The 115,343-nt window shown below is 68.1% G+C and carries 101 protein-coding genes, 3 tRNA genes and 4 pseudogenes (1 of these 108 running past the window's edge); 59 read left to right on the forward strand and 49 right to left on the reverse strand.

Annotation, left to right across the window (positions count from 1 at the left end; genetic code table 11):
- Positions 1-87 precede the first annotated feature (87 nt).
- The gene (locus ABTZ94_RS00005; RefSeq protein ID WP_351195854.1) at positions 88-1,530 is read right to left on the reverse strand and encodes a CCA tRNA nucleotidyltransferase; all 1,443 of its coding nucleotides are present in this window, start codon (positions 1,528-1,530) and stop codon (positions 88-90) included.
- Between the two features lie 183 nt (positions 1,531-1,713).
- On the opposite strand from ABTZ94_RS00005, the gene ABTZ94_RS00010 reads away from it, so the two are divergent.
- The 7 genes from ABTZ94_RS00010 (at position 1,714) to trxA (ending at position 11,356) form a co-directional block, all read left to right on the forward strand.
- Positions 1,714-4,011, forward strand: a complete 2,298-nt coding sequence (locus tag ABTZ94_RS00010) for a DUF6049 family protein (RefSeq protein WP_351195856.1) — start codon at positions 1,714-1,716, stop codon at positions 4,009-4,011.
- 49 nt (positions 4,012-4,060) lie between these two features.
- Positions 4,061-6,226: a murein biosynthesis integral membrane protein MurJ gene (murJ, locus tag ABTZ94_RS00015; RefSeq protein WP_351195858.1), complete on the forward strand. Its 2,166-nt coding sequence runs from the start codon at positions 4,061-4,063 to the stop codon at positions 6,224-6,226.
- Positions 6,227-6,354: 128 nt separating this feature from the next.
- Positions 6,355-8,070 carry a protein kinase family protein gene (locus tag ABTZ94_RS00020; protein WP_351195860.1) on the forward strand — a complete coding sequence of 572 codons (1,716 nt, stop codon included), beginning with the start codon at positions 6,355-6,357 and terminating at the stop codon, positions 8,068-8,070.
- A gap of 166 nt (positions 8,071-8,236) precedes the next feature.
- The gene (gene sigM / locus ABTZ94_RS00025; RefSeq protein ID WP_351195862.1) at positions 8,237-8,941 is read left to right on the forward strand and encodes an RNA polymerase sigma factor SigM; all 705 of its coding nucleotides are present in this window, start codon (positions 8,237-8,239) and stop codon (positions 8,939-8,941) included.
- Positions 8,938-9,885, forward strand: coding sequence for an anti-sigma factor family protein (locus tag ABTZ94_RS00030; RefSeq protein WP_351195864.1), 948 nt, complete (start codon positions 8,938-8,940; stop codon positions 9,883-9,885). The genes sigM and ABTZ94_RS00030 overlap by 4 nt, the downstream gene beginning before the upstream one ends.
- A 133-nt stretch (positions 9,886-10,018) precedes the next feature.
- Entirely contained in the window at positions 10,019-10,981 is a 963-nt protein-coding gene (gene trxB, locus ABTZ94_RS00035) for a thioredoxin-disulfide reductase (RefSeq protein WP_351195866.1), read from the forward strand.
- Positions 10,982-11,023: 42 nt separating this feature from the next.
- On the forward strand, positions 11,024-11,356 hold the full coding sequence (gene trxA / locus ABTZ94_RS00040; RefSeq protein WP_351195868.1) for a thioredoxin: 333 nt from the start codon (positions 11,024-11,026) through the stop codon (positions 11,354-11,356).
- A gap of 80 nt (positions 11,357-11,436) precedes the next feature.
- On the opposite strand, the gene ABTZ94_RS00045 is transcribed toward trxA, so the two are convergent.
- From ABTZ94_RS00045 to rpmH, 9 genes are all read right to left on the reverse strand, one after another.
- Positions 11,437-12,054, reverse strand: coding sequence for a GNAT family N-acetyltransferase (locus ABTZ94_RS00045; RefSeq protein ID WP_351195870.1), 618 nt, complete (start codon positions 12,052-12,054; stop codon positions 11,437-11,439).
- 301 nt (positions 12,055-12,355) lie between these two features.
- Positions 12,356-13,456, reverse strand: coding sequence for a ParB/RepB/Spo0J family partition protein (locus ABTZ94_RS00050; RefSeq protein ID WP_351195872.1), 1,101 nt, complete (start codon positions 13,454-13,456; stop codon positions 12,356-12,358).
- Positions 13,453-14,529 carry a ParA family protein gene (locus ABTZ94_RS00055; RefSeq protein ID WP_351196118.1) on the reverse strand — a complete coding sequence of 359 codons (1,077 nt, stop codon included), beginning with the start codon at positions 14,527-14,529 and terminating at the stop codon, positions 13,453-13,455. Before ABTZ94_RS00055 ends, ABTZ94_RS00050 begins: the two co-directional genes overlap by 4 nt.
- 291 nt (positions 14,530-14,820) lie before the next feature.
- The gene (rsmG, locus tag ABTZ94_RS00060; protein WP_351195874.1) at positions 14,821-15,537 is read right to left on the reverse strand and encodes a 16S rRNA (guanine(527)-N(7))-methyltransferase RsmG; all 717 of its coding nucleotides are present in this window, start codon (positions 15,535-15,537) and stop codon (positions 14,821-14,823) included.
- A 109-nt stretch (positions 15,538-15,646) separates the two neighbouring features.
- Positions 15,647-16,156 carry a Jag family protein gene (locus tag ABTZ94_RS00065; protein WP_114245516.1) on the reverse strand — a complete coding sequence of 170 codons (510 nt, stop codon included), beginning with the start codon at positions 16,154-16,156 and terminating at the stop codon, positions 15,647-15,649.
- Between the two features lie 14 nt (positions 16,157-16,170).
- Entirely contained in the window at positions 16,171-17,436 is a 1,266-nt protein-coding gene (gene yidC / locus ABTZ94_RS00070; RefSeq protein ID WP_351195876.1) for a membrane protein insertase YidC, read from the reverse strand.
- Positions 17,437-17,439: 3 nt separating this feature from the next.
- A complete protein-coding gene (yidD, locus tag ABTZ94_RS00075) occupies positions 17,440-17,799 on the reverse strand; it encodes a membrane protein insertion efficiency factor YidD (protein WP_351195878.1) in 360 nt (119 codons plus the stop codon).
- Complete coding sequence (gene rnpA / locus ABTZ94_RS00080; RefSeq protein WP_093895046.1) at positions 17,796-18,167, reverse strand: ribonuclease P protein component; 372 nt, start codon at positions 18,165-18,167, stop codon at positions 17,796-17,798. The genes yidD and rnpA overlap by 4 nt, the downstream gene beginning before the upstream one ends.
- Before the next feature lie 18 nt (positions 18,168-18,185).
- Positions 18,186-18,323, reverse strand: coding sequence for a 50S ribosomal protein L34 (gene rpmH / locus ABTZ94_RS00085; protein WP_030930485.1), 138 nt, complete (start codon positions 18,321-18,323; stop codon positions 18,186-18,188).
- Positions 18,324-18,704: 381 nt separating this feature from the next.
- Here rpmH and dnaA point away from each other — a divergent pair, with 381 nt between their 5' ends.
- The 9 genes from dnaA to ABTZ94_RS00130 all read left to right on the forward strand — a co-directional run bounded on the left by dnaA (position 18,705) and on the right by ABTZ94_RS00130 (position 31,433).
- Positions 18,705-20,495, forward strand: coding sequence for a chromosomal replication initiator protein DnaA (gene dnaA, locus ABTZ94_RS00090; protein ID WP_351195880.1), 1,791 nt, complete (start codon positions 18,705-18,707; stop codon positions 20,493-20,495).
- 1,013 nt (positions 20,496-21,508) lie between these two features.
- Entirely contained in the window at positions 21,509-22,639 is a 1,131-nt protein-coding gene (gene dnaN / locus ABTZ94_RS00095; RefSeq protein ID WP_351072338.1) for a DNA polymerase III subunit beta, read from the forward strand.
- Between the two features lie 131 nt (positions 22,640-22,770).
- A complete protein-coding gene (gnd, locus tag ABTZ94_RS00100) occupies positions 22,771-23,649 on the forward strand; it encodes a phosphogluconate dehydrogenase (NAD(+)-dependent, decarboxylating) (RefSeq protein ID WP_093895043.1) in 879 nt (292 codons plus the stop codon).
- A gap of 86 nt (positions 23,650-23,735) precedes the next feature.
- Entirely contained in the window at positions 23,736-24,866 is a 1,131-nt protein-coding gene (gene recF, locus ABTZ94_RS00105; protein ID WP_351195883.1) for a DNA replication/repair protein RecF, read from the forward strand.
- A gap of 62 nt (positions 24,867-24,928) precedes the next feature.
- Complete coding sequence (locus ABTZ94_RS00110) at positions 24,929-25,444, forward strand: DciA family protein (protein ID WP_351196120.1); 516 nt, start codon at positions 24,929-24,931, stop codon at positions 25,442-25,444.
- A 402-nt stretch (positions 25,445-25,846) separates the two neighbouring features.
- A complete protein-coding gene (gyrB, locus tag ABTZ94_RS00115) occupies positions 25,847-27,952 on the forward strand; it encodes a DNA topoisomerase (ATP-hydrolyzing) subunit B (RefSeq protein WP_351195885.1) in 2,106 nt (701 codons plus the stop codon).
- A gap of 46 nt (positions 27,953-27,998) precedes the next feature.
- Positions 27,999-30,629 carry a DNA gyrase subunit A gene (gene gyrA, locus ABTZ94_RS00120; RefSeq protein WP_351195887.1) on the forward strand — a complete coding sequence of 877 codons (2,631 nt, stop codon included), beginning with the start codon at positions 27,999-28,001 and terminating at the stop codon, positions 30,627-30,629.
- An 87-nt stretch (positions 30,630-30,716) separates the two neighbouring features.
- Positions 30,717-31,289: a DUF3566 domain-containing protein gene (locus ABTZ94_RS00125; RefSeq protein ID WP_351195889.1), complete on the forward strand. Its 573-nt coding sequence runs from the start codon at positions 30,717-30,719 to the stop codon at positions 31,287-31,289.
- A gap of 70 nt (positions 31,290-31,359) precedes the next feature.
- Positions 31,360-31,433, forward strand: a tRNA-Ile gene (locus ABTZ94_RS00130).
- A gap of 274 nt (positions 31,434-31,707) precedes the next feature.
- Here ABTZ94_RS00130 and ABTZ94_RS00135 read toward each other — a convergent pair.
- Positions 31,708-32,079: a DUF6344 domain-containing protein gene (locus ABTZ94_RS00135; RefSeq protein WP_351195891.1), complete on the reverse strand. Its 372-nt coding sequence runs from the start codon at positions 32,077-32,079 to the stop codon at positions 31,708-31,710.
- 319 nt (positions 32,080-32,398) lie between these two features.
- On the opposite strand from ABTZ94_RS00135, the gene ABTZ94_RS00140 reads away from it, so the two are divergent.
- The 4 genes and pseudogenes from ABTZ94_RS00140 (at position 32,399) to ABTZ94_RS00155 (ending at position 34,982) form a co-directional block, all read left to right on the forward strand.
- A complete protein-coding gene (locus ABTZ94_RS00140) occupies positions 32,399-32,533 on the forward strand; it encodes a DLW-39 family protein (protein ID WP_003958712.1) in 135 nt (44 codons plus the stop codon).
- 235 nt (positions 32,534-32,768) lie between these two features.
- Positions 32,769-33,266 (forward strand): annotated as a pseudogene (locus ABTZ94_RS00145) (vWA domain-containing protein); the annotation flags it as partial.
- 40 nt (positions 33,267-33,306) lie between these two features.
- Entirely contained in the window at positions 33,307-33,609 is a 303-nt protein-coding gene (locus ABTZ94_RS00150) for a hypothetical protein (RefSeq protein ID WP_351195893.1), read from the forward strand.
- Entirely contained in the window at positions 33,609-34,982 is a 1,374-nt protein-coding gene (locus ABTZ94_RS00155; protein WP_351195895.1) for a hypothetical protein, read from the forward strand. Before ABTZ94_RS00150 ends, ABTZ94_RS00155 begins: the two co-directional genes overlap by 1 nt.
- Positions 34,983-35,032: 50 nt before the next feature.
- On the opposite strand, the gene ABTZ94_RS00160 is transcribed toward ABTZ94_RS00155, so the two are convergent.
- Positions 35,033-36,394, reverse strand: a complete 1,362-nt coding sequence (locus tag ABTZ94_RS00160; protein WP_351195897.1) for a serine/threonine-protein kinase — start codon at positions 36,392-36,394, stop codon at positions 35,033-35,035.
- An 82-nt stretch (positions 36,395-36,476) separates the two neighbouring features.
- Positions 36,477-37,025 (reverse strand): helix-turn-helix domain-containing protein, encoded by a 549-nt coding sequence (locus ABTZ94_RS00165; RefSeq protein WP_351195899.1) that lies wholly within the window; start codon positions 37,023-37,025, stop codon positions 36,477-36,479.
- 170 nt (positions 37,026-37,195) lie between these two features.
- Between ABTZ94_RS00165 and ABTZ94_RS00170 the strand changes: the two genes are divergently transcribed.
- Positions 37,196-37,268 (forward strand) — tRNA-Ala (locus tag ABTZ94_RS00170).
- Positions 37,269-37,334: 66 nt separating this feature from the next.
- Here the strand turns inward: ABTZ94_RS00170 and ABTZ94_RS00175 are convergent.
- The gene (locus tag ABTZ94_RS00175) at positions 37,335-38,069 is read right to left on the reverse strand and encodes a DUF5324 family protein (RefSeq protein WP_351195901.1); all 735 of its coding nucleotides are present in this window, start codon (positions 38,067-38,069) and stop codon (positions 37,335-37,337) included.
- A gap of 423 nt (positions 38,070-38,492) precedes the next feature.
- On the opposite strand from ABTZ94_RS00175, the gene ABTZ94_RS00180 reads away from it, so the two are divergent.
- Positions 38,493-39,020: a peptidylprolyl isomerase gene (locus ABTZ94_RS00180; protein WP_351195903.1), complete on the forward strand. Its 528-nt coding sequence runs from the start codon at positions 38,493-38,495 to the stop codon at positions 39,018-39,020.
- Between the two features lie 155 nt (positions 39,021-39,175).
- Positions 39,176-40,075 (forward strand): rhomboid family intramembrane serine protease, encoded by a 900-nt coding sequence (locus ABTZ94_RS00185; RefSeq protein ID WP_351196122.1) that lies wholly within the window; start codon positions 39,176-39,178, stop codon positions 40,073-40,075.
- 302 nt (positions 40,076-40,377) lie between these two features.
- Here the strand turns inward: ABTZ94_RS00185 and crgA are convergent, their stop codons facing one another.
- Positions 40,378-40,632: a cell division protein CrgA gene (crgA, locus tag ABTZ94_RS00190; protein ID WP_265543105.1), complete on the reverse strand. Its 255-nt coding sequence runs from the start codon at positions 40,630-40,632 to the stop codon at positions 40,378-40,380.
- 141 nt (positions 40,633-40,773) lie between these two features.
- On the opposite strand from crgA, the gene ABTZ94_RS00195 reads away from it, so the two are divergent.
- The 6 genes from ABTZ94_RS00195 to ABTZ94_RS00220 are packed head-to-tail and all read left to right on the forward strand — an operon-like array spanning position 40,774 to position 45,292.
- Positions 40,774-41,541 (forward strand): DUF881 domain-containing protein, encoded by a 768-nt coding sequence (locus ABTZ94_RS00195; protein ID WP_351195905.1) that lies wholly within the window; start codon positions 40,774-40,776, stop codon positions 41,539-41,541.
- 26 nt (positions 41,542-41,567) lie between these two features.
- Entirely contained in the window at positions 41,568-42,266 is a 699-nt protein-coding gene (locus tag ABTZ94_RS00200) for a class E sortase (RefSeq protein ID WP_351195907.1), read from the forward strand.
- Between the two features lie 55 nt (positions 42,267-42,321).
- Positions 42,322-42,504 (forward strand): hypothetical protein, encoded by a 183-nt coding sequence (locus ABTZ94_RS00205; RefSeq protein ID WP_093895029.1) that lies wholly within the window; start codon positions 42,322-42,324, stop codon positions 42,502-42,504.
- Positions 42,501-43,139, forward strand: coding sequence for an aminodeoxychorismate/anthranilate synthase component II (locus ABTZ94_RS00210; protein ID WP_093895028.1), 639 nt, complete (start codon positions 42,501-42,503; stop codon positions 43,137-43,139). Before ABTZ94_RS00205 ends, ABTZ94_RS00210 begins: the two co-directional genes overlap by 4 nt.
- Complete coding sequence (locus ABTZ94_RS00215) at positions 43,136-44,530, forward strand: class E sortase (RefSeq protein ID WP_351195910.1); 1,395 nt, start codon at positions 43,136-43,138, stop codon at positions 44,528-44,530. The genes ABTZ94_RS00210 and ABTZ94_RS00215 overlap by 4 nt, the downstream gene beginning before the upstream one ends.
- Positions 44,531-44,557: 27 nt before the next feature.
- Positions 44,558-45,292 carry a class E sortase gene (locus ABTZ94_RS00220; protein WP_351195912.1) on the forward strand — a complete coding sequence of 245 codons (735 nt, stop codon included), beginning with the start codon at positions 44,558-44,560 and terminating at the stop codon, positions 45,290-45,292.
- Between the two features lie 187 nt (positions 45,293-45,479).
- Here ABTZ94_RS00220 and pknB read toward each other — a convergent pair whose 3' ends face one another.
- From pknB to ABTZ94_RS00250, 6 genes are all read right to left on the reverse strand, one after another.
- A complete protein-coding gene (gene pknB / locus ABTZ94_RS00225; protein WP_351195914.1) occupies positions 45,480-47,471 on the reverse strand; it encodes a Stk1 family PASTA domain-containing Ser/Thr kinase in 1,992 nt (663 codons plus the stop codon).
- Between the two features lie 167 nt (positions 47,472-47,638).
- Positions 47,639-49,099: a peptidoglycan D,D-transpeptidase FtsI family protein gene (locus ABTZ94_RS00230; protein ID WP_351195916.1), complete on the reverse strand. Its 1,461-nt coding sequence runs from the start codon at positions 49,097-49,099 to the stop codon at positions 47,639-47,641.
- The gene (locus ABTZ94_RS00235) at positions 49,096-50,505 is read right to left on the reverse strand and encodes an FtsW/RodA/SpoVE family cell cycle protein (RefSeq protein WP_351195918.1); all 1,410 of its coding nucleotides are present in this window, start codon (positions 50,503-50,505) and stop codon (positions 49,096-49,098) included. The genes ABTZ94_RS00230 and ABTZ94_RS00235 overlap by 4 nt, the downstream gene beginning before the upstream one ends.
- A gap of 23 nt (positions 50,506-50,528) precedes the next feature.
- Positions 50,529-52,025, reverse strand: a complete 1,497-nt coding sequence (locus tag ABTZ94_RS00240; RefSeq protein ID WP_351195920.1) for a Stp1/IreP family PP2C-type Ser/Thr phosphatase — start codon at positions 52,023-52,025, stop codon at positions 50,529-50,531.
- 129 nt (positions 52,026-52,154) lie between these two features.
- A complete protein-coding gene (locus tag ABTZ94_RS00245) occupies positions 52,155-52,670 on the reverse strand; it encodes an FHA domain-containing protein FhaB/FipA (RefSeq protein WP_351195922.1) in 516 nt (171 codons plus the stop codon).
- 10 nt (positions 52,671-52,680) lie between these two features.
- On the reverse strand, positions 52,681-53,556 hold the full coding sequence (locus tag ABTZ94_RS00250; protein WP_351195924.1) for an FHA domain-containing protein: 876 nt from the start codon (positions 53,554-53,556) through the stop codon (positions 52,681-52,683).
- A gap of 315 nt (positions 53,557-53,871) precedes the next feature.
- On the opposite strand from ABTZ94_RS00250, the gene ABTZ94_RS00255 reads away from it, so the two are divergent.
- The 5 genes and pseudogenes from ABTZ94_RS00255 (at position 53,872) to ABTZ94_RS00275 (ending at position 57,688) form a co-directional block, all read left to right on the forward strand.
- A tRNA-Leu gene (locus ABTZ94_RS00255) sits at positions 53,872-53,954 on the forward strand.
- Positions 53,955-54,130: 176 nt separating this feature from the next.
- Positions 54,131-54,663, forward strand: a pseudogene (locus tag ABTZ94_RS37715) (hypothetical protein); the annotation flags it as partial.
- 170 nt (positions 54,664-54,833) lie between these two features.
- Positions 54,834-56,285, forward strand: a complete 1,452-nt coding sequence (locus ABTZ94_RS00265) for a DUF2252 domain-containing protein (protein ID WP_351195928.1) — start codon at positions 54,834-54,836, stop codon at positions 56,283-56,285.
- Between the two features lie 58 nt (positions 56,286-56,343).
- Entirely contained in the window at positions 56,344-57,297 is a 954-nt protein-coding gene (locus ABTZ94_RS00270) for a J domain-containing protein (protein WP_351195930.1), read from the forward strand.
- Between the two features lie 46 nt (positions 57,298-57,343).
- Positions 57,344-57,688: a rhodanese-like domain-containing protein gene (locus ABTZ94_RS00275; protein ID WP_351195932.1), complete on the forward strand. Its 345-nt coding sequence runs from the start codon at positions 57,344-57,346 to the stop codon at positions 57,686-57,688.
- Between the two features lie 72 nt (positions 57,689-57,760).
- On the opposite strand, the gene ABTZ94_RS00280 is transcribed toward ABTZ94_RS00275, so the two are convergent.
- The 6 genes from ABTZ94_RS00280 to paaA all read right to left on the reverse strand — a co-directional run bounded on the left by ABTZ94_RS00280 (position 57,761) and on the right by paaA (position 62,629).
- Positions 57,761-58,936, reverse strand: a complete 1,176-nt coding sequence (locus tag ABTZ94_RS00280; protein WP_351195934.1) for an acyl-CoA dehydrogenase family protein — start codon at positions 58,934-58,936, stop codon at positions 57,761-57,763.
- A 144-nt stretch (positions 58,937-59,080) separates the two neighbouring features.
- Positions 59,081-60,139 (reverse strand): 2Fe-2S iron-sulfur cluster-binding protein, encoded by a 1,059-nt coding sequence (locus tag ABTZ94_RS00285; RefSeq protein WP_351195936.1) that lies wholly within the window; start codon positions 60,137-60,139, stop codon positions 59,081-59,083.
- On the reverse strand, positions 60,140-60,646 hold the full coding sequence (gene paaD / locus ABTZ94_RS00290; RefSeq protein ID WP_351195938.1) for a 1,2-phenylacetyl-CoA epoxidase subunit PaaD: 507 nt from the start codon (positions 60,644-60,646) through the stop codon (positions 60,140-60,142).
- Complete coding sequence (paaC, locus tag ABTZ94_RS00295) at positions 60,640-61,341, reverse strand: 1,2-phenylacetyl-CoA epoxidase subunit PaaC (protein WP_351195940.1); 702 nt, start codon at positions 61,339-61,341, stop codon at positions 60,640-60,642. The genes paaD and paaC overlap by 7 nt, the downstream gene beginning before the upstream one ends.
- Positions 61,338-61,628 carry a 1,2-phenylacetyl-CoA epoxidase subunit PaaB gene (gene paaB / locus ABTZ94_RS00300; RefSeq protein WP_093548044.1) on the reverse strand — a complete coding sequence of 97 codons (291 nt, stop codon included), beginning with the start codon at positions 61,626-61,628 and terminating at the stop codon, positions 61,338-61,340. The genes paaC and paaB overlap by 4 nt, the downstream gene beginning before the upstream one ends.
- Complete coding sequence (gene paaA / locus ABTZ94_RS00305; RefSeq protein WP_351195942.1) at positions 61,625-62,629, reverse strand: 1,2-phenylacetyl-CoA epoxidase subunit PaaA; 1,005 nt, start codon at positions 62,627-62,629, stop codon at positions 61,625-61,627. The genes paaB and paaA overlap by 4 nt, the downstream gene beginning before the upstream one ends.
- Positions 62,630-62,748: 119 nt before the next feature.
- Between paaA and ABTZ94_RS00310 the strand changes: the two genes are divergently transcribed.
- The 3 genes from ABTZ94_RS00310 to ABTZ94_RS00320 all read left to right on the forward strand — a co-directional run bounded on the left by ABTZ94_RS00310 (position 62,749) and on the right by ABTZ94_RS00320 (position 65,569).
- Positions 62,749-63,513: a DUF5819 family protein gene (locus ABTZ94_RS00310; RefSeq protein ID WP_351196124.1), complete on the forward strand. Its 765-nt coding sequence runs from the start codon at positions 62,749-62,751 to the stop codon at positions 63,511-63,513.
- Positions 63,510-64,766, forward strand: a complete 1,257-nt coding sequence (locus ABTZ94_RS00315) for an HTTM domain-containing protein (RefSeq protein WP_502967150.1) — start codon at positions 63,510-63,512, stop codon at positions 64,764-64,766. Before ABTZ94_RS00310 ends, ABTZ94_RS00315 begins: the two co-directional genes overlap by 4 nt.
- Before the next feature lie 161 nt (positions 64,767-64,927).
- Entirely contained in the window at positions 64,928-65,569 is a 642-nt protein-coding gene (locus tag ABTZ94_RS00320; RefSeq protein ID WP_351196126.1) for a TrmH family RNA methyltransferase, read from the forward strand.
- Between the two features lie 258 nt (positions 65,570-65,827).
- Here the strand turns inward: ABTZ94_RS00320 and paaN are convergent, their stop codons facing one another.
- Complete coding sequence (gene paaN, locus ABTZ94_RS00325) at positions 65,828-67,528, reverse strand: phenylacetic acid degradation protein PaaN (RefSeq protein WP_351195946.1); 1,701 nt, start codon at positions 67,526-67,528, stop codon at positions 65,828-65,830.
- Between the two features lie 123 nt (positions 67,529-67,651).
- Between paaN and ABTZ94_RS00330 the strand changes: the two genes are divergently transcribed.
- Both ABTZ94_RS00330 and ABTZ94_RS00335 read left to right on the forward strand, forming a co-directional pair.
- Positions 67,652-68,245: a TetR/AcrR family transcriptional regulator gene (locus ABTZ94_RS00330; RefSeq protein ID WP_351195948.1), complete on the forward strand. Its 594-nt coding sequence runs from the start codon at positions 67,652-67,654 to the stop codon at positions 68,243-68,245.
- A 411-nt stretch (positions 68,246-68,656) separates the two neighbouring features.
- A complete protein-coding gene (locus ABTZ94_RS00335) occupies positions 68,657-69,085 on the forward strand; it encodes an alpha/beta hydrolase family protein (RefSeq protein WP_351195950.1) in 429 nt (142 codons plus the stop codon).
- A 50-nt stretch (positions 69,086-69,135) separates the two neighbouring features.
- Here ABTZ94_RS00335 and ABTZ94_RS00340 read toward each other — a convergent pair whose 3' ends face one another.
- Entirely contained in the window at positions 69,136-69,642 is a 507-nt protein-coding gene (locus ABTZ94_RS00340; RefSeq protein ID WP_502967154.1) for an Lrp/AsnC family transcriptional regulator, read from the reverse strand.
- A gap of 266 nt (positions 69,643-69,908) precedes the next feature.
- Between ABTZ94_RS00340 and pdhA (ABTZ94_RS00345) the strand changes: the two genes are divergently transcribed.
- From pdhA (ABTZ94_RS00345) to ABTZ94_RS00375, 7 genes are all read left to right on the forward strand, one after another.
- Positions 69,909-71,072, forward strand: a complete 1,164-nt coding sequence (gene pdhA / locus ABTZ94_RS00345; protein WP_351195954.1) for a pyruvate dehydrogenase (acetyl-transferring) E1 component subunit alpha — start codon at positions 69,909-69,911, stop codon at positions 71,070-71,072.
- Positions 71,069-72,100, forward strand: a complete 1,032-nt coding sequence (locus ABTZ94_RS00350) for an alpha-ketoacid dehydrogenase subunit beta (protein WP_351195956.1) — start codon at positions 71,069-71,071, stop codon at positions 72,098-72,100. Before pdhA (ABTZ94_RS00345) ends, ABTZ94_RS00350 begins: the two co-directional genes overlap by 4 nt.
- Complete coding sequence (locus ABTZ94_RS00355) at positions 72,100-73,530, forward strand: dihydrolipoamide acetyltransferase family protein (protein ID WP_351195958.1); 1,431 nt, start codon at positions 72,100-72,102, stop codon at positions 73,528-73,530. The genes ABTZ94_RS00350 and ABTZ94_RS00355 overlap by 1 nt, the downstream gene beginning before the upstream one ends.
- 98 nt (positions 73,531-73,628) lie before the next feature.
- A complete protein-coding gene (locus ABTZ94_RS00360; protein WP_351195960.1) occupies positions 73,629-74,477 on the forward strand; it encodes an NTP transferase domain-containing protein in 849 nt (282 codons plus the stop codon).
- Positions 74,478-74,893: 416 nt separating this feature from the next.
- A complete protein-coding gene (locus ABTZ94_RS00365; protein WP_351195962.1) occupies positions 74,894-76,363 on the forward strand; it encodes a molybdopterin molybdotransferase MoeA in 1,470 nt (489 codons plus the stop codon).
- Positions 76,321-77,457 carry a potassium channel family protein gene (locus ABTZ94_RS00370; RefSeq protein WP_351195964.1) on the forward strand — a complete coding sequence of 379 codons (1,137 nt, stop codon included), beginning with the start codon at positions 76,321-76,323 and terminating at the stop codon, positions 77,455-77,457. The genes ABTZ94_RS00365 and ABTZ94_RS00370 overlap by 43 nt, the downstream gene beginning before the upstream one ends.
- Before the next feature lie 163 nt (positions 77,458-77,620).
- Entirely contained in the window at positions 77,621-78,607 is a 987-nt protein-coding gene (locus ABTZ94_RS00375; protein ID WP_351195966.1) for an NAD(P)H-quinone oxidoreductase, read from the forward strand.
- Between the two features lie 117 nt (positions 78,608-78,724).
- On the opposite strand, the gene ABTZ94_RS00380 is transcribed toward ABTZ94_RS00375, so the two are convergent.
- The 6 genes from ABTZ94_RS00380 to ABTZ94_RS00405 all read right to left on the reverse strand — a co-directional run bounded on the left by ABTZ94_RS00380 (position 78,725) and on the right by ABTZ94_RS00405 (position 86,419).
- Complete coding sequence (locus ABTZ94_RS00380; protein ID WP_351195968.1) at positions 78,725-79,273, reverse strand: bacterial proteasome activator family protein; 549 nt, start codon at positions 79,271-79,273, stop codon at positions 78,725-78,727.
- 120 nt (positions 79,274-79,393) lie between these two features.
- Positions 79,394-82,231 carry an FtsX-like permease family protein gene (locus tag ABTZ94_RS00385; RefSeq protein ID WP_351195970.1) on the reverse strand — a complete coding sequence of 946 codons (2,838 nt, stop codon included), beginning with the start codon at positions 82,229-82,231 and terminating at the stop codon, positions 79,394-79,396.
- On the reverse strand, positions 82,228-83,007 hold the full coding sequence (locus ABTZ94_RS00390) for an ABC transporter ATP-binding protein (protein WP_351195972.1): 780 nt from the start codon (positions 83,005-83,007) through the stop codon (positions 82,228-82,230). The genes ABTZ94_RS00385 and ABTZ94_RS00390 overlap by 4 nt, the downstream gene beginning before the upstream one ends.
- Positions 83,008-83,198: 191 nt before the next feature.
- Positions 83,199-83,813 (reverse strand): PadR family transcriptional regulator, encoded by a 615-nt coding sequence (locus ABTZ94_RS00395; protein WP_351195974.1) that lies wholly within the window; start codon positions 83,811-83,813, stop codon positions 83,199-83,201.
- 83 nt (positions 83,814-83,896) lie between these two features.
- Positions 83,897-84,361 (reverse strand): hypothetical protein, encoded by a 465-nt coding sequence (locus tag ABTZ94_RS00400; protein WP_351195976.1) that lies wholly within the window; start codon positions 84,359-84,361, stop codon positions 83,897-83,899.
- Positions 84,362-84,772: 411 nt separating this feature from the next.
- A complete protein-coding gene (locus ABTZ94_RS00405) occupies positions 84,773-86,419 on the reverse strand; it encodes a protein kinase domain-containing protein (protein ID WP_351195978.1) in 1,647 nt (548 codons plus the stop codon).
- Positions 86,420-86,713: 294 nt separating this feature from the next.
- Here ABTZ94_RS00405 and ABTZ94_RS00410 point away from each other — a divergent pair, with 294 nt between their 5' ends.
- Positions 86,714-88,342, forward strand: a complete 1,629-nt coding sequence (locus ABTZ94_RS00410; protein ID WP_351195980.1) for a protein kinase domain-containing protein — start codon at positions 86,714-86,716, stop codon at positions 88,340-88,342.
- A gap of 26 nt (positions 88,343-88,368) precedes the next feature.
- On the opposite strand, the gene ABTZ94_RS00415 is transcribed toward ABTZ94_RS00410, so the two are convergent.
- The 3 genes from ABTZ94_RS00415 to ABTZ94_RS00425 all read right to left on the reverse strand — a co-directional run bounded on the left by ABTZ94_RS00415 (position 88,369) and on the right by ABTZ94_RS00425 (position 90,709).
- Positions 88,369-89,361, reverse strand: a complete 993-nt coding sequence (locus tag ABTZ94_RS00415) for a phosphotransferase (RefSeq protein ID WP_351196128.1) — start codon at positions 89,359-89,361, stop codon at positions 88,369-88,371.
- A gap of 126 nt (positions 89,362-89,487) precedes the next feature.
- Complete coding sequence (locus ABTZ94_RS00420) at positions 89,488-89,916, reverse strand: pyridoxamine 5'-phosphate oxidase family protein (protein ID WP_351195982.1); 429 nt, start codon at positions 89,914-89,916, stop codon at positions 89,488-89,490.
- Positions 89,917-90,049: 133 nt separating this feature from the next.
- A complete protein-coding gene (locus ABTZ94_RS00425) occupies positions 90,050-90,709 on the reverse strand; it encodes a response regulator (protein ID WP_351196130.1) in 660 nt (219 codons plus the stop codon).
- A 337-nt stretch (positions 90,710-91,046) separates the two neighbouring features.
- Between ABTZ94_RS00425 and pdhA (ABTZ94_RS00430) the strand changes: the two genes are divergently transcribed.
- Genes pdhA (ABTZ94_RS00430) through ABTZ94_RS00440 form a run of 3 tightly spaced genes read left to right on the forward strand, consistent with a single transcriptional unit; the run spans position 91,047 to position 94,625 of the window.
- A complete protein-coding gene (gene pdhA / locus ABTZ94_RS00430; protein ID WP_351195984.1) occupies positions 91,047-92,231 on the forward strand; it encodes a pyruvate dehydrogenase (acetyl-transferring) E1 component subunit alpha in 1,185 nt (394 codons plus the stop codon).
- Between the two features lie 2 nt (positions 92,232-92,233).
- Positions 92,234-93,214 (forward strand): alpha-ketoacid dehydrogenase subunit beta, encoded by a 981-nt coding sequence (locus tag ABTZ94_RS00435; RefSeq protein WP_351195986.1) that lies wholly within the window; start codon positions 92,234-92,236, stop codon positions 93,212-93,214.
- A 10-nt stretch (positions 93,215-93,224) separates the two neighbouring features.
- A complete protein-coding gene (locus ABTZ94_RS00440; RefSeq protein ID WP_351195988.1) occupies positions 93,225-94,625 on the forward strand; it encodes a dihydrolipoamide acetyltransferase family protein in 1,401 nt (466 codons plus the stop codon).
- A gap of 117 nt (positions 94,626-94,742) precedes the next feature.
- Here the strand turns inward: ABTZ94_RS00440 and ABTZ94_RS00445 are convergent.
- The 5 genes and pseudogenes from ABTZ94_RS00445 to ABTZ94_RS00465 all read right to left on the reverse strand — a co-directional run.
- Positions 94,743-94,937 (reverse strand): annotated as a pseudogene (locus ABTZ94_RS00445) (SAM-dependent methyltransferase); the annotation flags it as partial.
- Positions 94,938-94,964: 27 nt separating this feature from the next.
- On the reverse strand, positions 94,965-95,882 hold the full coding sequence (locus ABTZ94_RS00450) for a phosphatase PAP2 family protein (RefSeq protein WP_502967151.1): 918 nt from the start codon (positions 95,880-95,882) through the stop codon (positions 94,965-94,967).
- 94 nt (positions 95,883-95,976) lie between these two features.
- Positions 95,977-96,936, reverse strand: coding sequence for a hypothetical protein (locus ABTZ94_RS00455; protein ID WP_351195991.1), 960 nt, complete (start codon positions 96,934-96,936; stop codon positions 95,977-95,979).
- Positions 96,933-97,274: a PadR family transcriptional regulator gene (locus ABTZ94_RS00460; RefSeq protein ID WP_351195993.1), complete on the reverse strand. Its 342-nt coding sequence runs from the start codon at positions 97,272-97,274 to the stop codon at positions 96,933-96,935. The genes ABTZ94_RS00455 and ABTZ94_RS00460 overlap by 4 nt, the downstream gene beginning before the upstream one ends.
- A 184-nt stretch (positions 97,275-97,458) precedes the next feature.
- Positions 97,459-98,358, reverse strand: coding sequence for a D-alanyl-D-alanine carboxypeptidase family protein (locus ABTZ94_RS00465; protein ID WP_351195995.1), 900 nt, complete (start codon positions 98,356-98,358; stop codon positions 97,459-97,461).
- Between the two features lie 375 nt (positions 98,359-98,733).
- On the opposite strand from ABTZ94_RS00465, the gene ABTZ94_RS00470 reads away from it, so the two are divergent.
- Entirely contained in the window at positions 98,734-98,913 is a 180-nt protein-coding gene (locus ABTZ94_RS00470) for a DUF397 domain-containing protein (protein ID WP_351195997.1), read from the forward strand.
- 32 nt (positions 98,914-98,945) lie between these two features.
- Here the strand turns inward: ABTZ94_RS00470 and ABTZ94_RS00475 are convergent, their stop codons facing one another.
- Entirely contained in the window at positions 98,946-99,908 is a 963-nt protein-coding gene (locus ABTZ94_RS00475; protein WP_351195999.1) for a BRO-N domain-containing protein, read from the reverse strand.
- A gap of 157 nt (positions 99,909-100,065) precedes the next feature.
- Here ABTZ94_RS00475 and ABTZ94_RS00480 point away from each other — a divergent pair, with 157 nt between their 5' ends.
- Positions 100,066-100,773, forward strand: a complete 708-nt coding sequence (locus ABTZ94_RS00480; RefSeq protein WP_351196001.1) for a GntR family transcriptional regulator — start codon at positions 100,066-100,068, stop codon at positions 100,771-100,773.
- A complete protein-coding gene (locus tag ABTZ94_RS00485) occupies positions 100,770-102,080 on the forward strand; it encodes an MFS transporter (protein WP_351196003.1) in 1,311 nt (436 codons plus the stop codon). Before ABTZ94_RS00480 ends, ABTZ94_RS00485 begins: the two co-directional genes overlap by 4 nt.
- A gap of 82 nt (positions 102,081-102,162) precedes the next feature.
- Here the strand turns inward: ABTZ94_RS00485 and ABTZ94_RS00490 are convergent, their stop codons facing one another.
- Entirely contained in the window at positions 102,163-102,987 is an 825-nt protein-coding gene (locus tag ABTZ94_RS00490; protein WP_351196005.1) for a maleylpyruvate isomerase family mycothiol-dependent enzyme, read from the reverse strand.
- A 170-nt stretch (positions 102,988-103,157) separates the two neighbouring features.
- On the opposite strand from ABTZ94_RS00490, the gene ABTZ94_RS00495 reads away from it, so the two are divergent.
- Complete coding sequence (locus ABTZ94_RS00495; protein WP_351196007.1) at positions 103,158-103,958, forward strand: carbon-nitrogen family hydrolase; 801 nt, start codon at positions 103,158-103,160, stop codon at positions 103,956-103,958.
- 27 nt (positions 103,959-103,985) lie between these two features.
- On the opposite strand, the gene ABTZ94_RS00500 is transcribed toward ABTZ94_RS00495, so the two are convergent.
- Entirely contained in the window at positions 103,986-104,477 is a 492-nt protein-coding gene (locus ABTZ94_RS00500) for an LURP-one-related/scramblase family protein (protein WP_351196009.1), read from the reverse strand.
- Positions 104,478-104,541: 64 nt separating this feature from the next.
- Here ABTZ94_RS00500 and ABTZ94_RS00505 point away from each other — a divergent pair, with 64 nt between their 5' ends.
- Positions 104,542-106,368 (forward strand): NHL domain-containing thioredoxin family protein, encoded by a 1,827-nt coding sequence (locus ABTZ94_RS00505; protein WP_351196011.1) that lies wholly within the window; start codon positions 104,542-104,544, stop codon positions 106,366-106,368.
- 470 nt (positions 106,369-106,838) lie between these two features.
- On the opposite strand, the gene ABTZ94_RS00510 is transcribed toward ABTZ94_RS00505, so the two are convergent.
- Complete coding sequence (locus tag ABTZ94_RS00510; protein ID WP_351196013.1) at positions 106,839-108,134, reverse strand: M18 family aminopeptidase; 1,296 nt, start codon at positions 108,132-108,134, stop codon at positions 106,839-106,841.
- A gap of 262 nt (positions 108,135-108,396) precedes the next feature.
- Complete coding sequence (locus ABTZ94_RS00515) at positions 108,397-110,223, reverse strand: acyl-CoA dehydrogenase (protein ID WP_351196015.1); 1,827 nt, start codon at positions 110,221-110,223, stop codon at positions 108,397-108,399.
- Positions 110,224-110,394: 171 nt separating this feature from the next.
- On the opposite strand from ABTZ94_RS00515, the gene ABTZ94_RS00520 reads away from it, so the two are divergent.
- The 3 genes from ABTZ94_RS00520 (at position 110,395) to ABTZ94_RS00530 (ending at position 113,074) form a co-directional block, all read left to right on the forward strand.
- Entirely contained in the window at positions 110,395-110,835 is a 441-nt protein-coding gene (locus ABTZ94_RS00520; RefSeq protein ID WP_351196017.1) for an SseB family protein, read from the forward strand.
- A 144-nt stretch (positions 110,836-110,979) separates the two neighbouring features.
- Positions 110,980-111,936 carry a pirin family protein gene (locus ABTZ94_RS00525; RefSeq protein WP_351196019.1) on the forward strand — a complete coding sequence of 319 codons (957 nt, stop codon included), beginning with the start codon at positions 110,980-110,982 and terminating at the stop codon, positions 111,934-111,936.
- Between the two features lie 82 nt (positions 111,937-112,018).
- Entirely contained in the window at positions 112,019-113,074 is a 1,056-nt protein-coding gene (locus tag ABTZ94_RS00530; RefSeq protein WP_351196021.1) for an AI-2E family transporter, read from the forward strand.
- Positions 113,075-113,198: 124 nt separating this feature from the next.
- Here the strand turns inward: ABTZ94_RS00530 and ABTZ94_RS00535 are convergent.
- Positions 113,199-113,732, reverse strand: a pseudogene (locus ABTZ94_RS00535) (phosphatase); the annotation flags it as partial.
- Between the two features lie 194 nt (positions 113,733-113,926).
- On the opposite strand from ABTZ94_RS00535, the gene aspS reads away from it, so the two are divergent.
- On the forward strand, positions 113,927-115,343 hold the 5' portion of the coding sequence (gene aspS / locus ABTZ94_RS00540; RefSeq protein ID WP_351196023.1) for an aspartate--tRNA ligase. Its footprint extends 368 nt past the window's final position; 1,417 of the gene's 1,785 nt are visible here — the first part of the coding sequence; the start codon lies at positions 113,927-113,929; its stop codon lies off the right edge, out of view.

Genomic DNA, 115,343 nt, shown 5'->3' on the forward strand with positions numbered 1-115,343 from the left:
CCTCGCCGTACCAGATCGCGGTCATGTTTCACGTGAAACATGACCGCGACCCGTTCCTCACTCCTGCTGGTCGAGCCTCCGGCGGCCTCAGTTCTGCGCGGTCCACCACTTCTTGAGCCTCTCGACCGCCACGTCATGCTCCATCGGCCCGTGCTCCAGCCGCAGCTCCAGCAGGAACGCATAGGCCTTGCCGATCACCGGCCCAGGACCGACCCCCAGGGCCTTCATGATCTCGTTGCCGTCGAGGTCGGGCCGGATGGCATCCAGCTCCTCCTGCTCCTGCAGCTGCGCAATGCGCTCCTCAAGCCCGTCGTAGGTCCGCGAAAGGGCAGCGGCCTTGCGCTTGTTCCGCGTGGTGCAGTCCGATCGGGTCAGCTTGTGCAGTCGCCCCAGCAGGGGCCCAGCATCACGCACATACCGGCGTACCGCGGAGTCGGTCCATTCACCGTCGCCGTAGCCATGGAAGCGCAGATGAAGCTCCACGAGCTTCGCGACGTCCTTGACCATGTCGTTGGAGTACTTGAGCGCGGCCATCCGCTTCTTGACCATCTTGGCACCCACCACCTCGTGGTGATGGAACGAGACGCGCCCATCCTTCTCGAAGCGCCGCGTCCTCGGCTTACCGATGTCATGAAGGAGAGCAGCAAGGCGCAGAACCAGATCAGGGCCGTCCTCCTCCAGGCCGATCGCCTGCTCCAGGACAGTCAGCGAATGCTCGTAGACATCCTTATGACGGTGATGCTCGTCACTTTCCAGGCGCAGGGCGGGGAGCTCAGGCAGCACCTGCTGCGCCAACCCCGTGTCGACGAGCAGCGCCAGACCCTTGCGGGGGTTGCCGGAGAGCAGCAGTTTGTTGAGCTCCTCCCGGACTCGCTCGGCGGAGACAATCTCGATGCGCCCGGCCATTTCCGTCATCGCCGTGACCACATCGGGGGCGACATCGAAGTCCAGCTGCGCGGCGAAGCGAGCAGCACGCAACATGCGCAGCGGATCGTCGGAGAACGACTCCTCGGGTGTGCCGGGAGTGCGCAGTACACGCTCGGCCAGGTCCTCAATACCGCCGTGAGGATCGATGAAGTCCTTCTGCGGAAGCGCTACGGCCATCGCGTTGACCGTGAAGTCACGACGGACAAGGTCTTCCTCGATGGAATCGCCGTAGGACACCTCGGGCTTGCGCGAGGTCCTGTCGTACGCCTCCGACCTGTATGTGGTGACTTCGATCTGATAGCCGTCCTTCTGGACGCCCACGGTGCCGAAGGCGATCCCGACCTCCCATACCGAGTCGGCCCACGGCCGGACGATCTTCAGTACGGCCTCGGGGCGGGCGTCGGTCGTGAAGTCCAGGTCGTTCCCGAGCCTGCCGAGAAGCGCATCCCGGACCGAGCCGCCGACCAGGGCGAGACTGAATCCGGCATCCTGGAAACGGCGGGCGAGGTCGTCGGCGACCGGGGACACCCGCAGCAGTTCACTGACTGCGCGGTGCTGCACCTGGGTCAGGGCACGGGAGCTGTCTTCATTGGCGTTCGACACAACAGAAAAGGGTACGTGCCCGGACCGGCCCGGTCGTCCTGGTTTCGTCCCGCCCTGCGAGACTCTTCCGATCATGTAGCGGACTCCCTAGCACTTGGCACCCGCGCACATCGTTACCATGCGGGGACGCAGCAACCGACAACCATCGACAGCAGCTGACAACGACGAGGGACGGGTAGGCGCGTGGCCGAGGCGGCAGACATTCAGGGGATCGGTCCCTCTCCTGCCCGCCGGTGGCTGCGGCGCACAGCCTCCTTGATCATCGGGGCGCCGCTCGTCGTAGCCCTGCTGGCCGGACCGGCCGCGCCCACCGCACAGGCCGGCGGAACCGCCAAGGTCCCCACCGTCTCCGAAACAGTCAGTGTGTCCTTGAACACCGTCGCGCCGAGCGCGCCGGTGAAGGGGGACACCTTGACCATCTCCGGCACCGTGACCAACAAGGGCAAGGACACGATCAGGCAGGCGAAGGTCGACTTGCGAGTGGGCCCGAAGCTCTTCGGCAGAACGTCGATCGACACCGCTGCAAAGCGCACCGGGTCCGTCCCTGGAAGCGACCCTGCCCCGCTCGGCGGCAAGTACACGGTGAAGTTCGCGAAGCTTCCTTCCGGGATAAGCCAGGACTTCACACTGTCCGTACCGGTCGGCAAACTGGGTCTCGGCGACGACGGCGTCTACCAGCTCGGTGTGTCGCTGTCGGGGCAGACCCCCCAGGCCCGGTACGAGCAGGTGCTGGGGATCCAGCGCACCTTCCTGCCCTGGCAGGAAGAGGAGCGTGACTCCAAGACGAAGGTCACCTATCTCTGGCCGCTCATCGCATCGGCCCATGTCACTGCTGAGACCGGCTCCGACGATCAGCAGACGCCCGTGTTCGCGGACGACGACCTCGCCGCCGAACTCGCTCCGGGCGGACGCCTCGAACAGCTGGTCTCGCTCGGCAGTCAGCTGCCCGTGACATGGGTGATCGACCCTGATCTGCTGGCCAGCGTCGACGCGATGGCGAGGAACTACCGCGTCAAGTCCGGCGACACCACTGTCGCCGGGAAGAACCAGGCCGTCGCAAAGAAGTGGCTCGCCTCACTGGAGGCCGCGGTCTCGGACGGCAAGGTCATCGCGCTGCCGTTCGCCGACCCTGATCTGGCGTCCATCGCACACCGTGGCAAGAACGTGTCGGGCACCCTCAGCCACCTGCAGACCGCCACGGAGGTGGCCGGGACAACGGTGCAGACCATCCTGCATGTGAAGCCGTCGACCGACTTCGCGTGGCCCGTCGACGGGGCGATCGACCCGTCGATCGTCGATGTCGCCACTTCGGCGGGTGCCCACAAGGTCATCGCCCGCAGCGACAGCCTCGAGGAGACCGGCGATCTGCCGTACACGCCGACCGCGGCCCGGCCGATCGGCGGCGGCACCACCGCGGTGGTCTCCGACGCGCGGCTCTCCACGGCCTTCCAGGGCGATATGTCGAAGGCGGGGAATTCCACCCTCGCCGTGCAGAAGTTCCTCGCTCTGACCCTCGCTCTGACCGAGCAGGACACCGACGCGGAACGAAGCATCGTCGTCGCACCTCAGCGGATGCCGACGGTCGCCCAGGCCCAGTCGATGGCCGTCGCCCTGCACGCCCTCGATGACGAACGCTGGACAGAGCCTCTCGGGCTCGTGGACGCCGCCGAGGCGAAGCCCGACGCGGACGCGACAACCAGCGTCCCCGGGTCATCGCAGTACCCGAAGAAGCTCCGCAGCCAGGAGCTGCCCACCCAGGCGTTCCAGGACATCAAGTCCACCCAGGTCTCGCTCGACAACTTCCAGGTCATCCTCACCCGGCCCGAGCGGGTGGTGACCCCCTTGGGCAACGCGGTCAACCGGTCCATGTCGACGTCGTGGCGTGGCAGGCCGCTGGAGGCCCAGCAGTACCAGGACTCGGTACGCACCTATCTGCAGGGCCTCATCAACGAGGTTCAGCTCATCTCGAAGTCGGACGTCACCCTGTCCGGCCGCAGCGCCACGATCCCGGTGACCGTGCAGAACAGGCTGTTGCAGGGCGTGGACCATCTGGTGCTCCGGCTGAAGTCGGAGAACGCGACTCGGCTCAAGCTGAACGACGGCGGAGCCGTGGCGGAGCAGCCGATCCGGATCTCCGGCGGCCACAGCCAGTCCGTGAAGTTCGACGCCGCGGCCAACGTCAATGGCCAGGTGCAGATGACCGCCCAGCTTTACACCGAGGACGGCACACCGTACGGCGGAGAGATGACCTTCACCGTGAAGGTCTCCGAGCTCACCCCGACCGTGCTGCTGGTGATCGCCGGTGGACTGCTGCTTCTGGTCCTCGCAGGCATCAGGATGTACACCCATCGCAAGCGTGCCAACGCGGGCGGCGCGGCCGGGGACGACGGTGGTGAACCCGAGCAGCCGAGTGACCCGACCCCGGACACCGGTCCGGAAAGCGGGGAGCCGTCAGGCTCGGGTGAGAAAGTGGAACGTTGAGCGATGTGTGTCGTGGCCTGTCGGCCGGGGACGATGAGGTGGGGTTTCGATGAACGCGCCGTACGACGGTGACCGTGGTCAGGGTGCGGGCGGAGCGGGGTCTTCCGGCGGGCCCCCGATGCCGCCCGGACCGGGCCAGTTTCCGCCGACGCCCGATCCGTACGTGCAGGCCGCGTACGACCACGATCCCTACCGCGCCCAGGATCTGTCCGTCCAGGACCCGGTGGCCGAGGCGCTGTACGACCGCGCCGCGCACCCGCCGCCGCCCCCTGGCACCTACCAGCAGCCCCAGCCGCTCTACCAACGGCCGCCCGCGGCGCAGTACGCACCCGATCCACGGATCTGGGCGCAGACCCCGCCGCCCGAGCCCGACGGCCCGTCGAAACACCTGCCCTACGGCGATGACCCGGCGAGCACCCAGTTCGTCGGGGTGGACGATCTCGTCAGCCAGGCGTCCCAGTCCCGCGAGCAGCCGGATGCCTTCGCGCACCTGCTCCGGGACCAGCAGGGCCCGGCAGGACCCGCCCCCGTTCCGGCCGAGCCCGAGCCTGCCCCGGCCCCGGCGCCCGCACCGCCCAAGTCCGGTGGCCGCGCCTCCGGCCTGCTGAAATCCAGCGCGGTCATGGCGGCCGGCACGCTCGTGTCCCGGCTCACCGGGTTCGTCCGCAGCCTCGTGATCACCGCTGCTCTCGGTGCGGCACTCCTCGGCGACAGCTTCACCATCGCCTACACACTGCCGACGATGATCTACATCCTCACCGTCGGCGGCGGGCTGAACTCGGTCTTCGTTCCCCAGCTCGTCCGTTCCATGAAGGACGACGAGGACGGCGGCGAGGCCTACGCCAACCGGCTGCTGACCCTCGTGATGGTCGCGCTCGGTGTGATCGTCGCGATCGCGGTCTTCGCCGCTCCGTGGCTGATCCACATGATGTCGCCGACGATCGCCAGGGACGCGGCCGCCAACAGCGTCGCAGTGACGTTCGCCCGGTACTGCCTGCCGACCATCTTCTTCATGGGCGTGCATGTCGTGATGGGGCAGATCCTCAACGCCCGCGGCAGGTTCGGCGCGATGATGTGGACCCCGGTCCTCAACAACATCGTCATGATCTTCACGTTCGGCATGTTCATCTGGGTGTACGGCACCTCCGCCGAATCCCAGATGGGTGTTCAGACGATTCCGCCGGAGGGCGTCCGGCTCCTGGGTATCGGCACGCTGCTCGGTCTGGTCGTCCAGGCCCTGGCCATGATCCCGTATCTGCGTGAGGCCGGCTTCCGTTTCCGGCCGCGCTTCGACTGGAAGGGACACGGGCTCGGCAAGACGGTCAAGCTGGCCAAGTGGACCGTCCTGTTCGTCCTGGCCAACCAGGCAGGCGTGATTGTCGTCACTCAGCTCGCGACCTCGGCGGGCAAACTGTCCGGCAAGGACGGCACCGGCTTCCTCGCTTACTCCAACGCCCAGCTCATCTGGGGCATGCCGCAGGCCATCATCACCGTGTCGGTCATGGCGGCCCTGCTGCCCCGCATCTCCCGCGCCGCCCACGACGACGACCCGGGCGCCGTCCGCGACGACATCTCTCAGGGACTGCGGAACTCGGCCGTGGCGATCGTGCCGGTGGCCTTCATGTTCCTCGCCCTCGGCCTGCCGATGTGCACCCTGCTGTATGCCTCCGCGGGTACCGAAGCGGCCCGGTCCATGGGCTTCATCCTCATGGCATTCGGTCTCGGCCTGATCCCGTACTCCGTGCAGTACGTGGTGCTGCGAGGCTTCTACGCCTACGAGGACACCCGGACGCCCTTCTACAACACGGTCATCGTCGCCGCGGTCAACGCGGCCGCCTCGGCCCTCTGCTACGTGATCCTGCCGGCCCAGTGGGCCGTGGTCGGCATGGCTGCCTCGTACGGACTCGCCTACGCCGTCGGCGTGGGTATCGCCTGGCGACGGCTGCGCAACCGGCTGGGCGGCGATCTGGACGGCGCCCACGTCGTCCGCACCTACGCCCGCCTGTGCCTGGCCGCCATCCCGGCAGCGGCGCTCGGCGGCGGCGTCGGCTTCGCTGTTCTCCTGGGCCTCGGCGAAGGCGCCTTCGGCTCACTCGTCGCGCTGATCTGCGGTGGGGCCGTTCTGCTGGGCGTCTTCTTCGTCGCGGCCAAGCGGATGCGGATCGAAGAGATCAACGGCATGGTCGGCATGGTCCGAGGGCGGCTCGGGCGCTGAGGATCAACGGCCCGCACAACCATCACCGCCCTTTGCGTGTCGTGCATAGCGCCGGAGTGTGGGCACAATTGGCGTGACTGTGCAGAGCTGGCTGGCATCGCGCAACGGATGGGGAGGCAGGAACGACGGTGGCGGAACGTAGCACGGCTGCCGTCGACGTGGCCGACAACAGCGGTGATGAACCGCTGGCCGCCAAGGCGGACGAGGCCACGACCGACGGGACGGCAGAAGCTCAGGACACAACGGGCACAAAGCCGCAGGATACGGACGGTGAGCGCATCAGCACCGAGGCCACCTTGCCGACCCCGGATCTGCACAGCGGGCACAAACTCGCCAGACGCTACCGGCTCGAAGAGTGCGTCACCCGTCTGGACGGATTCAGCAGCTGGCGCGCTGTGGACGAGAAACTGCGCCGCGCGGTGGGCGTTCATCTGCTCCCCGCCGACCACCCCCGAGCCCGCTCCGTGCTGGCCGCAGCCCGCTCCTCCGCCCTGCTCGGCGACCCGCGCTTCGTGCAGGTACTCGACGCGGTGGAGGAGGACAACCTCGTCTACGTCGTCCATGAGTGGCTCCCTGACGCCACCGAGCTCACTTCCCTGCTGGCCTCCGGGCCGATGGACGCGCACGACGCGTACCAGCTTGTCAGCCAGGTCTCCCAGGCCATGGCAGCCGCGCATCGAGAAGGTCTCGCGCATCTGAGGCTGACCCCGGGCGCGGTGCTGCGGAGCTCGACCGGGCAGTACCGGATCCGCGGCCTCGCGGTGAACGCCGCCCTGCGGGGCATCACCGCCGACGGTCCGCAGCGTGCCGACACCGAGGCTATCGGTGCTCTTCTCTACGCAGCGTTGACGCAGCGCTGGCCGTACGAGACCGATGCCTATGGCCTGCCCGGGCTACCCAAGGGAGTGGGGCTGATCGCCCCTGACCAGGTGCGGGCCGGTGTTCACCGCGGCCTCTCCGAGCTCGCCATGCGCGCACTCGCCAATGACGGCGCCACTGCCTCCCGGCAAGAGCAGCCGTGCACTACCCCGGACGAGCTGGCCAAGGCCGTTGCTGCGATGCCTCGCATCCGTCCTCCGGAGCCCACGTTCACGGCGCCCCCGGAGTATCAGCGCACGACCTACCAGCAGGGCACCTACGGACGCCCGCCCACGTCCCCCGGCGCCACCCAGCCCGTGATCGCCGTGCCACCGGCCCCGCTCCAGAGCCGCACCGGCAAGGCCCTCAAGTGGGCGGTGTCTGCGCTGCTCATCGCCGCCCTGGGCCTCGGTAGCTGGCAACTCGCTGAGACACTCCTCGACCGCAGAAACGACTCCGGGACTGAGGACACCACGCAGACCACCCCGGAGAACGGCGACAACAAACCGCGCCCCGCAGCCAAACCGCTACGGATCGCCGGTGCGACGGAGTTCATGCCCAGCGGTTCCGGTATAAGCCAGAACGACGCACCCATGGCAGTCGACGGCAGCTCCAGCACTGCCTGGGTCACACCGCGCTATGTGGGCTACGCGAACTTCGGCAACTACTCGAACCGCAGAGAGGGCAGCGGCATAGTCGTCGACCTGGGCAGCGTCCGGAACGTCACCGGCATCAAGGTCCAGATGTACCGCAGCGGGCAGAAGGCCGAGGTCCTGGCAGCTGGTGAGAACGCCTCCGCCCCGTCGTCCCTCTCGGACTTCTCCCGGCGGCTCACGAAGCTGACAACGACGGGAAGCGACCTGAACGAGAGGTTCACCGAGCCCGTACGAACCCGTTATGTCCTGATCCATGTCACCGAACTACCGTCGGATGGATCAGCTGACGGCTACCGGGGCGGGATCTCTGAGATCTCTGTACTCGGCTGACTGGTCAGGCCGGTGAGAGCCACGCTACCGCCGGCCTGCCCTGCGACTGGACCGGGACACCCGCATCCCGGCACCGGACTCCTGGGTATGTGCCGCGCTCTGCCCTTGCTCACCCGAACGTGATAGACAGACGCACCTTGACGCAGAGAGAGGGAGGGAGGGGGAGGTGGCCGCCGAGCCGTCGGAACCACTCAGCGACTCAGACCTCCTCGCTCGCCATGTGGCCGGTGAACCCGACGCCTTCGGCGAGCTCGTACGACGCCACCGCGACCGGCTGTGGGCCGTGGCACTGCGGACCCTGGGCGATCGCGAAGAAGCCGCCGACGCCGTCCAGGACGCCCTGGTCTCCGCCTTCCGGGCCGCCCACACCTTCCGAGGCCAGTCCGCCGTCACCACCTGGCTGCACCGCATCACCGTCAATGCCTGCCTCGACCGGGTCCGCAAGGCCGCCACCCGCAAGACCTCTCCGATCGATGACACCGAACGGTTCGAGCAGCTCCTCGAGCCGCACGAATCCGCAGACGCACCGGCGGAGCGCCAGGATCTGCACCGCGAGCTCCTGGCCGCACTCGCCACTCTCCCCGCCGAGCAGCGTGCCGCACTTGTCCTCGTGGATATGCAGGGTTACCCCGTGGCCGAGGCGGCACGCATCCTCGATGTGCCGACAGGCACCGTGAAGAGCCGCTGTGCACGGGGCAGAGCCCGGCTGGCCCCTCTGCTCACTCATCTGCGCGGCAAAGGCACAGAAGCCGATGAACCAACCGTGGGAAGGAACCGGACGCCGCGCGCATCCGTCCCACCGGCATCAGGGCCGAGGGATGCGGGGGCAAGCGATCCTGCTGCGGTGAAGGGCGGAGGTGGGCGCACATGACATCAACGACCGACACGACCCAGCACCCGGATGTCTCGGAGATCTCCGATCTCACGGAAGGGTTGCTCCCGCCGTCACATGCGGCAGAGGTACGCAGCCATGTGGATGACTGCGAACTCTGCGGTGATGTCCATGCCTCACTCATAGAGATCCGCGAGCTGCTCGGCACTGTGCCCGCGCCACAGCACATGCCCGACGACATCGCAGGCCGCATCGACGCCGCACTCGCCACCGAAGCCCTCAGCACCACGGCGCCCGCTGATTCGGCACATGTTTCACGTGAAACAGAACTGTCCCTGGCACAGAAGCCGGGCGCAGAGCTCAGTTCCTCGGACCGCCCCGCAGGGCATCCCAGGGCGACCACCGGCCCTGGCCGTCAACCGGTCCGACGCCGCCGGACAGCTGTACTCGGCGCCGCTCTCGGTGCAGCCGTGGTCGGTGTGAGCTTCTTCATGCTGCAGAACGTCCAGCCGTCCCAGGAGGACTCCTCCCTCAAGGCGGCGGACCACGGCTCAGGCTCAGCGGCAAAAGGCGCCGCAGCTTTCTCAGAGTCCACGCTTGAAGGCCGGGTGCAAACGCTCCTTCTGAGTGCTGGCACGAAGCGATCAGGTTCAGACGGTGTCGGCACTGAGAAGCAGGCGCCATCCGTCGAAGCGCAGTCGACGCCCAAGAGTCACCCTCCCGCGTCCGAGTCAACTCAAACGCCATTGCGCGCACCCGTCGTGTCAGTCCCGAGCTGTGTGAAGCAGGGCATCGGACGGAAGACTGCGGCCCTCGCCGTGGAAGAAGGCACCTACGAAGGCTCAGATGCTTTCCTCGTCGTGCTGCCTCACCCCTCTGACGCGACCCGCGTCCAGGCGTATGTCGTCGACGCGGCCTGCGTCCGGGAGAAGCCCGCTGCCAAGGGGAAGCTACTGCTGACCCACGCCTACGCTCGCCCCTGAGAATCGCGCCGGACGCCGCCCCGGCACGCCGGGAATGCATCCCCCGTAGGATCCGTTGGGTGGGGTGAGAGTCGTTGAACCGACCCCAGTAAACGTTGACAGTAGGCAGTCTGCAGAGACGAGGAAGAAACCCGTGAGCGACGCCCGTAATGTGATCATCATCGGCTCCGGCCCTGCGGGCTACACGGCCGCCCTTTACACCGCACGTGCCTCGCTGAAGCCGCTGGTGTTCGAAGGCGCCGTCACCGCAGGCGGCGCGCTGATGAACACCACCGACGTGGAGAACTTCCCGGGCTTCCAGGACGGGATCATGGGCCCGGAGCTCATGGACAACATGCGTGCCCAGGCTGAACGCTTCGGCGCCGAGCTCGTCCCCGACGATGTCGTCTCCGTTGACCTCACCGGAGAAATCAAAACGGTCACCGACACGGCCGGTACGGTGCACCGCGCCAAGGCCGTCATCGTGACAACCGGCTCCCAGCACCGCAAGCTCGGCCTGCCCAATGAGGACGCCCTCTCCGGACGTGGCGTCTCCTGGTGCGCCACCTGTGACGGCTTCTTCTTCAAGGACCAGGACATCGCCGTGGTCGGCGGCGGCGACACCGCGATGGAGGAGGCGACCTTCCTCTCCCGCTTCGCGAAGTCGGTCACCATCGTCCACCGCCGCGACTCGCTGCGTGCCTCCAAGGCCATGCAGGACCGAGCCTTCGCCGACCCGAAGATCAAGTTCGCCTGGGACAGCGAGGTTGCCGGAGTGCACGGCGAGCAGAAGCTGTCAGGCGTGACCCTTCGGAACACCAAGACCGGCGAGACGTCCGAGCTCGCGGTGACCGGCCTGTTCATCGCGGTGGGCCACGACCCGCGCACCGAGCTCTTCAAGGGCCAGCTCGATCTCGACGAGGAGGGCTACCTCAAGGTCGAAGCCCCCTCGACGCGCACCAACCTGACCGGCGTCTTCGGCGCCGGTGACGTCGTCGACCACACCTACCGGCAGGCCATCACCGCTGCCGGGACGGGCTGCTCGGCCGCTCTCGACGCCGAGCGCTTCCTCGCTGCGCTCGCCGACGACGAGAAGGCCGCTGCGGCCACCGTCTGATCCACGCCTCACCCCACACCCCAAGAAGTTAAGGAGGCCGCCGTGGCCGGCGCCCTGAAGAACGTGAACGACGACTCCTTCGACGAGGTCGTCCTGAAGAGCGACAAGCCTGTGCTGGTGGACTTCTGGGCCGCGTGGTGCGGTCCGTGCCGCCAGATCGCGCCGTCCCTGGAGGCCATCGCTGCTGAGCACGGCGACCAGATCGAGATCGTCAAGCTCAACATCGACGAGAACCCGGCCACGGCCGCCAAGTACGGCGTCATGTCCATCCCGACCCTGAACGTGTACCAGGGCGGCGAGGTCGCCAAGACCATCGTCGGCGCCAAGCCGAAGGCCGCGATCCTCCGCGACCTCGAAGCCTTCATCGGCGAGTAGGACCGCAGTCCGCTGTTTCACGTGAAACGGGTCCATCCCCTCGGGGATGGACCCGTTTCACATTGTCGTGGACTCTCGGATCACAAGGGCCGCAGCGCCGGCTCCTTCTGGACGGCACCCAGCAACCGGTCCAGTGCCAGCTCGACGTCCTCCTTCCAGGAGAGCGTCGAACGCAGTTCCAGTCTCAGCCGCGGATGAACGGGATGCGGCCGTACGGTCTTGAAGCCGACAGCGAGGAGATGATCTGCGGGAAGCACACAGGCAGGCTCCTTCCACCGGGCATCGCCGAAAGCCTCGATCGCCTTGAATCCCCGACACAGCAGGTCCTTGGCGACGGTCTGCACCATGACCCGGCCCAGCCCCTGCCCCTGGTATCCCGGCACGATCCAGGCAGTCATCAACTGCACGGCATCGGGGGAGACGGGGCTCGTCGGAAAAGCCGTCGAACGCGGTACGTAGGCAGGCGGTGCATAGAGAACGAACCCCGTCGGCACATCGTCGACATAGACAACGCGGCCGCACGATCCCCACTCCAGCAGAACGGCCGAGATCCACGCCTCTTTTTCCAGCTCGGGCGTTCCCGCCTTTACTGCAGCTTCCCCGCTGACCGGATCAAGTTCCCAGAAGACACACGAGCGGCAACGCCTGGGGAGATCGGAAAGGTTGTCCAGTGTGAGCGGTACGAGCCGACGCCCCATGAAAGCTGTTCCTCGCTTCCTTCGCCCGCCGCATCGCGTGCGACAGCCAGTGCACTCCGTTCAAGGAGCAGGCTGCCGACGAACCCTCCGACAGCCCCCAGGCCCAGCCCCACTGTCACCAGTCGGCTGCGGCTCACTGATCGCATGGCCCTCCCTCCGCCGGGGTGGCTCAAGCCGGATGTGCCATACCAGAACGCATCGTATCCACCCAGAGATGAAGCCGACACTGAGAGAAAGCAAAGGACGGGCTGTGTTCCGGTGGATGCCGGAACACAGCCCGTCCCAGCCCATCGGGCAGAGGTCAGTCCTCGTCGCCCTCGACTGGGTCCTCAGAGGGGCCCCGATCCAGCACACGCCCCTCGCCCGGTGCCAGGCTGCCAAGAATGCGGTCCAGATCCTCCATCGATGCGAACTCGACGACGATCTTTCCCTTCTTCTGTCCGAGGTCGACCTTCACCCTGGTCTCGAAGCGGTCCGAGAGCCGGGAAGCAAGATCGGACAGAGCAGGCGACACCCGGCCACCGGCCCGCGGCCCCTTGGCCTTGGCAGCGCTCGTGGGCCTGGAGCCCATGAGGGTCACAATCTCTTCGACCGCACGCACCGATAGCCCCTCGGCCACAATGCGATGTGCCAGCCTGTCCTGCTCCTCCGAGTCGTCCACGGACAGCAGCGCCCGCGCATGACCGGCCGACAGCACCCCGGCTGCGACCCTCCGCTGCACCGAAGGCGACAGCCTCAGCAGTCGCAGCGTGTTGGACACCTGCGGGCGGGAACGCCCGATCCGGTCGGCCAGCTGGTCATGCGTGCACTTGAAGTCCTTGAGCAGTTGGTCGTACGCGGCTGCCTCCTCCAACGGGTTCAGCTGAGCCCGGTGAAGGTTCTCCAGGAGCGCGTCCAGGAGAAGCTTCTCGTCGTCCGTAGCCCGGACGATGGCCGGGATCCGTTCCAGACCCGCCTCACGGCAGGCCCTCCAGCGCCGCTCACCCATGATGAGCTCATAGCGCTCCGGACCCGTCTTCCTCACCACAACCGGCTGGAGAAGACCCACCTCCTTGATGGAGGTCACCAGCTCGGCAAGTGCGTCCTCGTCGAACACCTCACGGGGCTGACGAGGATTCGGGGTGATGGAGCCGAGAAGAACCTCGGCAAAGTACGCTCCTGCGGCTCCCGCAGATTCTGCAGCTGCCTCGGACTCCGAAACCGGCGTACTCGGCTCCGGCACAACCAAAGCGGACGCAAGACTGGCCACCTTCGCAGCAGCCACCCCCCGCTCTGCCGTCATGACAGGACCCGCCCCAGGAGAGGCTGAGCCCACCCCCGTGGACGGCACCTGCTTCTCCTGCGGAGCGGCGGGGATCAGGGCACCTAGCCCACGCCCCAACCCTCTTCGACGCTCACTCACTGAATCCCCTCCGAAATGCTCTGCTGGCTGTTCCCATTGCCCGTGTGGGCATGCTGGGCCTCGTACTGCACCCCGACACCCCGCAGGGCGATCTCACGCGCCGCCTCGAGGTACGACAGCGACCCACTCGAACCCGGGTCGTAAGTCAGCACGGTCTGCCCATAGCTCGGTGCCTCCGAAATCCGCACCGACCGCGGAATACTCGTCCGCAGCACCTCCTTGCCGAAGTGGCTGCGCACCTCCTCCGCGACTTGCGAAGCGAGTCTGGTCCTGCCGTCGTACATGGTGAGCAGAATCGTCGACACATGAAGAGCGGGGTTGAGATGCCCCCGCACCAGGTCCACATTGCGCAGTAGCTGCCCCAGCCCTTCCAGCGCGTAGTACTCGCACTGGATAGGGATCAGCACCTCGGCACCGGCGACCATCGCATTGACCGTCAGCAGACCGAGCGAGGGTGGGCAGTCGATAAGGATGTAGTCCAACGGCTGCTCATACGCCTGGATCGCCCGCTGAAGGCGGCTCTCCCGCGCCACCAGCGAAACCAGCTCGATCTCCGCACCGGCGAGATCGATAGTGGCGGGGGCGCAGAAGAGGCCTTCGATGTCAGGAACAGGCTGAACCACCTCGGAGAGCGGCCTGCTCTCCACGAGGACGTCATAGATGGAGGGGACTTCGGCATGGTGATCGATACCCAGAGCCGTAGAGGCGTTCCCCTGCGGGTCAAGGTCGACCACCAGAACACGTGCGCCGTGAAGCGCAAGCGAGGCGGCAAGGTTGACCGTCGTGGTCGTCTTGCCCACCCCACCCTTCTGGTTGGCCACCACCATGACGCGTGTCCGGTCAGGACGGGGCAAGCCGTCGCCGGCACGGCCAAGGGCCTCGACCGCCAGCTGGGCCGCGCGACCGATGGGTGTGTCATCCATCGGCGGCGGTGTTTCACGTGAAACACCCTCCCCCGCCGATTCGGTTCGGGGACCGGGGACCGGATCGGCCATCGGTCCCGCGATGTTGGCGTCGGACCGCAAGGATTCACTCTCCTCGACTTCAGACTCGCAATGGACAGAGCCTGCCATGGTTTCGGGGTCGTGAACCAGCGAGGCCCGCTCTTCTGTGGATGAATCCACTTCTGTGGACAACTCCGTAGCCCTAACGGGCCTGCGATGCCGCGGCGCGGCAGCCGCGCGACCGCGGCTGATAATCCCATGCAGCAGAGAGCGACGTTTCACGTGAAACACGATGCCCCTGCAGCCTAGCTACAGGGGCACGACACTCCGCGTGGGGCATGTACGGCCGCTTGTGGGAGCATCACCGAGAGATGCCGCGAACTGTGCGCAATGGTTAATTTCGCAGTGTGACCGGACGGGTCAGCGACGACGCCTCGTACGGCTCGTCCTCGCGGCCTTGGCCCTCTTTGCGGCGAACCTCACACCGCCCGGACTCTCCCCGACGACCACACGCACTACCGTCGACATCGGATCGACAACGCCCTGTCCGACGTGCAACACCTCGGTCTCCACCACACCGAGCTTACTCAAGGCCGCACGCGCGCCGACAATCTCCTCCTCGGCCGTATCTCCCTTGAGTGCCAGCATCTCTCCGTACGGACGCAGCAGCGGAACCCCCCAGCCGGCCAGCCGATCGAGCGGCGCCACGGCCCGAGCCGTCACAACGTGAACCGGCTGAAGCGTTCCAAGAACCTCCTCGGCCCGGCCACGCACGACCGTCACATGGTCCAGGCCCAGCAGCTCGACAACTTCCTGGAGGAAATTCGTCCGCCGGAGCAGAGGTTCCAGCAAGGTGATCTTGAGATCCGGACGCACCAGCGCCAGCGGGATACCCGGAAGGCCCGCACCGGAGCCCACATCGCAGACCGTGACGCCCTCAGGCACGACCTCGGAGAGCACCGCACAGTTCAGCAGATGCCGCTCCCACAACCGCGGCACCTCACGTGGACCGATCAGCCCCCGCTTCACCCCGGCATCTGCCAGCAGTTCCGCGTACCGGACAGCCTCCGGGAAGAACTCACCGAAAACCGCCCGCGCCCCTTCGGGCGCCTGGGGAAGCTCTACTTCCGCCGTCACGGGAACCGTCCTTCCATACCGCACTACCGCACTGTGGGTGGCTGACTATCAGGCTGACAAAGATCGGCCCCGCCTACGATCAGACGGGGCCGACAGAACAAGGGTCCGGTCAGGCCGGGAGAACGACGACGAAGCGCTGCGGCTCCTCGCCCTCGGACTCGCTGCGCAGACCAGCGGCCGCGACCGCATCGTGCACAACCTTGCGTTCGAACGGCGTCATCGGGTCCAGCTTCACCGGCTCACCGGTGCTCTTGACCTCGTCCGCGGCCTTGGCACCCAGCTCGGCGAGCTCAGCCCGCTTCTTGGCCCGGAAGCCTGCGATGTCCAACATCAGCCGACTGCGGTCACCGGTCTCCCGGTGCACAGCAAGCCGCGTCAGCTCCTGGAGCGCCTCCAGCACCTCACCGTCGCGGCCCACGAGCTTCTGCAGATCACGTGCCGAGTCGCTGATGATCGAGACCGCGGCCCGGTCCGCCTCGACGTCCATGTCGATGTCGCCGTCGAGATCGGCGATGTCGAGCAGGCCCTCGAGGTAGTCCGCTGCGATCTCGCCCTCCTGCTCAAGGCGGGTCAAGGTGTCGCTGCCCTCAGCGGCCGTGGAGGTGGTGCCTTCCGTCACGGATGGACTCCTTCTTACTTCTTGGACGGGTGCTTGGGCCGCTGCGGGCCCTTGCGCTGTCCGGACTTGGCTTGGCGTGAGGAGCCGGACGCGGGCTTGCCCGCCGGCTTGGGCTTGTCGTCCTGCGATTCGTCCGGCTTCTGCAGAGAGGTCTTGGATCCCGACTCAGTGGAGTCAGTGTCCTTGACCCCTGCCTGCTGGGCAGCACCGGTCTGACGCTGGGCCTTGGTCTGGCGCTTGGGCTGCTGACGCCGCTGCGCGGCTCCGCCCTCGGACTCGGCAAGAGCCGTATCGCTCTTGATCACTGTGCCGTCCTCCTGAGCAGCGAAGCCCAGCTTGGCCAGTCCCGTGATGAACTTCCGCTCAATGTCATTGCGATCCGAGCCCTTGGACACGATCCGCTTGATCGTATTGCGCTTGGTCCTGCCACGAACCTCACCGTGAGCGGTGACGCTCTTCAGTACACGACCCAGGTAGTGGTCCTGCGCCTTGCTGCCCGGGGTCGGGTTCTGGTTGATCACGTACATCTGCTGACCCATGGTCCAGACGTTGGTGGTCAGCCAGTAGACGAGGACACCGACGGGGAAGTTGATGCCCATGACGGCGAAGATCAGCGGGAAGATGTACATCAGCATCTTCTGCTGCTGCATGTAGGGCGTCTTGACCGTCAGGTCGACGTTCTTCGTCATCAGCTGGCGCTGGGTGAAGAACTGCGACGCCGACATCATCACGATCATGACCGCGGTGACGACACGGACGTCCAACAGCGAGGCGCCGAGTGCCTGGACCTTCGCTTCGGTGTCCATGAACTTGGCAGCGAGCGGAGCACCGAAGATGTGTGCCTGACGGGCGCTGTCGAGCAGCGGCTGGTCGATGACACCGATCGTCTTGCCCGAGGCGATGGCCGAGAGCACGTGATACAGGGCGAAGAAGAACGGCGACTGCGCCAGGATGGGAAGGCACGAGGAGAGCGGGTTGGTGCCCGTCTCCTTGTACAGCTTCATCATCTCTTCGGACTGACGCTGCTTGTCGCTCTTGTAGCGCTCCTGGATCGCCTTCATCTTCGGCTGGAGCACCTGCATGTTCCGGGTCGACTTGATCTGCTTAACGAAAAGCGGGATCAGGCAGATCCGGATCAGCACCACCAGGGACACGATGGACAGGCCCCAGGCCCAGCCCGTGTCATCGCCGAAGATCGCTCCGTACAACTTGTGGAACTGGACGATGACCCATGAAACAGGCCAGGTGATAAAGCTGAACAGACTGGCAATCGTGTCCACTAATCAGGCTCCTTGAGCATTGGGCGAAGTCTCTGCGGCCGGGCTCGGAGGTTCGGAAACCGACCCCCCGGGAGGCACATCAGCGGCGGAGTCCCCGCCCTTACTACCGCGCATGGCATTACGCAGCAGTTCGTGCCAACGCGGACGTTTACGTGGTGGAACATGGTCCACGCCACCGGGCGACCACGGATTGCACCGCAGGATGCGCCAGGCCGTCAGCACAGTTCCCTTGAGCGCTCCGTGGCGGTCGATCGCCGTATATCCATAGTGGGAACACGACGGGTAGTAACGGCAGACAGGCCCGAGAAGTGGGCTGATCGTCCACTGATACAGCTTGATAAGAGCCAGCAGCGGGTACTTCATCGCGCGCCCCCTCCCAGCAGCCGCTGCAAAGCGGCGTCCAGGTCTCGGGCCAGCTGTTCATGGTCAGCGTCGCCCGCTCCGGGCAGCGCTCGTACGACAACCAGGCTACCGGGGGGCAGCAGGGCCAGCCGCTCGCGGACCAGATGGCGAAGCCTGCGCTTCACCGCTGTGCGCACAACCGCTCCACCCACAGCTTTGCTGACAACGAAACCCGCACGCGGCGGGGGAGCATTCTCCCCAGTCACGTGCGGGTCCGTTGCACCGCTGCGTAGATGAACGACGAGTAGCGGGCGGCCGGCCCGGCGTCCTCGACGTACTGCGGTCGCGAAGTCCTCGCGCCGCCTCAGCCGATTCTCGGTAGGCAGCACGTCATGACCTGTAAGCGATCAGGCGGACAGGTTGGCGCGACCCTTGCCACGGCGGGACGCAAGAATCGCGCGGCCGGCACGGGTGCGCATACGCAGCCGGAAGCCGTGGGTCTTCGCGCGACGACGGTTGTTCGGCTGGAAGGTGCGCTTGCTCACTCGGGGGCTCCAGAAATGACTCGTGTGTTGGCGGGACATCGCCTGGCTGTCACCGTGCGCCCACGAGAGACTCGCGTAAACGCCCTAGTGCACCGCTTCATGATCACAGATCGTGATCTTTGCCCATCGGAGGCAGGCGGCAGCAGCCATCGACAACTCGACCTGGTCACGGTACGCGCGGCTACGCCATCCGGTCAAACCGGCTCCACGGAACCCCCCGCTGTGCACAGCCTGTGGACAACGACTTGAACCACGCGGGTCGGCCTGACTACCGTGGTTGAACTCCGGCTCTTTTTCTTCCTGCCTGCCGGTCCTCACCCATCCCGACCCATCCCGTCCCGAGAACCACACATTCGTGGGACCAGCGAGAGAGCGTGCCTTGTGGCTGATGTACCTGCCGATCTTGCCGCAGTGTGGCCACGAGTGCTGGAGCAACTCCTCGGGGAGGGCCAGCAGGGCATCGAGCCGAAGGACAAGCAGTGGATCGAGCGCTGCCAGCCGCTCGCGCTGGTCGCCGACACGGCGCTGCTCGCCGTCCCCAATGAATGGGGCAAGCGAGTCCTGGAAGGCCGGCTCGCGCCGCTCATCAGCGAGACACTGAGCCGCGAATGCGGCCGCCCGATCCGTATCGCGATCACCGTCGACGACTCCGCCGGCGAACCTACGAGCCCGCCCGCGCCTCCGATGCACCAGTCTCAGCAGCACCGCTACCAGGGACCGCAGCACGATGAGCGTCAGCACAACGACGCGTACGACGGATACGGACACCGGCCCTCCGACGACGGCATGCCGACCGCCCGGCCCGCCTACCCCGACTACCAGCAGCAGCGCCCCGACCCCGGTGCGTGGCCGCGCACCCAGGAGGACCTCTCCTGGCAGCAGCCCCGGCTCGGCGGATTCCAGGACCGCGATACCTCAGCGGAGCAGTGGCGCGAGCCGTACACCGGCCACCCCCAGCAGCCGCAGCACGACTACCGGTCGCAGCCGCCCGAGCGCCAGAGTTACGAGCAACAGCGCCCCGAACGCCACGACATGCAGGACCCCCAGCACCGCCCTGGCGGGGTCGGCACCGGACGGCCCGGCGGCGCCACCGGGCCGATGGGCGCACAGCCCGCTCCCACGTCCGGCCCCGGCGAGCCGGCGGCCCGGCTGAATCCGAAGTACCTGTTCGACACCTTCGTCATCGGTGCATCCAACCGATTCGCGCACGCCGCGGCGGTCGCCGTCGCCGAAGCACCCGCCAAGGCGTACAACCCGCTCTTCATCTATGGGGAGTCCGGACTCGGCAAGACCCACCTGCTGCACGCCATCGGGCACTACGCCCGCAGTCTCTACCCGGGTACCCGGGTGCGGTACGTGAGCTCCGAGGAGTTCACCAACGAGTTCATCAACTCGATCCGCGACGGCAAGGGCGACACCTTCCGCAAGCGCTACCGCGATGTGGACATCCTGCTGGTCGACGACATCCAGTTCCTGGCGAGCAAGGAGTCGACGCAGGAGGAGTTCTTCCACACCTTCAATACGCTCCACAACGCCAACAAGCAGATCGTGCTGTCCTCGGACCGGCCACCCAAGCAGTTGGTGACCCTGGAGGACCGGTTGCGGAACCGTTTCGAGTGGGGTCTGACCACCGATGTGCAGCCGCCGGAGCTGGAGACGCGGATCGCGATCCTCCGTAAGAAGGCCGTGCAGGAGCAGCTCAATGCCCCGCCGGAGGTACTGGAGTTCATCGCCTCCCGCATCTCCCGGAACATCAGGGAGCTGGAGGGGGCGCTGATCCGGGTCACGGCCTTCGCCAGTCTCAACCGCCAGCCGGTGGACCTCGGGCTGACCGAGCATGTGCTGAAGGATCTGATCCCAGGTGGCGAGGACTCGGCTCCGGAGATCACGGCGACGGCCATCATGGCGGCGACTGCGGACTACTTCGGTCTGACGGTCGACGATCTCTGCGGAACCTCGCGCAGCCGCGTGCTGGTGACGGCCCGCCAGATCGCCATGTACCTCTGCCGGGAGCTGACCGATCTCTCGCTGCCCAAAATCGGTGCGCAGTTCGGTGGCCGCGACCATACGACGGTGATGCACGCGGACCGGAAGATCCGCGCGCTGATGGCGGAGCGACGCTCCATCTACAACCAGGTCACCGAGCTCACCAACCGCATTAAGAACGGCTGACGGACCACCGGCACACGCTCTGTACGCGCCGGAAGGGCGCCTGGGGAACCCTGTCATGGTTCCCCAGGCGCCCTTCTTCGTTGTTCAAGGCCTGCCGAAGCCTTTCCAGAAGGCACCCCCAGAGCTTCCCGGTGATGCCGCGGAACCCTCTCGAAGGCATCCCGGTGCCCTTCCCGAGCCCTCCCGAAGCCTCCGAAGTCCGCTCCGACCCCGCTCTCCGAGGCTCCGATGCAGTCACGGTGTTCGAATACCCGGCGCCGGCCGTCCGTTCTCCACAGATCTGGGGAGATTTTCCCCTCCACAGCCTGGGGATCCGGAAGTTGTCCATATTGCTTCCACAGGGGCAACTGCCGATACTCCATCAGGCCAGGTCAAGAGCCTGGGGATTTGTGGTCAACCACCATCCACAGCCTGTGGACAAAATATTCGTCCACAGGGAGCCGATGATGTTGTCCACCGTCGGCCCACAGCCCGGGCCGCGTTGTCCCCAGCTTCCTCGAGCTTCTCCACACCCCTGTCCACTGTTCGGCAACCCAACACCGCCGTTCACTGCGCCGAGTGAAAGGCGTCACACCACGAGGGCCGGTTGGGCTGTGGGGAACGTGGGTAAAGCTGGGGACAGCCCTGGGGAGAAACCCCCCTGTCCTGTGCATCGGGTGTGCAGAACTTTCGTGTGTCCACAGAAGCGCCGGGTTGTCCACCGGTGCCACCCACAGGGGCGGTGGACAAAAAACTGGGCTTGACCTGCGAAAACGACGTTATCCACGGTTTCCACAGGCCCTACTACTACTGCCACTTAGAGTTAGCCCGGAATCCGCTTCGAAGTGGGGCCTGTGCACAACTCGGGGCCGGAGCTCCCCGAGCCTCTTGTCGCGACTTGACCCCGAGCAGCACCGAGTGTCGGTGCCGTACGTCAGACTGGTCCCCGGCGTCCTCCCGCTGTCATCGGTGGGAGACCCGATCAGACGACGAAGGCCAGCAGGGCGAGCGAGCAACAGCAGGAGGCGGTTCCGGTGAAGATCCGGGTGGAGCGCGATGTACTCGCGGAGGCTGTGGCCTGGGTGGCCCGTAGCCTCCCGGCCCGTCCGCCGGCGCCCGTTCTTGCGGGCCTTCTGCTGAAGGCTGAGGACGGCGCCCTCAGCTTCTCCAGCTTCGACTACGAGGTCTCGGCCCGGGTCTCGGTGGATGCCGAGGTCGAGGAGGACGGCACGGTGCTGGTCTCCGGCCGGCTGCTGGCCGACATCTGCCGCGCCCTTCCCAACCGCCCGGTGGAGATTTCCACAGACGGTGTACGAGCCACCGTGGTCTGCGGCTCCTCGCGATTCACACTCCACACCCTTCCTGTGGAGGAGTACCCGGCGCTGCCGGAGATGCCGACCGCGACCGGCACGGTCCCTGGTGAGGTCTTTGCCTCGGCCGCCGCCCAGGTCGCCATCGCCGCGGGCCGTGACGACACGTTGCCGGTCCTGACCGGTGTGCGGATCGAGATCGAGGGTGAGACCGTCACCCTGGCCTCCACCGACCGCTACCGCTTCGCGGTCCGTGAGTTCCTCTGGAAGCCGGAGAACCCGGATGCCTCGGCTGTCGCCCTGGTGCCCGCCAAGACGCTGCTGGACACCGCCAAGGCGCTGACCAGCGGTGACACGGTGACTCTGGCGTTGTCCGGCTCGGGTGCCGGTGAGGGCCTGATCGGTTTCGAGGGCGCGGGCCGGCGTACGACCACGCGACTGCTCGAAGGCGATCTGCCGAAGTACCGGACGCTGTTCCCCACCGAGTTCAACTCGGTTGCGGTCATCGAGACCGCTCCGTTCGTCGAGGCCGTCAAGCGTGTGGCTCTCGTCGCCGAGCGGAACACTCCGGTGCGGCTCAGCTTCGAGCAGGGTGTGCTGATCCTGGAGGCGGGTTCCAGCGACGATGCACAGGCTGTGGAGCGGGTCGACGCGGTGCTGGAGGGTGATGACATCTCGATTGCCTTCAACCCGACCTTCCTGCTGGACGGGCTGAGCGCGATCGATTCCCCGGTCGCCCAGCTCTCGTTCACGACGTCCACCAAGCCTGCGCTGCTCAGTGGCCGTCCGGCCGTGGATGCCGAGGCGGATGACACGTACAAGTACCTGATCATGCCGGTCCGCCTTTCCGGCTGACCCGGCCATCGGTCCTGCAACGGCAGTTCCCGACGGGCACGCTCGGCGCCGAGCATGCCCGTCGCTCTGTCCCCGGCCGGGCGTAGGCTCGGCCGTGGGTACGAATCGGCACAACGCTTAAGGAATCTCTGATGGAGCTCGGTCTCGTCGGCCTCGGCAAGATGGGCGGCAACATGCGCGAGCGCATCCGCCGCGCAGGCCACACCGTCATCGGTTACGACCGCAACCCGGACGTCTCCGATGTCCACAGCCTCGAAGAGCTTGTGGGCAAGCTGAAGGGCCCCCGGGTCGTCTGGGTGATGGTGCCGGCCGGTGCTCCGACCCAGGCCACCATCGACGAGTTGGCCGGGCTCCTCTCGCCCGGTGACATCGTCGTGGACGGCGGAAACTCTCGCTGGACGGACGACGAGAAGCACGCGGTCGAGCTGGGCATCAAGGGCATCGGCTTCGTGGACTGCGGCGTCTCCGGCGGCGTCTGGGGCCTGGAGAACGGCTACGCGCTGATGTACGGCGGCGACGCCGAGAACGTGGCGAAGGTCCAGCCGGTCTTCGACGCGCTGAAGCCCGAGGGCGACTTCGGTTCCGTCCACGCGGGCAAGGTCGGCGCCGGCCACTTCGCGAAGATGGTCCACAATGGCATCGAGTACGCCATGATGCAGGCCTACGCCGAGGGCTGGGAGCTGCTGGAGAAGGTCGACTCCGTCACCGATGTGCGCGAGGTCTTCCGCTCCTGGCAGGAAGGCACGGTCATCCGTTCCTGGCTGCTCGACCTGGCGGTCAACGCGCTGGACGACGACGAGCACCTCGACAAGCTCCGTGGTTTCGCCGCCGACTCCGGTGAGGGCCGCTGGACGGTGGAGGCCGCGATCGACAACGCGGTGCCGCTGCCCGCGATCACGGCGTCGCTCTTCGCGCGTTTCGCCTCGCGGCAGGACGACTCCCCGCAGATGAAGATGATCGCCGCGCTGCGCAACCAGTTCGGTGGCCACGCGGTCGAGAACAAGAAGTAACCGCAACGAGGAGCGGGCCGGGCCAAGGCGTCGGACCCGTAACTACGGAGCACGGAGCAGGAAGCCGGGAAGGTCGGCGTACACCCATGCATGTCACGCATCTCTCGCTGGCCGACTTCCGCTCGTACGCCCGGGTCGAGGTACCACTCGATCCGGGCGTCACCGCTTTCGTGGGGGCCAACGGCCAGGGCAAGACGAATCTGGTGGAGGCCGTCGGATACCTTGCGACACTCGGCAGCCATCGGGTCTCCTCCGATGTGCCGCTGGTGCGGATGGGCGCGGACCGGGCTGTCATCCGGGCCGCCGTAACGCAGGGTGAGCGTTCGCAGCTGGTCGAGCTGGAGCTCAATCCGGGCAAGGCCAATCGGGCCCGGATCAATAGATCGTCGCAGGTCAGGCCCCGTGATGTGCTGGGAATCATACGTACGGTGCTGTTCGCGCCGGAGGATCTGGCGCTGATCAAAGGGGACCCCGGGGAGCGTCGGCGTTTTCTCGACGAGCTGATCACGGCGCGTTCGCCGCGGATGGCGGGGGTGCGTTCGGACTACGAGCGGGTGCTGAAGCAGCGCAACACCCTGCTGAAGTCAGCGGCGATGGCGCGCAGGCACGGTGGCCGGTCGATGGATCTGTCCACGCTCGATGTGTGGGACCAACATCTGGGGCGGGTGGGGGCGGAGCTGCTGGCGCAGCGGCTGGATCTGATCGCTGCGTTGCAGCCGCTGGCTGACAAGGCGTATGGGGATGTGGCGCCGGGCGGTGGGCCGGTGGCGTTGGAGTACCGGAGTTCGGTCGGTGCGGGGGTGGATTCGGCGCGTACGCGTGAGGAGCTCTACGAGCAGCTGATCGCGGCCCTGGTGGATGTGCGTAAGCAGGAGATCGAGCGGGGTGTGACGTTGGTCGGTCCGCACCGTGATGATCTGTTGCTGGGGTTGCGGGGGATGCCGGCCAAGGGGTACGCGAGCCATGGTGAGTCCTGGTCGTATGCGCTGGCCCTGAGGCTGGCTTCGTACGATTTGCTGCGAGGTGAAGGCAATGAGCCGGTGCTGGTGCTGGATGATGTCTTTGCCGAGCTGGATGCGCGTCGTCGTGAGCGGTTGGCGGAGTTGGTGGCTCCGGCCGAACAGGTGCTGGTGACGGCTGCGGTGGACGACGATGTTCCGGGTGTGCTGGCGGGGACGCGGTATGCGGTGTCCGCAGGTGAGGTGGAGCGGCTGTGAGCGGCCGTGGTGAGACGTCCGGGGCTTCTGGGGAGCGATCGCAGGAGCGGCCGGTGGAAGGGATGCAGCCGGAGCCGTCGGGTGTCGATCTGGCGCGGGTGGCGTTGCGTGCGGCCAAGGAGCAGGCGCGGGCGCGTGGTGCTGCGGCGCAGCAGAAGAAGCAGGCCAGGCGGGGTGGTGGGCTGCGTTCGGGGGCGCGGGCGGATGGGCGTGATCCGTTGCCGCTGGGTGCTGCGATCAATCGTCTGATCACTGAGCGTGGCTGGGAGACGCCTGCGGCGGTGGGCGGGGTGATGGGGCGCTGGCCGCAGATCGTCGGTGAGGATCTGGCCAATCACTGTGTGCCGTTGCGGTATGACGAGGGTCCGGACGAGCGGGTGCTGACGGTGCAGTGCGATTCAACGGCGTGGGCGACGCAGCTGCGGTTGCTGGCGCCCCAGCTGGTGGCCCGGCTGAATGCGGATCTGGGGCATGGCACGGTGCGGTTGATCAAGGTGTTGGGGCCGGGAGGGCCGCAGCGCAGGTTCGGTCCGCTGCGGGCGCCGGGCAGCACCGGTCCTGGCGATACGTACGGCTGAGGCGTCTGAGCTGGCCTTCTTCTTGTTTTCGCACGCTGTGGGGCTGTGTTGCGGATCCAGTCCCGGCCCTGTGCTGTCTTCTCGGCGGTGCTGTCCGTCGCATCCGTGTTGTGCCGGTATGTGGTGGTTGAAACCGCGCAGGGAGAGTGGGGCGTCCCTCACGGTAGCGAGAGGTTGACAGGCCGAAGCGCTCAATGCCCGCGTGAGCCTCTTGGGGGCCCTTCCTGAATATGGGGAGTCGTCAGGCGCTCATTCAGGGCGGCACATGCGTACTCAGGTACCAGCAAACCCCCATACGTGTCGGTGCTACCGGTAGACTGGTGGACAATCCCGCATCTTTCGCGGGAGTCGTCGATACAAGCCGAACGACGCAGCCGCTCCCGACTGTCCGGAGAACGGCCTGTGCTGTGCCAGAAAGGGCGCTTCGTGGCCGATTCCGGCAACCCCAACGAGAACATTCTGTCCACACCCGGTGAGAGCGGCGAGGTAACCGCCTCGGGCGAGGCATCGGCATCCGGCGAGGTCACCACCTCGTACGACGCCAGCGCGATCACCGTCCTCGAGGGCTTGGACGCCGTCCGCAAGCGACCTGGCATGTACATCGGCTCGACCGGTGAGCGAGGCCTCCACCACCTCGTACAAGAGGTGGTCGACAACTCGGTCGACGAGGCGATGGCCGGGCACGCGGACACCATCGACGTCACGATCCTCGCCGACGGCGGGGTCCGTGTGATCGACAACGGTCGCGGTATCCCGGTCGACATCGTGCCGTCGGAGAAGAAGCCGGCGGTCGAGGTCGTACTGACCGTGCTGCATGCCGGCGGTAAGTTCGGCGGCGGCGGCTATGCCGTCTCCGGCGGTCTGCACGGCGTCGGTGTCTCCGTCGTGAACGCGCTTTCGTCGCGCGTCTCCGTCGAGGTCAGACGAGACGGCTATCGCTGGACTCAGGACTACAAGCTCGGTGTGCCCACCGCTCCGCTGGCCCGTAACGAGGCCACCGACAAGTCGGGCACGACCGTCACCTTCTGGGCCGACGGGGACATCTTCGAGACGACCGAGTACTCCTTCGAGACGTTGTCGCGCCGCTTGCAGGAGATGGCCTTCCTCAACAAGGGCCTGACGATCAAGCTCACGGACGAGCGGGAGTCGGCCAAGGCGACCGCGGGCGCGGATGTTGCCGAGGTGGCCGAGGCCGCCGAGGAGCAGCAGGTCCGCACGGTCACGTATCACTACGAGGGCGGCATCGTCGACTTCGTGAAGTACCTCAACTCCCGCAAGGGCGACGTCATTCACCAGTCGGTGATCGACATCGAGGCCGAGGACAAGGAGCGTCTCCTCTCGGCCGAGATCGCGATGCAGTGGAACACGCAGTACAGCGAGGGGGTCTACTCCTTCGCGAACACGATCCACACGCACGAGGGCGGTACGCACGAGGAAGGCTTCCGCGCCGCGCTGACCACGCTGGTCAACAAGTACGCGCGCGAGAAGAAGTTGCTGCGCGAGAAGGACGACAACCTCACGGGTGACGACATCCGCGAGGGTCTGACGGCGATCCTCTCGGTGAAGCTGGGCGAGCCGCAGTTCGAGGGCCAGACGAAGACCAAGCTGGGCAACACGGAGGCGAAGACCTTTGTGCAGAAAGTGGTCCACGAGCAGCTCACGGACTGGTTCGACCGCAATCCGAACGAGGCGGCCGACATCATCCGCAAGGGGATCGCGGCGGCCACGGCCCGTGTCGCGGCCCGCAAGGCGCGTGATCTGACCCGTCGCAAGGGTCTTCTGGAGAGCGCCTCGCTCCCGGGCAAGCTGAGTGACTGCCAGTCCAACGACCCGACGAAGTGCGAGATCTTCATCGTCGAGGGTGACTCCGCCGGTGGTTCGGCGAAGTCCGGCCGTAACCCGATGTACCAGGCGATCCTGCCGATCCGCGGCAAGATCCTGAACGTCGAGAAGGCCCGGGTCGACAAGATCCTGCAGAACACCGAGGTCCAGGCGCTGATCTCGGCCTTCGGTACCGGGGTCCACGAGGACTTCGGCATCGAGAAGCTCCGCTATCACAAGATCATCTTGATGGCGGACGCCGATGTCGACGGTCAGCACATCAATACCCTGCTGCTGACGTTCCTCTTCCGCTTCCTGCGTCCGCTGGTCGAGGCCGGGCACGTATACCTTTCCCGCCCGCCGCTCTACAAGATCAAATGGGGCCGGGACGACTTCGAGTACGCGTACTCGGACCGGGAGCGCGACGCCCTGGTCGAGCTGGGCAAGCAGAACGGCAAGCGGATCAAGGAAGACTCGATCCAGCGCTTCAAGGGCCTCGGAGAGATGAACGCCGAGGAGCTGCGCGTCACCACGATGGACGTCGACCACCGGGTCCTCGGCCAGGTCACGCTGGACGACGCGGCGCAGGCCGACGACCTCTTCTCGGTGCTGATGGGCGAGGACGTCGAGGCGCGGCGCTCGTTCATCCAGCGCAACGCCAAGGACGTCCGCTTCCTCGACATCTGAGTCGGCCGTACCAGCAAGCCGCCGCTCGAAAGGACTTTGACCAGCAATGGCCGACGAGAACACCCCTGTAACACCTGAAGAGGAATCCGCCGCCGGTGTGGGCATGCGTGTCGAGCCCGTGGGGCTCGAGACGGAGATGCAGCGCTCCTACCTCGACTACGCGATGTCCGTGATCGTCTCGCGTGCGCTGCCGGACGTGCGGGACGGTCTCAAGCCCGTCCACCGCCGGGTGCTGTACGCGATGTACGACGGCGGTTACCGGCCCGAGAAGGGCTTCTACAAGTGTGCCCGTGTCGTCGGTGACGTCATGGGTACGTACCACCCGCACGGTGACTCGTCGATCTACGACGCACTGGTGCGACTGGCACAGCCGTGGTCGATGCGCATGCCGCTGGTGGACTCCAACGGCAACTTCGGTTCTCCGGGCAACGACCCGGCCGCCGCCATGCGGTACACCGAGTGCAAGATGATGCCGCTGTCCATGGAGATGGTCCGGGACATCGACGAGGAGACCGTCGACTTCCAGGACAACTACGACGGCCGCAACCAGGAACCGACGGTTCTGCCGGCGCGCTTCCCGAATCTGCTGGTCAACGGTTCCGCGGGTATCGCGGTCGGTATGGCGACCAACATTCCGCCGCACAACCTGCGTGAGGTCGCTGCCGGTGCGCAGTGGTACCTGGAGCACCCGGAGGCCTCGCAGGAGGAGCTCCTGGACGCTCTGATCGAGCGGATCAAGGGCCCGGACTTCCCGACGGGTGCGCTCGTCGTGGGCCGCAAGGGCATCGAGGAGGCGTACCGCACCGGCCGTGGCTCGATCACGATGCGTGCGGTCGTCGCGGTCGAGGAGGTCCAGAACCGGCAGTGCCTGGTCGTCACGGAGCTTCCGTACCAGACCAACCCGGACAACCTGGCGCAGAAGATCGCCGACCTGGTGAAGGACGGCAAGGTCGGTGGGATCGCGGACGTCCGTGACGAGACCTCGTCGCGTACGGGGCAGCGTCTGGTCGTCGTGCTGAAGCGGGACGCGGTCGCCAAGGTCGTTCTGAACAACCTGTACAAGCACACCGATCTGCAGACCAATTTCGGCGCCAACATGCTGGCGCTGGTCGACGGTGTGCCGCGCACCCTCTCGATCGACGCGTTCATCCGCCACTGGGTGACGCACCAGATCGAGGTCATTGTCCGGCGTACGAAGTTCCGTCTGCGTAAGGCGGAGGAGCGGGCGCACATTCTGCGTGGTCTGCTCAAGGCGCTGGACGCGATCGACGAGGTCATCGCCCTCATCCGGCGCAGCCAGACGGTCGAGGTGGCGCGTGAGGGCCTGATGGGCCTGCTGGAGATCGACGAGATCCAGGCGAACGCGATCCTGGAGATGCAGCTGCGCCGGCTGGCCGCGCTGGAGCACCAGAAGATCACGGCTGAGCACGACGAGCTCCAGGCGAAGATCAACGAGTACAACGCGATCCTGGTGTCGCCGGAGCGGCAGCGTCAGATCGTCAGCGAGGAGCTGGCGGCGATCGTCGAGAAGTTCGGCGACGACCGGCGTTCCCAGCTGGTGCCCTTCGACGGTGACATGTCCATCGAGGACCTGATCGCCGAGGAGGACATCGTCGTCACGATCTCGCGCGGCGGCTATGTGAAGCGTACGAAGACGGACGACTACCGCTCGCAGAAGCGCGGTGGCAAGGGCGTGCGCGGTACGAAGCTCAAGGAAGACGACATCGTCGACCACTTCTTCGTCTCGACGACGCACCACTGGCTGCTGTTCTTCACCAACAAGGGCCGGGTGTACCGGGCGAAGGCGTACGAGCTCCCGGACGCCGGCCGCGACGCCCGGGGTCAGCATGTCGCCAACCTGCTGGCCTTCCAGCCGGACGAGCAGATCGCCCAGATCCTGGCGATCCGTGACTACGAGGCAGCGCCTTATCTGATCCTGGCCACGAAGGGCGGTCTCGTGAAGAAGACCGCGCTGAAGGACTATGACTCGCCGCGTTCCGGTGGTGTCATCGCCATCAACCTCCGGGAGGTGGCCGATGGCGCCGAAGGCACGGCCGACGAGCTGATCGGGGCGGAGCTGGTGTCGGCCGAGGACGATCTGCTGCTCATCAGCAAGAAGGCCCAGTCGATCAGGTTCACTGCGACGGACGATGCGCTGCGCCCGATGGGCCGTGCAACTTCGGGCGTTAAGGGCATGAGCTTCCGCGAAGGGGACGAACTGCTGTCGATGAATGTTGTCCGGCCGGGTACGTTCGTGTTCACTGCCACCGATGGTGGGTACGCGAAGCGGACTCCCGTCGACGAGTACCGCGTTCAGGGTCGTGGCGGCCTGGGCATCAAGGCCGCCAAGATCGTGGAGGACAGGGGCTCGCTGGTCGGCGCGCTGGTGGTCGAGGAGACGGATGAGATCCTCGCCATCACGCTCGGCGGTGGTGTGATTCGTACGCGAGTCAATGAAGTCAGGGAGACGGGCCGTGACACCATGGGCGTCCAACTGATCAATCTGGGCAAGCGCGATGCCGTCGTCGGTATCGCTCGTAACGCCGAAGCCGGCCGCGAGGCCGAAGAGGTCGAGGGGTCCGAGGACGCCGAGGCCGCGACGGCAGAGGCTGCCGAGAGCATGGTTGAGGGCAATGTCGAAGGCACGTCGCCTTCGACTGGGGAGCACGAGGAGTAAAGCGTGAGTGGAGCCACGGGCGCCGGTTCGGCCGCTTCCGGAGCGAACGGTGCCCGTGGCCCTGCCACGGACTCCCAAGGGGGCACTGTGACGGACACGCGGGGGCCTCAGCCCCAGTACGAGGGTTACGCGACCGGGCCGTTGCCGGGTGAGCGCGAGCCCGCACCGGGGCAGGCGAGCGGGCCGTATCACCCGCCGAAGGCGTACCCCTCGCCCGAGGGCGGGACCCAGGGCGCCGACGCCGCGCAGGCGGCCCGGCGGCCGCGGACAGGGGCGCGGACCACTCCGCGTACCCGCAAGGCGCGTCTGCGGGTGGCCAAGGCCGACCCGTGGTCGGTGATGAAGGTCAGCTTCCTGCTCTCCATCGCGCTCGGCATCTGCACGGTGGTGGCGGCCGCGGTGCTGTGGATGGTCATGGACGCGATGGGCGTCTTCTCCACCGTGGGCGGCACGATCAGCGAGGCCACCGGCTCGAACGAGAACAGCGGCTTCGATCTTCAGTCGTTCCTGTCGCTGCCGCGGGTCCTCATCTTCACCTCGGTCATCGCCGTGATCGATGTGGTTCTGGCGACCGCGCTGGCGACGCTGGGCTCCTTCATCTACAACTTGTCGGCGGGCTTTGTGGGCGGCATCGAGCTCACGCTGGCCGAGGACGAGTAGGGCGCTGGGTATCGATTTTGGGACTGGCCCCGACGTGCGCTAATCTTCAGAAGTCAGCGCACAGCGCGGCGGGGCTATAGCTCAGTTGGTTAGAGCGCATCCCTGATAAGGATGAGGCCACAGGTTCAAATCCTGTTAGCCCCACAGTGATAGCAGAAGGTCCGGTATCTCTTCGGAGATACCGGACCTTCTGCGTGTGGTCGGTGCGAGGCGTTCCCGGATGTGCGTGCATGCGCAGGGGTAGGGGTCACGGGGTTACGGGCCGCGGTCATGGGGAGAGCTTCCCGGGGCTTGGTACGGCACGGATGCGTGTCCTGTCCCCGCGCCGGGAGGCGGCGTGACGGGGCTTGAGCGCATGAAGAGGCCCCCGTCCGGTGCGAACCGGCCCCGGGGGCTCTGTGTGTCAGTTGCGCGGCTCTCACGGCGGAAGGAGGGATGCGTCCCCCGCCGGGGCCCCGTGGGTGGCGCGGGCGGCGTTCCTGGTCTCCATGGCGTCCGTGGTGTCTGCGGACAGATGCCGGGTGGCGGGTGAGGAGCCGTGCGTCTCGGCGCGGATGCGCTGCTTCATCGTGGGTGGCAGCGCCCTGTCACGCGGAAGGGTCCATCGCACCGACGGGGTGGTCGTGGTTGCCGCGGTCACACCCGTGTGCTCATGGTTCGTGATGGTCGGCTCCGTGGTGCTCGACTCCGTGGCCGCCGCCGGGGCGTTCATGAGCCCCAGTGCGGCGAGGAGTGCGAAGAAGGCGGTGACGAAGGCGGTCCAGATGCTCTTGGCCTTGAAGGTGCTCATGGCCCCTCGCTTTCGGGTGGTCCGGTTTGCTTACCTTTCCGATGATGTGGATGTGGCCCGTGATTTCGCGGACCGACGGCACTGATCCGCCGATCTTCAGATGAACACCACTCGCATGGTTCAACCGGCCTTGACGGGCTTGTGCGGGGCGATCGGCGAGGCCGGGTCCTCCGGTCGGGACGATCCTCGGAGCGATCCTTGGATGATCGCTTTTCCCTGGGCGCCAGTTGGGCCGCAGGTAGGTCACCGATCGATATCGGCCGGTGTGTATAGTCGGGCGGCAGAAGTCCCCTACGTCAAGGAAAGACGAGGTCGCGCGGTGAAGAAGCTTCTCCTGGTCGCACTGGCCGCCATCGGCGGGCTCCTCGTGTACCGCCAGATCCAGGCGGATCGCGCCGAGCAGGATCTGTGGACGGAGGCGACTGACTCCGTGCCCGCAGGTTCGGGTGTGTGAGACAGAACAGCCTGATTGCGAGCCCCGGTCGCTGAGCGGCCGGGGCTTCGTGCTGTTGCGGCACCGTGACACCTGTGTTCGTGAATTCACCTAAGCAAATCAATAGGTTGCGAGAGCAAAATAGCCGGGTCTTTCGGTCGAGGGGGCGCGGCTGGAGGCACGGGACCGCCACCGTCGTACCGCAGATGCGGGGGCATGGATCGGCGGGGCGCTGCTCGCCCTGTCGGCGGGCGCGATGCCGGCCACGGCGGCGGCACCGGGCGGTGCACCCGCCACTTCGGGGGGCACCCGGACCCGGCTCGGGCAGCAGCCTGGTCATGGTGCTCGACTCGTCCGGCTCCATGGGGGACGACGACGGCACGGGGCGTATCCGGATGGAGAGCGCCCGGAAGGCCGTCGGCACCGTCGTCGACGGCCTTCCCGGCGGATACCCGACCGGGCTGCGGGTGTATGGCGCGGACCGTTCCGGAGGCTGCACGGACACCAGGCTCGTACAGCCGGTGCAGAGGCTCGACCGGGCAGCCGTGAAGCGGGCTGTGGAGGCCGTACAGCCCAAGGGTGACACTTCCATCGGGCTGTCGTTGCAGAAGGCCGCCGAGGACCTCCCGCGGCCCGCGGGCGGTGTCATCGGTACGCGCACGATCCTGCTGATCTCCGAGCCGAGGACGACTGCGGTACGCCGCGGCCCTGCGAGGTCGCCGAGCAGCTCGGCATGGAGGGGGCCGGCATCCAACGTCCAGTCCGTACACGCCGGGGGTGACTTCTACATCTCGGTGAGGCTGGGGGCGAGGGCCGCCGATATCGCGGAGAACCCGCAGATCGGTGTGGTGCTGCGGGTGTCGGTGCTCGGCGACGAGCTGGCCGGCCCCGAGCACCATGCTTCTGCCGTAGCCGAGAAGACGGACAAGAAGGGTAATTCGATCAGCGCCGAAGACAGCAGTGGTACGGGCGGGGCAGGATGGACCGGCATTGGGGCCGCTGCCGGGGCGGGCGCCGTGGTGGTGGTGATCGCTGGGCTCGTGTTCGTACGCGGGCGTCGCAGGCGGGCCACACAGACGACGAGGGGAAGCGCGTGATGAGGCAGCGCAACAGAGGCCGGGTGGCGCTGGTCGCGGTCGCGGCGATGTGCGCGGCGGTGGCGCTGCCGGGGCAGGCGTACGCGGCCGCCGAGCCCGCTGCGTACACCTTCGATCCCGGGGCGAAGAAGGTCAGTGGTGCGGAGGTCAGCACCGAGGCGTCGGCACTCACGCCCGGTTCGGTCTACAAGAGCTCGATCAAGCGCGGCGGGAAGCTCTACTACCGTCTGGACCTCGACGAGAAGACGAACGCGTACGTTTCGGCGGTGGCCGTGCCCAAGGGCGGCGGCCAGGTCGCCTACGGGGACGGCATCACGGTCAGCATCAGGGACAGCGCGGACCGGCAGTGCAGTTCGGAGGACGCACGGTTCGAGTCGGCGGAATTTCCGCGTCCGATCGCGGCGTACGCCCACCGGATCACGGAGAAGGACAGCAGCACCTGTCAGGAAGCCGGAACGTACAACGTCCTGATCGAGCGGGAGAGCAAGGCCACCTCGGCATCCGATGAGTGGGACCTGGAACTGCGGTACGAGTCGGAGCCGCAGCTGAAATCGGGCGGTTCGATGCCGACCCAGGCGCCGAAGAACTGGCCGTCCGCCTCGCCCCCGCCGCCCACCGCCGCCCCGCAGAAACGGTCGGGCGGCACCAGCTACTCCAACGCGACCAGCCTGGAAACCGGCGAGTGGCACGACAGCATCGCACCGGGACAGACCCGCTTCTACCAGGTGCCGGTGGGCTGGGGCCAACAGATCTTCGCCTCCGCCTACCTGAGCAACAACGACGCCTCGACCGAATACATCGGCAACGCGCTCGCGCTGGCCCTGGACAATCCGGCGCACGGCCATGTCGACGACGCGTCGCCGCTGTCGTACTCCGGCAAGCCCGCGTCCGTATCGCTGGATCCGCTGCCTCCGGTGGCGTACGAGAACCGTTACGACTTCAACAGCAGCGTCAGCGCCATGCGGTTCGCCGGCTGGTACTACCTGTCGGTCTCGCTCAGCCCGAAGGTCGCGAAGTCGTACGGCGACAAGGCGATTTCGCTGATTCTCAAGATCAACGTCAAGGGGAAGGCGGAAAAGTCGCCGTACACGGGGGATGCCGGCATCTTCTCGGTCACGCAGGACGACAAGGACATGGCGAGGAGCGGCCGGAGCGGCCCTGGGGCGGCCAAGAGCGACACCATGAGGACGGTCGGCGTGACCGGCATCGGCGCGGGTGTGGTGCTGGTGCTCGGGCTGGGCGTGTGGACGCTGCTGGCGCGGCGTCGCGTGGTGACCGCCCCGGCGGCCCCGATCGGTTCGAACGGTCCGGTTGCGGGAGGCCCGGCCGGGGGCGGGCAACCGCCGTACGGAGGGCCGCCGCAGACCTGGTAGCCGGGGTCGGAGCCGCTGCCGCGTACGGCTGGGGCTCCGGCCGTACGTGCTCAGCTCTGGGTCAGAGCCCAGATGCCCACGGCGAAACAGACCAGTGCCACCAGCAGGACCGGGACCGCCACCTTCGGGGGCGGTCCCGGACGCCTCTGCGGTGCGTGCGCGGAAACAGCGGCCGAGAGGTGCGGGGGAACCCCTGCTCCGGGAGCGGGAACCTGCGGCTGCCCGGCGGTGTACGCACGGGTGAGAGCCGGTTCGTGCTGCACCGCGGCTGTGGGGGCCTGTGAAGGATCCGGCACGGGCGTGGGGAAGGGGGCAGCCGTGTGCGCCGGGATCGGTGTGGGAGGCGTGGCCGGCTGCGCCGGAGGGGGCAGCGGTGTGGGCTGCTGCGGAGGTGGCGGGAGGTGGAAGCTGCCCGTTTCCGACATCGGGACCGGCGGCTGGGCGTAGGGCTGCTGTACGGGCTGCTTGGCTGCCTGGTCCGTTTGTGCGGGCTGTGCGGGCTGTGCTTCCTGGACGGCGGTCCGGGGGGTCGTGATCGGTCCGGCGGGGTCGAAGCCGACGGGCAGCGGCCCGATTTGGTCGAAGACCTCCACCGGCTCGTCGTCGGCGGCGGGCTCGGGCAGCATGTCGACCGCGGCCGTCAGCGCCTTGCGCGCGCCCGTGGCCGTACGGAATCGGGCCTGGGGATCCGGCTGCAGCAGCCCCGCGAGGACCTGCCACAGCGGCTCGGGAATCCCCTCCGGGGCGCCGGGAGTGCCGTGCGAGGCGAAGTGCTCGACGAGGGCCTGTGCGTCCGGCTTCTTCCCCTGCAGCAGATACAGCGCGACCAGTCCGACGGCGAAGAGGTCCGCGGGGAAATCGGGTTCCGCGCCCATCATCTGCTCGGGCGCGAAGTAACCGGGCGTTCCCACCACGTAGTTGGTCTCGGTGAGCCGCGGCTCGCCCTTGCGCATGGAGATACCGAAGTCGGACAGCCGCAGATGCGGCCGTCCGGTTCCGGTCGCCTCCATCAGGATGTTGGCGGGTTTGATGTCCCGGTGCACGACGCCCTCCGCATGCACCGTCGACAGTCCGGACAGCAGTTGGTCGAGCAGCGTGCAGACGAAACGAGGGGGCAGCGGTCCGTAGTCGCCGATGACATGCGCCAGCGAACCGCCGCTCACCAGATCCATGGTGAACAGGACCTTGTCGTCGTCCGCGGCCCAGCTGGCCGGGGCGAGCACATGCGGATGCTCGATCCGCAGCGCCTGCTCGCGGACGAAGCGCAGCAGCGTGTGTGCGTCGCTCTGCTGGAGGACCTTGGCCGCCACATAACGGCGGCGCCGGTGGTCCCAGGCGCGCCAGACGGCGCCGACCCCACCACGTCCGATCGGATCGATCAGTTCGTACCGACCGGCGAAGACCTCACCCATTGCGCTGCGCCCGCTCCCAGTTCCTTCTTCGGCTCGTGCCCGGTTCTTGGGGGTAGTGCCCTAGGGCATGAAAGGACAGGCCCTAGATCTGGTGTCCCTCGTAGTGCGCCACCGCGTCCGCGGTGCGCCCTGCGCCGTACACCTTGAGGAACTCTGCCAGTTCCGGGTGGGTCGGGGCGAGGGAGTCGGCGGCATCGATGATGTCACCCGCGGCCGCGACCGACCGCAGCAGCGACTGGATCTCACGCACCACGCGCCGGACGGTCGGGGCGGCGCCGGTGTTGGAGGTCTGGCTGGTGCCGGTGAGGACGGAGCCGCCCTGAGACTTCTTGATCTCTTCCATGCGTTCGGTGGCCTCTCCCGCGCTGACGCTGCCGTCGGCGACCTGACCGGCCAGTTCCTGGAGAGCCTGGACACGCTGGACGACCGCGGGGTTGCCGATCTTCGCCCGCTGGCCGCTCATCAGCTGGGAGAGCATGGGGGCGGACAGCCCGAGGACCGCGGCGAGCCGGGCCTGGTTCAGGCCGAGATCATCGATCAGCCGGCGGAAGAGCGCCCCGAGAGGCTCTCCGTACCAGCTGCGCTGAAGCTCCCTGGCTCTTGCTGTTGCCTCTTGCTGAGCTGCGTCCATGGCGTCTCCCCTTCGCTGCGGCTTCGCTGCTGCGAACCTCGTCGAGCATCTTACGGAGAGTGGTTGCCGACCGGGAGTCCCCATCTTTTTGCAGGATTCCGGGGTGTACCCGGTACTCTGGTCTGCGGCGGTCGCCGAGACGCTGAAGTGTCCGGTGCTGTCCGCTTTTCGGGGCCTTAGCTCAGTTGGTAGAGCGCTGCCTTTGCAAGGCAGATGTCAGGAGTTCGAATCTCCTAGGCTCCACAGATGACAGAACGGGCGCCGGAAGACCTCAGGTCTTCCGGCGCTCGTTCGTCGTGAGGGGGCTGTTCAGCGGCGGTCGTCGAGATCGGTGCCGTCCACACCTTCCGGGCCGTCCGTCCCCTTGGTCTCCGTCTCGGCCTGCTTGGCCTGGTCCTCCGGGGCGAGGGAGCTCGGACCGCTGCCGTCGACCGAGGACAGGGGTGCGCGGTCGGAGACCTCCGTGGGAGCGGGCGGTTCGACCAGCCAGTCCGGGTTGGCCTGCTTGTCCCACCACCTCCAGGCGGCGTAGGCGGCGCCCGCCACGGCGGCGACCACGACGACCCCCTTGAACAGCCGTCCGGCCTTCGCCCGCCGCTCGTGCTTTCTGGCCAGCTGCTTGATCTCCTTCGCCGTGACCTGACTGCGCAGCGCGGCCAGCGCGGCGGCGCTGCGGGCCGAGGCCTCCTCGGCCATGGGCTGGGCGACGGCCATCGCGTGCTCGACGCGCGGCACGGTGTAGTCAGCGGCGGTACGGGCGGCCCGGCGGGTGCGGAGCGCGGCGCGCTGGGCGGCCTCGTCGACCTTGGGGGGTACATGAGCACGGGCCAGTTCGATACGTGGTGCGAGATGCGCGTCATATTGGACGCGGGCCTGCTGGGCTGCCTTCGACACCTTCGGCGCGAGCCGCGTGCGGGCCTCGCACGCGAGATGTGCGGCCTGGTCCTTGGCCGTGTCGGCGTAGGGCGCCACCACTTCCGCGGCGTGCTGCATGCTGTCCTTCGCCGAGTCGGTTGCGGCGCGCACGCTGTCGATGCGGGTCACGGGATCCTCCTCCTTGGTGGCGGGTAGATACTCCGCCTTTCCGCCCATTTCGAGATCATGCCTGCCGGAGGCCTGTATGGCATGCGGGGCAGGCATCCGGGTTATTCAGATCATTGGAGATGTCTTCGGGCAATTCGGTGCAAGGGGAGCTTGCCGACGACAATGCCACGGTTCGGTTCAGCCCGCGCCGGTTCGTCACGCGCTTGGCCGCATTTGTTCCCGCGGGGAGCGGCACGTAAGGGTTTCCGGGAAGTCGCAGGCGAGCGGGGTGAAGGCGGCCTCGGCGCACGGGGTGCGGAATCGGGCAAGAAGGTGAGTGAAGGCGTTGGTGGTGGCGGCCGAGCGCCGGAGGGACGGTCCGTGCGAGGATCGGTGAACGTCACTGAAGACTTAACGTCACTGAAGACTTACGGAAGGCAGATCGTGGCTGAGCAGCTTTACGCCACCTTGAAGACCAATCAGGGCGACATCGAGATCCGGCTTCTGCCGAACCACGCGCCAAAGACGGTCAAGAACTTCGTCGAGCTCGCCAAGGGTGAGCGTGAGTGGACGCATCCTGAGACCGGCAAGAAGTCCATGGACAGGCTGTACGACGGTACCGTCTTCCACCGCGTCATCAGCGGCTTCATGATCCAGGGCGGCGACCCGCTGGGCAACGGCACCGGTGGCCCGGGGTACGAGTTCGGTGACGAGTTCCACCCCGACCTCAGCTTCAACAAGCCGTACTTGCTGGCCATGGCCAACGCCGGCCCGGGCACCAACGGCTCGCAGTTCTTCGTGACCGTTTCGCCGACAGCCTGGCTGACCGGCAAGCACACCATCTTCGGTGAGGTAGTCGACCCCGCCAGCAAGAAGGTCGTGGACGCCATCGCGGCCACCAAGACCAACACCCGGACCGACCGTCCGCTGCAGGACGTCGTGATCGAGTCGGTCGTCATCGAGAACAAATGATCGCCGGTAGTGAACAAATGATCACGCTCTGATTGTCCTTTCGGGGAACCAATCGCCCTGCTCGTCCGTACTTGTTACATAGCGGACGAGCAGGGCTGCGTTGTGCGTGCTGCCGCCACGACGAGCACCGAGGGGACCGGGAAGTGATGGGACCGATGGACCAGCAGCCGCCGGGGGACCAGGATCGGTCCGCCGCCACGGACGGCTCGCTCAGCTGCTACCGCCACCCCGGTCGTGGGACGCACATCCGCTGCACCCGCTGTGACCGCCCGATCTGCCCCGACTGCATGGTCAACGCCTCGGTCGGCTTCCAGTGCCCGGACTGTGTCCGCCAGGGATCCGGTACGGGGCACGGCCCGGCCGCCGGCCGGCCGCGCACCGTCGCCGGCGGCACCATCACGGCCGATCCCCGGCTCGTCACCAAGATCCTTCTCGGTATCAATGTCGCCGTGTACATCGCCGTGCTGGCGAAGGGCGCGGTGGTCGACGAGCTGATGCTGCTCGGCCGCGCCACGACCCAGCTCGGCGGTCCGCTGGAAGGCGTCGCCGAGGGCCAGTGGTACCGGCTGGTGACGTCGATGTTCCTGCATCAGGAGATCTGGCACATCATGTTCAACATGCTGGGGCTGTGGTGGCTCGGCGGGCCGCTGGAGGCGGCACTCGGCCGTGCCCGCTATCTCATGCTCTACATGCTTTCCGGCCTGGCGGGCGGTGCCCTCACCTACTGGCTCTCAGCCCCCGTACAGGGCTCGCTCGGAGCCTCCGGAGCGATCTTCGGCCTGCTGGGTGCCACCGCCGTGCTCATGCGACGGCTCAACTACGACATGCGCCCGGTCTTCGCGCTTCTCGCGGTGAACCTGGTCATCACCTTCAACCCCTGGGGCGGAATCGCCTGGCAGGCACATGTCGGTGGTCTGATCGCGGGCACGCTGATCGCCATCGGTATGGTGCACGCACCCCGCGAGCGGCGCGCGCTGGTGCAGTACGGCACCTGCGCCCTGGTCCTGGTGGCCGTGGTCGGCATCGTCATCGCCAGAACAGCCGCGCTGACCTGAGCGGACGACCGTTCCCAGGGCGTTTCCCGGGTCTTCCCCCAGTCAGTTGTCCACAGCGCGTGCCGGATCTTGTGCATTCCGTGGGAACAACTGTGCCCCTTGTCGCTGAGCTGGGTTTTTCCAGCAGAGACAAGGGGCGTGCCAGCCCTCGATGAGGGAGGTCGCAGTCACATCGGCGTCAACAGCCAGGGAGTTATCCACAGATCGTCTGACCTTTTCCCCCGCCTGTGGATAACGCTGTGGGTAACTCGGGGCAAGGGTTGCAGGACCGGGCCCGCTGTGGGATCAGGTGCCCCGCGGTACTACTTCCACTGCGTGGAGACGCCGAAGCCGCCGGCGATGAAGCCGAAGCCGACGACGATGTTCCAGTTCCCCAGCGACTTGATCGGCAGATCGCCGTCGGTCACATAGAAAACGACGATCCAGGCCAGACCGATCAGGAAGAGCGCCAGCATCACCGGCGCCACCCAGCTGCGGCTGGTCAGCTTTATGTTGGTTGCCTGCTTCGCCGGAGGAGGCGTGAAGTCGGCCTTCTTGCGGATACGTGACTTCGGCACGAGGAACTCTCCTGTCGATGCGCTGCGTGACCGCGCAGGGAACTGTGGCTGGCGCCAGGGCAGGGCGCGAGGGGGAATGCTGCCTCCCCCGGGCGTCCGTTAGCGTAGTGCTTCCGTGGCGCCGAAGGAGATAAGGGTACGTTGAGCAATTCTGCCGACTCCCCCCAAGGACCGGTCCGGCGTACCTTCAGGCACCCGGTCCGGGTGCTCACCGCTGCCGTCTTCGCCCTCGCCGGACTGATCTTCGTCACCAGCGCCAACACGGCCAAGGGCACCAATATCCGCACCGACTCCTCGCTGCTCAAGCTCTCCGACCTCATCCAGCAGCGCAGCGGCAAGAACGCACAGCTGGACGAGACCAACGCATCCGTGCGCGAGGACATCGACGCCCTCGTCCGGCGCGACGACGGCAGCACCAAGGCGGAGGACGCCCGGCTCAAGGAGCTGGAGCGGGCCGCGGGCACGACAAAGCTCTCCGGCCGGTCCGTGGCTGTCACGCTCGACGACGCCCCGCCCAACGCCACCGCCAACCCCGGCTACCCCGACCCGCAACCCAATGACCTGGTCATTCACCAGCAGGACCTGCAGGCGGTCGTCAACGCCCTCTGGCAGGGTGGCGCCCAGGGCATCCAGGTCATGGACCAGCGGCTGATCTCCACCAGCGCGGTGCGCTGCGTCGGCAACACACTGATCCTCCAGGGCCGGGTCTACTCCCCGCCGTACAAGATCACCGCTGTGGGTGACCCGGCCAAGCTCAAGCAGGCAATCGACAACTCCCCGGCGATCAGCAACTACCTGCTGTATGTGAAGGCGTACGGGCTCGGCTGGAAAGTCGACGAGCGCGAGGCGGTGACTCTTCCCGGCTACTCGGGCACAGTGGATCTCCACTATGCGGAGCCGGTGAAGTAGCGAGCAGCTGTGGGGAGGCCGACGAGGTGTCGGTGCGACTGATCGTGAGGACGTTCAGCGAACTCTGCATCACCATCGGCGCCCTGATCGTGCTCTTTGTGGTGTATGTGCTGATCTGGACCGGGGTGAAGGCTGCCGGCGCGACCGAGGGACAGATCGACACCCTGCGCGACCAGTGGGCGCAGGGAACGGTGTCCGCACCCGCGCCGCACACATCCCCGACGCAGTCGGCGCCCACCGCCCCCGTGGCGTACCGGGACGGCAAGCCGTTCGCGATGCTGTACATACCCCGCTTCGGCAAGGGCTGGGAGTGGCCCGTCCTGGAGAACACCGAGGTCAGGACCTTGCGGAAAGGGCTCGGCCACTACACCGGGACCGCCCGCCTCGGCGCGAGGGGCAATTTCGCGGTGGCCGGACACCGTCGCACATACGGGGATCCGTTCAAGGACTTCCCGAAGCTGCGCCCGGGAGACGCGGTGGTGCTGACGGACGGGACGACGTGGTTCACGTACCGCATCGACAAGAAGCCCCTCCGGACGGTGCCGAGCGACATCGGGGTCATCGACCCCGTCCCCCGCAAGTCCGGCTTCGACGGGCCCGGCCGGTATCTCACACTGACCACCTGCGAACCCGAATGGGGCAGCAGCCACCGGCTGATCGCCTGGGCGCACCTCGACGCGACCCAGCCCGTGACCGACGGCAAGCCGACGGCTTTCCACAGCTGACCCACGCTCCTGCCCCGGCCCTCTAGTCTGGTCCCGTACCGAATGGAGGGACAGCATGTACGGCTGGATCTGGCGGCATCTGCCGGGCAACGCATGGGTGCGTGCGCTCATCTCGCTCGTGCTGGCGCTGGCTGTCGTCTACGCGCTTTTCCAGTATGTCTTCCCATGGGCGGAGCCACTGCTTCCGTTCGGCGACGTGACGGTCGACGGCTCAACCGGATCGGGGGCCGGCCAGTGAGTGCCCGCATCCTTGTCGTGGACAACTACGACAGCTTTGTTTTCAACCTCGTCCAGTACCTCTACCAGCTCGGCGCCGAGTGTGAAGTGCTGCGCAACGACGAGGTGACCACGGCACACGCCCAGGACGGCTTCGACGGCGTGTTGCTGTCACCCGGCCCCGGCACCCCGGAGCAGGCAGGTGTCTGCGTCGAGATGGTGCGCCACTGCGCGGCCACGGGCGTTCCGGTCTTCGGGGTCTGCCTCGGGATGCAGTCGATGGCGGTGGCGTACGGCGGTGTGGTGGACCGCGCCCCCGAGCTGCTGCACGGCAAGACCTCGCTGGTGACCCACGAGGGCACCGGGGTCTTCACCGGTCTGCCATCCCCCTTCACCGCGACCCGCTACCACTCGCTCGCCGCCGAACCCGACACGGTTCCACCGGAGCTGGAGGTGACCGCACGCACCGCCGACGGCATCATCATGGGGCTGCGCCACCGCGAACTGGCGGTGGAGGGCGTGCAGTTCCACCCGGAGTCGGTGCTGACCGAGCACGGCCATCTGATGCTGGCCAACTGGCTGGCACAGTGCGGCGACACAGGGGCCGTCGCGAGGTCGGCGGGGCTCGCGCCGGTGGTGGGCAAGGCCGTCGCGTGACCGCACTCCGCCCCGAACACGACGCCGGACAGGACGGCCCGTACGAGCAAGGAGCGTACGAGGCCGCAGGCGCGTTCGAGGCGGCGGTCGACCAGCTGGCGGATCCGCTGAGTGATCCGCTGCCGGGGCAGAGTGCCTCGCCTTGGTTCCGGGCGGGCGACATCCTGTCGGAGGAGCCGGGGGCGGGGCAGGAGCAGGGGCGGGGGCTGCACCGGGCGCCGGATCAGCCTCCGCAGCCGCCACAAGGGGCGCAGAAGCCCGAGGAGACTCCGCGGGAGTGGTACGACCCCGAGGGGTTCGAACGGGACTGGTACGGGCAGCAGACGCCCGCGCCGACGCCCTTGCCGACGTACCGGGCGCAACCCGTTACCCGTCCCTTCCCGCTCGATGACGAGACGGTCGGTCTGCGGTCGGCGGACACTCGGCGCCCGGTCGACCAGGCGGTGACGACCCAGCAGCCGAATTCGGAGCCGGAGCCGGGGGCGGGGCTGGGTTCGGGGTCGGCGAGCGATGCGGAGAGCTTTGCGGACCCGGGCACGGAGCCCGAGAAGACCGATCCGGAACACCGCACCGGAGGCCGCGCCGAGCGCCGACACGCTGCCAAGAGGCGCGGCCGTCGACGTACCGGACCTCAGCCGGAGATAACGGCGTCAGCCGCGGCGCCGGCTGCGAAGCCGATGTCACGCGTCGAGGCACGGCGTGCGGCGCGTGCGGCCAAGGACAGCCCGGCCGTTGTCGCCAGCAGGGTCGTCGGGGAGCTGTTCATCACCCTCGGCGTGCTGATGCTGCTGTTCGTCACGTACCAGCTGTGGTGGACGAATGTGCGCGCCGACCAGTACGCCGGCAAGGAGACGCACAAGATCCAGGACAACTGGTCGAAGGGCGACCGTAATCCCGGTGTGTTCGAAGCGGGGCAGGGATTCGCCATCATCCACATCCCCAAACTGGACGTGGTCGCTCCGGTCGCCGAGGGCATCAGCAAGGAGAAGGTCCTCGACCGAGGCATGGTCGGCCACTACGGCGAGGGCACGCTCCGCACCGCGATGCCGTCGGCCAAGCAGGGCAACTTCGCGCTGGCGGGCCACCGCAACACGCACGGCGAACCTTTCCGCTACATCAACCGGCTGCGCCCCGGTGACCTGATCGTGGTCGAGACGCAGGATACGTACTACACCTACGAGGCGACGAGGACCCTTCCGCAGACATCGCCGTCCAATGTCTCGGTGATCGGCCCGGTGCCGCCCGGTTCGGGGTTCACCGGGCCGGGTCGGTACATCACTCTGACGACCTGTACGCCGGAATTCACAAGTACGTACCGTTTGATCGTCTGGGGCAAGATGGTCGATGAACGCCCGCGCAGCAAGGGGAAGCCCGACGCGCTCGTCGGCTGAAACATCATCACGACAGGGACGGGTGCGGTGACAGGGACGACCGAGCACGAAGAGCGAATCGGTGAGTCTGCGCCCCCGTCGCGGCGCAGCGGCCGCCATCTTGTCGCGACCGCGATCAGTGTTTTCGGCGAACTGCTGATCACGGCAGGCCTGGTACTGGGACTCTTCGTCGTCTACTCCCTCTGGTGGACAAATGTGCTCGCCGATCGCGAGGCCACCAAACAGGGCCATACCGTCCGCGACCGCTGGGCAGGCGGACCGGGCGCGCTGGACACCAAGGACGGCATCGGCTTCCTGCACGTCCCGTCGATGAAGAACGGCGAGGTGCTGGTCAAGAAGGGCACCGACACCGAGAACCTCAACGACGGCATCGCGGGCTACTACACGGACCCGGTGAAGTCGGCTCTCCCCTCGGACAAGAAGGGCAACTTCACCTTGGCGGCACACCGCGACGGGCACGGTGCCAAGTTCCACAACATCGACAAGGTGAAGACGGGGGACGCGGTCGTCTTCGAGACCAAGGACACCTGGTACGTCTACAAGGTCTTCAAGGAGCTTCCCGAGACGTCGAAGTACAACGTCGATGTGCTGCAGGCGGTACCGAAGGGATCGGGCGCGAAGAAGCCCGGCCGCTACATCACGTTGACGACCTGCACGCCGGTCTACACGTCGAAGTACCGCTACATCGTGTGGGGCGAGCTGGTGCGTACGGAGAAGGTGGACAAGGACCGTACGAAGCCGGCGGAGCTGCGACAGCCATAGATTGAGCCGGGCCCGAAGCCGCAACCAACCCTTGCGACTTCGGGCCTTCTGCTTCCCGGCTCACTTGAGCACCTGCAGCCTCGCGCCCGTGCTCCAGGCCTCCAGCAGGCCGCGGTGCATGGCAGTGACGCCAAAAAGGGCCCCGGTCACCGTTGCGGTGCCGGGGCCCGATGGGGGTGCGATTCGGTCAGCGTCGTGAGCCGGACGGGCCGCCGAAGATGTTGCCGTTTCCGTTGCCGCCCACCGTCGTGAGTGTGATGGGAGTGTTCGCCGGATCCACCTGGGTACCTGGCTGAGGGTCGATGCCGGAGACGATGGCGTTGTCGTCCGGGGAACTGCCGTTCGCGAACTGGATATTCGTGAAGCCGGCCTGGGCCAGCATCTGCTTGGCCTCGGAGACGGTTTTGGTCCTGACTTCGGGAACCGCGACCTGCGCCGGCTGCTGCGGACCCTTCGAGACCGTCAGCACGATCTGGGCGGTCAGTGGCTGCATCGAGTTGGCGGGCGGAGTCTGGTTGGTCACCTGGTTCGCGGGCTTGTCCGAATCTTCATCGGTCCTGGAGATGTTGGTGAAGCCCACGCCCTTGAGCTGAGCCACCGCGGCGTCGTAGTCCCGTTCGACCACGGGCGGCACCTTCTGGGTGGCCTGCTTGGCGACCGTGATCGTGACCTCGGAGTTCTTCTCGGCCTTCGTGTTGCCCTCGGGGTCCTGCTTGATGACCGTACCCGCGGTCTTTTCGGATTCGACCGCGGTGACGTTCACCGTGAAGCCCTTGTCCTCAAGGTACTTGCGGGCGCTCTCCTCGGACTTCTCCGTGACGTCCGGGACCTCGACCTTCGGCGCACCGGTGGAGACGACGACCTCGACAATCTCCTTCTGCGCCATCTTGCCGCCGACGGTCGGGCTCTGGCTGCAGATCTTGCCCTTGGGCTGGTCCTCGCAGGGTTCGCGCGAGCCGACCTTGAGCGTGACGGAGGCGGTTTCCGCGCGTCGCTGTGCTTCCTGCACGGTCGAGCCGACCATGTTCGGCACATCGACCTTGCCGCTGCCGCTGTTGGTTTCGCCGAACACCGACCGGCCGATCAGGATCGCGCCGATGAGTACCAGGATGCCCGCGACGATCAGCAGGATCGTCGAGGTGTTGCTCTTCTTCTGGAGGCGGCGGTCCGGCCGGTCGTCGTAGCCGTAGCCGCCGTCGTCCGGGTTGACCGGGGGCAGCATGGACGTGGGCGCGCCGTTCTGGTCCGCGGCGTGCAGAGCGGTGGTGGGCTGGTCGTTGCCGTATCCGTCGTAGCCGCCGTAACCGGGCGCACCCATCGCCGCGGTGGCGGCGACCGGCTGGCCATCGAGGCAGGCCTCGATGTCGGCCCGCATCTCGTCGGCCGACTGGTAGCGGTAGTCGGGGTCCTTGACCAGGGCCTTCAACACGATCGCGTCCATCGCGGGCGTGATCTCGGGGTCGAAGTTGCTGGGCTTCTGCGGCTCTTCCCGTACGTGCTGGTAGGCGACCGCGACGGGTGAGTCCCCGATGAACGGCGGCCGGACCGTCAGCAGCTCGTAGAGCAGGCAGCCGGTCGAGTACAGGTCGGAGCGGGCGTCGACCTGCTCGCCCTTGGCCTGCTCCGGGGAGAGGTACTGGGCGGTGCCGATGACGGCCGAGGTCTGGGTCATCGTCATGCCGGAGTCGCCCATGGCGCGGGCGATGCCGAAGTCCATGACCTTGACCTGGCCGGTGCGCGTCAGCATCACGTTCGCCGGCTTGATGTCGCGGTGGACGATGCCTGCGCGGTGCGAGTACTCCAGCGCCTGGAGGATGCCCACGGTCATCTCCAGGGTGCGCTCGGGCAGCAGCTTGCGGCCGGAGTGCAGAAGTTCCCTGAGCGTCGACCCGTCGACGTACTCCATCACGATGTACGGGATGGAGACCCCGTCGACGTAATCCTCACCGGTGTCGTAGACAGCGACGATCGCCGGGTGATTGAGCGAGGCGGCGGACTGGGCCTCACGGCGGAACCGGGCCTGGAAGGACGGGTCGCGGGCCAGATCGGCCCGCAGCGTCTTCACAGCTACGGTGCGGCCGAGCCGGGTGTCGTGTGCGAGGTAGACCTCGGCCATGCCACCACGGCCGAGCACCGAGCCCAGCTCGTACCGGCCGCCGAGGCGACGCGGCTCTTCCATAACTGTTCCAGCCCTCTCCGTCAGTCCCGACCGCACCGGTGTGCGGTCCGGCGGTGTGCTGCTCGCGCATACGCTACCGGCCGCGCACTACCTGATCGGCCTGGAGTCCGGACCTGATATCTGACCGGTATCCCAATGTGCAGGTATGACACCCGATGTGATGGGCATCACTTCTTGCTGTCGATGACCGCCTTCATTACAGCCTTTGCGATGGGGGCGGCCAGACCGCCGCCGGAGATGTCGTCCCGGTTGGCCTGGCCGTCCTCGACAACGACGGCGACGGCGACCGGGGAGCCTTTGTCGGTCTTGGCGTAGGAGATGAACCAGGCGTAGGGCTTCTCGCTGTTGTTCAGACCGTGCTGCGCGGTACCGGTCTTGCCACCGACAGTGACGCCGTCGATGAGGGCCTTGGTTCCCGTGCCGCTCTGGACCACGGTTTCCATCATCTGCTGGAGCTTCTGTGCGTTCTCACCCGAGAGGGGCTGGCTGAGCTGCTCCTTCTTGTGGGTGTAGATCACGTCCAGGTTGGGGGCCTGACGGTCGGCGATCATGTACGGCTGCATCAGCTTGCCGTCGTTGGCGACCGCGGCGGCGACCATCGCCATCTGCAGCGGGGTGGCGCGGTTGGACGCCTGGCCGATGCCGGCCATGGCGTTCTGCGGACGGTTGTCCTTGGGGTAGACGCTGGCGTCAGCTCGTACCGGGGTGAAGACGTCCTTGTTGAAGCCGAACTTGTTGGCCTGGTCGATCATCTTCTGGTTGCCGAGGTCATCGCTGATCTTGCCGAAGACGGTGTTGCACGACAACCGCAGCGCCTCCCGGAGCGAGGCGTTCTCGCACGGGATGTTGCCCTCGTTCTCCAGGTTGCCGGTGGTCAGCGGGAGCCGGTAGGGCAACGGCGACTTGGTGTGCTCGTCGATGCTGGTGTACAGCCCGTTCTCCAGCGCGGCCGCGGCGGTGACGACCTTGAAGGTCGAGCCCGGCGGGTAGGTCTCGCGCAATGCCCGGTTGAGCATCGGCTTGTCCTTGTCCGTCGAGAGCTTCTTCCAGGCCTTGGAGTCGGCGTCGGAGTTGCCCGCGAAGGTCGAGGGGTCGTACGAAGGGGTGCTGACGAGGGCCAGGATGGCGCCGGTCTGTGGGTCGAGCGCGGCGACGGCGCCCTTCTTGTTGCCGAGCCCCTGGAAGGCGGCCTTCTGGGCAGCGGCGTTGAGGGTGGTGACGACGTTGCCGCCCTGCTTCTTCTCGCCTGTGAACATCGACAGGGTCCGGTCGAAGAAGAGCCGGTCGTCGTTGCCGGTGAGGATGCCGTCCTCGAGCTTCTCAAGGAAGTTGGCGTCGAACGCCTGCGAGGAATACCCGGTGACGGGCGCCCACATCGGGCCGTTCTTCCAGACGCGCTTGTACTTGAAGTCGCCGACCTTGGTCTCGACCGAGCCGGTCACGGGGACGCCGCCGTCGACGATGATGTTGCCGCGCTCGTGCGCGTACCGCTCGATGCGCACGCGGCGGTTCTCGTCGCGGCTGTTCAGCTCGTCGGCGCGGACGTACTGCAGGTAGTTGGTCCGCACGAGCAGACCCAGGATGAGGACGCCGCAGAAGACCGCGATCCGGCGAAGGGGCTTGTTCACGGTCGGACCACCTGGGTCATCTCGGCGTCGGAGGACGGGGCGGGGGCCGGGGCCGGGCGACGGGCGGTGTCGCTGATCCGGATCAGAATGGCGATCAGCGCCCAGTTGGCCAGCACGGACGAACCACCGTACGCGAGGAACGGCATGGTCATACCGCTGAGCGGGATGAGCCCCATGACACCGCCGGCGACCACGAAGACCTGGATGGCGAAGGCCCCCGACAGCCCGATGGCGAGCAGCTTGCCGAAGGGGTCACGGGCGGCCAGCGCCGTACGGACGCCCCGCTCGACGATCAGGCCGTAGATCAGCAGGACGGCCATCATTCCGGCCAGACCCAGCTCCTCGCCGACGGTGGAGAGGATGAAGTCGGCGTTGGCGGCGAACATGATCAGGTCCGAGTGGCCCTGGCCCAGTCCGGTACCGAGCGTTCCACCGGAACCGAAGGACATCAGCGACTGGGCGATCTGATCGCTCTGCGCCATCGTTGCCTTGGCGAAAGGGTCGAGCCAGGCGTTCACCCGGGACTGCACGTGCGGCTCGAAGGATGCCACGCCCACCGCGCCCACCGCGGACATCAGCAGACCGAAGACGATCCAGCTGGTCCGCTCGGTGGCGACGTACAGCATCACCACGAAGAGGCCGAAGAACAGCAGTGAGGTGCCGAGGTCGGTCTCGAAGATCAGGATCAGGATCGACAGGGCCCAGATGGTGATGATCGGTCCGAGGTCGCGTCCGCGTGGTAGGTACAGACCCATGAAGCGGCGGCTGGCCAGCGCCAGCGCGTCACGTTTCACCATGAGATAGCCGGAGAAGAACACCGCGATCAGAATCTTGGCGAACTCTCCCGGCTGGATGGTGAACGGGCCGAGGCTGATCCAGATCTTCGCGCCGTTCACCGGGGGGAAGAACATCGGCAGGATCAGCAGGACCAGCGCCACAGCCATCGAGATGTAGGTGTAGCGCTGAAGGATGCGGTGATCCTTGAGGATCACCAGCACGGCGACGAAGAAGGCGACGCCGATCGCCGAGTACAGCAGCTGCTTCGGGGCGTCGGGGCTGTAGGAGCCGTACAGAGTCTCCGCACGCTGGATCAGCCTCGGCGACTGGTCCAGCCGCCAGATCAGCACCAGCCCCAGGCCGTTGAGCAAGGTGGCGAGCGGCAGCAGTAGCGGGTCCGCGTATGGGGCGAACTTGCGTACCACGAGGTGGGCGACGCCGCCGAGCAGGATGAGTCCGCCTCCGTATCCGAACATGCCGGACGGGAGCTTGCCGTCCATGGCGAGTCCGACATTGGCGTAGGCGAACACCGAGATGGCGATAGCGAAGACCATCATCATCAGTTCGGTGTTGCGACGGCTCGGTGCGTCGATCGCGCCGATCGTGGTCGTGTTGGTGACAACGCTCATGGTGCTGAAGGCTCCCTACGGCTTTACTGCTTACCGCACTGCGGGACCAGCTTTTTCTCTTCCTCCGAGAGGCTGGGACCAGGAGTGGGAGTCGCTGCGGTCGGCTTGGTCTTGGCGGCACCGGAAGTCTCGGACGTCTTGCTGACGTCCGAGCCCGTACCACTGGCTTGGCCCTCGTCGGAGCGGGCTTTCTCGGCCGCGCGTCGCTGGGCGTCCTTCTTGCAGGCGGATGCCTGGACAGCGAGTTCGCCGATCTTTTCGCGTGCGGCGGGGAGGTTGCCCTCGGCGATGGTCGCCTCGACCTGCTTGCGCTGGTAGGGCGGGAGGTACTTGAGTTCGATCTCGGGGTGGTCCTTCTCGACCTTCGAGAGCGAGACCCAGGCCAGGTCCTGGCTGATGCCACGGAACAGCGCGACATGTTCGTTTTTCGCGCCGACGTAGAACTGGTTCTGGGTCCAGCGGTAGCCGCCGTAGAGACCGCCGCCGATGACAGCAAGCGCGAGCACTACGTAGAAAGACCTCTTGAGCCACTTACGGCCGCCGCCGGGTTTGATGAAGTCGTCGTCGGTGTACGTGTCGAAGGAGCCGTCCGGCATTCCGTCGTAGCCGACGCCGTCACCGCTTCCGGGCGGGCCGAAGCCGCCTGCGGGCGGCGGGACGGGGCGGCCGAGGCCGGCCGCTCGTCCGGCGGGGGTCTGCATGGCGCCGCCGTCGTTCAGCTGGGCGGCCTGGTTCTCTGCGACCGCGCCGACGATGACCGGGGTGTCGTTGAGCTGTCCGGCCAGGGTGTCATTGCTGTCGACGTCGAGGACGTCGGCGACGATGCAGGTGATGTTGTCCGGGCCGCCGCCGCGCAGGGCGAGCTGGATCAGCTCCTGGATGGTCTCCTGCGGGCCCTGGTAGCTGGCGAGGGTCTCTTCCATCGTCTGGTGGGAGACGACGCCGGAGAGCCCGTCGGAGCAGATCAGGTAGCGGTCGCCGACCCGGACCTCACGAATGGAGAGATCGGGTTCGACATGGTCGCCACTGCCCAGCGCACGCATCAGAAGGGCGCGCTGCGGGTGGGTGGTGGCCTCTTCCTCGGTGATCCGGCCCTCGTCGACCAGCCGCTGCACCCAGGTGTGGTCCTGGGTGATCTGGGTGAGCACGCCGTCGCGCAGCAGGTACGCGCGGGAGTCGCCGACGTGGACGAGGCCGAGTCGCTGGCCGGTCCAGAGCAGGGCGGTGAGCGTGGTGCCCATGCCCTCCAGCTGGGGGTCCTCCTCGACCATCATGCGCAGCTGGTCGTTGGCCCGCTGGACCGCCGTACCGAGCGAAGTGAGAATGTCCGAACCCGGGACGTCGTCGTCGAGCTGGACGAGTGTGGAGATCACCTCGGAGCTCGCGACCTCGCCGGCTGCCTGGCCGCCCATGCCGTCGGCGATGGCGAGAAGGCGCGGACCGGCGTAGCCGGAGTCCTCGTTGCCTTCCCGGATCATGCCCTTGTGTGATCCGGCGGCGAAGCGCAGGGAAAGACTCATGCGCACCTCGCCCGTCGGCTCGGGGTACAGCCGGTCTCGAGCCACACTGCCCACCCTCCGGTCGGGAGCCGGTCCGGGTCCGTTGCCCGGACCGCCGCGGCTCGCTCGCTCCGCTCGCTCATTGTCGTACTACTTCCGCAGCTCGATGACGGTCTTGCCGATCCGGATCGGCGCGCCCAGCGGAACAGGTGTCGGGGTGGTGAGTCGGGTCCGGTCGAGATACGTGCCGTTGGTGGACCCGAGATCCTCGACGATCCACTGGCCGTCACGGTCGGGGTAGATCCTGGCATGCCTGCTGGACGCGTAGTCGTCGTCCAGGACGATCGTTGAGTCGTGGGCCCGGCCCAGCGTGATGGTCTGCCCCTGGAGCGCCACCGTGGTACCGGTGAGGGTGCCCTCGGAGACGACCAGCTTTGTGGGTGCCCCCCGGCGCTGGCGGCCGGGCTGTTGGCGTTGCTGCGGCGGTGCCGCCGCGCTCTGGCGCGCCTGTGGCGGCCGTGCGTCGGTCGTAGTGCGGCGTGAGCCGCGCTGCGTGACGCGCGTTCCGAACAGGTCGCTGCGGATGACCTGGACGGCCACGATCACGAACAGCCACAGAACAGCTAGGAAACCTAGCCGCATGACCGTCAAGGTCAGCTCTGACATTGCCCCCGCTTCACCCTTCGGCTTGCCGGTAAACGATGGTGGTGCTGCCCACGACGATCCGCGAGCCGTCGCGGAGCGTAGCGCGGGTTGTGTGCTGCCCGTCCACCACGATGCCGTTGGTAGACCCGAGATCCTGGATCGTCGAGGGTGTTCCGGTCCGGATCTCACAGTGCCGACGCGATACGCCGGGGTCGTCGATCCGCACGTCGGCTTCGGTGCTGCGTCCCAGCACCAGCGTCGGGCGGGAGATCTGATGGCGGGTGCCGTTGATCTCGATCCAGCGCCGCACCTGCGCGTTCGGCAGGGGGCTTGGTCCGGCCGGCGGGTGCCGGTCGGTACTGGGCGCTCCGGGCCTGCCCGCGCCCGGCGGCGGGGCCGCGGGCATGGGTGGGGCGGCGTAGCCGCCGGTGGGCTGCGGCGGCCGCCCCGGGCCCGGGTGGGAGGGCTGGCCGTGCTGTCCAGGGTGGCTCTGCAGTCCTTGCCCGCCCTGGGGTTCCTGCTGCTGTGACGAGCTCGACGCCAGGGTGCGGCTACGCACCCGGTAGAGCCCGGTGTCGAGGTCGTCGGCCTTCTCCAGATGGACCTTGATGGGGCCCATGAAGGTGTACCGCTGCTGCTTGGCGTAGTCGCGGACCAGGCCGGAGAGCTCGTCGCCCAACTGGCCGGAGTACGGGCTGAGTCGCTCGTAGTCCGGGGTACTGAGTTCGACGATGAAGTCGTTGGGGACGACGGTCCGCTCACGGTTCCAGATCGTTGCGTTGTTGTCGCACTCGCGCTGGAGGGCTCCCGCGATCTCGACCGGCTGGACCTCGGACTTGAAGACCTTGGCGAAGGTGCCATTGACCAGACCTTCGAGACGCTGCTCGAAACGCTTCATGACTCCCATGGGGCACCTCCTCCGTTGTAGTCGTCCCTGTACTGCTTACTGATCGTATCCACGCGTCGGGAAATCGGCTGGTTCCCCTTGTCTGCCCTGTGGATGAGTGTCACCTCTCACACGGATCGTAGAGGCGGCCTCCTGACAGTGTCCCGCACCTGGGGTGCACTGAGGAGGAGTGGGGGCGGCCGTATGGCGTTCCCGGTTCCCGCCAGGCGTTCGGTGAAACAACGGATGTGAATCCACCCTGTCCAGCGTGCTAATCTTCCGGATGTCGCCAGGAGCTCGCACCAAACGGTGAGAGAGTCTGGAAACACCACTCTTGCGCGAGTGGCGGAACGGCAGACGCGCTGGCTTCAGGTGCCAGTGTCCTTAGGGACGTGGGGGTTCAAATCCCCCCTCGCGCACAAGAGAGAAGCCCCACAGGTCAACGGCCTGTGGGGCTTCTTCGTTCCCAGGTTTGGTTTCACGTGAAACACCGGATTCGTGGCGTTCTGCGGTGGTGTGAGGCTTACAGGGTTTGCGGGGCCTTACGGGCTTGGGGAGGAGCGTCGAAGGAGAACCGCCGCCGACGGCGGATACGCCAGCTCCGGATCTGCGGGTTGGAGTGGTCGGGTCGGGGCCGAGAGCGCAGGTGCTCGCGCAGACGCTGCAGGACAAGGACAAGGGTGACGGGGCGCTATGTGTGCACGGTCCCCGATCGCTCGACGGCTGTGAATCGCCTCAGGACGCCGGCGAGTTACGGTGCCTATTTGCCGAGGAAGCGCCCCGAGCTGCTGGTGGCCAGCGCGTCCTTTGACATCAGTGCCACGGTGGTCGAGAAGGTCTTCACCAAGGTTGCGGCCGCGGAGGGGGGCCCGCTGAAGACGACGGACACGGCACCGACCGCTGATGGCGATCCGACCGGCCAGGGCATCTTCTTCCGGCTGGTCGCGGTGAGTATCGACTCGTACGCACCGGTCGCGGTGGTCGGCGGTGCGGGCGCGGTGCTGGCGCCGCGGATCAGGGCCGCTCCGACGGTTGCCGCGTCCTGGTGGTGAGCGTGATCGAGTGGTCTGCGCCGGTCCGCTGTTCGGTCTCGTGGACCACGGGCTAGGCGGTCTCTGGGGAAGAGCTGGAAGAGGCCGTCGGCGTCTGACCAGGACAGAGCGTTGTCCACAGGTCGTGAGGTGGGTTTTCCACAGGGGCCGACGGCTTTCGGCGGACGGCGGTACCTTCGTTGCAATTGATCTGCGGCAGGGCATGGAGCCAGGAACGCAGGGCGAGGGCGGGGGAGGCTGCGCGCCATGGGTGAAATCGAAGCGACAGTGCCGGTTCAGCGGACTGTGACAGGTGATCCGCGCATTCCGGTCGTGCCCGGATTCGCGTGCCGGGCGACTGTGGCGGGCAAGAGTGCGCCGCAGTCGCCCAGGGAGGCGGGCAAGGTGCTGCGGGAGAAGGTGCCCAGGGCCTCTCACTCCGCCCTTGACCTTCCGGCCGGGCGGCCCGATGCCGTGCTGGCGGTCGAGGAGTCGAGTCGGGGCAGGGTGCCAGGTCTCGCCCCGATCCGGGTGGGGCGGATGGCAGCCAGACCGTTCGCGTTTTTGCGTGGCTCGGCCGGGCTGATGGCTCACGACCTGGTGGGCACACCGGTCAGCGGCGTGGGCGCCCAGCTCTGCGGCGATGCGCACGCGGCCAATTTCGGGCTGTACGGCGATGCGCGGGGCAGCTTGGTCATCGATCTGAACGATTTTGACGAGACCGTGTTCGGCCCCTGGGAATGGGACCTCAAGCGCCTCGCCACCTCGCTCGTGCTCGCCGGGCGCGAGGCCGGAGCGGACGAGGACACCTGCCGTCAGGGCGCATACGACACGGTGGGTGCATACCGGCGGACGATGCGGCTGCTGGCCAAACTGCCCGCGCTCGATGCCTGGAACGCCATCGCGGACGAGGAGTTGGTCTCGCACACGGATGCGCGGGATCTGCTCGGCACCCTGGAGCGGGTCTCGGAGAAGGCCCGTAACAACACCAGCGCCCGTTTCGCGGCCAAATCCACTGAGGTTTCCGGGGACGGCGGACGCCGCTTCATAGACGCGCCGCCGGTGCTGCGGCGGGTGCCGGACGAGGAGGCCGCCGCCGTGGCGGTGGGACTCGGCGACTATCTGGGCACGATCTCGGAGGACCGGGTACCGCTCCTCGCCAGATACGCGATCCAGGACGTGGCGTTCCGGGTGGTCGGCACGGGGAGCGTCGGCACCCGGTCGTACGTGGTGCTCCTGCTCGATCACCCTGGCGAGCCCTTGGTGCTGCAGGTGAAGGAGGCGCGGCCCTCCGTGCTGGCGCCCTACCTCCCGGCTGTCGGGTTCGATGTGCCGGAGGTGGCGCACGAGGGGCGCCGGGTGGTGCTCGGGCAGAAGCGGATGCAGGTCGTCAGCGACATCCTGTTGGGTTGGGCCACCGTCGACGGGCGCCCGTTCCAGGTGCGGCAGTTCAGGAACCGCAAGGGCAGTGTGGATCCGGCGGCCCTGGCAGCCGACCAGGTCGATGACTACGGCCGGATGACCGGTGCGCTGCTGGCTCGGGCCCATGCGCACAGCGCCGATCCGCGGCTGATCGCGGGCTACTGCGGCAAGAACGAAGAGCTGGACGAGGCGGTAGCGGCGTTCGCGGTGACGTACGCGGACCGTACTGAGGCGGACCACGCGGAGCTGGTGCGGGCCATCGGTTCGGGGCGGATAGCCGCCGAACTGGGTGTGTGAGCGGCATTGAGTCGACCGTGCGTCCTCGGGGCGTGGACAGTGGCCATACGCTGGACGGGTGACCCACGAAGCCGCCGGGGTGCCGACCACCCGGAACGACGATGACCGGCAGGAAAACGACCGGCAGCACGAGCAGCATGCGCCGAATGCGCAGCACGGAGAGCCGGCCGGCGCCGGTGCCGGTGCTGGTTCGGGGGCCGACGCTGCCGATGGGGCCGACGGCGGGACTGCTGAGGGGGCTCGGCCCGAGGCTCGGCTTGCGAAGGCTGTGCGGGTGGCGGAGCAGGCGCTGATCGAGTTCGAGATCGCGGTTGAGACCTTCCGGGTCGAGGTCGAGAACTTCTCCCGGTTGCACCACCAGAAGCTCGGGCCGATGTACGCCCGCCTTGACGAGCTCGATGCGCAGATCGCGGAGGCCCGGGCCGCCAGGACCGGTGACCCCGAAGATCTCCGCAAGGCGCAGGAGGCCCGGGCGATCGTGATGCCGATGCCCGGCGTCGACGAGCTGTTCCACGACTGGATCGACTCCGGCGGGCTGTCCCCCGAGGCGGCGGCGATGCTGACCGAGCAGCCGGTCCGGCCGCCCAAGCGGGTCCGGCCGACCGAGGAGGTGCGCAAGCTCTACCGCGAGCTGGCGCGCCAGGCCCACCCGGACCTGGCGCAGGACGAGACGGAGCGGGCACGCCGGGAAGAGTTCATCACCCGCGTCAACGCTGCTTATGGGCGCGGGGACGAGTCGCTGCTGATGGAGCTGGCGCAGGAGTGGGCGGCGGGGCCGGTGGTGCCGGAGGCGGAGCTCAGCGAGAGTGAGGAGCTCTATGCCCGGCTGAACTGGCTGACCCAGCGCAAGGAACTCCTGACGGTGCTCGCCCAGGAGCTCGAGGAGAGCGCGATCGGGGCCATGCTGCGGATGGCGCCCGACGATCCGGACCGGCTGCTCGACGAGATCGCCGATCAGCTGCTGGGCGAGGTCGCTCAGCGTGAGACGGAGCTGGCGGGTCTGGTGCAGTAGCGTTCCCGGTGACTCTGGAGCGTACGTACGAGAGAAGGCATGACTCATGAATTTCGCCCCGCTGCCCTCGGTGGATGTCGCGGCGGTTCCGTCGGACGGCTTTGTGCTGGACGTCCGGGAGGACGACGAATGGGCAGCCGGGCATGTCGCAGGCGCCCTGCACATTCCGATGAGTGACTTCGTGAGCCGTTTCGGTGAGCTGACCGAAGCTGCCGAGGACGGTCGGCGCGTGCATGTGATGTGCCGGGTCGGTGGCCGGTCCGCCCAGGTCACCCAGTACCTGGTGCAGCAGGGCATCGACGCAGTGAACATCGACGGCGGGTTGCTCGCCTGGGACGGTGCCGGACGTCCGATCGTCACCGACAACGGCAACCCGGCTTTCGTGCTCTGAGCCCGGAGGCCGCTCGGCTGCTGGAGTGCTGGGCGGCCGCTCGGCCCGTGTTGGTTGAGGGCCTGGCCGGTGTCAGCTGAGGAGGTGCGTGGCCAGGAGGTCGCCCAGTGTCTCCTCGTGTGCCGCCGCCGAGCCGAGGGAGAGCTCGATCTGCTTCGCCCAGGCGTGGAAGCGGTGCAGCGGGTAGTCGGTGTCCGCGCCGAAACCGCCGTGCAGATGCTGTGCCGTCTGTACGACCCGGCGGACACCGTCCGATGCCCAGATCTTTGCCACGGCAATGTCGCCCTCGGCGGGCAGCGCACCGTCGGCCCCGGTGGAGATCCGCCAGGCGGCCTGCCAGAGCGTCACTTCCATGGCCCGCAGGTCGATGTAACGGTCCGCGGTCTGTACGGCGACGGACTGGAAGGTCGCGATGGGAAAGCCGAACTGCTCGCGCTTGCCGGTGTACTCGCTCGTCATGGTGAGCACCGCCTCGCCCAGTCCCAGGGCGAGCGCGCACGTTCCGATGGTGAGCAGGGCGCGCAGCCACTTCCAGGCTCCGGCGGTGTCGATCAGCGCATGGCTGTCGATCCCTACCGAATCCAGCCGGACCTCGGCGAACAGCTCACCACTGGTGGAGACCTGCTTGGCCAGGGTGACGCCGTCGTGGGTGGGTTGGATCAGGGCCACAACGGCCCGGCCCTCGCCCGTGTGGGCGGGAACCGCGATCCAGTCCGCGGCCTGCGCCCATGGCACCCCTGACTGCACCCCGTCGAGCACCCAGCCCGCAGCGTCACCGTCGGCGGCGCCAGGCCGGTTGCTCTTCGTGGGGGCTTCCTGTCGGGCGGTGACGGCGAGCTCGGCCCGATCGTGGCCGGTGCGGCCGCTGGCTCCGACGGTGAGGACCAGCTCGCCCCGGCCGACCCCGGGCAGCAACTCGGCGGCCAGCCTCGCGTCGCCATAACGCTGGAGCGCCATCGCGACCGCGCACGTCTCCAGCAGCGGGACCCGCGCAAGTACCCTGGCGGACTCGCGCAGCACTAGACAGAGCGCGACGAGATCGAGCCCGGCCCCGCCGTGCTCCGGGGACAGCATCAGACTCAGCAGGTCACCTGCGGCGAGCCCGGCCCACAGGGGCCGGTCGATGTCCTCGGCCACCGCTCCCGGTACGAGAGCGGGGCTGGGCACCCCGTCGGGCGCGATGCCCGAGAAGACCGCCCTCGCTGCCTGAGTGGCTGCCTGCTGCTCCTCGGTGAAGGTGAAGTCCACTGCCCTGGCCTCCTGCGAACCACTGCTCCCGTACCCGGACCTGACGGGTCGTCAAGATAGAGCAGGTTCTATGAGAAGGGAACAGGAGGAGGGGGACAGAGAGAGGGAGCAGGAGGAGGTGGGGGCGGGTGAAATGGGGCGCGGTCAGCGGTCGAAGTCGAGCTCCACCTCCGGAGTGACGGGATGCGACTGGCACGCCAGCACGTAGCCGGCGCCCGTCTCTTCGGGCTCCAGCGCGAAGTTGCGGTCCATCCGTACCTCGCCCGAGACCAGGAATGCCCGGCAGGTCCCGCACACACCGCCCTTGCAGGCGTACGGCGCGTCGGAGCGGCTGCGCAGCACGGTTTCCAGCAGCGATTCGCCCTCCTGTACCGGCCATGTGCCGGAGCGGCCGTCCAGGGTCGCGGTGAGGCTGCTGTGAGCAGGCGTTTCGGCCCGGGGGCGGGCGGGTGCGTTCGGGCCGTCGTCCACATGGAAGATCTCTTGGTGGATACGGGTCCGGTCGACGCCCAGGCCGTGCAGTGCGCGCTCGGCGGCCTGTACCAGTCCGAAGGGCCCGCACAGATACCAGCCGTCCACCTCCGGCACCGGTAGCAGCGTGGGCAGCAGCTCGGTGAGCCGGTTCCCGTCCAGCCGGCCGGATGGGAGGCCTGCCTGCTGCTCTTCCCGGGAGAGCGCCGTGACCAGTTGGAACCGGTCCGGATAGCGGTCCTTGAGGTCGGCGACCTCGTCCAGAAACATTGTCGAGAGCGCCGTCCGGTCGCTGCGGATCAGACAGAAACTGGCGCCGGGCTCCCGCGCAAGCAGTGTCGCCGCGATCGACAGCACCGGGGTGATCCCGCTGCCCCCGACGATCGCCGCGAAATGTCCAGCGCGGGGCGTGAGTACGAATCGGCCCTTAGGAGGCATTGCCTCGATCAGGTCGCCGACGGCGAGTTCCTTCAGCGCGTAGGTGGAGAACGCGCCGCCGTCGACGAGGCGGATGCCCACCCGTAGTACCGGTTCTGGCTGTTCCTCGGTGGCCGGGGAACAGATCGAGTACGAGCGGCGGATCTCCTCGCCATCGACGGTGTAGCGCACATTGAGGTGCTGGCCGGGCTTGTGGCGGAAGGTCTCGCGCAGCTCGGGCGGCACGGCGAGGGCGACGGCCACCGAATCGTCCGTGAGCCGTTCGATCGCGCTGACCCGGAGCGGATGGAACATCTACAACTCCTTGAAGTGGTCGAACGGTTCGCGACACGTCACACAGCGGCGCAGTGCCTTGCATGCAGTGGAGGAGAACCGGCTGAGCAGCTCCGTATCGGTCGAGCCGCAGTGCGGGCAGCGGACCGAGAGCGTGAGCGGCACCGGGCCGCCTGCGGAGGCCGCGGCGTTGTGCGGGCGCGGGGGCGCGATGCCGAACTCGGCCAGCTTGCGCCGCCCTTCCGCGCTGATGTGGTCCGTGGACCAGGCAGGCGAGAGCACGGTGACCACGGAGACCTCCGGTATGCCGTGGTCGTGCAGCACCCGCTCGATGTCGGCGGACATGGCCTCGATCGCCGGACAGCCGGTGTAGGTCGGGGTGAGACGCACTGTGACCTTGCCTGGCGCCACCACATCCACGCCCCGGAGCACCCCCAGCTCGTCCAGGGTCAGTACAGGCAGCTCGGGATCGGGTACGGAGCCTGCCAGCCGGTGCAGCTCCTCCTCCAGGAGTGTTTCGGTCACCATGATGCCCCCGGGTGGCTGCGATGCAGGTGCTGCATCTCGGCGATCATCCGGCCGAAGGGCTCGGTGTGGATGCCCTGGCGTCCCGCGCCCGCCGCCCATGCTCCGGACTGCGGGCCGGCCGGCACGGTCAGCGTGGCTTGCTGCAGCACCGCAGTGACGGACTCCAGCCAGCCGCTGTGCAGCGACTGCCAGTCGATCTCCACGCCCTCGACGGGCTGGAACAGCTCGCCCGTGAACCGCCACAGGGTGTCGACCCCGCGCTGCATCCGCTCATGGCTCTCGGCCGTGCCGTCGCCGAGCCGCAGCGTCCAGTGCTCCGCGTGGTCCTGGTGGTAGGCGACCTCCTTGACCGCCTTCGCCGCCAGCCCGGCGAATGGACTCTCACCGGCCTCCAACTGCTCGTAGAGCAGTCGCTGGTAGGTGGAGAAGTAGAGCTGGCGGGCGATGGTGTGGGCGAAGTCGCCGTTCGGCTGCTCGACCAGCTGGACATTGCGGAAGGAGCGCTCCTCGCGCAGATACGCCAGCTCGTCCTCGTCCCCGACGAGGGAGAGCAGCACCCGGGCCTGCCCCAACAGGTCCAGGGCGATATTGGCCAGGGCCACTTCCTCTTCCAGTACGGGGGCATGGCCCGCCCACTCCCCCAGTCGGTGCGAGAGCACCAGCGTGTCGTCGCCCAGGGCGAGGGCCGCGGTCACAGGTGCTTCACCCCTTCCGGGATCTCGTAGAACGTCGGGTGCCGGTACGGCTTGTCACCGGCCGGCTCGAAGAAGGAGTCCTTCTCGTCCGGCGAGGAGGCCGTGACCTGTGCGGAGGGGACTACCCAGATGGAGACGCCCTCGGAACGGCGCGTGTACAGATCGCGCGCGTTGCGCAGGGCCATTTCCGCGTCCGGGGCGTGCAGGCTGCCCGCGTGGGTATGGGACAGCCCGCGGCGTGAACGCACGAACACCTCCCACAGTGGCCATTCGGTCGAGCTGCTCATGCTGTCGCCTCCCCGTTTCGTACTGTTGTGTGTTTCTTGGCGTACGCAACCGCCGCGTCCCGGACCCAGGAGCCCTCCTCGTGCGCCCGGCGGCGCTGGGTGAGGCGCTGCTCGTTGCACGGGCCGTTGCCCTTGAGGACCTCCTGGAACTCCTGCCAGTCGATCGCCCCGAAGTCGTGCTGTCCACGCTCCTCGTTCCACCGGAGATCCGGGTCCGGGAGGGTGAGCCCCAGCGTCTCGGCCTGGGGGACACAGATGTCCACGAAGCGCTGCCGCAGCTCGTCGTTGGAGTGCCGCTTGATCTTCCAGGTCATCGACTGCGCCGAGTGGGCCGATGCGTCGTCCGGCGGGCCGAACATCATCAGAGACGGCCACCACCAGCGGTTCACCGCGTCCTGCGCCATCTCGCGCTGCGCCGGGGTGCCACGGCTGAGGGTGAGCAGCAGCTCGTAACCCTGACGCTGGTGGAAGGACTCCTCCTTGCAGATACGGACCATCGCCCGGGCGTACGGGCCGTAGGAGCAGCGGCAGAGCGGTACCTGGTTGGTGATCGCGGCACCGTCCACGAGCCAGCCGATCGCGCCGACGTCCGCCCAGGTCAGCGTCGGGTAATTGAAGATCGATGAATACCTCTGGCGTCCTGCGTGGAGCTTGTCGAGCAGCTCCTCGCGGCCGGTGCCGAGGGTCTCCGCGGCGCTGTACAGATAGAGCCCGTGCCCGGCCTCGTCCTGCACCTTGGCCATAAGGATCGCCTTGCGGCGCAGCGAGGGTGCTCGCGAGATCCAGTTGGCCTCCGGCTGCATTCCGATGATTTCGGAGTGGGCATGCTGGGCCATTTGCCTGACCAGTGAGGCACGGTACGCATCCGGCATCCAGTCGCGCGGCTCGATGCGCTCGTCCGCCGCCACCGCGGCATCGAAGGCTGCCTCCAGGGCCTCGTCCGCCCCTTCGGGCCTGCCTGCTCCTGCCTGCGCTGTCTGGTCCGCAGTCACTGCCGTCATCCCGGACTCCCTACCGACCGACCGATCGTTCGGTTCAATGTGTTCAATAGTGAGTCGGTGGCCCGTAGGGTGTCAACCCTGTGGATAACTCACCGGGGATCGACGGGGATCGGGGCGGGATGGATTCGTACGACGACAGGGGTGTCGAGAGCGGGAACGGGGGCGTCGGGCCAGGGCCGGCGCAGCGCGAGGACGCGTCGTCCGACGGCGCCGGTCGGGGGCCGGGTCCAGGTCCCCGTGGCGGCATGGCTGCCCTGTCACTTCCTTACCAGATCGTCGCCGTGATCGCACTGTCGGCCATCGGGCTGGTCGCCTGCACCCAGCTGGCCATGGTGTTTCTGCACGTCGCACCCTCCAACACCCTGACCAAGCAGCACGGCAAAGCGGTCGACGACTGGATCTACCCCGAGTTCGAGCAGAACTGGAAGCTCTTCGCCCCGAACCCGCTTCAGCAGAACGTGGCCATTCATGTGCGAGCCGAGATAGCCGGCGCCGACGGCCGCCACACCACCTCCTGGATGAGCCTTTCCGGTGAGGACGGCAAGGCGATACGCGGCAATCCGCTCCCCAGCCACATCCATCAGAACCAACTCCGTCGCGGCTGGGACTTCTATCTCAGTTCTCATGACAACGAGAACCGGGCGAATGGCCTGCGCGGTGAGTTCTCCGAGCGCTACATCCGCCGCATCGCGATGCGGCGCCTCGGCGAACACGACTACGGCGGCACCGTCGAGCGCATCCAGATGCGTTCCGACACGCGGACCGTCGCGGCGCCCGGATGGAGCGAGGAGAAGATCAGTACGAGTCCGTCCTACCGGGTGCTGCCGTGGTGGACCGTAACCTCCGCCGACCTCCCCGAGAACGCCGAGGAGGCAGGCAAGTGAGTACGTTCACCTTCGACCGCAAGCTCGGACGCGGCATCCAGCGCATTACTTCCTCCGCCCTGGGCCCGTACCAGAGCGCCGTCATCCGGATCGGTTTCTCCGCCACCTATCTGCTGTTCCTGCTGCGCGAACTGCCGCACCGCCACGAGATGTACGGACCCGACGCCCCGTGGCGCTGGGACATGGCGCAGCAGCTCATATCGGGCAATCAAGCCTTCACCACGCTCATGTGGTCGGACAGCACGGTCTGGTTCGAGATCGTGTACACGGTTGCTCTGCTCTCTGCCGCGCTGCTGATGGTCGGCTGGCACACCCGCGCCGTGTCGGTCCTCTTCATGGTCGGTGTGCTCTCCCTGCAGAACCGCAGCATTTTCATGGGCGACGGCGGCGACAACGTCATCCATCTGATGGCGATCTATCTCGTGCTGACGCGCTGCGGGCAGGTCTGGTCGTTGGATGCGCGGCGTGCGGCCCGTGTCGGCCGTCCGGCAGAGGCGGATGCGGAAGACGATGGTCCGCGGCGTTCGGTGCGGGGGAATGCGGCCGGTCCGGTTCTCTGGGTGGTGCTCGGCCTGGTTCTGACCGTGGCAACCGTGACAGACGGCCTCGGCGGCACCTGGTGGCTGCCGGTTCTCTTCTGGGTCCTCTGGGTTGGTCAGGGTGCCTGGTGGGCTGTGAATCGCTACGCGCCGCACAGCGAAGCGCGCACCCTGCTGGATGTCGTCGCCAATCTTGCCCACAACGCGACCCTCGTCGTGATCATGGCCGAGGTCTGTCTGATCTATGCGACGGCAGGGTGGTACAAGATCCAGGGTTCGCGGTGGCAGGACGGCACGGCGCTGTACTACCCGCTCAAGCTCGACTACTTCACGCCCTGGCCCGGGCTGTCGGACATCCTCGCGTCCAGCGGTGTCATGGTGATGCTGCTGACGTACGTCACGGTCATCTTCCAGGTCGCCTTCCCCTTCACCCTGTTCAACCGGCGGGTCAAGAACGTCCTGCTCGTCGCCATGATGTGTGAGCACGTCGGCATCGCCCTGCTGCTCGGGCTGCCGTTCTTCTCGATGGCGATGATCGCCGCCGACTCTGTCTTCCTGCCGACCGTCTTCCTGGTGTGGCTCGGCGGCCGGGTGACCCTCGGGCGGGAGCTGCTGTTCTCACGCAGGGGCAAGGTGCCGGGGCAGCGGCATGCCGTCGATGACGAGGAGGCCCCGCAGCACAGCGGCGACGGGGGCCATACGCTCGTGGGGTGAGTAGTGAGAGCGGCAGCAGTGGCAGCACCGGTAGTACCGGTAGTACCGGTAGTACCGGTAGTACCGGTAGTACCGGTAGTACCGGCGGGGATTCATTGACCGAAGAGTCCATAGGGCTCGGACTCGAACCGTCCGTCGCATCCGTACCGGCGGCGGAACCGATGCAGTACGACGACGGATTCGGGACGGAGATCGGCGTCGGGCCGCATCCGCTGCCCTGGCCCGTGGACGAGCAGTACGACCCCGAGCTGCTGGCCCACGGCGACCGGCGCAACGTGGGCGACGCCTACCGGTACTGGACGCGGGAGGCGATCGTCGCCGATCTGGATCTGCGGCGGCACGACTTCCATGTGGCGGTCGAGAACTGGGGCCACGACTTCAATATCGGTTCCGTGGTGCGCACCGCGAACGCCTTTCTCGCCAAGGAGATCCACATCGTGGGGCGGCGGCGCTGGAACCGGCGCGGTGCGATGGTCACCGACCGGTACCAGCATGTGCGGCACCACCCCGACACGGAGTCGCTGACCGCGTGGGCGGCGGCGGAGGGGCTGCCGATCATCGGGATCGACAATCTGCCGGGGGCGGTACCGCTGGAGCGGACCGACTTGCCGCGGCGGTGTGTGCTGCTCTTCGGGCAAGAAGGGCCCGGGCTGACCGAGGAGGCCCGCAAGCACGCGGCGATGGTGTGTTCCATTGCGCAATTCGGGTCGACGCGGTCGATCAATGCGGGGGCTGCGGCTGCGATTGCCATGCATGCGTGGGTGCAGCGTTATGCGGAGATACCGGGGGCGGGGCGGGAGTAGCGGCCTGGGCCCGGCCCGGCGTTCTGAGGTAGGTGGGGCGGCGGGTGCAGGTGGGACGCTTGCGGCGGGTCTGTTCCCCTAACCGCCCCTCCCCGTAACCGGGGGCTTCGCCCCCCCGGCCCCCCGCTCCTCAGACGCCGGAGGAGCTGGAGGGAAGCCCGGAGGGCTGCGAGAGCTGGGAGGGGGAGCAGGGGCAGGGCAGGAGGGGGCGAGAGATGGACGAGAGAGACGGACGAGCCGGGAAGGGCAGGGCTGGGATTACGCCTGGCGGCGGACTTCCACCATGCGGAAGCGGCTTGCTACGAAGGCTCCGTCACACAGGGCTGCGTTCGCTGCAGGGTTGCCGCCCGAGCCATGGAAGTCGGAGAACGCCGCGGTCTGGTTGACGTACACCCCGCCGGTCAGGTTCAGCGAGAGCTGGGCCGACTCTTCCAGGCAGACGTCCTCCACCGCGCGCTCCACCTCCGGTGAGGTGGTGTACGCGCCCACTGTCATCGCGCCCTTGTCGCGGATCGTGCGGCGGAGCAGTTCCACGGCGTCGGCTGTCGAGTCGACCGCTACCGCGAAGGAGACCGGTCCGAAGCACTCCGACAGGTAGTGCTCCTCGTCGTCGGGCTTGGTGCCGTCCAGTTTGACGACAACGGGGGTGCGGACCACGGCGTCGGGGAATTCCGGGTTGGCCACCTCGCGGGATGTCAGGGCGACTTCGCCCAGCTCCGCAGCCGCCTCCAGGCGGTGCTTCACATCGGGGTTGACCAGGGCGCCGAGCAGTGCGTTCGCCCGGGCGTCGTCGCCCAGCAGTCCGTTGACCGCGGCGGCGATGTCGTCGACGACCTCGTCGTACGTCTTGTCGCCGGCATCGGTCGTGAAGCCGTCCCGGGGGATCAGCAGGTTCTGTGGGGTGGTGCACATCTGGCCGCTGTAGAGCGAGAGGGAGAACGCCAGGTTGGCGAGCATGCCCTTGTAGTCATCGGTGGAGTCGAGGACGATCGTGTTGACTCCGGCCTTCTCCGTGTAGACCTGGGCCTGGCGGGCGTTGGTCTCCAGCCAGTCGCCGAAGGCGCTGGAGCCGGTGTAGTCGATGATCTTGATCTCGGGGCGGACCGCGAGGGTCTTTGCGATGCCTTCGCCCGGCCGTTCGGCCGCCAGGGCTACCAGGTTGGGATCGAAGCCCGCATCGACGAGCACCTCGCGGGCCAGCTGCACCGTGAGCGCGAGCGGAAGCGCGGCGCGCGGGTGCGGCTTGACCAGGACGGGGTTGCCGGTGGCCAGGGAGGCAAAGAGGCCCGGAAAGCCGTTCCACGTGGGGAACGTGTTGCAGCCGATGAGGAGCGAGATGCCGCGCGGTGCCGCGGTGAACGACTTGTGCAGTTGGAGCGGGTCGCGCTTGCCCTGCGGCTTGGACCAGTCGGCGCTCTGCGGGGTGCGGATCTGCTCCTCGTACGCGTACGCCACCGCCTCCAGGCCCCGGTCCTGGGCATGCGGGCCGCCCGCCTGGAACGCCATCATGAAGGCCTGGCCGCTGGTGTGCATCACAGCGTGGCCGAACTCATGGGTCCTGGCACTGATCCGCGCCAGGATCTCCAGACAGACCAAGGCCCTGGTCTCGGGGCCCGCCGCACGCCAGGCGGCCATTCCCGTACGCATCGCCGGAAGCAGGACGTCCAGGTCGGCGTGCGGATATTCGACGCCGAGCTCCGGCCCGTACGGAGAGATCTCTCCGCCCGTCCAGCCGTCGGTGCCCGGCTGGCCGAGGTCGAGCCGGGTGTGCTGAACGGCCTCGAAGGCTGCCTTGCCCTCGGCGGCGCTCAGGCTGCCGGGGGCGCCGCCCTCGCCGTATGCCTTCGGATGCTCGGGGTGCGGGGACCAGTAGGCGCGCGTACGGATCGCGTCGAGGGCCTGGTCGAGCGTGGGGCGGTGCTTCTCGGACAGCAGGTGTGGGGAGAGCTCGGCGGCCATGACGGACCAACTCCTCATCGAGCTGGGCAGGGACGGGCGGACAGAGTTAGAGTAACCGAACGATCGGTCGGGACAAGGGGGCCCGCCAAACCTGTGGACAACTCGTAGGGGAGGATCGCGGACATGACCACGGCCAAGCGGGACACGTACACCCCGGAGACTCTGCTCACCGTCGCCGTCCGTGTCTTCAACGAGCGTGGCTACGACGGCACATCCATGGAGCACCTCTCCAAAGCGGCGGGCATCTCCAAGTCGTCCATCTATCACCATGTCGCGGGCAAGGAGGAACTGCTCCGGCGTGCGGTCAGCCGGGCACTGGACGGCCTCTTCGGAATCCTCGACGAGCCGGGAGCGGGGCGGGGGCGTGCGATCGAGCGGGTCGAGTACGTCACCCGTCGCACCGTCGATGTGCTGATAGCCGAACTGCCCTACGTCACGCTGCTGCTGCGCGTACGGGGCAATACGAAGACCGAGCGCTGGGCCATGGAGCGGCGGCGCGAGTTCGACCATCGGGTCACCGATCTGCTCAGGGCGGCGGTCGCGGACGGCGATCTCCGCTCCGACGTGGACATACGGCTGGTGACACGGCTGCTTTTCGGGATGGTCAACTCCCTGGTGGAGTGGTACCGGCCGCAACCGGACGGCGGCGTGGATGGGGAGCGGCTGGCGGACACGCTCGTCCGGGTGGCCTTCGAGGGGATGCGGTCCAGCCGCTGAGCCGTTGACGGCCGGGCGGGTCCAGATCACGATTCTTCGGCATGACCGCTGTCTTGGGTGCTCCTGTTTTGCGTGTTCCCGGGATCCTGTCCGCTGCCGTGCTGCTTGCGGCCGTGTCGCTGACCGGATGCAGTGGAGGCGACGGTGACGGAGGGGCCGGCGCGGACGGACGCGGCGGCCGGAGTGCGACCGAGGCTGCGGCGCCGGACGATTTCGGCTGTCTGACGTCGAAGGAGGCGAAGGCTGCTTCTCTCACCTTCAAATCCGCGGACGGGACCGGGACGGGCGCCTATGTACCGGGCGGTGCGAACGGCGGTGGGACCGGCGCGGGGATCGTACTCGCGCACCAGTCCGACGGCACGGCCTGCCAGTGGAAGGACAACCGACGAACTGCACCGGGCCGGCTATCGGGTGCTCGCGGTCAATTCGGCGGGCCAGGAGATCTCCGAGATCGTCGGGGCGGCCGGGTACCTGCGCGGCAAGGGCGCGAAGAAGCTGCTGCTGATGGGGGCGTCCAAGGGAGGTACCGCCGTGCTCACCGCCGCGCCCGCGATACGGCCACAGCCGGACGCGGTGATCGCGCTCTCCGCGCCGACGGTGTACTCCGCAATGAACGCGCTGGACGCGGTCCCGAAGCTGACCGCGCCGGTGCTCTACATGGCCGCCGAGTACGACGAGTCCTTCGGGGAGGATGCGAAGGCGCTGAACAGGGCCGGCACCAAGGCGTCGGAGCACAAGCTGGTCTACGTCAAGGGTGCGGGCGAGCACGGGGTGGCGCTGCTCAACAGCGTGAAGAACTGGGCCACGGTCCGGGCGTTCATCGAGAAGTACGGTTCCTGAAGAAGTTCCGGTCTTCATTTGGATTACTGGTTCATGGTTACTGATTCCGGTCAGGTGAGCTCAGTGGGTCTGGCCGGGCCCGGGGCCAGGTCCGTCTCCTCGAACACCAGAAGTGTGCGGGTGGAGAGCACCTCAGGGATGGCCTGGATCCTGGTCAGGACCAGCTCGCGCAGCGACCGGTTGTCCGGGGTGTGCACCAGCAGCAGGACATCGAAGTCGCCGCTGACCAGTGCGATATGCGCGGCCCCCGGCAGCGCCTGGAGCTGCTCGCGCACGGTGCGCCAGGAATTCTGGACGATCTTGAGAGTGATGTACGCGGAGGCGCCCTGCCCCGCCCGCTCATGGTTCACGCGCGCGCCGAAACCGCGGATCACGCCGTCGTCGATGAGCCGGTTGATCCGGGCATACGCGTTGGCCCGGGACACATGGACGCGATCGGCCACCGATCGTATAGAGGCACGGCCGTCCGTCTGGAGCAGTCGCAGGATGTCGCGGTCGATGGCATCGAGCGGGCGCGCGGGCGGAACCTGGCCGGAGTTCTCGCCCCCGTCGGCCATTTGTTCAGCTGACATGTGCCCGCGCCTCCCTGTCCTGGACGACCTGCCCCTATCCCAGGCTGTGGAGAACCGTTTGTCCACAGGCTGAAGGTGCCTGTAGCCAAAATGCGCTCACGACCGAACAATCGGTAGGTGAGGCACACCACATCCGTGCCTCGGTCAGTGCTCGACATTTCGATGTATTTCGACACCCCTCGATATCGGACGATCCCCCGATGTCGCCAGACGCCGCTCGAAAACCCCCTCGATGCCAGGAGGTGCTTGTCATGACGGTCCAAGAGCTGCCCGGCGCGGCCGCTTACCGGCCCACACCGCCCCCGGCCTGGAAGCCGCTCACCGATCCCGCGCCGCTGCTCCCGGACCCCGAGCCGTACCGTGTGCTCGGTACGGACGCCGTGGCCGATGCCGACCCCGAGCTGCTGCTGCGGCTCTACGCGGAGCTGGTGCGCGGCCGGCGGTACAACGCGCAGGCCACCGCTCTCACCAAGCAGGGCCGGCTCGCTGTCTACCCGTCGAGCACGGGGCAGGAGGCCTGCGAGATAGCAGCCGCGCTGGTTCTGGAGGAGCGTGACTGGCTCTTTCCCAGTTATCGCGACACGCTGGCGGCCGTGGTGCGCGGCCTGGACCCGGTCGAGGCACTGACGCTGCTGCGCGGCGACCGGCACACCGGTTACGACCCGCGCGAGCACCGCATCGCCCCGCTCTGCACCCCCCTCGCCACTCAGCTGCCGCATGCGGTGGGCCTGGCACACGCGGCGCGCCTCAAGGGCGACGACGTGGTGGCGCTGGCCATGGTCGGTGACGGCGGGACCAGCGAGGGCGATTTCCACGAGGCGCTGAATTTCGCGGCCGTCTGGCGGGCCCCGGTCGTCTTCCTTGTACAGAACAACGGCTTCGCGATCTCTGTACCGCTGGCCAAGCAGACTGCCGCTCCGTCCCTGGCGCACAAGGCCGTGGGATACGGGATGCCGGGACGGCTTGTGGACGGCAATGATGCGGTCGCCATGCACCAGGTCCTCGGTGAGGCGGTCGCACGGGCTCGGAGCGGCGGTGGTCCGACGCTGGTCGAGGCGGTGACGTACCGCATGGATGCCCATACGAACGCCGATGACGCCACGCGGTACCGCGTCGACAGCGAAGTGGAGGCGTGGCGTGCGCACGATCCGATCCAGCTCCTGGAGCGGGAGCTGACCGGGCGCGGGTTGCTCGGCGACGACGGGATCGAGGAGGCGCGCGCGGCCGCGGAGGGGATGGCTGCCGCTCTGCGCGAGCGGATGAATGCCGATCCGGTGCTCGACCCGATGGATCTCTTTGCCCATGTGTACGCGGAGCAGACCACGCAACTGCGGGAGCAGGCCGCCCGGTTGCGTGTCGAGCTGGAGGCCGAGCAGGGCCAGCACGGCCACAACGACCTGGAGGAAGGGCGATGACCACGGCAGCGGCGTCGGCTGGAGAGCGGACGGCGAAGGCCAAACCCGCCACCATGGCGCAGGCGCTCGGGCGAGCGCTGCGCGACTCGATGGCCGAAGACCCGACGGTGCATGTCCTCGGCGAGGACGTCGGCACGCTCGGTGGGGTCTTCCGGATCACCGACGGTCTGGCGAAGGAGTTCGGCGAGGACCGTTGCACGGACACCCCGCTGGCCGAGGCGGGCATCCTCGGCACGGCCGTCGGCATGGCGATGTACGGGCTGCGGCCCGTGGTGGAGATGCAGTTCGATGCCTTTGCCTATCCGGCGTTCGAGCAGCTCATCAGCCATGTCGCCAAGATGCGGAACCGGACGGCCGGTGCCATGCCGTTGCCGATCACGGTCCGGGTGCCGTACGGCGGCGGGATCGGTGGCGTCGAGCATCACAGCGACTCCTCGGAGGCGTACTACATGGCGACGCCCGGCCTCCATGTCGTCACGCCCGCCACGGTCGAGGATGCGTACGGGCTGCTGAGGGCATCGATCGCCTCCGACGATCCTGTGGTCTTCCTGGAGCCGAAGCGGCTCTACTGGTCGAAGGCGGACTGGTCGCCCGAGGCACCGGTGGCCGTGGAGCCGATCGGACGGGCTGTCGTCCGCCGGCCCGGGCGCAGCGCGACGCTGATCACGTACGGGCCGTCGCTGCCGGTCTGTATGGAGGCTGCGGAAGCGGCCGTCGAAGAGGGCTGGGATCTCGAAGTCGTCGACCTGCGCTCACTGGTGCCGTTCGACGACGAGACCGTCGCCGCTTCCGTGCGGCGTACGGGGCGCGCCGTCGTCGTCCATGAGTCCTCCGGTTTCGGCGGTCCGGGCGGCGAGATCGTGGCCCGGGTCACCGAGCGCTGCTTCCATCATCTGGAGGCGCCGGTGCTGCGGGTCACCGGGTTCGATATTCCGTATCCGCCGCCGATGCAGGAGCGGCACCATCTGCCGGGCGTGGACCGGGTGCTCGACGCGGTCGCCCGCTTGCAGTGGGAGGCGGAGAGCTGATGCCTCAGGTATTCGAATTCAAGCTGCCGGACCTCGGCGAAGGGCTCACCGAGGCGGAGATCGTGCGCTGGCTGGTGGAGGTCGGCGATGTCGTCGCCATCGACCAGCCGGTCGTCGAGGTCGAGACGGCCAAGGCGATGGTGGAGGTGCCGTGCCCTTACGGGGGCGTGGTGACCGCGCGGTTCGGCGAGGAGGGCACGGAACTTCCGGTCGGGGAGCCGCTGTTGACGGTGGCGGTTGGGTCCGAGGGAGCCTTGGGGTCCGTGGGATCGGCGGGCTCGGGGGCCGGTTCGGGCGGGGCGGGTTCCGGCTCCGGTTCCGGGTCCGGTGAGGCGGAGGCATCCGGCAATGTTCTGGTCGGATACGGGACGGGCGCACCGGTGGCGCGCCGTCGACGGGTCCGTCCCGAGGCGATGGCGGCGCCTGTTGTCGCACATGTGACGGCTGCGGCTGCGGTTTCTGCGGCTGTTCCGGACGCGGCGCAGGGGCCGGTGGCCGTCGTTTCCCCGCTGGTGCGGAAACTGGCGCGGCAGCATGATCTTGATCTGCGGCAGCTGGCGGGTTCCGGGCCCGACGGGCTGATCCTGCGGTCCGACGTCGAATCCGCGATCAGGGCAGTCGCAGAGGGGGCGGCGGCTCCCATGCCGACCTCGGTGCCGGAGTCGGTATCGGAAGCGACGTCGCTGCCTCCGGTGCAGTCGTCGGTGGCGCAGAAGGCTGCGAGTCCGGCCGTGGAGCGGATTCCGCTGCGCGGTGTACGGGGCGCGGTCGCCGGCAAGTTGGTGCGCAGCCGCCGGGAGATCCCCGATGCCACGTGCTGGGTCGACGCCGACGCCACCGAGCTGATGGCGGCCAGATCCGCGATGAACAGGGCCACTGGTCCGGCCGCCGGGTCCAAGGTTTCGGTGCTCGCCCTGCTGGCGCGTATCTGCACCGCTGCACTGGCCCGGTTCCCCGAGCTCAACTCCACGGTCGACCTGGAAGCGCGGGAGATCGTGCGGCTGCCGGAGGTTCATCTCGGGTTCGCGGCCCAGACGGAGCGGGGCCTGGTTGTCCCTGTCGTACGGGATGCGCAGACCCGGAACGCGGAGTCGATCGGGGCCGAGATCGCCCGGCTGACCGAGGCGGCCCGGACCGGGAGGCTGACCCCGGCGGAGCTGACCGGCGGCACGTTCACGCTGAACAACTACGGGGTGTTCGGAGTCGACGGTTCGACTCCGATCATCAACCACCCGGAGGCGGCGATGCTGGGCGTCGGCCGGATCGTGCCCAAGCCGTGGGTGCACGAGGGCGAGCTGGCCGTACGCCAGGTCGTCCAGCTCTCGCTGACCTTCGACCACCGGGTCTGCGACGGCGGTACGGCCGGTGGCTTCCTGCGCTACGTGGCCGACTGCGTGGAACAACCGGCGGTGCTGCTGCGCGCGTTGTAGGCGGGAAGGGGCGCGGGCTCCCGTTTCCTCCCCTCGCTGATCCACTGGATTGCGGACGGGGAGATCAACGGGAGGCTGCGGCCCGCATACTCGGATGCATGACCGCATATGACGCCATCGTCCTTGCCGGAGGGGCCGCCAAGCGGCTCGGCGGCGCCGACAAGCCCGGAATCCGGGTCGGTGGCCGCGCGCTGCTCGACAGGGTGCTGGCGGCCTGTGCCGATGCGTCGGCCACCGTGGTGGTGGGCGGGCGGCGGCCCACCGTGCGCGCAGTGACCTGGACGCGCGAAGAACCTCAGGGCGGAGGCCCGTTGGCCGCGCTCGGCGCCGGGGTCCGGTGCACCGCCGCGGAATGGGTTCTCGTACTCTCCGCCGATCTGCCGTTCCTCGGGGAGAGCGCGGTCGGAGCGCTGCTGGCCGCCGCCGGTGGCGGGCAGCGGGACGGGGTCCTGTGTACCGATCAGGACGGTCGCGACCAGCCTCTCGTCGCCGCGTACCGTGCCGAACCGCTGCGCCGCGAGCTAGCCCTGCTCGCCACTGAGCACGGCAGTCTGTCCGGACTTCCCCTGCGGTTGCTGACGAATGAACTCGACCTTGCCCGGGTGGGTGCCGGTCCCCTCGCCTCCTTCGACTGCGACACCTGGGAGGACATCGCGTCGGCCCGTGCTCGTATCAGAGAGCATGGGACCGTGCTGGACGAATGGATCACCGCAGTCAAGAACGAACTGGGCATCGAGCTCGACGTCGACACCGACGTCCTGCTCGATCTCGCCCGTGACGCCGCCCACGGCGTCACCCGGCCCGCCGCGCCCCTGACGACCTTCCTGGTCGGGTACGCGGCGGCGAAGGCGAGCAGCGACGGCGACGGCCCGGCGGCGGTGGCCGAGGCCGCCCGCAAGGCTGCTGCGCTCGCACTTCGGTGGGCGGACGAGAACGAGACGCAATGACAGCCCATAACGGCAGGTCCGACCCGCCTTCGGCGGCCGGCGTTGCGTCGATGGGCGTCGGGCCCTCGGCAGGCGTGGTGCCCTCGGCAGGTGTCGGGACTTCGGCCCGTGACCATCCGGAGTCGGCCGACTGCGTGCTGGAGTCAGGTGATCGGTCGTCGGCCTTCAACTCCTCCTCGACGGTCGGTTCGTCTTCGGTGGCCAACCCGCCGTCAGCGGTCAACTCGCCCTCGGCGAATGACCGTCCTCCGGCGGCGCATCGGGGCCCGACTCCTGACGAGCTGCGGGCCGCCGAGGAGGACAGGGCTGTTGAACAGGCCCTCGCTCTGGTCGGGCGTCAGTCGTCGGACGAGCCCCGCCCCGCACGTCGACCTCAGTCCGTGGATCAGCCCCACACTGCGGATCAGCCCCACTTCATGGACTTTGGCCCCTTGGGGCAACCGAACTCCACGGACCTGCCCCGCCCCACGGAAAGACTCGCGTCCGCATCCCAGTTTCTGCCCTCGCCCCCGAACCGGAGCGCCGACCGCCCCCATGGGCGTGACCGGCGCAGTCGGGCGACGCCCTGGCGGGAGGCGCGTGCCCTCGCCGCACGGTCGGGCCGGGACGCTCCCGCCCGCGTCCGGCGACGCCCCCTCGACCAGGCGCTCGGACACGTACTCGCCGAGCCGCTCGTCGCGCTCACCGACCTGCCGTCCTTCGACACCTCCGCCATGGACGGCTGGGTCGTCACCGGACCCGGGCCGTGGACCATCCGCAAGGTCGAAGGAGCCGGAAACGAGAAGGGTTCCGGGGACACGGATGCAGGTCCACGCCCAGCCCAGGATCTGGGCATCCTTGCCGGGCACAGCACCCCCGCCACGCTCCCCGACGGCGAGGCCGTACGGATCGCCACCGGCGCCCGCATCCCGGCGGATGCCAATGCCGTGATCCGCAGCGAACACGCTCACGTGGACGAGGCCAAGGGGCTGCTCCACGCGAAGCATCAGGTGCTCCCCGGACAGGACATCAGGCCCCGTGGTCAGGAATGCCGTTCCGGCGATCAACTCCTGCCCGCCCGGGCCCTGGTGACGCCCGCTGTCCTCGGTCTGGCCGCCGCCGCCGGGTACGACGAGCTCGTCATCGTCCCCCGCCCTCGCGTCGATGTCCTTGTCCTCGGTGACGAACTGCTGACCAGCGGTCTGCCGCACGACGGGCTGATCCGTGACGCGCTCGGCCCGATGATCGGCCCCTGGCTGCGCGCGCTGGGAGCAGATGTCTCCGCCCCGCAGCGCCTCGGCGACGACGCGGAGGCCCTCCGTCGCGTCCTCACCACCTCCGACGCCGATCTGGTCATCACCACCGGCGGTACCGCCTCGGGCCCTGTCGACCACGTCCACCCGGTCCTTGCCGAGATCGGGGTCGAGTTGCTGATCGACGGCGTCGCGGTCCGCCCCGGTCACCCGATGCTGCTGGCCCGGCTCAAGATGGAGGGTTCAGACGTGGGCCCGTATCTCGTCGGACTGCCCGGCAATCCCCTGGCCGCCGTCTCCGGGCTCCTCACACTCGCCGAGCCTCTGCTCCGCGGGCTGGCCGGCCTTGCGCCGGAGGCGCCGTACCGGGTCGTCGTACGCGACGAGGTGCACGGGCACCCGCACGACACCCGTCTTGTGCCTGTCGTCCACCGCACAGGCACCACCGGCTACCTCGGCGACGCGCGAACCGGCAGCGGTGCCGAGCACGTCGTACCGCTGCACTACAACGGTCCGGCGATGCTCCGAGGAGTTGCCGCGGCGGACGGACTGGCCGTCGTGCCACCGGGCGGGGTACGGTCCGGCACCGAGGTAGAGATTCTCGACCTACCGTGGGCCTCGGCGACGCCGTGGACGGAAGGGTGTTTCACGTGAAACTTCCCGGCCACGATGCGATGGCCAGGCGCGCCGACGAGCATGTCGCGCCCACGCGGGTGCAGCTCCCGCGCAGGGTCGTCACCGGACCGGCGCGGCAGGTCGCCAAGCGGCTGATGATGGCGTTGATGGTGCTGGTCGCCACCGTGCTGATCGTCTGGCTCGACCGCAGTGGATATCACGACGCCGCCGATGACAACGTCGACCTGCTGGACGCGGTGTACTACGCGACGGTCACCCTCTCCACCACCGGGTACGGCGACATCACCCCGTACGGGGACGGCGCCCGGCTCACCAATGTGGTGCTCGTGACACCGCTGCGGGTGCTCTTCCTGATCATCCTGGTCGGCACCACTCTCGAGGTCCTTACGGAACGGACCCGGGAGGACTTTCGGCTGAAGCGTTGGAGAACCAACTTGCGTGACCACACCGTTGTCGTCGGCTTCGGCACGAAAGGCCGTTCGGCCATCCAGACCCTGCGGGCCACCGGCCTGAAGAAAGAACAGATCGTCATCGTCGACCCGGCGACCAAGGTGATAGAGATTGCCAACGCCGAAGGGTTCGTGGGCGTGGTCGGCGATGCGACGCGCAGTGAGGTGCTGTTGAGGGCCGAGCTCCAGAAGGCGCGTCAGATCATCATCGCCACCCAGCGCGACGACACGGCGGTGCTGGTGGCGTTGACTGCGCGCCAGCTCAACCGCGGCGCGAAGATCGTCGCCGCGGTGCGCGAGGAGGAGAACGCTCCGCTGCTCCGGCAGTCCGGCGCCGACGCCGTGATCACCAGCGCCAGCGCGGCGGGCCGGCTGCTCGGCCTCTCCGTCCTCAGCCCCAGCGCGGGCACGGTGATGGAGGACCTGATCCAGCAGGGCAGCGGTCTCGATCTCGTCGAACGGCCGGTGATAAAGGCCGAGGTGGGCAAGAGCGTCCGGGAGACCGACGATCTCGTGGTCAGCGTGTTGCGCGGGCATCGGCTGATCGGATACGACGATCCGGCGGCCAGTCCGCTCCAGTTGACGGACCGTTTGATCACCATCGTGCGTGCCTCGAACGAACCACTGCCGATCAACCCGGCTACGGGCACGCCGCGCCCGTAGCCGGGAATCGCGCCGCGCACGTAGCGGGCGTCGCCAAGGCACGGTTCGCTTCCACCGGCCCGGCCCGCTGCCCAAGGTGTCGCCCGGCCCCGTCCACACGGTGTCGCCCGCCTCCCGGCGCCACGGCGTCGCCGGGCCCGCGCCACGGAGTAGCCTCGCCGCCATGTATGCGATCACGATCCCCGAACCCGGTGGCCCCGAGGCGCTCGTATGGGCCGAGGTGCCAGATCCGGTAGCCGGCGAGGGCGAGGTCCTTGTCGATGTCGTGTCCAGCGCTGTCAATCGCGCCGACGTGCTGCAACGGCAGGGGTTCTACAACGCGCCACCCGGCGCGTCCCCGTACCCGGGCCTGGAGTGCGCGGGCCGCATCTCGGCGATCGGGCCCGGTGTCACCGGCTGGTCGGTCGGCGACGAGGTGTGTGCGTTGCTCGCAGGCGGCGGTTACGCGGAGAAGGTCGCCGTCCCCGCAGGGCAGCTGCTGCCCGTACCGGACGGAGTCGACCTGACTCAGGCCGCGGCGCTGCCCGAGGTGACGGCCACGGTCTGGTCGAACGTGTTCATGGTGGCCCATCTGCGCCCCGGCGAAACGCTGTTGGTGCACGGCGGGTCCAGCGGCATCGGCACGATGGCGATCCAGCTCGCCAAGGCAGTGGGCGCACGGGTCGCGGTGACCGCGGGCGGACCGGAGAAGCTCGAGCGCTGCGCGGAGCTCGGGGCCGACATCCTGATCGACTACCGGGAGCAGGACTTCGTCCAGGAGCTGCGCACGGCGACGGACGGGGCCGGTGCGGATGTCATCCTCGACATCGTCGGCGCGAAGTACCTGGAGCGGAACGTGAAGGCACTCGCCGTCAACGGCCGCCTGGCCATCATCGGCCTTCAGGGCGGCGCCAAGGGCGAGCTGAATCTGAGTGCTCTCCTGAACAAGCGGGCCGCCATCACCGCGACCTCGCTGCGTGGCCGTCCGCCCGCCGAGAAGGCCGCCATCGTCGCCGCCGTACGCGAGCACGTCTGGCCGCTGATCGCCGACGGTTTCGTCCGGCCGATCGTGGACCGCACGCTGCCGATGCAGGATGCCGCCGAGGCTCACCGGGTGCTGGAGTCCAGCGCACACATCGGAAAGGTGCTTCTGCAGACACCCGCGGGCTGACGCGCCGCCTTCCCGCACCGCGCAGGAAAAGGCCCGGCACACAGGTCGTTGACCATGTGCGCCGGGCCTTGGCGTTGCTCTGTGATCGAGGTGTGCGAACCAATTGCGATGTACGGACTAGAGATACGGGCCCGACCGGAGGGCCCCGTGCTGGTCCCCGCTGCCGTCCTCGTCCTCGTGTCCGCTTCCCGGTGGAAGGGCGCGCCGCATCTGCTCCAGCTGGGCCCGTGCCGCCATCTGCTGGGCGAACAGCGCCGTCTGGATGCCGTGGAAGAGGCCCTCCAGCCAGCCCACCAACTGGGCTTGTGCAATCCGGAGTTCCGCCTCGGAAGGCACCGACTCCTCGGTGAACGGCAGGGAGAGCCGCTCCAGCTCCTCCACCAGCTCCGGTGCGAGGCCGTCCTCCAGCTCCTTCACGGAGCTTGCGTGGATCTCCTTGAGCCTTACCCGGCTTGCCTCGTCGAGAGGAGCCGCCCTGACCTCCTCCAGGAGCTGCTTGATCATGCTGCCGATGCGCATGACCTTCGCGGGCTGTTCGACCATCTCCGTCACCGGGACCTCACGCGATTCGTCGTCAGTGCCACCGCCGCCGATCGCCATGCCGTCCTGCCCCACTACGAGGACTTGGGGGTGCTCCTGCGACCGTTCATTCCTCGGCATCTCCATGGCGCCATTGTCTCGCACACCTGCCGTACAACACGGTGGTGCCCCCGCAAACGGTTGATCCACCGTTTGCGGGGGCACCGAATCAGCCGGTCAGGCCACTGACCGCACCGCCCCGCGTCATCATCCGGCCCGCCGTGCGAGCGCCAGGCGCGACCGCGTAAACGCTGCCGCGAGCGCCCCGGCCAGCAGCGGGATGCACACGACAAGCAGACCGAGGGTCTCCCAGGGCAGCACGATCGGCGTGTACGCCGACTGCGTGGGATCCATCCGCATCACCTTCAGCGCCTCCCGCAGGTCGATGAGGCGCAGTGCCACCGCGGGCACCAGGCCTGCCAGTGCGCCGAGCACCACACCTGTGAGCGCCACCACCACGCACTGGAAGCCGGACAGCCTCCGCCGCACGCCCGGAGTCGCACCCACCGCGCTGAGCGTGTTGAGATCGGCTTCCGCGTCCGCCTTGGCGAGGCCCGTAGTGATCGCGGCCGCGCCCAGGGTCACCACTCCGGCGAACAGGGTCAGGATCAGCAGGAGGGTGTCCTCCTCCCGCTGGCTGGGCCCGTGGTCGGACTGCACCCAGATGCCGCCGCCGGCCTGATCGATGGCACCGTAAACCCGCTGGTCCTCGGCGGACGTCGGCGCATGGGCGACGGCATACACGCTCCCGGACACCCTGGTGTGCAGGCCGAGCCGCTCTGCGGTCTTCTCCGGAAGGATCATGCGGATTCCAGGGGTGGCGGCGTACTTCGCGGGGGCCACGTACACCTTCAGCTTGTCCACAGTGGTCCGCGCCTTGCCCGGGTGCAGCTTCCAGCTCTTCCTGTCCTTCTCGCTGTACTGGTGGACCGCCTTGACGGTGACCTCGCCGTTCTTTGCGTACGCCGGGTTGAGCAGCACCGGTGTGCCCGCGGCCAGCGCCTTGGCGGCTTCGGGGTCGTCGAGCTTCACATACGTGTCGAGCAGGGCCGCGTCCGCGACGACGATGTTGCTCTCATCGGTGTTGAAGACACCCGACTCCTTCAGGTCGAGGCAGGCGGGGGAACTCATCAGCTTCTTGTGCTCGTCGGCGGAGAGCCGCGCGGCGAGTTCCTCGGCTCCCTTGCCGGTGAGCGGGCAACTGTAGGCCGCGCCGGTGGGCTTGACCAGTTCCAGCGAGCCGCAGTGGCCCTCCTCGTAGATGTTGCAGTCGCTGCCTGCCCAGACCCGCCGGAAGTCCGCGTGTTTGCTGGTGACGGCCATGTTCCGCTCCACCGCTGTCCGAGCCAGAGGAAGGTGCTCGGCCGCCTTCTCGTCGGCGGACGAGACGACGATGGTCCCCTTGGCGAGCGAGGGAATGTAGTCGTATTTCGCCTCGGCCGAATGGCTGGCCATGTATGTGGCGATGGCGACCGAACCCGCGACGGCCGCCATCACCGCGGCGACCGCGGGGGCGGTACGACCGCGGTTGCGGGCCGCGTCGCGCAGCGCCATCCGGGGCGAGAGCGGCAGCCTCTTGCCGAGCCGCCCGAGGAAGCCGACGATCACCGGGATGCAGGCGAGCAGCCCGAGTTCGGCGGTGATCGAGCCGCCGGCGACCAGTGCCGAATCTCCGCTGGTGCCGCCGAGGACGGCGACGGCACAACCGATGGCCAGCATGCAGACGCCCAGGATGGGCAGCACCCGGGAGGAGCGGCGGACGCCGCGCCGTCCTGTGAGCGACTCCAGTACCGACTGCCGGCTCGCCACGATCGCCGGGGCGAATGCCGCCAGGAGACCGGTGATCAGGCCGAGCGCGGCGATGGCCAACAGCTCTGTGGGCTTCAGGGAGAGGGAGCCGAAGCGTTGCCCGGCCCAGTCTTCGATCATGGGGCGGAACGCCGCGGTGAGCCCGAGTCCGGCCACCACACCGGCCACGGCCCCGGTGCCGCCGAGCACCAGACCGCCGCCGAGCACCACGGCCCGGACATGGCGCCTGTCCCCGCCGCAGGTGCCGAGCAGGCCGAGCTGACGGCGGGAGCGGCGCGCGCCGACGGCGAAGGCCGGTCCGGCGAGCAGCACGATCTCCAGGACCGTCATGGCGATCACGGTGATGAGGGCCGTGCTCAGCTCCCCGGAGCTGTCCGAGTACGTGTCGGAGGTCTTCTTGGCCAGCGGGACCTCGGAGTCCGGCGGCGGGTCGAGGACGACCTGGCGGGACTTGACGAGGATGCCCGACTTATTGGCCTCCATGATGTGCGGCCAGGTCACCCCGACCGCTTCGGGGCCTTTGACCAGCCAGCTCTTGGGGCCGGCGTTCGGCGGCAGCACCTTCTTGTCGTGGTCGGCCTTGGCCTTCCACGGCGCGATGACCGCTCCCGGGTCGGCGTACAGGGCCTCGGCCGGCAGCTCGTCGGGCCGCTCGACCACTCCGGTGATCGTGTACTTCTCACCGGAGTTGCGCAGGGTGGTGGACGAACCGATTTGCAGCCCGGTCGACTTGAGGAACGGCTCGGTGGCGGCCATCTCGCCCTTGCCGTGCGGGTAGGCGCCGCGCACCAGGTCGATCTTGCCGCGGGCCAGCTTGTCCGATGTGCGGAACTCGTAGACGTCGGTGTTGGCGATGCCGTACGCGGTGGTGATACTCGCCGGGACGGACTGGATGCTGATCGCCCGTGAGCCCTTGGGGAACGTGGTTCTGATGTCGACCGAGGGGCTGTCGTTCTCCAGCCCCCCGCCTTCGATGTCGAGGTACATCTCCCCGTCGGGCATCTGCTCGATGGGGCCCATCTGCGGGTCGCTGAAGAGAGCGTCGGCGGAGCCCATCTCGGCCGTCAGCTGCTCGGCGGTGGTCGGTGTGACGCTGCGGTACGTCACGTCGAGGGCCGTGACCCCGAGTACCGGCACCGCGATCATCGCGACCACGAGTGCGCTGCGGCCCTTGGCGCGCATCGCATCGCGCCTGGCTATCCGGAGGGAGGCGCGCCAGCCCGTGAAGACGCTCACTTGGCGCCCTCGGCGGCCAGCAGCGAGTCGGCACCGGCGGTGAGCGTCTCGTCGACGATCGAACCGTCGCGGAGGAAGACCACCCGGTCCGCCCAGGCGGCGAACCGCGGTTCGTGCGTCACCATCACGGCGGCCGCACCCTGGTCGCAGCGTCTGCGCAGCAGCGCGAGCACGGCCTCGCCGGTCTCGGAGTCGAGTGCCCCGGTCGGTTCGTCGGCGAGCACGAGGCGCCGGTCCCCCACCAGCGCACGGGCTATCGCGACGCGCTGCTGCTGGCCGCCGGACATCTCGTCCGGGAACCGGTCGGCGATCTCCAGGAGCTTCAACTCCTCCAGCGCCGCCCGTGCCTCCTTGCGGGCCTGGCGCACGGAGACCCCGTCGAGCTCGCGCGGCAGGGCGATGTTCTCGGCGGCGGTGAGTGCCGGGATCAGGTTGTAGTCCTGGAAGACATAACCGACGCTGCGGCGGCGCAGGGCGGCGACGCCCTTGCGGCCGAGGCCGGAGATGTCCTGGCCTTCGATGATGACCTGGCCGCTGGTCGCGGTGTCGAGACCGCCCGCGATGGTCAGCAGGGTGGACTTGCCGGAGCCGGAGGGGCCCATCACGGCGACGAGTTCACCCGTGTGCACGGAGAGGTCGATGCCGCGCAGGGCCTGCACCTCGGCGATGCCGGTGCCGTGGGTGCGGGTGAGTGCTCGGAGTTCGAGCACCGGTGCGGGGACCGACAGCGGCGAACCGGACGAGGACGCGGATCGGGAAGGGGCGCGCGAGGACATGGTGGGTGGTTCCCCCCTTGGAACGGGTCTTGTGGGGCCGACGCCGGACACCGAAGCCATTCGTGGCTGGCGCCGGGTGCGTACGTGGCGGTTAGTGGTTGGCACCGGGTGCGTACGCGGCAGTCCGTGGCCGGCGCCCGGTGCGTATGTGGATGGCCTGAGATCAGTGCCGGTTTCCGAGTGGACTGTGGTCAGCGCCGGGTGCGTGGACGGGCGGTACGGGCCGGGGCGCGGCTGGTCGTACGCACCTCGGGCTCCGGCTCCGTGGCGGCGGCCTCGGCGAGGCGGACCAGCCGCGACTCGCAGTGGTCCAGCCAGCGGGCCTCGGCCTCCGCCTGGAAGATCAGCTGCTCGAGTACGAGCAGCCAGGCGACCTCGTCGCGGTTGGCCGGGACATCGGCGAGGGCCTGTGCCTTGAGGCGGGTGTAGTCCTGCATCGCCTTCACGGTGTGGTGGCGCTGGGACTGGATGACGGCCCGGATGTCGACACCGGGCGCGCCGACCGCCATGGCGAGCTTGATGGCCAGCTCGTCGCGCGGCGGGTTGTTGCGGTCGACGGGCGTGTCGAACCAGCTCCGCAGCTCGGTGCGGCCGTCGTCGGTGATCGCGTAGAGGGCGTGTCCCTGGTCGTCCTCGTCGTCCTGGACGACCAGGCCGTCGCGCTCCAGCCGGCTCAGTGTCGTGTACACCTGGCCGACGTTGAGCGGCCAGGTGGAGCCGGTGCGCGATTCGAATTCGGTGCGGAGCTGGGAGCCGTATCTGGGCCCCCGCTCCAGCAGGGCCAGTAGCCCGTGGCGGATCGACATACTGAGTATGTATACCGAGTATGTTGCTTCACGCAAGTCCCTGCCGGAGTGTGTGGGAGCTGGTGGGAGGCCGGTGGGCCGACTCAGTTCGGGCGGCGCAACCGGAATGCCAGGAAGCCCAGCCCCACTCCTATCAGTGCGATTCCGGCGCCCAGGGACACCCGCTGCACCCGCTCACCGGCAGGCCCGTCGAGTGCCTGCGGATGGAGCCGACCGGCTTCGGGGGACGCGCTCGCCGCCGGTGTCCCGGCGGTCACCGGCGCGGGGTCGGTCGCCGGGGGCCGCGCGTCGGGCTCGTCGAACGAACCGTCCGCGGGCGCGAGCTCCCACGGCAGGAGTTGCCGCCCGGGCCGGAGTCGCCCCTCGCCGGCCTCGCGCCCGGCGAGCGGGGGCTGCGCTTCGGGAGGTGGCGACCCTGCGTACGCGGTGGTGGAGGAGGGGGCGGAGGAGGGTGAGGCCGAGGGGGAGCCGGAGGCCGGGGAAGAGGGCGCAGGGGATGATGCCGGGGGCGCGGGGGCGGCCGCGGCGCCCACCGAGGGAGTGGTCATCGGTACGGCCGAAGGAGTGGCCGAATCCTTGCCTGACGGTTCGACGCCGGGGGTGGTGGAAGGCGGGTCGGAAGGGCCGGCCGGCGTGGTCGGGGGCGGCGCCGCCGAGGCGTTGGCTGCCCCCGGCGTCCCACCGGGGGTACGCCGGTCCGCGTGCGCCACGCCAGTTGCGCCCCCCAGCGCCGCGCCCGCCGTCAATATGAGGCAGGCCACGCACCTCGTGGACCGTGAGGGGAGAAGTCCTGGAGCCATGCGGCCAGCGTCACATGTGGCGATATGTCCAGCATCTCGGATATGTGACGGCCTTAAGGGGTGCCGTCACGTGTATGCGGCCCGGGAAGCCCGCCTTCTCACGTACCGAGCCGCCACTTCCGTGCACCCGTGTACCCGTCTACCCGTGTACACGTCCGCTCAGGCCGGGTCGCCCGTCGCGATGCGCAGCTCGAAGTGGGCGCCTGTCTTGGACACGGCCGTCCCGGAGGTCGGGAACTGATCGACGACCTGGTCCTCCGCGTACGCGTTCCCCGGCACCTTGATCTGCTTGATCGTCCAACCCGCCGCGTCCGCGCACGCCTTCGCGGAGAGGATGTCCTTGTAGAGGAAACTCGGTGCGTTGACCTTGCTCGGGTCGTCGTTGTCCTCCAGGGCGTCCGTGCAGTCATCGGTCTTCATCGTCCGGTTCCGCTCCGGATCCTTGTGCTCGCTCGCGGCCGGCGATTCGTTCGCGGAGGAGCCACCGCCCGTATCCGAGTTCTTCAGCGAGAGCACCGTGATCAGCCCGCCGATCGCGATCAGCGCGACCACGATCGAGCCGATGATCACCGGCGTGTTCCGCTTGGAGCCGCCCGCGCCGGAGCCGGACTGCGGCTGCGGCGCGATCGTGTAGGGCGGCGGGGTCTGCTGCATGGGGGACATCGGCGCCTGGCTCTGGTATGCCGGAGCCGACTGCGGATAGCCGTACGAGGGAGCCGGCGTGGGTGCCGGGGTCGGCGGACCGTACGGCCCCGACCGGGCGCCCGACTGGTACGGGCCCGGCTGGTACGGCGTCTGGACGTTCTGCGGCGCCGGGGTGGACTGGTCGACCGGCGGGAAGACCGCGGAGCCGACGCCCGAGCCGCTGTTCGACGGTGCGCCGCCGCCGGTGACGATCATCGGGGCGCCCGTCTGCCCGCTCGCGTTCAGCACGCGCGCGATCTCGTCCTGCATCGCCGCGGCGCTCGGGAAGCGCTCGTTCGGGTTCTTCTTCAGCGCACGCGCGACGAGCGCGTCCATCGCGGGAGTGATCGACCGGTTGATGGTGGAGGGCGCGACCGGCTCCTCCTGGACGTGCGCGTACGCGATGGCGAGCGGCGAGTCCGCGTCGAACGGGATGCGTCCGGTCAGCAGCTGGAACAGCATGATGCCGACCGAGTACAGGTCGGAGCGCGCGTCCACCCCGCGGCCGAGGGCCTGCTCGGGGGAGAGGTACTGCGGGGTGCCGACGACCATGCCGGTCTGCGTCATCGACGTGACGCCCGACTGCATGGCGCGGGCGATGCCGAAGTCCATGACCTTCACGACACCGCGCTTGGTCATCATCACGTTTCCGGGCTTGATGTCGCGGTGGACCAGGCCCATCTCGTGGCTGGTGTCCAGCGCGGCCAGCACATCGGCCGTCACCTTGAGTGCCCTGTCGGCAGGCATCGCACCGTAACTCCGAATGTCCGCCTGGAGCACTGAGCCGAGGGGCTGCCCCTCCACGTACTCCATGACGATGTACGGCATCAGCGCGCCGCCGAGCTCGTCCTCGCCGGTGTCGAAGACCGAGACGATGTTGGTGTGCTGCAGTTTGGCGACGGCCTGCGCCTCGCGCCGGAACCGCTCACGGAAGGACTGCTCGCGGCCCAGCTCCGTGTGCAGCGTCTTGATCGCGACCTGGCGGTCCAGCGCGGAGTCGTACGCCAGGTATACGGACGCCATCCCGCCCTCGCCGAGCAGGTCGCGAAGCTGGTACCGGCCGCCGGCGACCGCACCGCCCGCATAGCGGCCCTGAGCGCCGTGTGCGCCGTCCTGGCTCATGACTTGCTTCCCCCTCGGCGCGCGAATGACGCGATGATCTTCATTACGCGCCAAGTCTGCCCGAGGGGTACGACACGTCAAGCCAGGTGCCCGTTCCGTGACCCTACGCACAAGAAGCGTCTCGGAAGCGTTACAGGAACCGCATGGAATTTGCGCGCGCGGCACGCCGGCCGGTTGGATGACGCGTCCGTCCCGGGGACGGGGTGTCCGGCGGAGGCTGTAGCGTGACGTGGCAATGCAGCTAGACACCGTGAGAACCCGCGGACGCGCGGACAGATACGACGGCGAGGACTGATGGCACCCGATTCCGAAGCAAACGGCGGCGGAGTTTCGGATGGCACCGACTCCTGGGGCGTCGACGGCGTCGTCGGTGACGGGCGTTACCGGATGACCCACCGGCTCGGCCGGGGCGGCATGGCGGAGGTCTTCGCGGCCGAGGACGTCAGGCTGGGACGTACGGTCGCGGTGAAGCTCCTGCGTTCCGATCTCGCCGAGGACCCGGTCTCCAAGGCCCGGTTCACGCGCGAGGCACAGTCGGTCGCGGGCCTCAACCACCATGCGATCGTCGCCGTGTACGACTCCGGCGAGGACGTCGTGGGCGGCCAGACCGTCCCCTACATCGTGATGGAGCTCGTCGAGGGCCACACCATCCGCGATCTGCTGCTCGATGCCGAGGCCCCGCCGCCCGAGCAGGCGCTGATCATCGTCTCGGGTGTGCTGGAAGCCCTCGCGTACTCGCACCAGCACGGCATCGTGCACCGTGACATCAAGCCGGCCAACGTGATCATCACGAACTCGGGCGCCGTCAAGGTGATGGACTTCGGCATCGCCCGTGCGCTGCACGGCGCGCAGTCGACGATGACGCAGACCGGCATGGTCATGGGCACGCCGCAGTACCTCTCCCCCGAGCAGGCGCTGGGCAAGGCCGTCGACCACCGCTCCGACCTCTATGCCACCGGCTGCCTGCTGTACGAACTCCTGGCGCTGCGGCCCCCGTTCACGGGTGAGACGCCGCTCTCCGTGGTGTATCAGCATGTGCAGGACATTCCGGTCCCGCCGTCCGAGGTTTTGGGCGCGGTGCCGCCGGAGCTGGACGGGCTGGTCATGCGCTCGCTCGCGAAGGACCCGGACGACCGGTTCCAGAGCGCTGAGGAGATGCGCGGCCTCGTCCAGTACAGCCTGCAGATGCTTCAGGTGCAGGGCGGCCACACGGGCGCGTGGAACACCGGCCCGGTCGCGATGCACGAAGGCGGACACACCCCGGCCATGGGCATGGCCGGGGGCACGATGGCGATGAGCCAGCCGCAGCACGGGGACACCTCGCAGGGCCCGATCCTGCCGCCGATGAACCCCGACGACGGTGGCTACGAAGGCGGACACCAGGGCGGGGGCGGTCGCGGCAAGCTGTGGCTGTTCGTCGTGCTCGCGCTGATCGCGATCGGCGCCGGTGTCGCCTTCGCGGTCAGCGCGGCGAAAGACACCGGCAAGCAGCAGGAGAAGAAGCCCGTGCCGGCCTCCAGCTCGCCGTCCCCGTCGAAGACTTCGCCCTCGCCGAGCGACAAGCAGAGTGAGGGCGGCCAGCTGCCGGAGAACTCCACCGGCAACCAGCAGGACTCACCGCCGAAGAAGCACTATTCCCCGCCCTTCACGCCGAGCCATTCGCCCGAGGCGCCGTCGACCGAGCCGTCGAATCCGGCCACGGGTGGCACCACCGACGGCGGCACGGGTGCGACCGACGGCGGCACCGGGGCGACGGACGGCGGCACCGGGGCGACGGACGGCGGCACGGGTGCGACGGACGGCGGCACCGGTGCGACGGACGGCGGCACCGGTGCGGCCGACGGCGGCACGGGTACGTCGACCGGAACCTCTGCCGGCGCGGCCGGTGCGGCCGGCACCACCGCGGGTACCACCGTCCCGTAACCGCGCAGAGCGTTCACGGGGTGAGCTCACCCCGTGAACGCTTCGCACACCGCCTCGTACTCGCGCGTCCACCAGACCGCCAGGGCCGACACCGCAGGGAACTGCGGGTCGGCCCTTCGGTCGTGCAGGCAGTATCGCCAGCGCAGTATCCAGAAGTCGTTGAGCCGCTCCCACCACACCCGGTGCACCGCCGCGGCCAGTTCCGCCGCCCCCGCCCCGGCCGCCCGCCGGTAGGCCCCCGCGTACGCCCGTACCTTCTCCAGCTCCAGCTGCCCGGCCGGCTGTACGAAGAAGATCGCCGCGGCCCGTACCGCCTCCTCCGCGCGCGGCTGGACCCCCAGCCGGTCCCAGTCGAGGATCGCGACCGGCTCCGTGCCCCGGTAGAGGACGTTCAGCGGGTGGAAGTCACCGTGCACCCAGCCGGTGGCCGGGATGTCGGGTGTGGGCGGCCTGCGGGCGGCGTGCTGTTCCAGCAGGATCCGCCGCTCCAGGAGGCGGTGCTCGGCCAGCTCGTCGAAGGAGTCCCGGGGGCGGCGCCCGCGCGCGGCCGTCAGCAGGTCGTCGATCAGCGCGAAGGTGTCGGCGGGGTCGGGGCTCCGGTATCCGCCGGACCGTTGCGCGAGCCCCGTGCCCGCCTCCATGATCTGTTCGAGTCCGATGTGCACCGCCCCGAGCAGCGCTCCGAGCCGTTGCGACTGGGCTGCGGTGAGCTGGGCGCCGGCCCGGTGCAGTCCGTCGACCCAGGGGTGCAGGGCGTAGCACCGCCCGCCGATCTCCGTGACCGTGTCGCCCTCGGTGTCCTCCACGGGCGGGGCGACGGGCACGCCGAGTGACTGCAGCCGCTGGGTGGCGCGGTGCTGGCGGACGATCGTGGCGCGGTCACCGGTGGAGTCGTCGAGGTGATGCTTGAGGAAGTAGGAGCCGCGGGTGGTGGAGACGCGGTAGCCGTGGTTGAGCAGGCCCTGGGTGACAGGCTTGCAGGTGAGGGGCTCACCGGCATCCGGGTAGCGGCGCAGCACCTCGTCCACCGGAGGGACGGGAGGACGGGGCGCGGCCGAACGGGGCGCGGATGAGCACAGCACCTCGCCGGCCGGCGGAGCAGACGGAAGGGTTACAGATGAGCGCGGCACTCGCCAGATGTTAGATCACGCTGCGTTGCGGATCGGTTGACTTGCGTGGAAGCCCAGGGTGTGCACGGAGACGAAGTGCGGGTCGACCCCGAGGTAGGCCGGGGCGAAGGGCTCCCCGTTCACCTGGACGGGGGCGGCACCGAAGCGCTCCCGTTGTTCGGGGGTCGGGTGCACGATCTCGGCGGGGCCGGTGAACTGCACGGACCACAGCTCGCCGTCGTCCGCCGAGCGTGCGGTGTTGAAGTTGTCCGCTCCGTACGCCACGACCGTGCCGTCGAAGGCCTCGTGGTAGCCGAGGCCGCTGTGCATTCGAAGAACGATGTGGCCGTCGACCACGATGTGGCGGGCGACCGCCAGTATCGGGAGGGCCCGCATGCTCGTCGCCAGCCGGCCGTACGGGACGTGGCCGAGCAGTTCGATCGCGTGGAGTTCCTCAGAGGGCATGTCCTCCACTCTCCGCCACCGGGGAGGCCTGAAAAAGAGGCCGCGGCCCCAGGTGGCCCAGGACCAAAGTCCCGAGGATCACCGAGGACCGCGGCCGCTCCGTGCACGTCCAGGTCCTACCGCCACGCGGCGCTCAGCCCTTTTCCGCCTGCAGCCTGGCCACGTACGCGGCGGCCTGCGAGCGCCGTTCCATGCCCAGCTTGGAGAGCAGGCTGGAGACATAATTCTTGATCGTCTTCTCGGCGAGGTGCAGCCGCTCGCCGATCACCCGGTTCGTCAGCCCCTCCCCGATCAGATCGAGGATCTTGCGCTCCTGATCGGTGAGACCGGCGAGCTTGTCGTCGCTCCGGCCCTTCTTGCCGTCGCGCAGCCGCTCCAGCACCCGGGTGGTCGCCACCGGGTCCAGCAGCGACTTCCCGGCCGCCACGCCCCGTACCGCGCTCAGCAGTTCGCTGCCGCGGATCGCCTTCAGTACATATCCCGACGCGCCCGCCATGATCGCGTCGAAGAGCGCCTCGTCATCGGCGTACGAGGTCAGCATCAGGCATTTGATGTTCTCGTCCCGGGAACGGATCTCCCGGCAGACCTCCACCCCGCTCCCGTCCGGCAGCCGCACATCGAGCACCGCCACATCGGGCCGGGTCGCGGGGATGCGGACCAGTGCGTCCGCCACCGTGCCGGCCTCGCCGACGACCTCGATGTCGTCCTCGGCGGAGAGCAATTCATGGACTCCGCGCCGGACGACTTCGTGGTCATCCAGCAGAAAAACAGTGATTTTTCCTTGTTCGCGCACAAAATGCAGTCTCACACACTCGCCTCTTCCCTGCCGCCGAACGGCGGGATAACGTGCCGTTGTTCCGGCGGCCTGCAAGGCTGTTCCCAGTGCTGTGACCAGCGAAGTTCCCGACTTTTTCGATTTACTTGGAAATCCAAGCAAAATCGCAGGTCAGATAGGGTTTCGCAGTTATACGGCGTACTGGGTAACGTGCTTTTGGCAGGGTGCTCGCCGGGGCACCTGTCACGCCTGTTCCCGGACCGAGCGGCACCCACCCCGTGCACGGGTACGGACAGGCGAGCCGCACTGGCTTCCCGGCAGACCCCGGGGGCCGGACCGACGGAGGAGCACGCACGTGACCGTGGAGAGCACTGCCGCGAGCAAACCGCGACGCAGCAGTAAGCGGACCAGCGCCGTGAAAACGCCCGCTAAGACGTCCGCAAAGACGCCCGCCAGGACGCCACAGAGTTCCGAGCCCGAGCTCGTGCAACTGCTGACACCCGAGGGCGAGCGGGTGGAGCATCCCGACTACCAGATCGACCTGACCGCCGAAGAGCTGCGCGGTCTGTACCGGGACATGGTCCTGACCCGCCGCTTCGACGCCGAGGCCACCGCCCTGCAGCGCCAGGGCGAGCTGGGCCTGTGGGCCTCGCTGCTCGGCCAGGAAGCCGCCCAGATCGGCTCCGGCCGGGCCCTGCGCGACGACGACTACGTTTTCCCGACCTACCGGGAGCACGGCGTCGCCTGGTGCCGGGGCGTCGACCCGACCAATCTGCTGGGGATGTTCCGCGGTGTGAACCACGGTGGCTGGGACCCGAACAGCAACAACTTCCACCTGTACACGATCGTCATCGGCTCGCAGACCCTGCACGCCACCGGCTACGCCATGGGCGTCGCCAAGGACGGCGCGGACTCGGCCGTGATCGCGTACTTCGGCGACGGTGCCTCCAGCCAGGGAGACGTCGCAGAGTCCTTCACCTTCTCCGCGGTCTACAACGCCCCGGTCGTCTTCTTCTGCCAGAACAACCAGTGGGCGATCTCCGAGCCGACCGAGAAGCAGACCCGTGTCCCGCTCTACCAGCGCGCGCAGGGCTTCGGCTTCCCCGGCGTCCGGGTCGACGGCAACGACGTACTCGCCTGTCTGGCCGTCACCAGGTCGGCGCTGGAGCGGGCCCGCCGTGGGGAAGGGCCCACGCTCGTCGAGGCGTTCACCTACCGCATGGGGGCGCACACCACCTCCGACGACCCGACGAAGTACCGGGCCGACGAGGAGCGGGCCTCCTGGGAGGCCAAGGACCCGATCCTGCGGCTGCGTACGTACCTGGAGAAGCAGGGCGCGGCCGACGAGGCGTTCTTCACCGCGCTGGAGGCGGAGAGCGAGGCCCTCGGCAAGCGGGTGCGTGAAGCGGTACGGGCGATGCCCGATCCGGACCCGATGGCGATCTTCGATCACGCCTACGCCGACGGGAACCCGCTCGTCGACGAGGAGCGCGCCCAGTTCGCCGCCTACCAGGCATCGTTCGCCGAGGAGGGCAACTAGCCATGGCCATGGAAAAGATGTCCATTGCGAAGGCTCTCAACGAGTCGCTGCGCAAGGCTCTCGACACCGACCCCAAAGTCCTCATCATGGGTGAGGACGTCGGCAAGCTGGGTGGGGTCTTCCGGATCACCGACGGACTCCAGAAGGACTTCGGCGAGGACCGGGTGATCGACACGCCGCTCGCCGAGTCCGGCATCGTCGGTACGGCGATCGGCCTGGCCCTGCGCGGCTACCGGCCCATCGTGGAGATCCAGTTCGACGGCTTCGTCTTCCCCGCGTACGACCAGATCGTCACGCAGCTTGCGAAGATGCACGCCCGGGCGCTCGGCAAGATCAAGCTGCCGGTCGTCGTGCGGATTCCGTACGGCGGCGGCATCGGCGCCGTTGAGCACCACAGCGAGTCTCCCGAGGCCCTGTTCGCGCACGTCGCGGGCCTGAAGGTGGTCTCGCCCTCGAACGCGAGCGACGCCTACTGGATGATGCAGCAGGCCGTCCAGAGCGACGACCCGATCATCTTCTTCGAGCCGAAGCGCCGCTACTGGGACAAGGGCGAGGTCGAGACCGACTCCATCCCCGGTCCGCTGCACCGGGCCACGGTGGCGCGTACGGGCTCCGACCTCACGCTCGTCGCGTACGGCCCGATGGTGAAGGTCTGCCTGGAAGCGGCCGCGGCCGCGCAGGAGGAAGGCAAGTCGATCGAGGTCCTGGACCTGCGCTCGATGTCCCCGATCGACTTCGACACCATCCAGACGTCGGTCGAGAAGACCGGCCGACTTGTTGTGGTCCACGAAGCGCCGGTGTTCTACGGCTCCGGGGCCGAGATCGCCGCCCGGATCACCGAGCGCTGCTTCTACCATCTGGAAGCACCGGTGCTGAGGGTCGGCGGCTATCACGCCCCGTACCCGCCGGCGCGGCTGGAGGACGAGTACCTGCCGGGTCTCGACCGTGTGCTCGACGCCGTCGACCGCTCGCTGGCGTACTGAGGACTGGGGCGTGACAACGATGACCGACACTTCCAACGCTGCTCGCTTCCGTGAGTTCAAGATGCCCGACGTGGGCGAGGGACTGACCGAGGCCGAGATCCTCAAGTGGTACGTACAGCCCGGCGACACCGTCACCGACGGCCAGGTCGTGTGCGAGGTCGAGACGGCGAAGGCGGCCGTGGAGCTGCCGATTCCGTTCGACGGGGTGGTGCACGAGCTGCGCTTCCCCGAGGGCACGACCGTCGACGTCGGCCAGGTGATCATCGCGGTGGACGTGGCGCCGGGCAGCGGTGACGCGGCCCCGGCCCCGGCTCCCGAGCCGGTCGCGGAACCGGAACCGTCGGAGCCGGAGGCTCCCAAGGGCCGTCAGCCCGTCCTGGTGGGTTACGGCGTCGCCGAGACCTCCACGAAGCGGCGCGCCCGCAAGGGTGCGGCGGCGGTGCCCGCCGCGGCGGCCGCGATACAGGGCGAGATGAACGGCCGCGGCGCCGTGGTCCCGGAGAGCCGGCCGCTCGCCAAGCCGCCGGTGCGCAAGCTGGCCAAGGACCTGGGCATCGACCTGGCCACGGTCGTTCCGACCGGCGAGGGCGGGATCATCACCCGCGAGGACGTGCACGCGGCGGCCACGCCCGTACCGGCACAGGCCCCCATCGCGGTGGAGGCCGAGCCGGTCCCCGCCCCGGAGGCGCCGGCCGCCGTCGTCGCGGGCGCGCGGGAGACCCGTATCCCGGTCAAGGGTGTACGCAAGGCCATCGCGCAGGCGATGGTCGGCAGCGCGTTCACGGCTCCGCATGTCACCGAGTTCGTGACGGTCGATGTCACGCGCACGATGAAGCTCGTCGCGGAGCTCAAGGAGGACAAGGACATGGCGGGGGTGCGGGTCAACCCGCTCCTGATCATCGCCAAGGCCCTCCTGGTCGCGATCAAGCGGAACCCGGAGGTCAACGCCGCCTGGGACGAGGCCAACCAGGAGATCGTCCAGAAGCACTACGTGAACCTGGGCATCGCCGCCGCCACCCCGCGCGGTCTGATCGTGCCGAACATCAAGGACGCGCACGACAAGACCCTGCCGGAGCTCGCCGAGGCGCTGGGCGAGCTGGTCTCCACGGCACGGGACGGCAAGACCTCCCCGGCCGCGATGGCGGGCGGCACGGTGACGATCACCAACGTCGGTGTCTTCGGCGTCGACACGGGCACTCCGATCCTGAACCCGGGCGAGTCCGCGATCCTGGCGGTCGGCGCGATCAAGCCTCAGCCGTGGGTCCACAAGGGCAAGGTGAAGCCCCGCCAGGTCACGACGCTGGCTCTGTCGTTCGACCACCGCCTGGTCGACGGCGAGCTCGGCTCCAAGGTCCTTGCGGACGTCGCCGCGATCCTGGAGCAGCCGAAGAGGCTGATCACCTGGGCGTAGGGGTTTTGGCGGTACGTGTGCCTTCGGCGGTACGTGTACGAGGTGGGCCCGCGCGGAGTTCGCGCGGGCCCACCTGTGCGTCCGGCCTTTGCCGTACGGCGAGTTCGGCGAACACGGCCTTGCCGACAGGGCGGGGCGGTAGCTGTAGCAGTAGGTGAACATCGCCCTGCCCGCGAAGCCGCCCTTGTACATGCCCTGCGGTCCGTACGTGCCGGGGATGGCCGGTGGCTGCGAGAAGACGAAGACACCGCCGGGGCTGAGCCGTTGGCGGACGAACGGGAGGAGGCGGCCCGGGTCGGTGAACCAGGCGGCAAGGCCAGGTTCATCCGAGGATCCGGATCAGTGATTGGGGTGGGTGCGGCGTGCGGTGTGTGCGGGCCGCCCGACTGCGGCGTACCAGACCAGGGCCGCACATATGAAGGCCGTCGCCGCGGAGACCAGTGACCTTGTGAGGGTGTCGCTCCGTGCGCCGGAAACGAGGGCGACGGCCAGTGCCAGCGTCAGGGTGATGACGGGCAGCGCACGGGGGCTCCGCGTGGCGCCTGGCGCAGCGGCTGGCGGCAGCAGCCAGGTTGCGAGGCCGTAACAGGCACAGGCCAGCAGTGTCGCTCCCAGCACTTCGCTGGGCCGGTGGCCGCCCATGGTCGCGCTGGCGGCGGCGATGCAGGCGAGCCACAGCACACCGGCCGTGGCGACGTAGGGGCGGATGCGGGGGGAAACCACGAGGACGGCGGCGAGGGTCAGCGCGGCGGGGATGGCCGTGTGCCCGCTGGGAAAACCCTGATCAAGGAGATTCTCGCGCGCGCCCACCAGATCGGGGCGGGGCATGGTCGATTTGAACACCTCCTTGCCTCCGGTCGTGAGAATGACGACCCCGAGCGCCGCGCACCCCTGCCGCCAGCACCGCCGCACCAGGGTGAGGACCACGATGACGGCCAGGCCCGCCATCAGGGTGGGCTTGGCGCTCAATTCCATCGGCGGCAGGGGCGTCGAGCCGTAGGCCGCTCCTGACAGAGGGTAGATCCATGCTTCTTCGCCGCCCTGTTTACCGAGATCAAACAGGGCGTTCTCAGCTCGTTGCCCCCACGGGGTGCAGATGGCGAGCAGGTAGACCGTCAGGAACCCCAGGGTGTACAGCAGAGCCGGCATCCACGGCCGTGTCGTACGCGACGGGCTGGGGTCGTCGGGGGCCTCGGGGGCCTGCCTTGAGGCCCCCGGACGGTGCGCGGGCAGGGACGGAGAATCGTGCTGAGTCATCGCTCTGTTTCTTCCGTTGGGGGGAGTTCGGTCACGCACGTCTTGCGGCACGACGTGGGCCGCCGGGCTTGGTCGGCCCACCGGGGGTCCGCTCCTATTCGGCGAGTGCCTGCCCCTGTCGGCGCTGGGCGGTGAACGCCAGGGCGGGGAGGGGTGCAATCAGCAGGATGAGGACGACCAGGTCCGGAAGGGACTGCATGAACGCGTCCGGCTGGATGACGATCGCCTGTGTGCGGATGAACGCGTACGCCGCGACGGGGATCAGCCACCGGTAGTCACCGGTGGAGGCCGTCGCCGCCCACGCGGCGATCAGCGCAGCGACTTCGAGGGTGAACAGGCCGCGTTGGAAGGCCGGACTGATGGAGATGATGTGCAGGGACCCGGCCACGGACATGGCGAGCACGACGGGGACCAGCCAGCGGTACGAGTGGCGCCGCAGCCGGGCTGGACGGCAGGCCGCCAACACGGCGCACGCGGTGCACAGGACCCCGGACAGCACCAGGTCATGGGCCGTTATCGGGGCGCCCAGCCCGTAGTAGCCCAGGCCCGCCTTGCCCTCGTCGCCGAAGAGCGCATTGCTGTTGAACGTGGCACCGGCGTAGATCATCGCTGCTGCGGCCGGCAGGGCGATCCACGGCTTGCCACGCAGCAGGGCGATCAAGCAGACCAGCGGAAGCAGCCCGTAGGGCAGGAGCTGTGTCTGCGTGCCGGGACCTTGCGCCCACGGGTACCAGCCGGAGAAGTGGAAGGCGATGGCATGCCGGCCGGGATCGATGTGCAGTGCCCAGTGCCACACATCCTGCAGGTACGGCACCAGCGCCAGCGCGGCGAGGACGAGAGCGGTCAGATGGATGCCGTCCAGCCACCACGGCCGGGCCGTGTCGTCGACGACGGCACGGGCGCGGGCCTGCACCCCGGCACGGACCAAGGCGACAACCTCCCGCGGCGGGGGCCAGGAACGGCCGGGGTACGCCTCGGACAGGCAGGTCAGCAACTCCTTTCCCTGCCGGGAGCGGTAGGGCTCGGGGTAGGCCGCGAGCAGCAGACGGTTCATGCCGGGGCCACCCCGGCATCCCGCGAGCGCCCGAGGACGACAGCCGCCGCCTGCCGCATCCGCAGCGCCTCCCGGCCGAGTGCCTCGGTGCCGTCCTCCGTGAGCCGGTAGTAGCGCCGCGCCCGCCCGTCCACGATCTCCTCGCCGCCGGCGGCCACCAGCCCGGCCCGCTCCATCCGCTCCAGCGCGCCGTAGAGAGTGCCGACAGCGATCCGGAGCCGCCCATCGGTGGCCTGCTCGGCAGCCTTGATGATGCCGTAGCCGTGCAACGGTCCATCCATGAGCGCAGCAAGGATGAAGTACTGCGGTTCCGTCAGGGACGGGCTCTGCCGGGTCATGCGCCGAGTATATATCGAGCTACGAAATATACTCGCGGTCTTGGGTGGTCACCGGCAGCACCTCCAGGCCCGCGGCGAGCGTCACCCTCGTTGCCTGATGGGCCCAGAGGCGTGCGGCGCACAGGAAAGGGCCCGGCGCACTCGGTGATGTGCGTCGGGCCCCTCGCTGCCGTGGCCGGCGGGACTACTTCTTGAAGCTGTAGTCCATGATCTTCTTCATGTCGGTGGTACGGGTGGTCGCGTTCGTGGCGGACAGCACGGTGCCGATGACCGTCTTGCCGTTGCGGGTCGCGGCGAAGACCAGGCAGTACTTGGCCGCAGGGCCGGAACCGGTCTTCACGCCGATTGCACCGCTGTAGCTGCTGAGCATCGTGTTGGTGTTGGACCACGACATGTAGCGGTAGCCACCGGACTTCGTGGTGACCTTCTGCTTGGTCGACTTGGTCTTCACGACCGTGCGGAACGTGGAGTTCTTCATCGCGCTGCTGGCGATCTTCGTCAGGTCGCGCGGCGTCGAGTAGTTCGAGCCCTTGCCTATGCCGTCGAACGAGTCGAAGTGGGTGTTCGTCAGGCCGAGGGACTTGGCGGAGGCGTTCATCTTGCCGATGAACGACTTCACACGGGCCGCGCGAGTGGTGCCGGAGCCGAACTTGTCGGCCAGCGCGTACGCGGCGTCGCAGCCGGACGGCAGCATCAGGCCGTACAGCAGCTGGCGGACGGTGACCTTGTCGCCCACGATCAGGCGGGCCGACGAGGCGGTGTTGGAGACGATGTAGTCGCTGTACGCCTTCTGGATCGTGACCTTGGAATCCAGGTTGAGGTTCTTCTGCGACAGGACGACCTTGGCCGTCATGATCTTGGTGGTGGAGCCGGTGGAGCGACGGGTGTCCGCGGCCTTGCCGTACAGGGTCTTCGCGGTGCCGTTGTTCATCACGTAACCGCCCGAGGCGGTGATCGTGGGAGTGGGCGGCGTCGCGGCCTGCGCCGTGGAGGCGAAGACGCTGCCCGCGATGACGGCACCCGCGGTGAGGGTCACGGTGGCAGTGGCGGTAACGCGGCTTATGCCCTTAATGCCGATTTTCAACTTGAACGCTCCAAATGCCCCTGGAATGCGGCCACATGAGGGTGCCGCTCGATGGTGAGACTCATGAGGCGGGTAAATGGATGTACCGATTTCTGGGGTGTATTCGGGGCGTATCCAGATGACCCTGGTGGTGTCAGGGGTTGCGAGCTGCTGCCGGTTTGCTGCACTGAAGTGAGCGGGAGTGGGTCCTGTCGGTGGGTGTGTGGGGGTGGGAACGGGGGTTCTGGGGCCGAATGGGGTCTGCGCGCCACCAACTGGGTGGAAGGCGTGGAGGAGAGTGCGGCGTACACCGAGCTGTTCGCACGTACCTGCGCCATGAGCCTGTCGCCGTGCGACTCGATGCCTCGTTGCGAGCATCGCCAAAGGGATGAACGAATGACTGAGTTCTGCTTCAGAAGGTCCAGCTACAGCGAGCCGAACGGCGAATGCGTCGAGGTGGCCCGCAACATCCCCCACACCGTCGCTGTCCGCGACTCCAAGAACGTCACCGGCCCCGTCCTCGTCCTCACCGCCGCCGCGTGGGATGCCTTCCGGGACGGGCTCCGGCAGTCCTGACGGTCGTACGGACACACAACACCGCGCCCCCGCTACGGATGGGTCAGGACGTAGACCGGTGACACGTCCACCGTGCCGCCCCGGGAGCGGATGCAGGCGTGCTTGCGCATGAACCGCAGGCACTCGTTCACCCGGTGCACGGTGAGGCCGGTGCGGTCGGCGATGGACTCCAGGGGCTGGGACAGCGCGCCCTCCGCCGCGAGTACGGGGGCGATGGTGACGGCGACCGCCCAGACGTCCTCCGTCACGGACATGCGTGACCTCCAGTCGTCGAGGACGGCCTCGGCGGTGGGGCGGACCGGCTGCGGTTGTGGCGGTACGGCCGCATGGGCCTGGATCGGGGCGCCACCGCCGGCGAACAGGGTGTCGAGACGGTCGGCGATCCGTTCCAGCGCGCGTGCCGTGGCCCGCTGTGCGAGGAGCGTCTCGTGCTGTGCGGCTGCGAACTGCTCGTCCAGCCTGATGTTCCGCTCTTCGAGCCGGACGATCGCGTCGGCGACCTGAGCCGGCAGTGCGTGGACGACGGGCGCGGTCACAGCCGGTTCCGAGTTGGTCGGTCGAGGACTGTCGAGACCGTAACCACCGTCCCGCTGGACCGCGACGATGACGTCGACGACCCACTCCTTGAACGTTCGGCACGAGAGCTTCGTGCAGCCGTTGACGAGGTGGATCAGCCCCCGCAGATCGATGACTTGCAGGTCTCGACGCCACTCTCTACCTGCGGGAACGCTGAGACCATAGCCTCCAGTTACAGTCTCGAGAAAGTCCCGGTGGCTCTTGGGCACGTGGTCATTGAGCGCCTTTCGTGAGTTGGCGTAACCCAACTGCCCGCACACGTCCACCGCCGGAAACCAGCGCTCTCCGTCCGGCATGGTCAGCCGCCGGATCCGGGCCCCTGTCGCCCCGTACACGAAGTCGTTGATGTCGATCGCGTCACGCCGTGCGGGTGTCCGCCCCGCCGCGTCGGCCACGTCCGGTGTGTTCTCCGTGGTCATGTGAACCACCTCCGTGACGGAACGTAAAGCGGAGCAAATCGAATGTGCCACTGGAAGTAAAAATGTTCATCACTACGGGGAGGCCTCTCGGGGTTTCGCTCGTCAGGATTCCGGATGAGCGAAGCGTATGTACGCATGTTGTATCTATGCTGTGTGCATGCCTGCCGCGCCCCCTGCCGTGAAGCCCCCTGCGAACCCCGCCGTGAAGTCGGCCGTGAAGTCCTCCGTCAAGCAGCCCCCCGCCGCCGAGCGCGTCTACGCCCATATCAAGGGGGCGGTCCTGGACCGCCGCTACGAGGGCGGCACGCTCCTCACCGAAGGTGATCTCGCCCAGGCCGTCGGTGTCTCCCGTACGCCCGTGCGTGAAGCGCTGCTGCGGCTGGAGGTCGAGGGGCTGATCAAGCTGTATCCGAAGAAGGGCGCTCTCGTTCTCGCCGTCTCCGCGCAGGAGATCGCGGATGTGGTGGAGACCCGGCTGCTCGTCGAGGAGTTCGCGGCCCGCAAGGCCGTGCCCGCCTCTGCGCAGTTGATCGAACGGCTCGAAGAACTTCTCGAGGAACAGCGGCAGTTGGCCGAGGCCGGGGATCTGGCCGCCGTGTCCGTGAAGGACCGGTGCTTCCACGCCGAGATCGTGCGCAACGCGGGCAACGACATTCTCTCGCGCCTCTACGACCAGCTGCGCGACCGGCAGTTGCGGATGGGCGTCGCCGTGATGGAGGCGCACCCGGGCAGGATCGCCGCCAACATCACCGAGCACGGTGAGCTGCTGGAGGCGATCAGGTCCGGTGACGCGGACGGTGCCGCACAGGCCGTGCGGCGTCATGTCAGCCGGGTCAAGGTGCTGGTCAGGGGTGAGGACCGGTGAGTTCTGCCGCCGCTCCCACGCTGTCCCTGCCCGGAGATCCACCCGGTGGCCGGCGTGCCGTGTGGGTCTGGGGCACTGGCGTCGCCGTCTACTTCGTCGCCATCATCTTCCGCACCAGCCTGGGCGTTGCCGGACTCGACGCCGCCGACCGGTTCCACGTCAACGCCTCCGCGCTCTCCACGTTCTCCATCCTTCAGCTGCTCGTCTACGCGGGCATGCAGATACCTGTCGGCCTGATGGTCGACCGGCTCGGCACCAAGAAGGTCCTCACCCTCGGGGCCGTTCTGTTCACCCTGGGGCAGCTCGGTTTCGCGCTCTCCCCCTCGTACGGCATGGCGCTGGCGTCCAGGGCGCTGCTCGGCTGCGGCGACGCGATGACGTTCATCAGCGTGCTGCGGCTCGGTGCCCGCTGGTTCCCGGCCCGGCGCGGTCCGCTGATCGGGCAGGTCGCCGCGCTCTTCGGGATGGCGGGCAATCTCGTCTCGACGCTCTTCATCGCGCGGGCCCTGCACGGATTCGGCTGGACCACCACCTTCGTGAGCAGCTCCGCCGCCGGGGTTCTCGTCCTCATACTTCTGCTGCTGTTCCTGAAGGACCACCCCGAGGGCCACGAGCCGCCGCCCGCCGAGCACGCGGGCGCCGCCTATGTACGCAAGCAGATCGCCGCCTCCTGGCGGGAGCCCGGCACCCGGCTCGGTATGTGGGTGCACTTCACCACGCAGTTCCCGGCCATGGTGTTCCTGCTGCTGTGGGGGCTGCCGTTCCTGGTGGAGGCGCAGGGGCTGAGCCGGTCCACCGCCGGTGAGCTGCTCACCCTGGTGGTGCTCTCCAACATGGCGTTCGGGCTGGTCTACGGGCAGATCATCGCCCGCCACCACGCGGCCCGCGCCCCGCTGGCCCTCGGGACGGTCACGGTGACGGCCCTGCTCTGGGCGTCGACCATCTTCTACCCGGGCATCCGTGCGCCGATGTGGCTGCTGATCGTCCTGTGCGTGGTGCTCGGCGCGTGCGGTCCCGCCTCGATGATCGGCTTCGACTTCGCACGGCCCGCCAACCCGCCGGAGCGCCAGGGCACCGCCTCGGGCATCGTGAACATGGGCGGCTTCATCGCCTCGATGACCACCCTGTTCGCCGTCGGCGTGCTGCTGGACGCGACCGGCGACAACTACCGGATCGCGTTCGCCTCGGTCTTCGTACTGGAGGCGCTCGGAGTCGTACAGATTCTGCGGCTGCACTCGCGGGCCGCGCACCGCGAGCGGGACCACCATGTGATCAGCCGCGTGGAAGCCGTGCACGTACCCGCGTAACGCGCCTGTCGCGTCGGATCGGCGGCGCGCCCGTCCTCGCACGACGGGCGCCGCCGACCACGGTGGCGCGGCGCTGGGGGCCCTACGGCGTCACGGCGAAGTTCTGCAGGATCGCCTCCGCCAGATCCTGGTCACCCTCGACCTTGATCCGGTCCGCGACCGCACCCGCCCGCACCCGCCCGCAGGCGAGGCGGAAGTACGTCTCCCAGTCCATCGCCAGCGTCACCGCGGGCCCGAGCGACGGCGAACCGTCCACCGAACCGCGGCCCTCCGCATCGACCCTGACCGTGCGCAGGAACTCCACCGGCCCGTGCACATCGAGCACGACCGCCGAATTGGCCGGCGCGCCTGCGTCCTTGGCGACCACCTTCGGCAGCGCGGCGAGCAGTGTGTCCCGGACGATGGAGGCGCCGGGGGAGTCCAGATTGCCGGGCTGACCCAGCGTCGCCCGCAGATCCTGCTCATGCACCCAGACGTCGAAGGCCCGCATCCGCAGTGCCAGTTCGAGGGTCTGCTCGGCGGCGAGCGGTGCCCGGACCATGGTCTCGGGGTCACGTGTCTCGTTGCGCAGCTGACGTGCGCGGCGAATGATCGTGTACTCCAGCTCGGAGGTCATCTCCGGCGCGGTGTGGTGACGCCGCACATCGACCTGCATCTCCATGTAGCGAGCGAAGTCGTTCTGCACATGGTAGAGATCGCGCGGCAGCGTGTGGATCGGACGCGGGTCGCCGAGCTGCTCGCACTCCATGCCAATGACATGAGAGACGATGTCACGCACCGACCAGGCTGGGCATGGCGTACGGCGGTTCCACTCTCCCTCGGCGAGCGGCTTCACCAGCTCGGCTATCGACTCGATGGAGTGGGTCCAGGCATCGGCGTAGGTCTGGAGGCTGGGATGGACGGTCACGTGACCCCTCGTGCGGTTCTGCGGTGCATGGGCTGGAGTGCTGGGCGCGGGCGGCGGGCTGCGTGGGAGGTTCGATCGCTAAGTTACGCTGCGAGCAGGCACCCCGGCAGTGCTTTCGTGTGACGATCGTAGGCCTGTGTTGACGGCTCGAATGCCAGGACGGTGGTAGTGTGCGCGCCTCCCTCATCCAGATCGCAGTAGACCCGGACGAATCCATCAATTCCCGTAGGCAACGCGCAGCTTCGCTGATTGCGGACCAGCGCGGTGCGGATCTGGTGGTTCTTCCCGAACTCTGGCCGGTCGGCGCGTTCGCGTACACCGCCTTCGCGGCCGAGGCCGAGCCGCTCCAGGGGCCCACCCACGACATCATGGCGAAGGCCGCGGCCGATGCCGGGGTCTGGCTGCACGCGGGCTCCTTCGTCGAGCGCGCGGCCGATGGCACCCTCTACAACACCGCGCTCGTCTTCACACCCGAGGGCGAGCGGGCCGCCGCCTACCGCAAGATCCACCGCTTCGGTTTCGACAAGGGCGAGGCGGTCATGATGGGCGCCGGTGAGGAGCTGGTCACGGTCGCTCTGGCGCAGACCACCCTGGGTCTCGCCACCTGTTACGACCTGCGCTTCCCGGAAATGTTCCGTGGACTGGTGGACGCGGGCGCCGAGACGCTGATCGTCACGGCGGGCTGGCCGGAGCGCCGCCGCACCCACTGGACGCTGCTGGCCCAGGCCCGCGCCGTCGAGAACCAGTCGTACGTCCTGGCCGTCGGCACCGCGGGCACCCATGCCGGAATCCAGCAGGCCGGACACAGCATCGTCGTCGACCCCTGGGGCGAGGTACTTGCTGAAGCGGGCGCGGACGAGGAGGTGCTCACCGTGGAGTTCGACCCGTCGAAGGTCGCCGCCACGCGTGAGCAATTCCCGGCGCTCAAGGACCGGCGGCTGGGACTGGCCCCGCCAGAGGCGGGCAAGTAGGCACGTTTCACGTGAAACGCGCCGAGGTCAGCCCTCGTGCTCCTTGTCCGCGAGCACGATGACGCACACTGATACGGCGATGAGCAGTGCCACGTCGGCGTCCTCCCGTACGACATCGATTCCGTACGTGTCCCGGACGGTCAGCCAACGTCGCGAGATCTGGGCCAGCAGTTCCCCGTCGTAGTCGACGGCGAACTCGCGGTCCAGGATCTTGCCGCTGACATCGAGTTCGGTGCCGTCCACCAGCGTGACCCGGTAGTGGTTGCGCAGCAGCGACAACCGCTTGCGCTTGATCCTGGCGAGCTGTTCGCCGTCGCGCTCGATGAGCATCGTGTCGCGCAGGCTGAGAAGCTTCTGCCGGATCTCGACCAGGATCCGGCCCTGCGCGTCCTTCAGCTCGAAGGTGTCACGCATCCGCATGGCCTTGCCGTCGACGAGGAAGGCCTTGCGGCCGTCCGCGTCCTCGATCCAGTAGTCGTCACCGACAGCGAAGAGCCGTTCACGCACCAGGAATCTCATGGCCCACAGGTTCCCCCAAGACCGTCCGGAATGCGTGCGAGCCACGGTGATGTTGACTGTTCACATGGCAACACGTGTACGCGTCAGGGCCCCCGAGCTGATCGGCGAGGGCGGCTGGCTCAATACGGGCGACCAGCAGTACACCCTCGCTGACCTGCGAGGGCGCATCGTCATCCTGGATTTCTGGACGTTCTGCTGCGTGAACTGTCTACATGTCCTCGATGAGCTGCGCGAACTGGAGGAGAAGCACCGCGACACCGTCGTGATCATCGGTGTGCACTCACCGAAGTTCGTCCACGAGGCCGAGCACCAAGCCGTCGTCGACGCCGTCGAGCGGTACGAGGTCCACCACCCGGTCCTCGACGACCCGGAACTGGCGACCTGGAAGCAGTACGCCGTACGGGCCTGGCCCACGCTCGTCGTGATCGACCCCGAGGGCTACGTCGTCGCCCAGCACGCGGGCGAGGGCCATGCGCACGCCATCGAGAAGCTCGTCGAGGAGCTGGAGGCCGAGCACGGCGCGAAGGGCACGCTGCGCCGCGGTGACGGCCCCTACGTAGCGCCCGAGCCGGTCGCCACGCATCTGCGTTTCCCCGGCAAGGCCCTGCTCCTGCCCGACGGCGGCTTCCTCGTCTCCGACACCACCCGCCACCGCCTGGTCGAGATCGAACGTGACAGTGAAACGGTTCGCTGTTACGTCGGTACGGGGGACAGGGGGTTCGCGGACGGCGGGTCCGACGAGGTCCGGTTCTCCGAGCCGCAGGGACTGGCCGTGCTGCCCGACGGCCGGATCGCGGTCGCCGACACCGTCAACCACGCCATCCGCGCCCTCGACCTCACCACCGGGGTGACGACGACCCTCGCCGGTACCGGCCGCCAGTGGTGGCAGGGCTCGCCGACGACCGGCCCGGCCCGCGAGGTCGATCTCTCCTCACCCTGGGACGTCGCCTGGTTCGCGGAACGGCTGTGGATCGCCATGGCGGGCGTGCACCAGCTGTGGACGTACGACCCGGCGACGGAGACCGTGCAGGTCGCGGCGGGCACGACCAACGAGGGCCTGGTCGACGGGCCGGCCGACGAGGCCTGGTTCGCCCAGCCTTCGGGGCTCGCCACGTCGGCCGACGGGGAGCGGCTGTGGGTCGCCGACTCGGAGACGTCCGCCCTGAGGTACGTCGAGCGCGACGGCACCGGCTTTGCCGTCCGTACGGCCGTCGGCACCGGTCTCTTCGACTTCGGACACCGCGACGGTGCCGCAGATCAGGCCCTGTTCCAGCACCCGCTGGGGGTGACAGCGCTGCCCGACGGGTCCGTCGCCGTCTGCGACACGTACAACCACGCGCTGCGGCGCTACGACCCCGCGAGCGGTGAGGTCACCACCCTGGCCACGGATCTGCGCGAGCCCAGCGACGCCGTGCTGGTCGAAGGCGATCTCGTCGTCGTCGAGTCCGCCCGGCACCGGCTGACCCGGCTGCGGCTCCCGGAGGAAGCCGTACGTGTCGCCGGCCAGGCACACCACACGCAGCGCGCGGCCACCGAGATCGCCCCGGGCACGCTCCGGCTCGATGTGGTCTTCCAGGCACCCGCCGGGCAGAAGCTGGACACCCGGTACGGTCCCTCGACCAGGCTGCTGGTCTCGGCGACCCCGCCCGAGCTGCTGGTGGAGGGCTCCGGTCCCGGTACCGATCTGTTCCGCGACCTGGTCCTGGCCGACGGCGTCACCGAGGGCGTCCTGCATGTGTCCGCGATGGCGGCGTCCTGCGACGACGCCCCGGAGAACGAGTACCCGGCCTGCCATGTCCACCAGCAGGACTGGGGCGTCCCCGTCCGCGTGAGTGCGCTGGGAACGCCCCGGTTGCCGCTGGTGCTGGCAGGGATGGACGAACAGGCCTGACGGCGGAACGGGGCGTCCCCGTCCGCGTGGAGTGCGGAGGGGACGCCCCGGTTGCCGCCGGTGGTGGCAGGGAAGGACGGACAGGCCCGACGGCTCAGAAGTCGTCCGCGCCGTTGCGCAGCTCGTGCGTCCAGTAGCCGGGTGGTGCAGACGGGGGCGGACCCGGTGGAGCCCTTCGCCGTGCCGCTGCCCCCCGAGGTGCCGCTGCCGCCTGCCGTGCCGCTGCCGCCCGTGTTACCGCCGCTCTTCGTGGTGCTGGTCTTCTGCGCGGTTCCGGTGTCCTTCGCGGTGTCCATCTTCCAGTCGGTGGCGAAGGCCAGTACCGCCCCGGCGCCGATGAGGATGATGCGTCCTGCGAGCCCCGTGAATCCCGCCTCCTCGACGGCCCGGCGGTTTTGGGCCGGTGTACGGATCGCGTACCCGGCCCGGCAACGACCATGTCCGGGGCTGCGGTCGGGGCGGGGGAGAGATCAGTCCGCCAGGAACGCCGTCATCGCGTTGGCCAGCAGATACGGGTCGTCCGCGCCGCACAGTTCACGGGCGCTGTGCATCGACAGGATCGCGACGCCGATGTCCACGGTCTGAATGCCGTGCCGGGCGGCGGTGATCGGGCCGATCGTGGTGCCGCACGGCATCGAGTTGTTGGAGACGAACGTCTGCCACGGCACGCCCGCCTTCTGGCACGCCGCCGCGAACACGGCCCGGCCGCTGCCGTCGGTCGCGTACCGCATATTGACGTTGACCTTGAGGATCGGTCCGCCGTTGACCACCGGGTGGTGGGTCGGGTCGTGGCGCTCGGCGTAGTTGGGGTGGAGCGCGTGACCGGTGTCCGAGGAGAGGCAGACGGTCCCGGCGAAGGCGCGGGCGCGGTCCTCGTACGTACCGCCGCGGGCGAACACCGAGCGCTCCAGGACCGTGCCGAGCAGCGGTCCGTCGGCGCCGGTGTCGGACTGCGAGCCGTTCTCCTCGTGGTCGAAGGCGGCCATGACCGGGATGTACGGAAGTTCGGCGTCCGGCTGCCCGGCGACGGCGGCGAGCGCGGCGGTCGCCGAGTGCACGGAGATCAGGTTGTCCATCCTGGGCCCGGCCAGGAGCTCACGGTCCCGGCCCAGATAGGCGGGCGGCTCGACGGGGTGCGGCATCAGGTCCCAGCCGGTCACGTCCTCGGCACCGACGCCCGCTTCCTCGGCGACGAAGCGGATCAGGTCGCCCTCCTCGACGTCCCCGAGCCCCCAGATCGGCTGCATGTGCTTCTGCCGGTCGAGCTTGAGACCGTCGTTGGACGACCGGTCCAGGTGCACGGCCAGCTGCGGCACGCGCAGGAGCGGCCGGTCGATGTTCACCAGCCGGTGCGTGCCGTCGCGCAGCGAGATCCGGCCGGCGAGACCGAGGTCCCGGTCGAGCCAGGTGTTGAGGAGCGTCCCGCCGTAGATCTCCACCGCGACCTGCCGCCAGCCGTACGCCCCGGTGTCCGGGAGCGGCTTGACCCGCAGGTTCGGCGAGTCGGTGTGCGCCCCGACGATCCGGTACGGGGTGTGCGCCGCGGCGCCCTCCGGCACGTACCAGGCCACGATCGCACCGCCGCGCAGGACGTACTTTCCCCCGCTGGTGCCGTCCCAGGCCGCGGTCTCCTCGACCTGCCGGAATCCCGCATTCTCCAGCCGCTCGGCCGCAGTGGCCACGGCGTGGTACGGGGAGGGGGAGGCCATCAGGAAGGCCATCAGATCGTCGGTGTGACCGCGGTCGAAGCGGAGGGAGCAACTCATGTTCTTCACTCTAACGAGGCCGGACCGGGTGGTTTCACCGTCGCCCCGCGCGGCAGCCGCTCAACGTCCGGAGCGGATCTACAGCTCGTCGACGGCGGTCAGGTCGATGTCGATGGTTGCGACGCTTCGGGCAGTGCCTCGGCGGTCATGGTCCTCCCATGGACGGGATTCCCGGCCGTGCACTCAGCACACCCAGCTGATACGACAGCGCCGCCGCCCGAAAACATTTCGGGCGGCGGCGCGTGTCGACGAATCCGGGGCGCTAGAAGGCGGCCTCGTCCAGCTCCATCAGCGAGTTGTCGACGGACTCGGCGAGCGCGCGCTCGGCACCGACGCCCGGCAGGACGTTCGCGGCGAAGAACTTCGCGGCGGCGATCTTGCCCTGGTAGAAGGCGACATCCTTCGCGGGGGCGGTCGGCAGCTTCTCGGCCGCCACGGCGGCGCCCTTGAGCAGCAGGTAGCCGACGACGACATCGCCGGAGGCCATCAGCAGGCGGGTGGTGTTCAGGCCGACCTTGTAGATGTTCTTGACGTCCTCGCCGGTCGCGGTGAGGTCGGCGACCATGGTGCCGACGATCGCCTCCAGGTCCACGGCCGCCTTGGCGAGCGAGTCCAGCGCGCCGGACAGCTCCTCGTTGCCCTGGGCGCCCGCGAGGAACTTCTTGATCTCCTCGGAGAGCGCGTTGAGCGAGGCACCCTGGTCGCGGACGATCTTCCGGAAGAAGAAGTCCTGGCCCTGGATGGCCGTCGTGCCCTCGTACAGCGTGTCGATCTTGGCGTCACGGATGTACTGCTCGATCGGGTACTCCTGGAGGTACCCGGAGCCGCCGAACGTCTGGAGCGACTGCGCCAGCTGCTCGTACGACTTCTCGGAGCCGTAGCCCTTCACGATCGGGAGCAGCAGGTCGTTGAGGCCGTTCAGCGCCTTGGCGTCCTCGCCCGCGGCCTCCTTCTCCTGGATCGCGTCCTGGACGGAGGCGGTGTACAGCACGAGGGAGCGCATGCCCTCCGCGTACGCCTTCTGCGTCATGAGCGAGCGGCGCACATCGGGGTGGTGCGTGATGGTGACCTTGGGGGCGGTCTTGTCCATGAACTGCGACAGGTCCGTGCCCTGGACACGCTCCTTGGCGTACTCCAGCGCGTTCAGATAGCCGGTCGACAGGGTCGCGATGGCCTTCGTGCCGACCATCATGCGGGCGAACTCGATGATGCGGAACATCTGGCGGATGCCGTCGTGCTTGTCACCGATCAGCCAGCCCTTGGCGGGGTGCTGGTCGCCGAACGTCATCTCGCAGGTGTTGGACGCCTTGAGGCCCATCTTGTGCTCGACGTTCGTCGCGTACACGCCGTTGCGCTCGCCCAGCTCGCCGGTGGTCCAGTCGAAGTGGAACTTCGGGACCATGAAGAGCGAGAGGCCCTTCGTGCCGGGGCCTGCGCCCTCGGGGCGGGCCAGCACGTAGTGGATGATGTTCTCGGACATGTCGTGCTCGCCCGAGGTGATGAAGCGCTTCACACCCTCGATGTGCCAGGAGCCGTCCTCCTGCTCGACGGCCTTGGTGCGGCCCGCGCCGACGTCCGAACCGGCGTCCGGCTCGGTCAGCACCATCGTCGAGCCCCACTGCTTCTCGACGGCGATCTCGGCGATCTTCTTCTGCGCCTCGTTGCCCTCGTCGAAGAGGATGCCGGCGAACGCGGGGCCCGAGGAGTACATCCAGACGGCCGGGTTCGAGCCGAGCAGCAGCTCCGCGTAGGACCAGATCAGGGAGCGCGGGGAGGTGGTGCCGCCGATCTCCTCGGGCACGCCCAGGCGCCAGTACTCGGAGTCCATGAAGGCCTGGTAGGACTTCTTGAAGGAGGCCGGGACCGGTGCGGTGTTGGTCTCCGGGTCGAAGACCGGCGGGTTGCGGTCGGCGTCGGCGAACGAGTCGGCGAGCTCGTTCTCGGCGAGGCGGTTGACCTCGTCGAGGATGCTCTTCGCGGTCTCGACGTCCATCTCCGCGAACGGTCCGGTTCCGTACAGCTTGTCGCGCCCGAGGACCTCGAAGAGGTTGAACTCGATGTCGCGGAGATTCGACTTGTAGTGCCCCATGGGAAGGCTCCGTAATCAATAGCAGTGGCGCACAGCGCCCCGAGGAGGGGTGAGGGCCGGGCGGGCGACGAGCTGGCGTGCGTATATCAGCTGACCTTTCCGATGATGCTACCCGCCAGTAATAAGACGCAACCCCTCAAGGGCTTGATGTGTCCCATTACTCTTTGCGGCATGTACGGCTACGACCAGAACCAGGGCGCACAGCAGCAGATGGGTGGCGGCTACGGCGGGCAGCCGCTGTATCCCGAGCCCTCGCCGCCCTCCCTCGGCGATGCGGTACGGGCCTTCACCACGGGTTCTCTGTCCGCCGAGGACTTCCAGCAGATCTTCGCGACGTCGAAGGTCTACTGCCCGCGCGGCGACAACCCCGGATTCCTCGCGCTGCACAACACCCAGCAGCCGGTGATCCCGATGTTCACCACGCTCAAGGAACTGCGGTTGTACGCGGGCAAGGAGTCCAAGTACTTCGTGATCACCGGGGCCGAGGTGATCGACCTGCTGCCGACCGGCTACGGCTTCGTCCTCGACATGGAGGGTGAGCACCGCATGGTCTTCGACGCCAAGGCCGTGGAGCAGATGGTCGACTTCGCGATGCGCCGTATGTACGGCTGACGTCGGAGTCTTTCCGGAAGGGGCCCGTACCGCTCGGTACGGGCCCCTTCTCGTTGCCGTGGCCGGTGCGGGAATGAACGACGCCTTGCAGGATGTTCACCATTCAACTAAATTGGGCTCAGGACAATCCCGGAGGTGGCTCCCATGCCCGCAGTGACCGTCGAAAACCCGCTGACCCTGCCCAAGGTCGCCGCCTCGGGCGACGCCACGGCCCGTCCCGTGCTCGCCGTCACCACGGCGCCGAGCGGATTCGAGGGCGAAGGCTTCCCGGTTCGCCGCGCGTTCGCCGGGATCAACTACAAGTACCTCGACCCGTTCATCATGATGGACCAGATGGGCGAGGTGGAGTACGCGGCCGGAGAGCCGAAGGGCACTCCCTGGCACCCGCACCGCGGCTTCGAGACCGTCACGTACCTGATCGACGGAACCTTCGTCCACCAGGACTCCAACGGCGGCGGCGGCACCATCCGCAACGGCGACACCCAGTGGATGACCGCCGGGTCCGGCCTCCTCCACATCGAGGCCCCGCCGGAGTCCCTCGTGATGTCGGGAGGTCTCTTCCACGGCCTCCAGCTCTGGGTGAACCTGCCCAAGGCCGACAAGATGATGGCCCCCCGCTATCAGGACATCCGCGGCGGCCAGGTCCAGCTCCTCGCCTCCCCGGACGGCGGCGCGCTGCTCCGCGTCATCGCCGGTGAGCTCGACGGGCACGAGGGCCCCGGCATCACCCACACCCCGATCACGATGATCCACGCCACCGTCCGTCCCGGCGCCGAGGTGACCCTGCCGTGGCGCGAGGACTTCAACGGACTCGCGTACGTGCTCGCCGGGCGCGGCACCGTCGGCGCGGAGCGCCGCCCCGTCCACATGGGGCAGACCGCGGTCTTCGGCACCGGTGCCTCGCTGACCGTTCGCGCGGACGAGAAGCAGGACGGCAACGCTCCGGACCTGGAGGTCGTTCTGCTCGGCGGCCGTCCGATCCGCGAGCCGATGGCGCACTACGGGCCGTTCGTGATGAACAGCCAGGCCGAGCTGAAGCAGGCCTTCGAGGACTTCCAGGCCGGACGCCTCGGCACGGTGCCCGCCGTCCACGGGATGTGACATCCACCCTCGATGTGTGACGATCCGCACTTATACGGCGGTGCAAGCCGATTATCGCCCCGCGCCGTGATCGGGTGGGAGGGTGCACACTCCTGAACCCCTCCTGCCCGTCGCCGCGCGGCGCACAGCCGCCTGGTGCGGGGTTGTTCTCCTCGTCACCGGGGTGGCCGCGGTCGCCGTCTGGCTGTGCATCATCTTCAAGACCGCGGTCACCCCCGTTCTGCTCGCGCTGCTCGGTACGGCGCTGCTCGGCCCGGTCCACCGCCGGCTGACCGCCCGCGGAATGAACCGCTCACTGGCCGCGGGGCTCACCTGCGCCCTGCTCGTCGCGGTGGTCGGCGGCGCCGGATACATCGTCGTCACCGCCCTCGTCGACACCGGCGACCAGATCGTCCGGTCGCTGAAGGACGCAGGGCAGTGGATCGTCAACCACTTCGGCATCGGCAAGCACACCAATGTGGACGACCTCGTCGCCAATGCCCAGAAGCTTGCCGAGAAGTTCGGGGCGAGCGCCGCGGGCGGGATTCTCTCCGGGATCAGCCTGATCGGCTCGCTGATCGCGACCAGCGTCCTCGCCCTCCTGCTGACCTTCTTCTTCCTGCGCGACTCCGACAAGGCCGTGGACCTCGCCCACTCGGTCGCCCCGCGCGGTACCGGGAGCCTGGTCGAGGCCATGGGGCGGCGGGCCTTCGAAGCCGTCCAGGGCTTCATGCGCGGCACTACGTTCATCGCCCTGATCGACGCGGTCTGCATCACCGTCGGCCTGCTGATCCTGAACGTCCCCGGCGCCGTGGGGCTCGGTGCGCTGGTCTTCGTCGGCGCCTACATCCCCTACCTCGGGGCGTTCCTCTCAGGCGCGGTCGCGGTCCTGGTCGCGTTCGCCGACCGGGGGTTCGTGATCGCGCTCTGGGCGCTGGGGATCGTGCTCGCCGTACAGGTGCTGGAGGGCCATGTCCTGCAGCCGATGATCCAGAGCCGCACGGTCCAGATGCACCCCGCCACCATCATGATCGCGATCACCGCGGGCGCCAGCGTGGCGGGCCTGCTGGGCATGCTGCTCGCGGTACCGGCCTGCGCGGCGGCCTTCGGCATTCTCGGCGAACTGCGCGGACAGCGCTCCAGCCCGCCCGGTGCTTGAGGGCGGAAACCGTCCACGCGGAAAGCCCGAACCCGACGACGCGGTTCAGCTCCCTGCCCCCGCCGCCGACTCGTACGGCCCGAACCAGATCGACTTCCCCGCCCCCCGTGGATCCCCCCACGCAGTCCGGTGAGGACCCGGGCATGGAGAGCGAGGCAGCGACCCGCAGGACCTCCTCGGTCGACCGGGCCTCGGCTTGCCGCCTGGCCCGCATACAGCAGGAACGCCTCGCGGGAGCGGCGCCAGTCGCCGGTGACGGGGTGTGCGCCCCGGTGGTGCCGCGCTGCGGCCCGGCGACCTCCTGAAGGGCGCCGACCAACGGATAGTGGGTGCTGCCCGCCTTCTCGGGCGGCAGCGGCTTGGCACAGGCTTGGCACGGCTGCGTACGGTACGCAGCACCCGGCCGCGTTCGTCCACGATCCGCAGCCGGGGCCTCGGCGAGAGTGCCCTCGGTGCGTGCGAGATTCACCACTCCGTAGATCTCGCTCCAGTCGACCGGATGAAAACGGGAACGCACCGCGGACTCACGGAAGGCACCGGCAGCCGCGGGCAGCTCCAGCAGCCGGGCCGCCTCCGCATCGAGCGTGACGGTCCCGGCCGCGTTGTCCCAGCGCCACAGACCGATCGCGGTCGCGGCCAGGACGTCTTCAGTGCGCATTGCACCACTTCAAGAAGATCTGCTCCGCAGACGCCACCGAGGCCGCCCGCCCAGGGCACGCCCGGGCCCGGTCCGCGGCCACCTGTCAGTTCCGGATGATCTTGAAATGTCAATGTCAATGCTTCCGTGCGGGTGCGGGCGGTAGCCTGGGGAGGCTGAATCCACCCCGAACCGCGAAGACTGGATGAACGAGAATGCATCGGTACAGGTCCCACACCTGCGGCGAGCTCCGCGCCTCTGACGTCGGCACCGACGTCCGGCTGAGCGGCTGGCTGCACAATCGCCGAGACCTGGGCGGCATCCTCTTCATCGATCTGCGCGACCACTACGGTCTGGTGCAGCTCGTCGCCCGTCCCGGCACTCCCGGCAACGAGGCCCTGGCGAAGCTCACCAAGGAGACCGTCGTACGGATCGACGGCAAGGTCTCCGCGCGCGGCGCGGACAACGTCAACCCGGAGCTCCCGACCGGCGAGATCGAGATCGAGGTCACGGAGGTCGAGGTGCTGGGCGAGGCCGCCCCGCTGCCCTTCACGATCAACGCAGAGGACGGGGTCAACGAGGAGCGGCGCCTGGAGTACCGCTTCCTCGACCTGCGCCGCGAGCGCATGCACCGCAACATCATGCTGCGCTCGGCCGTCATCGCCTCCATCCGCGCCAAGATGGTGGCCCTCGGCTTCAACGAGATGGCGACCCCGATCCTCACCGCGACGTCCCCCGAGGGCGCCCGTGACTTCGTCGTCCCGTCCCGCCTGAACCCGGGCAAGTTCTACGCCCTGCCCCAGGCCCCGCAGCAGTTCAAGCAGCTGCTGATGATCTCCGGCTTCGACCGCTACTTCCAGATCGCGCCGTGCTTCCGCGACGAGGACGCCCGTGCCGACCGCTCGCCGGGCGAGTTCTACCAGCTCGACGTCGAGATGTCGTTCGTCGAGCAGGAGGACGTCTTCCGGCCGATCGAGAAGCTGATGACCGAGCTCTTCGAGGAGTTCGGCAACGGCCGCCACGTCACCTCGCCGTTCCCGCGCATCCCGTTCCGCGAGGCGATGCTGAAGTACGGCAACGACAAGCCGGACCTGCGCGCCCAGCTGGAACTGGTCGACATCTCCGACATCTTCGCCGACTCGGAGTTCAAGGCGTTCGCCGGCAAGCACGTCCGCGCCCTCCCGGTCCCGGACACCGCGGGCCAGTCCCGGAAGTTCTTCGACGGCCTCGGTGACTACGCCGTCCAGCACGGCGCCAAGGGCCTGGCCTGGGTCCGCGTCGGCGAGGACGGCGCCCTGACCGGCCCGATCGCCAAGTTCCTCACCGAGACCGACATCAAGACCCTCACCGAGCGTCTGTCCCTCGTCCCCGGCCACGCGATCTTCTTCGGCGCGGGCGAGTTCGACGAGGTCTCCAAGATCATGTCCGCCGTCCGCGTCGAGGCCGCCAAGCGCGCCGGCCACTTCGAGGAGGGTGTCTTCCGGTTCTGCTGGGTCGTCGACTTCCCGATGTACGAGAAGGACGAGGACACCGGAAAGATCGACTTCTCGCACAACCCCTTCTCGATGCCCCAGGGCGGCATGAAGGACCTGGAGGAGAAGGACCCGCTCGACATCCTGGCCTGGCAGTACG

It is taken from the genome of Streptomyces sp. NPDC002785 (assembly GCF_040295565.1).
Lineage (GTDB): Bacteria > Actinomycetota > Actinomycetes > Streptomycetales > Streptomycetaceae > Streptomyces.

Excerpts from the sequence above, each read along its gene's own strand:
- ABTZ94_RS00365 (WP_351195962.1), top strand. The coding sequence starts at position 74,894 with ATGGACTTTGGCCCCTTGGGGCAACCGAACTCCACGGACCTGCCCCGC.
- ABTZ94_RS00360 (WP_351195960.1), top strand. The coding sequence starts at position 73,629 with ATGACCGCATATGACGCCATCGTCCTTGCCGGAGGGGCCGCCAAGCGG.
- ABTZ94_RS00350 (WP_351195956.1), top strand. The coding sequence starts at position 71,069 with ATGACCACGGCAGCGGCGTCGGCTGGAGAGCGGACGGCGAAGGCCAAA.
- ABTZ94_RS00330 (WP_351195948.1), top strand. The coding sequence starts at position 67,652 with ATGACCACGGCCAAGCGGGACACGTACACCCCGGAGACTCTGCTCACC.
- yidD (WP_351195878.1), bottom strand. The coding sequence starts at position 17,799 with ATGAAGTACCCGCTGCTGGCTCTTATCAAGCTGTATCAGTGGACGATC.
- ABTZ94_RS00500 (WP_351196009.1), bottom strand. The coding sequence starts at position 104,477 with ATGAGATTCCTGGTGCGTGAACGGCTCTTCGCTGTCGGTGACGACTAC.
- ABTZ94_RS00240 (WP_351195920.1), bottom strand. The coding sequence starts at position 52,025 with ATGAGTCTTTCCCTGCGCTTCGCCGCCGGATCACACAAGGGCATGATC.
- ABTZ94_RS00435 (WP_351195986.1), top strand. The coding sequence starts at position 92,234 with ATGGCCATGGAAAAGATGTCCATTGCGAAGGCTCTCAACGAGTCGCTG.
- ABTZ94_RS00390 (WP_351195972.1), bottom strand. The coding sequence starts at position 83,007 with ATGTCCTCGCGCGCCCCTTCCCGATCCGCGTCCTCGTCCGGTTCGCCG.
- paaD (WP_351195938.1), bottom strand. The coding sequence starts at position 60,646 with ATGGTGACCGAAACACTCCTGGAGGAGGAGCTGCACCGGCTGGCAGGC.
- ABTZ94_RS00525 (WP_351196019.1), top strand. The coding sequence starts at position 110,980 with ATGCCCGCAGTGACCGTCGAAAACCCGCTGACCCTGCCCAAGGTCGCC.
- ABTZ94_RS00165 (WP_351195899.1), bottom strand. The coding sequence starts at position 37,025 with ATGGACGCAGCTCAGCAAGAGGCAACAGCAAGAGCCAGGGAGCTTCAG.
- ABTZ94_RS00460 (WP_351195993.1), bottom strand. The coding sequence starts at position 97,274 with ATGACCCGGCAGAGCCCGTCCCTGACGGAACCGCAGTACTTCATCCTT.
- ABTZ94_RS00310 (WP_351196124.1), top strand. The coding sequence starts at position 62,749 with ATGGATTCGTACGACGACAGGGGTGTCGAGAGCGGGAACGGGGGCGTC.
- ABTZ94_RS00410 (WP_351195980.1), top strand. The coding sequence starts at position 86,714 with ATGGCACCCGATTCCGAAGCAAACGGCGGCGGAGTTTCGGATGGCACC.
- paaB (WP_093548044.1), bottom strand. The coding sequence starts at position 61,628 with ATGAGCAGCTCGACCGAATGGCCACTGTGGGAGGTGTTCGTGCGTTCA.
- gnd (WP_093895043.1), top strand. The coding sequence starts at position 22,771 with ATGGAGCTCGGTCTCGTCGGCCTCGGCAAGATGGGCGGCAACATGCGC.
- ABTZ94_RS00420 (WP_351195982.1), bottom strand. The coding sequence starts at position 89,916 with ATGCCCTCTGAGGAACTCCACGCGATCGAACTGCTCGGCCACGTCCCG.
- ABTZ94_RS00510 (WP_351196013.1), bottom strand. The coding sequence starts at position 108,134 with ATGAGTTGCTCCCTCCGCTTCGACCGCGGTCACACCGACGATCTGATG.
- ABTZ94_RS00110 (WP_351196120.1), top strand. The coding sequence starts at position 24,929 with ATGCAGCCGGAGCCGTCGGGTGTCGATCTGGCGCGGGTGGCGTTGCGT.
- ABTZ94_RS00405 (WP_351195978.1), bottom strand. The coding sequence starts at position 86,419 with ATGAGCCAGGACGGCGCACACGGCGCTCAGGGCCGCTATGCGGGCGGT.
- ABTZ94_RS00400 (WP_351195976.1), bottom strand. The coding sequence starts at position 84,361 with ATGACCACTCCCTCGGTGGGCGCCGCGGCCGCCCCCGCGCCCCCGGCA.
- ABTZ94_RS00470 (WP_351195997.1), top strand. The coding sequence starts at position 98,734 with ATGACTGAGTTCTGCTTCAGAAGGTCCAGCTACAGCGAGCCGAACGGC.
- ABTZ94_RS00245 (WP_351195922.1), bottom strand. The coding sequence starts at position 52,670 with ATGTCAGAGCTGACCTTGACGGTCATGCGGCTAGGTTTCCTAGCTGTT.
- ABTZ94_RS00455 (WP_351195991.1), bottom strand. The coding sequence starts at position 96,936 with ATGAACCGTCTGCTGCTCGCGGCCTACCCCGAGCCCTACCGCTCCCGG.
- ABTZ94_RS00265 (WP_351195928.1), top strand. The coding sequence starts at position 54,834 with ATGGGTGAAATCGAAGCGACAGTGCCGGTTCAGCGGACTGTGACAGGT.
- ABTZ94_RS00450 (WP_502967151.1), bottom strand. The coding sequence starts at position 95,882 with ATGACTCAGCACGATTCTCCGTCCCTGCCCGCGCACCGTCCGGGGGCC.
- ABTZ94_RS00235 (WP_351195918.1), bottom strand. The coding sequence starts at position 50,505 with ATGAGCGTTGTCACCAACACGACCACGATCGGCGCGATCGACGCACCG.
- ABTZ94_RS00380 (WP_351195968.1), bottom strand. The coding sequence starts at position 79,273 with ATGGAGATGCCGAGGAATGAACGGTCGCAGGAGCACCCCCAAGTCCTC.
- ABTZ94_RS00355 (WP_351195958.1), top strand. The coding sequence starts at position 72,100 with ATGCCTCAGGTATTCGAATTCAAGCTGCCGGACCTCGGCGAAGGGCTC.
- ABTZ94_RS00320 (WP_351196126.1), top strand. The coding sequence starts at position 64,928 with ATGCAGTACGACGACGGATTCGGGACGGAGATCGGCGTCGGGCCGCAT.
- paaA (WP_351195942.1), bottom strand. The coding sequence starts at position 62,629 with ATGACGGCAGTGACTGCGGACCAGACAGCGCAGGCAGGAGCAGGCAGG.
- ABTZ94_RS00160 (WP_351195897.1), bottom strand. The coding sequence starts at position 36,394 with ATGGGTGAGGTCTTCGCCGGTCGGTACGAACTGATCGATCCGATCGGA.
- ABTZ94_RS00250 (WP_351195924.1), bottom strand. The coding sequence starts at position 53,556 with ATGGGAGTCATGAAGCGTTTCGAGCAGCGTCTCGAAGGTCTGGTCAAT.
- paaN (WP_351195946.1), bottom strand. The coding sequence starts at position 67,528 with ATGGCCGCCGAGCTCTCCCCACACCTGCTGTCCGAGAAGCACCGCCCC.
- murJ (WP_351195858.1), top strand. The coding sequence starts at position 4,061 with ATGAACGCGCCGTACGACGGTGACCGTGGTCAGGGTGCGGGCGGAGCG.
- ABTZ94_RS00045 (WP_351195870.1), bottom strand. The coding sequence starts at position 12,054 with ATGGGGCGTCGGCTCGTACCGCTCACACTGGACAACCTTTCCGATCTC.
- ABTZ94_RS00480 (WP_351196001.1), top strand. The coding sequence starts at position 100,066 with ATGCCTGCCGCGCCCCCTGCCGTGAAGCCCCCTGCGAACCCCGCCGTG.
- ABTZ94_RS00135 (WP_351195891.1), bottom strand. The coding sequence starts at position 32,079 with ATGAGCACCTTCAAGGCCAAGAGCATCTGGACCGCCTTCGTCACCGCC.
- recF (WP_351195883.1), top strand. The coding sequence starts at position 23,736 with ATGCATGTCACGCATCTCTCGCTGGCCGACTTCCGCTCGTACGCCCGG.
- ABTZ94_RS00205 (WP_093895029.1), top strand. The coding sequence starts at position 42,322 with ATGTACGGCTGGATCTGGCGGCATCTGCCGGGCAACGCATGGGTGCGT.
- ABTZ94_RS00055 (WP_351196118.1), bottom strand. The coding sequence starts at position 14,529 with ATGGCAGGCTCTGTCCATTGCGAGTCTGAAGTCGAGGAGAGTGAATCC.
- pdhA (WP_351195954.1), top strand. The coding sequence starts at position 69,909 with ATGACGGTCCAAGAGCTGCCCGGCGCGGCCGCTTACCGGCCCACACCG.
- ABTZ94_RS00185 (WP_351196122.1), top strand. The coding sequence starts at position 39,176 with ATGGACCAGCAGCCGCCGGGGGACCAGGATCGGTCCGCCGCCACGGAC.
- ABTZ94_RS00340 (WP_502967154.1), bottom strand. The coding sequence starts at position 69,642 with ATGGCCGACGGGGGCGAGAACTCCGGCCAGGTTCCGCCCGCGCGCCCG.
- ABTZ94_RS00515 (WP_351196015.1), bottom strand. The coding sequence starts at position 110,223 with ATGGGGCACTACAAGTCGAATCTCCGCGACATCGAGTTCAACCTCTTC.
- ABTZ94_RS00030 (WP_351195864.1), top strand. The coding sequence starts at position 8,938 with ATGACATCAACGACCGACACGACCCAGCACCCGGATGTCTCGGAGATC.
- pknB (WP_351195914.1), bottom strand. The coding sequence starts at position 47,471 with ATGGAAGAGCCGCGTCGCCTCGGCGGCCGGTACGAGCTGGGCTCGGTG.
- ABTZ94_RS00375 (WP_351195966.1), top strand. The coding sequence starts at position 77,621 with ATGTATGCGATCACGATCCCCGAACCCGGTGGCCCCGAGGCGCTCGTA.
- ABTZ94_RS00275 (WP_351195932.1), top strand. The coding sequence starts at position 57,344 with ATGAATTTCGCCCCGCTGCCCTCGGTGGATGTCGCGGCGGTTCCGTCG.
- ABTZ94_RS00285 (WP_351195936.1), bottom strand. The coding sequence starts at position 60,139 with ATGTTCCATCCGCTCCGGGTCAGCGCGATCGAACGGCTCACGGACGAT.
- ABTZ94_RS00155 (WP_351195895.1), top strand. The coding sequence starts at position 33,609 with ATGAGGCAGCGCAACAGAGGCCGGGTGGCGCTGGTCGCGGTCGCGGCG.
- ABTZ94_RS00520 (WP_351196017.1), top strand. The coding sequence starts at position 110,395 with ATGTACGGCTACGACCAGAACCAGGGCGCACAGCAGCAGATGGGTGGC.
- ABTZ94_RS00505 (WP_351196011.1), top strand. The coding sequence starts at position 104,542 with ATGGCAACACGTGTACGCGTCAGGGCCCCCGAGCTGATCGGCGAGGGC.
- ABTZ94_RS00395 (WP_351195974.1), bottom strand. The coding sequence starts at position 83,813 with ATGTCGATCCGCCACGGGCTACTGGCCCTGCTGGAGCGGGGGCCCAGA.
- ABTZ94_RS00475 (WP_351195999.1), bottom strand. The coding sequence starts at position 99,908 with ATGACCACGGAGAACACACCGGACGTGGCCGACGCGGCGGGGCGGACA.
- gyrA (WP_351195887.1), top strand. The coding sequence starts at position 27,999 with ATGGCCGACGAGAACACCCCTGTAACACCTGAAGAGGAATCCGCCGCC.